At 68.1% G+C, this 112928-nt stretch carries 108 protein-coding genes, 4 tRNA genes, 1 other RNA gene, 1 pseudogene and 1 riboswitch (2 of these 115 cut by a window edge); of the genes and pseudogenes, 45 read left to right on the top strand and 69 right to left on the bottom strand.

Features of this window, described 5'->3' with window-relative positions; genetic code table 11:
• Positions 1 to 220: the 5' portion of an Rv2175c family DNA-binding protein gene (locus tag B9Y70_RS01920; RefSeq protein ID WP_338025214.1), read on the bottom strand. The gene continues 152 nt to the left of window position 1, outside the view; the window shows 220 of its 372 coding nt (coding positions 1-220); it begins with the start codon at positions 218 to 220; its stop codon lies beyond the left edge, outside the window.
• A gap of 62 nt (positions 221 to 282) precedes the next feature.
• Between B9Y70_RS01920 and pknB the strand changes: the two genes are divergently transcribed.
• The gene (gene pknB / locus B9Y70_RS01915) at positions 283 to 2418 is read left to right on the top strand and encodes a Stk1 family PASTA domain-containing Ser/Thr kinase (protein ID WP_085548544.1); all 2136 of its coding nucleotides are present in this window, start codon (positions 283 to 285) and stop codon (positions 2416 to 2418) included.
• Between the two features lie 54 nt (positions 2419 to 2472).
• Here pknB and B9Y70_RS01910 read toward each other — a convergent pair whose 3' ends face one another.
• Both B9Y70_RS01910 and B9Y70_RS01905 read right to left on the bottom strand, forming a co-directional pair.
• Positions 2473 to 3861, bottom strand: a complete 1389-nt coding sequence (locus tag B9Y70_RS01910) for a class II 3-deoxy-7-phosphoheptulonate synthase (protein ID WP_085548543.1) — start codon at positions 3859 to 3861, stop codon at positions 2473 to 2475.
• A gap of 58 nt (positions 3862 to 3919) precedes the next feature.
• Positions 3920 to 4429 (bottom strand): polyadenylate-specific 3'-exoribonuclease AS, encoded by a 510-nt coding sequence (locus B9Y70_RS01905; RefSeq protein ID WP_085548542.1) that lies wholly within the window; start codon positions 4427 to 4429, stop codon positions 3920 to 3922.
• Between the two features lie 72 nt (positions 4430 to 4501).
• On the opposite strand from B9Y70_RS01905, the gene B9Y70_RS01900 reads away from it, so the two are divergent.
• The gene (locus B9Y70_RS01900; protein WP_159449771.1) at positions 4502 to 5659 is read left to right on the top strand and encodes a glycosyltransferase 87 family protein; all 1158 of its coding nucleotides are present in this window, start codon (positions 4502 to 4504) and stop codon (positions 5657 to 5659) included.
• Here B9Y70_RS01900 and B9Y70_RS01895 read toward each other — a convergent pair.
• From B9Y70_RS01895 to ctaC, 12 genes are all read right to left on the bottom strand, one after another.
• The gene (locus tag B9Y70_RS01895; RefSeq protein ID WP_159449770.1) at positions 5587 to 6741 is read right to left on the bottom strand and encodes an acyltransferase family protein; all 1155 of its coding nucleotides are present in this window, start codon (positions 6739 to 6741) and stop codon (positions 5587 to 5589) included. The two genes, B9Y70_RS01900 and B9Y70_RS01895, sit on opposite strands and share 73 nt — an antisense overlap.
• Positions 6742 to 6858: 117 nt before the next feature.
• The gene (locus tag B9Y70_RS01890; RefSeq protein ID WP_085548539.1) at positions 6859 to 7599 is read right to left on the bottom strand and encodes a lysophospholipid acyltransferase family protein; all 741 of its coding nucleotides are present in this window, start codon (positions 7597 to 7599) and stop codon (positions 6859 to 6861) included.
• Between the two features lie 14 nt (positions 7600 to 7613).
• Positions 7614 to 8504 carry an ROK family protein gene (locus tag B9Y70_RS01885; protein ID WP_085548538.1) on the bottom strand — a complete coding sequence of 297 codons (891 nt, stop codon included), beginning with the start codon at positions 8502 to 8504 and terminating at the stop codon, positions 7614 to 7616.
• Positions 8505 to 9593 (bottom strand): glycosyltransferase family 4 protein, encoded by a 1089-nt coding sequence (locus B9Y70_RS01880; protein WP_085548537.1) that lies wholly within the window; start codon positions 9591 to 9593, stop codon positions 8505 to 8507.
• A 13-nt stretch (positions 9594 to 9606) separates the two neighbouring features.
• Positions 9607 to 10614 (bottom strand): C40 family peptidase, encoded by a 1008-nt coding sequence (locus B9Y70_RS01875; RefSeq protein WP_240309089.1) that lies wholly within the window; start codon positions 10612 to 10614, stop codon positions 9607 to 9609.
• 188 nt (positions 10615 to 10802) lie between these two features.
• On the bottom strand, positions 10803 to 11426 hold the full coding sequence (locus B9Y70_RS01870; RefSeq protein WP_085548536.1) for a C40 family peptidase: 624 nt from the start codon (positions 11424 to 11426) through the stop codon (positions 10803 to 10805).
• 9 nt (positions 11427 to 11435) lie between these two features.
• Positions 11436 to 11597, bottom strand: a riboswitch (cyclic di-AMP (ydaO/yuaA leader).
• 664 nt (positions 11598 to 12261) lie between these two features.
• The gene (qcrB, locus tag B9Y70_RS01865; RefSeq protein WP_085548535.1) at positions 12262 to 13890 is read right to left on the bottom strand and encodes a cytochrome bc1 complex cytochrome b subunit; all 1629 of its coding nucleotides are present in this window, start codon (positions 13888 to 13890) and stop codon (positions 12262 to 12264) included.
• Positions 13890 to 15110, bottom strand: a complete 1221-nt coding sequence (gene qcrA, locus B9Y70_RS01860) for a cytochrome bc1 complex Rieske iron-sulfur subunit (RefSeq protein ID WP_085548534.1) — start codon at positions 15108 to 15110, stop codon at positions 13890 to 13892. Before qcrA ends, qcrB begins: the two co-directional genes overlap by 1 nt.
• Entirely contained in the window at positions 15107 to 16000 is an 894-nt protein-coding gene (gene qcrC, locus B9Y70_RS01855; RefSeq protein ID WP_143337468.1) for a cytochrome bc1 complex diheme cytochrome c subunit, read from the bottom strand. Before qcrC ends, qcrA begins: the two co-directional genes overlap by 4 nt.
• A 65-nt stretch (positions 16001 to 16065) precedes the next feature.
• Complete coding sequence (ctaE, locus tag B9Y70_RS01850; protein WP_240309088.1) at positions 16066 to 16680, bottom strand: aa3-type cytochrome oxidase subunit III; 615 nt, start codon at positions 16678 to 16680, stop codon at positions 16066 to 16068.
• Between the two features lie 490 nt (positions 16681 to 17170).
• Positions 17171 to 17602, bottom strand: coding sequence for an aa3-type cytochrome oxidase subunit IV (ctaF, locus tag B9Y70_RS01845; RefSeq protein WP_085548531.1), 432 nt, complete (start codon positions 17600 to 17602; stop codon positions 17171 to 17173).
• A gap of 15 nt (positions 17603 to 17617) precedes the next feature.
• A complete protein-coding gene (gene ctaC / locus B9Y70_RS01840; protein WP_085548530.1) occupies positions 17618 to 18712 on the bottom strand; it encodes an aa3-type cytochrome oxidase subunit II in 1095 nt (364 codons plus the stop codon).
• A 415-nt stretch (positions 18713 to 19127) separates the two neighbouring features.
• Between ctaC and asnB the strand changes: the two genes are divergently transcribed.
• Positions 19128 to 21050 (top strand): asparagine synthase (glutamine-hydrolyzing), encoded by a 1923-nt coding sequence (asnB, locus tag B9Y70_RS01835; RefSeq protein ID WP_085548529.1) that lies wholly within the window; start codon positions 19128 to 19130, stop codon positions 21048 to 21050.
• A 73-nt stretch (positions 21051 to 21123) separates the two neighbouring features.
• Here asnB and B9Y70_RS01830 read toward each other — a convergent pair whose 3' ends face one another.
• A complete protein-coding gene (locus B9Y70_RS01830; protein ID WP_085548528.1) occupies positions 21124 to 21468 on the bottom strand; it encodes a HesB/IscA family protein in 345 nt (114 codons plus the stop codon).
• Positions 21469 to 21611: 143 nt separating this feature from the next.
• On the opposite strand from B9Y70_RS01830, the gene B9Y70_RS01825 reads away from it, so the two are divergent.
• Together B9Y70_RS01825 and B9Y70_RS01820 are read left to right on the top strand one after the other, a co-directional pair.
• Complete coding sequence (locus tag B9Y70_RS01825; RefSeq protein WP_085548527.1) at positions 21612 to 22313, top strand: DUF3043 domain-containing protein; 702 nt, start codon at positions 21612 to 21614, stop codon at positions 22311 to 22313.
• A 2-nt stretch (positions 22314 to 22315) separates the two neighbouring features.
• A complete protein-coding gene (locus tag B9Y70_RS01820; protein WP_085548526.1) occupies positions 22316 to 23296 on the top strand; it encodes a nicotinate-nucleotide--dimethylbenzimidazole phosphoribosyltransferase in 981 nt (326 codons plus the stop codon).
• On the opposite strand, the gene B9Y70_RS01815 is transcribed toward B9Y70_RS01820, so the two are convergent.
• Positions 23293 to 24399 carry a branched-chain amino acid aminotransferase gene (locus tag B9Y70_RS01815; RefSeq protein ID WP_085548525.1) on the bottom strand — a complete coding sequence of 369 codons (1107 nt, stop codon included), beginning with the start codon at positions 24397 to 24399 and terminating at the stop codon, positions 23293 to 23295. The two genes, B9Y70_RS01820 and B9Y70_RS01815, sit on opposite strands and share 4 nt — an antisense overlap.
• Positions 24400 to 24480: 81 nt before the next feature.
• On the opposite strand from B9Y70_RS01815, the gene B9Y70_RS01810 reads away from it, so the two are divergent.
• Positions 24481 to 25962, top strand: coding sequence for a leucyl aminopeptidase (locus tag B9Y70_RS01810; protein ID WP_085548524.1), 1482 nt, complete (start codon positions 24481 to 24483; stop codon positions 25960 to 25962).
• A 55-nt stretch (positions 25963 to 26017) separates the two neighbouring features.
• Here the strand turns inward: B9Y70_RS01810 and B9Y70_RS01805 are convergent, their stop codons facing one another.
• Entirely contained in the window at positions 26018 to 26410 is a 393-nt protein-coding gene (locus B9Y70_RS01805) for an oxidoreductase (RefSeq protein ID WP_085548523.1), read from the bottom strand.
• Positions 26411 to 26515: 105 nt separating this feature from the next.
• Here B9Y70_RS01805 and sucB point away from each other — a divergent pair, with 105 nt between their 5' ends.
• The 8 genes from sucB to B9Y70_RS01765 all read left to right on the top strand — a co-directional run bounded on the left by sucB (position 26516) and on the right by B9Y70_RS01765 (position 37487).
• Positions 26516 to 28648: a 2-oxoglutarate dehydrogenase, E2 component, dihydrolipoamide succinyltransferase gene (gene sucB, locus B9Y70_RS01800; RefSeq protein WP_085548522.1), complete on the top strand. Its 2133-nt coding sequence runs from the start codon at positions 26516 to 26518 to the stop codon at positions 28646 to 28648.
• Positions 28649 to 28738: 90 nt separating this feature from the next.
• Positions 28739 to 31582, top strand: a complete 2844-nt coding sequence (gene gcvP, locus B9Y70_RS01795) for an aminomethyl-transferring glycine dehydrogenase (RefSeq protein WP_085548521.1) — start codon at positions 28739 to 28741, stop codon at positions 31580 to 31582.
• Positions 31583 to 32686: a glycine cleavage system aminomethyltransferase GcvT gene (gene gcvT, locus B9Y70_RS01790; protein ID WP_085548520.1), complete on the top strand. Its 1104-nt coding sequence runs from the start codon at positions 31583 to 31585 to the stop codon at positions 32684 to 32686.
• Positions 32687 to 32718: 32 nt separating this feature from the next.
• A complete protein-coding gene (gcvH, locus tag B9Y70_RS01785; RefSeq protein WP_085548519.1) occupies positions 32719 to 33111 on the top strand; it encodes a glycine cleavage system protein GcvH in 393 nt (130 codons plus the stop codon).
• A complete protein-coding gene (gene lipB, locus B9Y70_RS01780; protein ID WP_085548518.1) occupies positions 33111 to 33866 on the top strand; it encodes a lipoyl(octanoyl) transferase LipB in 756 nt (251 codons plus the stop codon). The genes gcvH and lipB overlap by 1 nt, the downstream gene beginning before the upstream one ends.
• A 43-nt stretch (positions 33867 to 33909) precedes the next feature.
• On the top strand, positions 33910 to 34953 hold the full coding sequence (gene lipA / locus B9Y70_RS01775) for a lipoyl synthase (RefSeq protein WP_143337467.1): 1044 nt from the start codon (positions 33910 to 33912) through the stop codon (positions 34951 to 34953).
• Between the two features lie 33 nt (positions 34954 to 34986).
• Positions 34987 to 35775, top strand: a complete 789-nt coding sequence (locus B9Y70_RS01770) for a DUF4191 domain-containing protein (RefSeq protein WP_085548516.1) — start codon at positions 34987 to 34989, stop codon at positions 35773 to 35775.
• A gap of 92 nt (positions 35776 to 35867) precedes the next feature.
• Positions 35868 to 37487, top strand: a complete 1620-nt coding sequence (locus B9Y70_RS01765) for an aspartate:alanine exchanger family transporter (RefSeq protein ID WP_085548814.1) — start codon at positions 35868 to 35870, stop codon at positions 37485 to 37487.
• A 31-nt stretch (positions 37488 to 37518) separates the two neighbouring features.
• Here the strand turns inward: B9Y70_RS01765 and B9Y70_RS01760 are convergent, their stop codons facing one another.
• Positions 37519 to 37995 (bottom strand): RDD family protein, encoded by a 477-nt coding sequence (locus B9Y70_RS01760; RefSeq protein ID WP_085548515.1) that lies wholly within the window; start codon positions 37993 to 37995, stop codon positions 37519 to 37521.
• Between the two features lie 177 nt (positions 37996 to 38172).
• Here B9Y70_RS01760 and glnA (B9Y70_RS01755) point away from each other — a divergent pair, with 177 nt between their 5' ends.
• Positions 38173 to 39609: a type I glutamate--ammonia ligase gene (glnA, locus tag B9Y70_RS01755; RefSeq protein ID WP_085548514.1), complete on the top strand. Its 1437-nt coding sequence runs from the start codon at positions 38173 to 38175 to the stop codon at positions 39607 to 39609.
• A 48-nt stretch (positions 39610 to 39657) separates the two neighbouring features.
• Here the strand turns inward: glnA (B9Y70_RS01755) and B9Y70_RS01750 are convergent, their stop codons facing one another.
• A complete protein-coding gene (locus B9Y70_RS01750) occupies positions 39658 to 39870 on the bottom strand; it encodes a transcriptional regulator (protein WP_240309087.1) in 213 nt (70 codons plus the stop codon).
• Between the two features lie 71 nt (positions 39871 to 39941).
• Between B9Y70_RS01750 and B9Y70_RS01745 the strand changes: the two genes are divergently transcribed.
• The gene (locus tag B9Y70_RS01745; RefSeq protein ID WP_159449769.1) at positions 39942 to 40337 is read left to right on the top strand and encodes a TetR-like C-terminal domain-containing protein; all 396 of its coding nucleotides are present in this window, start codon (positions 39942 to 39944) and stop codon (positions 40335 to 40337) included.
• 89 nt (positions 40338 to 40426) lie between these two features.
• Here the strand turns inward: B9Y70_RS01745 and B9Y70_RS01740 are convergent, their stop codons facing one another.
• The gene (locus B9Y70_RS01740) at positions 40427 to 40990 is read right to left on the bottom strand and encodes an NADPH-dependent FMN reductase (protein WP_085548511.1); all 564 of its coding nucleotides are present in this window, start codon (positions 40988 to 40990) and stop codon (positions 40427 to 40429) included.
• Between the two features lie 88 nt (positions 40991 to 41078).
• Positions 41079 to 41675, bottom strand: coding sequence for an NADPH-dependent FMN reductase (locus B9Y70_RS01735; RefSeq protein ID WP_159449768.1), 597 nt, complete (start codon positions 41673 to 41675; stop codon positions 41079 to 41081).
• A 129-nt stretch (positions 41676 to 41804) separates the two neighbouring features.
• On the opposite strand from B9Y70_RS01735, the gene B9Y70_RS01730 reads away from it, so the two are divergent.
• Positions 41805 to 42635, top strand: a complete 831-nt coding sequence (locus B9Y70_RS01730) for a DUF1206 domain-containing protein (RefSeq protein WP_085548509.1) — start codon at positions 41805 to 41807, stop codon at positions 42633 to 42635.
• Here B9Y70_RS01730 and B9Y70_RS01725 read toward each other — a convergent pair whose 3' ends face one another.
• From B9Y70_RS01725 to B9Y70_RS01715, 3 genes are read right to left on the bottom strand one after another with little or no spacing between them, the layout of a single operon-like run.
• Entirely contained in the window at positions 42636 to 43382 is a 747-nt protein-coding gene (locus B9Y70_RS01725; RefSeq protein ID WP_085548508.1) for a metal ABC transporter ATP-binding protein, read from the bottom strand.
• Positions 43379 to 44218 carry a metal ABC transporter permease gene (locus tag B9Y70_RS01720; protein ID WP_085548507.1) on the bottom strand — a complete coding sequence of 280 codons (840 nt, stop codon included), beginning with the start codon at positions 44216 to 44218 and terminating at the stop codon, positions 43379 to 43381. Before B9Y70_RS01720 ends, B9Y70_RS01725 begins: the two co-directional genes overlap by 4 nt.
• 13 nt (positions 44219 to 44231) lie before the next feature.
• Entirely contained in the window at positions 44232 to 45209 is a 978-nt protein-coding gene (locus B9Y70_RS01715) for a metal ABC transporter substrate-binding protein (protein WP_085548506.1), read from the bottom strand.
• A gap of 322 nt (positions 45210 to 45531) precedes the next feature.
• Between B9Y70_RS01715 and B9Y70_RS01710 the strand changes: the two genes are divergently transcribed.
• The 4 genes from B9Y70_RS01710 to B9Y70_RS01700 all read left to right on the top strand — a co-directional run bounded on the left by B9Y70_RS01710 (position 45532) and on the right by B9Y70_RS01700 (position 48637).
• Positions 45532 to 46632: an ornithine cyclodeaminase family protein gene (locus B9Y70_RS01710; RefSeq protein WP_240309118.1), complete on the top strand. Its 1101-nt coding sequence runs from the start codon at positions 45532 to 45534 to the stop codon at positions 46630 to 46632.
• Positions 46633 to 46702: 70 nt separating this feature from the next.
• A complete protein-coding gene (glnA, locus tag B9Y70_RS01705; RefSeq protein WP_240309117.1) occupies positions 46703 to 48103 on the top strand; it encodes a type I glutamate--ammonia ligase in 1401 nt (466 codons plus the stop codon).
• 9 nt (positions 48104 to 48112) lie between these two features.
• Complete coding sequence (locus B9Y70_RS12725) at positions 48113 to 48268, top strand: hypothetical protein (RefSeq protein WP_159449767.1); 156 nt, start codon at positions 48113 to 48115, stop codon at positions 48266 to 48268.
• A gap of 18 nt (positions 48269 to 48286) precedes the next feature.
• Positions 48287 to 48637, top strand: a complete 351-nt coding sequence (locus B9Y70_RS01700) for a zinc ribbon domain-containing protein YjdM (protein WP_085548503.1) — start codon at positions 48287 to 48289, stop codon at positions 48635 to 48637.
• 102 nt (positions 48638 to 48739) lie between these two features.
• Here the strand turns inward: B9Y70_RS01700 and B9Y70_RS01695 are convergent, their stop codons facing one another.
• Genes B9Y70_RS01695 through thrC form a run of 5 tightly spaced genes read right to left on the bottom strand, consistent with a single transcriptional unit; the run spans position 48740 to position 54851 of the window.
• Positions 48740 to 49267: an NUDIX hydrolase gene (locus tag B9Y70_RS01695; protein WP_085548502.1), complete on the bottom strand. Its 528-nt coding sequence runs from the start codon at positions 49265 to 49267 to the stop codon at positions 48740 to 48742.
• 13 nt (positions 49268 to 49280) lie between these two features.
• The gene (locus tag B9Y70_RS01690; RefSeq protein ID WP_159449766.1) at positions 49281 to 52412 is read right to left on the bottom strand and encodes an exonuclease domain-containing protein; all 3132 of its coding nucleotides are present in this window, start codon (positions 52410 to 52412) and stop codon (positions 49281 to 49283) included.
• The gene (locus B9Y70_RS01685; RefSeq protein ID WP_143337466.1) at positions 52409 to 53266 is read right to left on the bottom strand and encodes a trypsin-like serine protease; all 858 of its coding nucleotides are present in this window, start codon (positions 53264 to 53266) and stop codon (positions 52409 to 52411) included. Before B9Y70_RS01685 ends, B9Y70_RS01690 begins: the two co-directional genes overlap by 4 nt.
• Positions 53263 to 53400 (bottom strand): hypothetical protein, encoded by a 138-nt coding sequence (locus tag B9Y70_RS12720; protein ID WP_159449765.1) that lies wholly within the window; start codon positions 53398 to 53400, stop codon positions 53263 to 53265. The genes B9Y70_RS01685 and B9Y70_RS12720 overlap by 4 nt, the downstream gene beginning before the upstream one ends.
• An 8-nt stretch (positions 53401 to 53408) precedes the next feature.
• The gene (gene thrC, locus B9Y70_RS01680) at positions 53409 to 54851 is read right to left on the bottom strand and encodes a threonine synthase (RefSeq protein WP_085548813.1); all 1443 of its coding nucleotides are present in this window, start codon (positions 54849 to 54851) and stop codon (positions 53409 to 53411) included.
• Positions 54852 to 55236: 385 nt separating this feature from the next.
• Between thrC and B9Y70_RS01675 the strand changes: the two genes are divergently transcribed.
• Complete coding sequence (locus B9Y70_RS01675; RefSeq protein ID WP_085548499.1) at positions 55237 to 56595, top strand: MFS transporter; 1359 nt, start codon at positions 55237 to 55239, stop codon at positions 56593 to 56595.
• A 212-nt stretch (positions 56596 to 56807) separates the two neighbouring features.
• Positions 56808 to 57287 carry an excalibur calcium-binding domain-containing protein gene (locus B9Y70_RS01670; protein ID WP_240309086.1) on the top strand — a complete coding sequence of 160 codons (480 nt, stop codon included), beginning with the start codon at positions 56808 to 56810 and terminating at the stop codon, positions 57285 to 57287.
• Here the strand turns inward: B9Y70_RS01670 and B9Y70_RS01665 are convergent, their stop codons facing one another.
• From B9Y70_RS01665 to B9Y70_RS01650, 4 genes are all read right to left on the bottom strand, one after another.
• A complete protein-coding gene (locus B9Y70_RS01665) occupies positions 57288 to 57992 on the bottom strand; it encodes an AAA family ATPase (RefSeq protein ID WP_085548498.1) in 705 nt (234 codons plus the stop codon). It lies immediately after the preceding gene.
• 39 nt (positions 57993 to 58031) lie between these two features.
• The gene (locus B9Y70_RS01660) at positions 58032 to 58361 is read right to left on the bottom strand and encodes a hypothetical protein (protein WP_143337465.1); all 330 of its coding nucleotides are present in this window, start codon (positions 58359 to 58361) and stop codon (positions 58032 to 58034) included.
• Between the two features lie 99 nt (positions 58362 to 58460).
• Positions 58461 to 61538, bottom strand: coding sequence for a bifunctional [glutamine synthetase] adenylyltransferase/[glutamine synthetase]-adenylyl-L-tyrosine phosphorylase (locus tag B9Y70_RS01655; protein ID WP_085548497.1), 3078 nt, complete (start codon positions 61536 to 61538; stop codon positions 58461 to 58463).
• Positions 61539 to 61569: 31 nt separating this feature from the next.
• Positions 61570 to 62907, bottom strand: a complete 1338-nt coding sequence (locus B9Y70_RS01650; RefSeq protein WP_085548496.1) for a glutamine synthetase family protein — start codon at positions 62905 to 62907, stop codon at positions 61570 to 61572.
• Positions 62908 to 63103: 196 nt separating this feature from the next.
• On the opposite strand from B9Y70_RS01650, the gene B9Y70_RS01645 reads away from it, so the two are divergent.
• Together B9Y70_RS01645 and B9Y70_RS01640 are read left to right on the top strand one after the other, a co-directional pair.
• The gene (locus B9Y70_RS01645) at positions 63104 to 64189 is read left to right on the top strand and encodes a DUF2786 domain-containing protein (protein ID WP_159449764.1); all 1086 of its coding nucleotides are present in this window, start codon (positions 63104 to 63106) and stop codon (positions 64187 to 64189) included.
• A 68-nt stretch (positions 64190 to 64257) separates the two neighbouring features.
• Positions 64258 to 66078, top strand: coding sequence for a CYTH and CHAD domain-containing protein (locus tag B9Y70_RS01640; protein ID WP_085548494.1), 1821 nt, complete (start codon positions 64258 to 64260; stop codon positions 66076 to 66078).
• Between the two features lie 65 nt (positions 66079 to 66143).
• Here the strand turns inward: B9Y70_RS01640 and B9Y70_RS01635 are convergent, their stop codons facing one another.
• Positions 66144 to 66365 carry a hypothetical protein gene (locus B9Y70_RS01635; protein WP_085548493.1) on the bottom strand — a complete coding sequence of 74 codons (222 nt, stop codon included), beginning with the start codon at positions 66363 to 66365 and terminating at the stop codon, positions 66144 to 66146.
• Between the two features lie 112 nt (positions 66366 to 66477).
• Between B9Y70_RS01635 and B9Y70_RS01630 the strand changes: the two genes are divergently transcribed.
• Both B9Y70_RS01630 and B9Y70_RS01625 read left to right on the top strand, forming a co-directional pair.
• The gene (locus tag B9Y70_RS01630) at positions 66478 to 67761 is read left to right on the top strand and encodes a galactokinase family protein (RefSeq protein WP_085548492.1); all 1284 of its coding nucleotides are present in this window, start codon (positions 66478 to 66480) and stop codon (positions 67759 to 67761) included.
• 26 nt (positions 67762 to 67787) lie between these two features.
• On the top strand, positions 67788 to 68396 hold the full coding sequence (locus B9Y70_RS01625) for a DJ-1/PfpI family protein (RefSeq protein ID WP_085548491.1): 609 nt from the start codon (positions 67788 to 67790) through the stop codon (positions 68394 to 68396).
• Here B9Y70_RS01625 and B9Y70_RS01620 read toward each other — a convergent pair.
• The gene (locus tag B9Y70_RS01620; protein ID WP_085548490.1) at positions 68393 to 69790 is read right to left on the bottom strand and encodes an RNB domain-containing ribonuclease; all 1398 of its coding nucleotides are present in this window, start codon (positions 69788 to 69790) and stop codon (positions 68393 to 68395) included. The genes B9Y70_RS01625 and B9Y70_RS01620 overlap by 4 nt on opposite strands.
• A gap of 34 nt (positions 69791 to 69824) precedes the next feature.
• Positions 69825 to 70874 (bottom strand): alpha/beta fold hydrolase, encoded by a 1050-nt coding sequence (locus B9Y70_RS01615; protein WP_085548489.1) that lies wholly within the window; start codon positions 70872 to 70874, stop codon positions 69825 to 69827.
• Positions 70875 to 70963: 89 nt separating this feature from the next.
• Here B9Y70_RS01615 and B9Y70_RS01610 point away from each other — a divergent pair, with 89 nt between their 5' ends.
• Positions 70964 to 71176 carry a hypothetical protein gene (locus B9Y70_RS01610; protein WP_085548488.1) on the top strand — a complete coding sequence of 71 codons (213 nt, stop codon included), beginning with the start codon at positions 70964 to 70966 and terminating at the stop codon, positions 71174 to 71176.
• On the opposite strand, the gene rnpB is transcribed toward B9Y70_RS01610, so the two are convergent.
• From rnpB to B9Y70_RS01585, 5 genes are all read right to left on the bottom strand, one after another.
• Positions 71170 to 71566: RNase P RNA component class A (gene rnpB, locus B9Y70_RS01605), an RNA gene on the bottom strand. The two genes, B9Y70_RS01610 and rnpB, sit on opposite strands and share 7 nt — an antisense overlap.
• A 32-nt stretch (positions 71567 to 71598) precedes the next feature.
• Complete coding sequence (locus B9Y70_RS01600; RefSeq protein WP_240309085.1) at positions 71599 to 72762, bottom strand: bifunctional RNase H/acid phosphatase; 1164 nt, start codon at positions 72760 to 72762, stop codon at positions 71599 to 71601.
• Entirely contained in the window at positions 72762 to 73484 is a 723-nt protein-coding gene (locus tag B9Y70_RS01595; protein ID WP_085548487.1) for a zinc ribbon domain-containing protein, read from the bottom strand. The genes B9Y70_RS01600 and B9Y70_RS01595 overlap by 1 nt, the downstream gene beginning before the upstream one ends.
• 11 nt (positions 73485 to 73495) lie before the next feature.
• On the bottom strand, positions 73496 to 74629 hold the full coding sequence (locus B9Y70_RS01590) for a Nif3-like dinuclear metal center hexameric protein (RefSeq protein WP_085548486.1): 1134 nt from the start codon (positions 74627 to 74629) through the stop codon (positions 73496 to 73498).
• Positions 74630 to 74652: 23 nt separating this feature from the next.
• Entirely contained in the window at positions 74653 to 75096 is a 444-nt protein-coding gene (locus tag B9Y70_RS01585; RefSeq protein WP_275886731.1) for a DUF4274 domain-containing protein, read from the bottom strand.
• 120 nt (positions 75097 to 75216) lie between these two features.
• Between B9Y70_RS01585 and B9Y70_RS01580 the strand changes: the two genes are divergently transcribed.
• The 5 genes from B9Y70_RS01580 to B9Y70_RS01560 all read left to right on the top strand — a co-directional run bounded on the left by B9Y70_RS01580 (position 75217) and on the right by B9Y70_RS01560 (position 78774).
• Positions 75217 to 75873 (top strand): HAD hydrolase-like protein, encoded by a 657-nt coding sequence (locus B9Y70_RS01580; RefSeq protein WP_085548484.1) that lies wholly within the window; start codon positions 75217 to 75219, stop codon positions 75871 to 75873.
• The gene (locus B9Y70_RS01575) at positions 75848 to 76360 is read left to right on the top strand and encodes a low molecular weight protein-tyrosine-phosphatase (RefSeq protein ID WP_085548483.1); all 513 of its coding nucleotides are present in this window, start codon (positions 75848 to 75850) and stop codon (positions 76358 to 76360) included. The genes B9Y70_RS01580 and B9Y70_RS01575 overlap by 26 nt, the downstream gene beginning before the upstream one ends.
• Before the next feature lie 25 nt (positions 76361 to 76385).
• On the top strand, positions 76386 to 77363 hold the full coding sequence (locus tag B9Y70_RS01570; RefSeq protein ID WP_085548482.1) for an SURF1 family cytochrome oxidase biogenesis protein: 978 nt from the start codon (positions 76386 to 76388) through the stop codon (positions 77361 to 77363).
• Positions 77364 to 77439: 76 nt separating this feature from the next.
• On the top strand, positions 77440 to 78159 hold the full coding sequence (locus B9Y70_RS01565; protein ID WP_085548481.1) for a hypothetical protein: 720 nt from the start codon (positions 77440 to 77442) through the stop codon (positions 78157 to 78159).
• A 3-nt stretch (positions 78160 to 78162) separates the two neighbouring features.
• Positions 78163 to 78774 (top strand): hypothetical protein, encoded by a 612-nt coding sequence (locus tag B9Y70_RS01560; protein ID WP_085548480.1) that lies wholly within the window; start codon positions 78163 to 78165, stop codon positions 78772 to 78774.
• Positions 78775 to 78830: 56 nt separating this feature from the next.
• Here B9Y70_RS01560 and B9Y70_RS01555 read toward each other — a convergent pair.
• Together B9Y70_RS01555 and B9Y70_RS01550 are read right to left on the bottom strand one after the other, a co-directional pair.
• Positions 78831 to 78906, bottom strand: a tRNA-Val gene (locus B9Y70_RS01555).
• A gap of 65 nt (positions 78907 to 78971) precedes the next feature.
• Positions 78972 to 79397, bottom strand: coding sequence for a DUF3052 domain-containing protein (locus B9Y70_RS01550; protein ID WP_085548479.1), 426 nt, complete (start codon positions 79395 to 79397; stop codon positions 78972 to 78974).
• Between the two features lie 386 nt (positions 79398 to 79783).
• Between B9Y70_RS01550 and aceE the strand changes: the two genes are divergently transcribed.
• Positions 79784 to 82540, top strand: coding sequence for a pyruvate dehydrogenase (acetyl-transferring), homodimeric type (gene aceE, locus B9Y70_RS01545; RefSeq protein WP_085548478.1), 2757 nt, complete (start codon positions 79784 to 79786; stop codon positions 82538 to 82540).
• 45 nt (positions 82541 to 82585) lie between these two features.
• Here aceE and B9Y70_RS01540 read toward each other — a convergent pair whose 3' ends face one another.
• The gene (locus B9Y70_RS01540) at positions 82586 to 82879 is read right to left on the bottom strand and encodes a hypothetical protein (protein WP_085548477.1); all 294 of its coding nucleotides are present in this window, start codon (positions 82877 to 82879) and stop codon (positions 82586 to 82588) included.
• A gap of 571 nt (positions 82880 to 83450) precedes the next feature.
• Here B9Y70_RS01540 and B9Y70_RS12980 point away from each other — a divergent pair.
• Positions 83451 to 84104 carry a DUF1707 domain-containing protein gene (locus B9Y70_RS12980; RefSeq protein ID WP_240309084.1) on the top strand — a complete coding sequence of 218 codons (654 nt, stop codon included), beginning with the start codon at positions 83451 to 83453 and terminating at the stop codon, positions 84102 to 84104.
• An 81-nt stretch (positions 84105 to 84185) separates the two neighbouring features.
• Here the strand turns inward: B9Y70_RS12980 and B9Y70_RS01530 are convergent, their stop codons facing one another.
• Both B9Y70_RS01530 and B9Y70_RS01525 read right to left on the bottom strand, forming a co-directional pair.
• Complete coding sequence (locus tag B9Y70_RS01530) at positions 84186 to 84995, bottom strand: serine hydrolase domain-containing protein (RefSeq protein WP_085548476.1); 810 nt, start codon at positions 84993 to 84995, stop codon at positions 84186 to 84188.
• Between the two features lie 10 nt (positions 84996 to 85005).
• Positions 85006 to 86037, bottom strand: coding sequence for an alpha/beta fold hydrolase (locus tag B9Y70_RS01525; RefSeq protein ID WP_143337464.1), 1032 nt, complete (start codon positions 86035 to 86037; stop codon positions 85006 to 85008).
• Positions 86038 to 86083: 46 nt separating this feature from the next.
• Here B9Y70_RS01525 and B9Y70_RS12715 point away from each other — a divergent pair, with 46 nt between their 5' ends.
• The 4 genes from B9Y70_RS12715 (at position 86084) to nrdF (ending at position 88289) form a co-directional block, all read left to right on the top strand.
• On the top strand, positions 86084 to 86323 hold the full coding sequence (locus B9Y70_RS12715; RefSeq protein ID WP_159449763.1) for an acyl carrier protein: 240 nt from the start codon (positions 86084 to 86086) through the stop codon (positions 86321 to 86323).
• A gap of 37 nt (positions 86324 to 86360) precedes the next feature.
• Positions 86361 to 87152: an HAD-IIA family hydrolase gene (locus tag B9Y70_RS01515; RefSeq protein ID WP_085548474.1), complete on the top strand. Its 792-nt coding sequence runs from the start codon at positions 86361 to 86363 to the stop codon at positions 87150 to 87152.
• A 71-nt stretch (positions 87153 to 87223) separates the two neighbouring features.
• Positions 87224 to 87292 (top strand) — tRNA-OTHER (locus B9Y70_RS01510).
• 1 nt (position 87293) lies between these two features.
• Positions 87294 to 88289, top strand: a complete 996-nt coding sequence (gene nrdF, locus B9Y70_RS01505) for a class 1b ribonucleoside-diphosphate reductase subunit beta (RefSeq protein WP_085548473.1) — start codon at positions 87294 to 87296, stop codon at positions 88287 to 88289.
• A 50-nt stretch (positions 88290 to 88339) separates the two neighbouring features.
• Here the strand turns inward: nrdF and B9Y70_RS01500 are convergent, their stop codons facing one another.
• The 3 genes and pseudogenes from B9Y70_RS01500 to B9Y70_RS01490 all read right to left on the bottom strand — a co-directional run bounded on the left by B9Y70_RS01500 (position 88340) and on the right by B9Y70_RS01490 (position 89955).
• Positions 88340 to 88741 carry a hypothetical protein gene (locus tag B9Y70_RS01500; RefSeq protein WP_143337462.1) on the bottom strand — a complete coding sequence of 134 codons (402 nt, stop codon included), beginning with the start codon at positions 88739 to 88741 and terminating at the stop codon, positions 88340 to 88342.
• A 202-nt stretch (positions 88742 to 88943) separates the two neighbouring features.
• Positions 88944 to 89803 (bottom strand): annotated as a pseudogene (locus tag B9Y70_RS01495) (trimeric intracellular cation channel family protein).
• A 78-nt stretch (positions 89804 to 89881) separates the two neighbouring features.
• Positions 89882 to 89955 (bottom strand) — tRNA-Ile (locus B9Y70_RS01490).
• 162 nt (positions 89956 to 90117) lie between these two features.
• On the opposite strand from B9Y70_RS01490, the gene B9Y70_RS01485 reads away from it, so the two are divergent.
• Positions 90118 to 90190, top strand: a tRNA-Asn gene (locus B9Y70_RS01485).
• A 199-nt stretch (positions 90191 to 90389) separates the two neighbouring features.
• Here B9Y70_RS01485 and B9Y70_RS01480 read toward each other — a convergent pair.
• The 3 genes from B9Y70_RS01480 to B9Y70_RS01475 all read right to left on the bottom strand — a co-directional run bounded on the left by B9Y70_RS01480 (position 90390) and on the right by B9Y70_RS01475 (position 92772).
• Positions 90390 to 91244: a YwiC-like family protein gene (locus B9Y70_RS01480; protein WP_085548471.1), complete on the bottom strand. Its 855-nt coding sequence runs from the start codon at positions 91242 to 91244 to the stop codon at positions 90390 to 90392.
• 53 nt (positions 91245 to 91297) lie between these two features.
• A complete protein-coding gene (locus B9Y70_RS13105; RefSeq protein WP_273045299.1) occupies positions 91298 to 91426 on the bottom strand; it encodes a hypothetical protein in 129 nt (42 codons plus the stop codon).
• A gap of 83 nt (positions 91427 to 91509) precedes the next feature.
• The gene (locus B9Y70_RS01475; RefSeq protein ID WP_085548470.1) at positions 91510 to 92772 is read right to left on the bottom strand and encodes a hypothetical protein; all 1263 of its coding nucleotides are present in this window, start codon (positions 92770 to 92772) and stop codon (positions 91510 to 91512) included.
• Between the two features lie 33 nt (positions 92773 to 92805).
• Between B9Y70_RS01475 and B9Y70_RS01470 the strand changes: the two genes are divergently transcribed.
• Together B9Y70_RS01470 and B9Y70_RS01465 are read left to right on the top strand one after the other, a co-directional pair.
• Positions 92806 to 94647, top strand: coding sequence for a glycoside hydrolase family 15 protein (locus B9Y70_RS01470; RefSeq protein WP_085548469.1), 1842 nt, complete (start codon positions 92806 to 92808; stop codon positions 94645 to 94647).
• Positions 94648 to 94696: 49 nt separating this feature from the next.
• A complete protein-coding gene (locus tag B9Y70_RS01465) occupies positions 94697 to 94936 on the top strand; it encodes a hypothetical protein (RefSeq protein ID WP_085548468.1) in 240 nt (79 codons plus the stop codon).
• A 55-nt stretch (positions 94937 to 94991) separates the two neighbouring features.
• Here B9Y70_RS01465 and B9Y70_RS01460 read toward each other — a convergent pair whose 3' ends face one another.
• Genes B9Y70_RS01460 through B9Y70_RS01435 form a run of 5 tightly spaced genes read right to left on the bottom strand, consistent with a single transcriptional unit; the run spans position 94992 to position 100330 of the window.
• Positions 94992 to 95441 (bottom strand): DUF1648 domain-containing protein, encoded by a 450-nt coding sequence (locus B9Y70_RS01460; RefSeq protein ID WP_085548467.1) that lies wholly within the window; start codon positions 95439 to 95441, stop codon positions 94992 to 94994.
• Between the two features lies 1 nt (position 95442).
• Entirely contained in the window at positions 95443 to 97353 is a 1911-nt protein-coding gene (gene dnaG, locus B9Y70_RS01455; RefSeq protein ID WP_085548466.1) for a DNA primase, read from the bottom strand.
• Positions 97354 to 97375: 22 nt separating this feature from the next.
• Positions 97376 to 98392, bottom strand: a complete 1017-nt coding sequence (locus B9Y70_RS13260) for an MFS transporter (RefSeq protein WP_476728484.1) — start codon at positions 98390 to 98392, stop codon at positions 97376 to 97378.
• Between the two features lie 43 nt (positions 98393 to 98435).
• Complete coding sequence (locus tag B9Y70_RS01440) at positions 98436 to 99701, bottom strand: deoxyguanosinetriphosphate triphosphohydrolase (protein ID WP_085548463.1); 1266 nt, start codon at positions 99699 to 99701, stop codon at positions 98436 to 98438.
• Positions 99702 to 99709: 8 nt separating this feature from the next.
• Entirely contained in the window at positions 99710 to 100330 is a 621-nt protein-coding gene (locus tag B9Y70_RS01435) for a YdcF family protein (protein WP_240309083.1), read from the bottom strand.
• A gap of 24 nt (positions 100331 to 100354) precedes the next feature.
• Between B9Y70_RS01435 and B9Y70_RS01430 the strand changes: the two genes are divergently transcribed.
• On the top strand, positions 100355 to 102370 hold the full coding sequence (locus B9Y70_RS01430; protein ID WP_085548462.1) for a TPM domain-containing protein: 2016 nt from the start codon (positions 100355 to 100357) through the stop codon (positions 102368 to 102370).
• A gap of 74 nt (positions 102371 to 102444) precedes the next feature.
• On the opposite strand, the gene B9Y70_RS01425 is transcribed toward B9Y70_RS01430, so the two are convergent.
• From B9Y70_RS01425 to B9Y70_RS01415, 3 genes are read right to left on the bottom strand one after another with little or no spacing between them, the layout of a single operon-like run.
• Positions 102445 to 102906 (bottom strand): hypothetical protein, encoded by a 462-nt coding sequence (locus B9Y70_RS01425; RefSeq protein ID WP_085548461.1) that lies wholly within the window; start codon positions 102904 to 102906, stop codon positions 102445 to 102447.
• Positions 102907 to 103413 carry a hypothetical protein gene (locus tag B9Y70_RS01420; RefSeq protein ID WP_085548460.1) on the bottom strand — a complete coding sequence of 169 codons (507 nt, stop codon included), beginning with the start codon at positions 103411 to 103413 and terminating at the stop codon, positions 102907 to 102909.
• Positions 103414 to 103415: 2 nt separating this feature from the next.
• Complete coding sequence (locus B9Y70_RS01415; RefSeq protein ID WP_085548459.1) at positions 103416 to 104795, bottom strand: glycine--tRNA ligase; 1380 nt, start codon at positions 104793 to 104795, stop codon at positions 103416 to 103418.
• Positions 104796 to 105111: 316 nt separating this feature from the next.
• Here B9Y70_RS01415 and B9Y70_RS12895 point away from each other — a divergent pair, with 316 nt between their 5' ends.
• On the top strand, positions 105112 to 105615 hold the full coding sequence (locus B9Y70_RS12895) for an ArsR/SmtB family transcription factor (protein WP_085548458.1): 504 nt from the start codon (positions 105112 to 105114) through the stop codon (positions 105613 to 105615).
• A 104-nt stretch (positions 105616 to 105719) separates the two neighbouring features.
• On the top strand, positions 105720 to 106157 hold the full coding sequence (locus B9Y70_RS01405; RefSeq protein WP_085548457.1) for a Fur family transcriptional regulator: 438 nt from the start codon (positions 105720 to 105722) through the stop codon (positions 106155 to 106157).
• Here the strand turns inward: B9Y70_RS01405 and B9Y70_RS01400 are convergent.
• The 8 genes from B9Y70_RS01400 to B9Y70_RS01365 form a co-directional block, all read right to left on the bottom strand.
• Positions 106154 to 107272: a VIT1/CCC1 transporter family protein gene (locus B9Y70_RS01400; protein ID WP_085548456.1), complete on the bottom strand. Its 1119-nt coding sequence runs from the start codon at positions 107270 to 107272 to the stop codon at positions 106154 to 106156. The genes B9Y70_RS01405 and B9Y70_RS01400 overlap by 4 nt on opposite strands.
• A gap of 8 nt (positions 107273 to 107280) precedes the next feature.
• Positions 107281 to 108030, bottom strand: a complete 750-nt coding sequence (locus B9Y70_RS01395; RefSeq protein ID WP_085548455.1) for an isoprenyl transferase — start codon at positions 108028 to 108030, stop codon at positions 107281 to 107283.
• Between the two features lies 1 nt (position 108031).
• Positions 108032 to 108772 (bottom strand): DNA repair protein RecO, encoded by a 741-nt coding sequence (gene recO, locus B9Y70_RS01390; RefSeq protein WP_085548454.1) that lies wholly within the window; start codon positions 108770 to 108772, stop codon positions 108032 to 108034.
• Positions 108773 to 109684 (bottom strand): GTPase Era, encoded by a 912-nt coding sequence (gene era / locus B9Y70_RS01385; protein WP_085548453.1) that lies wholly within the window; start codon positions 109682 to 109684, stop codon positions 108773 to 108775.
• A gap of 239 nt (positions 109685 to 109923) precedes the next feature.
• Positions 109924 to 110775, bottom strand: a complete 852-nt coding sequence (pdxY, locus tag B9Y70_RS01380; protein WP_085548452.1) for a pyridoxal kinase PdxY — start codon at positions 110773 to 110775, stop codon at positions 109924 to 109926.
• A gap of 49 nt (positions 110776 to 110824) precedes the next feature.
• The gene (locus B9Y70_RS01375) at positions 110825 to 112156 is read right to left on the bottom strand and encodes a hemolysin family protein (protein ID WP_085548451.1); all 1332 of its coding nucleotides are present in this window, start codon (positions 112154 to 112156) and stop codon (positions 110825 to 110827) included.
• Positions 112156 to 112770, bottom strand: coding sequence for an rRNA maturation RNase YbeY (gene ybeY / locus B9Y70_RS01370; protein ID WP_085548450.1), 615 nt, complete (start codon positions 112768 to 112770; stop codon positions 112156 to 112158). The genes B9Y70_RS01375 and ybeY overlap by 1 nt, the downstream gene beginning before the upstream one ends.
• A protein-coding gene (locus tag B9Y70_RS01365) for a PhoH family protein (protein WP_085548449.1) crosses the window boundary here: on the bottom strand, positions 112767 to 112928 show its end. The gene runs 804 nt beyond the window's last position; only the last 162 of its 966 coding nucleotides appear in the window; the start codon falls outside the window, past its right edge; the stop codon is at positions 112767 to 112769. The genes ybeY and B9Y70_RS01365 overlap by 4 nt, the downstream gene beginning before the upstream one ends.

The raw sequence follows: 112928 nt of genomic DNA, 5'->3' as shown, positions 1-112928 counted from the left end.
GCAGACCGGGCACGTACTTGCCGGTCGTGTCGGACCCCTCGTGGAACAGTGCCTCCGGGACGTGCCGCTTGCCGTCGATGACGTGGGCGATGAGCTTCTTCGCCGCCAGCAGGTCGTGCACGCGGGTGATCACCACGCCGAGGCGGTCGGCGGTCTCCGGCAGGGTGAGCATCGGCTCGTCGGCCAGCAGGGTCTCCAGGGGGATGTCGTTCTCAATCACGCGCTCCACTCTAGACGCCCTGCGTTGGCGTGGGCACCCGCGTGTGGACCATACTGGTTCGCATGGCTCAACTGGCAGTGGGAGACCTCCTCGAGGACCGTTACCGCATCGATCACCCGATCGCCCGCGGTGGCATGTCCATGGTCTGGCGCTGCGTGGATCTGCGTCTCGGCCGGGCGGTGGCGGCGAAGGTCCTCGACGAGAAGTACATCGCCGACCCCGTCTTCCGGCAGCGGTTCCGCCGTGAGGCCCGCGCCATGGCGCAGCTCAACCACCCGAACCTCGTCAACGTCTACGACTTCGGCTCCGACGGCGACCACCTCTACCTCATCATGGAGCTCATCACCGGCGGCACCCTCCGGGAGCTGCTCGCCGAGCGTGGCCCCATGCCCCCGCACGCCGCGGCCGCGGTGCTGCGGTCGGTGCTCACCGGACTGTCAGTGGCGCACGCCTCCGGTCTGGTCCACCGCGACATCAAACCGGACAACGTCCTCATCAACGGTGATCACCGCGTCAAGCTCGCCGACTTCGGCCTCGTGCGTGCCGCGGCCGCCGCGTCGACCACCTCGCAGATCGTCGGCACCGCCGCCTACCTCTCCCCCGAGCAGGTCGACGGCTCCGACATCACACCCGCCTCCGACGTCTACTCCGCCGGCATCGTCCTGTTCGAGCTGCTCACCGGCACCACGCCCTTTTCCGGTGACACCCCGCTGGACCATGCTTATCGACGTCTCGAGGACGACGTCCCCGCCCCCAGCTCCCGCATCGACGGCGTCCCCCCGCTTGTCGACGCCCTCGTGGCCACCGCCACCGCGCGCGACCCGCAGGACCGTTTCGCCGACGCCGCGGAGTTCCTCGCTGCACTCGACGATGTCGCCGGGGAGCTGGAGCTGCCGTCGTTCACGGTGCCCATCCCCCAGAACTCGGCGGCCACCCGCGCGGCCGCCGTGCCCACCGACATCACCGACCTCGTCGGCCCGCCGACCATGGTCACCGAGATCACCGAGGCTCCCCCGGTCACCGAGACCCGCGTCCACGAACCGATCCAGCCGCCCATCGAACCACCCGCACAGGCCCCCGTCCCGGCGCGCATCCCCGAGGAGCCGGTCGAGCAGCCGGCACCGGTGAGCAACCGCTCCAAGGTCGGCCTGGTCGTGTGGCTGCTCGTCATCGCCCTGCTCACCACCGCCATCGCCATCGGCGCGTGGTGGTTCGGCTCCGGCCGCTACGGGGAGATCCCGCAGGTGCTCGGCATGGACCGCACGGCCGCCGTCGCCACCGTGGAGGACGCCGGGTTTCGGGCCGTGACCGAGATCGTCTACCACGACGAGGTCCCCGCCGACCTCATCGCCGGCACCGAGCCCGCCGACGGGGAGAAGGTCGTCCGCGGCAACGAGGTGACGGTCCTGGTCTCCCAGGGCCGTCCCACCGTCCCGGACCCGCAGGGCATGGACATCCTCTCCTACCAGGCGGCCGCCGCCGAGCGCACCCTGTCGGTGACCACCGGGGATCCCGTGTGGTCCGCCGATGTCGCCGAGGGGCGCGTCGCGGAGACCGACCCGGATGTCGGGGAGGCCGTACTCATCGGCTCCACCGTCACCGTCCACCTCTCCCGCGGGCCGGAGCCGATCCAGGTGCCCGCGATCGTCGGCATCCCGCTCGCGGAGGCGGAGACCCGTCTCGCCGAGCTCGACCTCACCATCGCCCGCGTCGAGGAGCGTTTCGACGCCGACGCCCCCACCGGCCAGGTGCTCGCCGTCTCCCCCGAGCCGGGCACCACCCTCACCCGCGGCAGCGAGGTCTCCCTCGTGGTCAACAGCGGGCTCACCGTCCCGGACGTGGAGGGTATGTCCGAGGCCGACGCCACCGCCGCCCTCAACGCCGCAGGCTTCACCGTCGACAACACGCGCCGCGACCGCAGTGCCGTGGGCACCAGCCCCGACACCGTCGTGCGCACCAGCCCCTCCGCCGGGGAGATCGTCGACCCCGAGGACGCCGACGTCACCCTCACCCTCGCCGGTCGGGTCACCGTCCCGGATGTCGTCGGCATGACCGCCGGGCAGGCCCGCGACGCCCTCGACGCCGTCGGTCTGCGCGCCAACATCCGCGACGACGACGCGACATCCGTGGTCACCCGCCAGCGCCCCGCGGCCGGGGACGACGCCCGCCTCGACTCCACCGTCCGCCTCACCCTCTGACAACGACGAACGCCGCCTCCCCCGGCGGGGAAGGCGGCGTCGACAAGCAGCGGGTCAGTTGCGGAGCATCTCCGCGACCAGGAAGGCCAGCTCCAGCGACTGCTGGGTGTTCAAGCGCGGGTCGCAGGCGGACTCGTAGCGGCCCGGCAGGTCGACATCGGTGATGTCCATGGCACCGCCGAGGCACTCGGTGACATCCTCACCCGTGAGCTCGATGTGGATGCCGCCCGGGTGGGTGCCCAGCTGACGGTGGACCTCGAAGAAGCCCTGCACCTCGTCGATGACCTTGTCGAAGTGACGGGTCTTGTAGCCGTTGGAGGCGGTGAAGGTGTTGCCGTGCATCGGGTCGGACTGCCAGATGACCTTGTGGCCGGCGGCCTCGACGGCCTCGACGACCGGCGGCAGGGTGGTACGGACCTTGTCGTGGCCCATGCGCGCCACCATGGTCAGGCGGCCCGGCTCCTTGTCCGGATCCAGCTTCGCGGCGTAGGCGACGGCCTCCTCCGGGGTGATCGACGGACCGATCTTGATGCCGATCGGATTGGCGATGAGCGCGGCGAAGTTTACGTGGAAGTCCTCGATGCCGCGGGTGCGCTCACCGATCCACAGCTGGTGCGCGGACAGGTCGTAGAGACGGGTCTCACCGTCCTCGTCCTCGTGCAGGCGCAGCATGGCGCGCTCGTAGTCGACGAGCAGGGCCTCGTGCGAACAGAAGATGTCGGAGGTGCGCAGGGAGTCATCGTGGACACCACAGGCGTCCATGAAACGCAGACCGCGCTCGATCTCCTCAGCCAGGGCCTCGTAGCGGGCGCCCGCCGGGGAGTTGGCCACGAACTCACGGTTCCACTCGTGGACCCGGTTGAGATCCGCGGTGCCGGAGGACACCAGGGCACGCACCAGGTTCATGGCGGCGGAAGAGTTCGCGTAGGCGCGGATCATGCGGGCCGGGTCGTGGCGGCGGGCCTCCGGGGTCGGCTCGACACCGTTGACGATGTCGCCGCGGTAGTTCGGCAGGCCGTTCTCGTCCAGATCCTGGGAGCGCGGCTTGGCGTACTGGCCGGCGATACGGGCCAGCTTGACCACCGGGGTGGAGGCACCGTAGGTCAGGACGACCGCCATCTGCAGCAGCGTCTTGATGTTGGAGCGGATGTGCGGCTCGGTGTTCGACTCGAAGGTCTCGGCGCAGTCGCCGCCCTGCATGAGGAAGGCCTTGCCCAGGGCGACGTCGGCCAGCTGCTTCTTCAGAGCGGTGACCTCGGGCGCGACCACGGTCGGCGGCACCGACTCGAGGATCTTGCGGACGGTCTCCGCCTGGTTCCGGTCCCAGCTGGGCTGCTGCTTGGCCTCGCGGGAAATTACGTCCTCGAACCGCTCCTGCAGGCCGGCGGGAAGCGGCGGCAGGTCGGGGAGAACCTCTTTAGGGATGTCAACAGTCCAACTCACACCCATATTCATAGCACGGGTGTCCAGTCGAGTAACCCCCCGGGATGCTTTCGCCCCCTTAACGAAGCACCCGGTTTCCCCGCCCCAACGGGAGCACCTCGGCGCAGATCCGGAACTTCTCGAGGTTGTGGCGGGCGTCGACCAACGCATCGTGCGAGGCATCCGGGCTCTTCGGCAGATGCGGCTTCCCGGCCATCTCCCAGTACTGCTTGAGCTCGCGCGTGTACCGCGGGATCGACCGCGGCAGACCAGCCATGTCACCCCACAGCTGCGCGAGGACCACATGGTCGTAGGCACCGACCCAGGCCCACAGCTCGACATCGTCGCGGGAGGAGGTGAGGAAGGACAGGACCTCCGCGCGGATGGTGTCGAGGGAACGCCACACCGGGGCCCCCGGGTTGGGCAGCTTGTCCAGCACATTGTCACGCACCCAGGCATTCGCGCGGGAGGCGTCGAAGTCCGTGGAGACGGCGTAGTACTCGCGCCCGTCCTCGGCGACGATGCCGATCGAGACCAGCTCGATGGTCCGGCCGTCCTCGATGAACTCGGTGTCGTAGAAGTAGCGCACCTCATCAGCCTAACGTGTGCCGCCCCCACCACGATGACAGGGTGACGGGCCGCCGACTATATAGTCTTCTCCGTGATCGACGCCCCACCTGCCGCCCGTTCCCTCACCGTGGTTCTCGCCGTCGCCGCGTCCGTCGCGGCGCTGCTCCCCTGGCTCATCGACGCCGGCCCCGCCCTGCGCTACGCCATCGACATCGACGTCTACCGGGCGGGCGCGCGGGCCTTCCTCGAGGGCGACAACCTCTACACCCGCTCCTACGAGGTCGGCGGGATCACGCTGCCCTTCACCTATCCCCCGCTGGCGGCGATCCTGTTCATCCCCGTCGCCCTGGTGCCCTACCCAGTGGCGCTCGTGGGCTGGACCCTCGCCTCGGCGGTGCTGCTGTGGTGGTGCCTCGTCATCGTCCTGCGTCACGCCGTGCCCGGGGTGAATCACCGGGTCGTCGCCACCTGGATCCTGCCGCTGGCGCTTCTCGCCGAACCCGTGCGGGAGACCCTGGGCTTCGGGCAGATCAACATCATCCTCATGGCGCTGGTCCTCGCCGACACCCTCACCCGCCGCCCGTGGCTGCCGCGCGGCGTGCTCATCGGTCTGGCCGCCGCCATCAAGCTCACCCCGGCGGTGTTCATCCTCGTCTTCCTCGTCCGTCGGCAGTGGCGGGACGCGGCCGTGACCTTCCTGTCCGGGGTGGGCTTCACCCTGGCCGCCGCCCTGGTGAGCTGGCGCAACTCCTGGACCTACTGGCTGGACACCCTCACCGACACCGGGCGCATCGGCGGCGAGGCCTACGCCTCCAACCAGTCGATCCGGGGCGTCCTGGCCCGCCTCGCCGAGCCGGGTGAACAGGCTGACCGCCTGCTGTGGCTGGTGCTGGTCATCGGGGCGCTCGGGCTCATCATCGTGGCGATGCTGCGCGCGCAGACCACGCTCGCGACCGTCCTGCTGGCGTCGACCGCCGCGCTGCTGTGCTCCCCGGTGTCGTGGTCCCACCACTGGGTGTGGCTCATCCCCGTCGCGGTGACGCTGCTGCTCGGGCCCGGCCGGGTTCTCGGTGCGGTCGTCCTGCTGGCCGTCTTCACCTCCCCCCACTGGTTGCTGCCGAACAACCACGGAGCGGAACACGCCTGGCCGTGGTGGGCGCAGCTGGTGGGCAGCTCCTACCTGCTGGTGACGCTCGCGGTGGTGGTGGCGGCGATCGTCTCGCCGCGGGTGCTCGCGGGACGTCGATAAGCAGCCCCCAGCTGCGGTGGCATGACCGACCACCGGGCGTACGGGATGCGGGTGACCAGCCACAGTGCGAGGGAACCGAGCGCGGAGATGACCATGCCGATGGTCATCCACAGGGCCGTCTCGTGGAGGGCGTTGTCAGCGCCGCGGGTGATCGGCAGATCCCAGCCACGCATGTTGTAGTGGTACAGCACCGTCAGAGCGATGGGATGGCCCAGGTAGATGACCAGGGTGTGCCGGCCGAGGAAGGACAGCACGTCCACCACCACCGGGGTCCGGGCCAGCAGCACCGCGACGATGACCGCCATCGGCAGCATGAGCAGCTGCACGAACGAGTTGACGATGAGCCGCAGGTCGACGAAGCCGACCGTCTCGGCGAACGGCAGCGGCCAGGCGAAGGACACGTCAGAGACGGTGTTCCACCAGGCCCACACCGCCGCCAGGCTGAAGCCCGCGGCATAGAGGATGGTGCCGCGCGTGAGGTGACGCAGGCTCGTCGCCGTCTCCGCGAAGTGGCGGATGTGCTGACGCAGATGCGCGCCGAGGAGGAACGCCGGCAGATAGAGCACCGCCTTGCCGATCATGTGCTGGTCCGCGTGAAGCGGCAGGATGAGGATCGGGGCGAAACCGACGAGAACACCCGCCCACCAGGGCAGCTTCCGCGTCAGCCACAGGACGATGTTGAAGATCACCAGGGCGTAGAGGAACCAGTACATGTTCCGGCCCTCGACGATGTGCTCGATGTAGCGGGAGATCCCCGGCATCTCCTTGCCGTCGTACAGGTTCCACTCACGGAACTTGAACCACAGCTCGATGGGCACCCACACCACGTAGGGAACGAGGAAGAACCACAGCCGGCGGAGGAAGAGGTCCTTGAATGTGAAACCGAACACCTTTGCCGAGAAGAAGCCGCTGACCATGAAGAACAGGGGCATCCGCAGGGGGTCGAGGATGCGGTTGATGTGGGCGGCGGTGGTCTCCATGCCCTCGGGCACGGCCAGGCTCACGTGCAGCAGCACGACGCCGACAATCGACAGGCCCTTGGCCACATCGGGCCAGCGTAGGCGGGTTTTCGGAGCGGACACAGTGGTGACGGTGGGTGCTGACACGCGTCTCACCTCATCCCGTACGCGCAGCCTGATACTTACCTGCCGGAGAGCTCCGGCACAGTCCAGTGGTCAAGTATAGAGATCGCCTGGCAATCAGCCAAGAGTCGGCTCAGCGCCCTGCGGCCATCCGCGGCCGGCGGCGAGGGACTCCTTGACCTCGGAGGCGTACATGTCCACGTACGGCTGGCCGGACAGCTCGGTGAGCACGGCCATGACATGGTCGGTGAGCGGGCGGGCCGCCTCGCGGGAATCCGGGTCGATGCCCAGGGACTCGACGTAGGCGCGGCCGTCGATCGGCTCGCCCACCTTCATGCGCACCTTGCGCGGGCGCGGGATCCACGTGCCGATGGGGTTGGCATCGCGGGAGCCGATCATGGCCAGCGGGACGATGGGGGCGTCGGTGGCCAGGGCGATACGCGCCATGCCGGTGCGTCCCTTGTAGATGCGCCCGTCCGGGGAGCGGGTGCCCTCCGGGTAGATGCCCAGTACGTCGCCCCGGTCGAGGACGGTGCGGGCGGCGGCGAGGGTGGCGTCACCGGCGTTGGCGGCGCCGCGCTCGACCGGGATCTGGCCGATGGAGGTGAAGAACCACTTCTGCAGGCGGCCGATGAGGCCGGGGGCGGTGAAGTACTCCGACTTCGCCGGGAAGGTGATGTTGCGCGGGCTCAGCGCGGGGAAGAAGAAGGAGTCCATGACGGCCTGGTGGGTGGAGGCGATGATCGCCGAGCCCTCCGCCGGGATGTGCTCGATGCCCTCGATGGTCGGGCGGTTCCAGACGCGCAGGAACGGGCCGATGAGGACGTTCTTGTACAGCCAGTACCACTTCTTTTCCATCGGACTTCTCCCCTTTAAGTTTCGGTGCGCGCGAGATCGGACACGCCGATCATACCCGCGTTCGCCCCCAGTTCAGCGGTTCCCACGACCGGGAGACGGCGATGTCCCGCCCCCACAATGGACCGGCCCATTTTCTCGACGGCACCGGCGAGGAAGAGGTCGGCGTCGGCCGCCACTCCCCCGCCCAGCACGATGAGTTCCGGGTCGAGGACATCCGCCACGATGCTCAGCCCCTGCCCCAGCCAGCCGGCGAAATCCGCGAGCACCGCGCGGGCCCGCTCATCACCGCCGCGGGCGACGCTCATGATGGCATGGCCGCTCAGCCCCGGGGGCATGCCGTGGGCCTGAGCGGTGTCCGCCAGCGCCGTGCCGGAGGCGTAGCGCTCCAGGCAGCCGCGCTTGCCGCAGGCACACCGGCGGCCGTCCGGGACGACGGTGAGGTGACCGAACTCGGGGGCCGTGCCGAAGGCGCCGCGGAAGATCCGGCCGTCGATCATGAGGGCCGCCCCGATCCCGGTGCCGACGGTGAAGAACACCCACGTCCCCGCTCCCTGTGCCGATCCGAAGCGGTACTCGCCCCACGCGGCGGAGTTGGCGTCGTGCTCCATGGCCACCGGCAGGCCGAGCCGCTCCTGCAGCCGGGCGCGCACGGGGGTGTCCCGCCAGGGCAGGTGCGGGGCGAACCGCACGATCTCGCGTTGCGGGTCGAGGAAGCCGGCGACCGCCAGGCCCACCGCGCCCGGCTCGTGCGGGCGCAGCTCATCGACGAGGGCGGCGATGGTGTCCTCGAGCGCGTCGGCCGTGCGCGGGGTGGGCACGGACCGCTGCTCGAGGATCTCGCCGCTCTCCGTCACGAGGGCGGCCCGGCACTGCGTCCCCCCGATGTCGAAACCCACCGTGTTCATCTATCGGAGTATATCCCGCAGCCGCGCGCCCATGATGTCCCAGGACCATTCGGTCCGCGCGTAGCGACGCCCCGCCTGCCCCATGTCCGCGGCGAGCTGCGGGTCGTCGAGAAGCGTGAGCAGCGCGGTGGCGAGCTCGTCCTCGCGGCGGCCGTCGACGACGATGCCGGTCTCGGGGGTGACGGTCTCCGGGGCACCACCGGAGTCTCCGGCGATGACGGGGATGCCGCACGCCTGCGCCTCGAGGTAGACGATGCCGAGGCCCTCGACGTCGAGCCCCTTACCGCGGGTGCGGGCGGGCATGGCGAAGACGTCGGCGGCCGCCAGAGCATCGCGCAGGGCGGTGGTGGACAGGGGGCCGGTGAACTCGACGGCGTCGCCCAGCGGGGCGGCCAGCTGCCGGAGGGTGTTCTCGTAGGAGCCCGAGCCGACGATCCGGAGACGGGCGTCCGGGTGGCGGTCGAGGATCCGCGGCCACACGCGCAGCAGCATGTCCTGGCCCTTACGGGGTACGAGCCGGGAGACGCAGATGACGGTCGGCGGGCCGGCGGGACGGTCGGCGGGGCGGAACCAGTCGGTGTCGACTCCCGAGGGCAGGTGCCGGAACTGCGGGTGCGGGCCGAAAGCGCGGCGGAAGCGGCGCAGCGTGTAGTCGGAGATGTAGGTGACCACATCGGCGTTGTCGCCGATACGTCGCAGCACCCGGCGGGCACCGGGCAGCATCGACCAGCCGACCTCGTGCCCGTGGGTGCTGGCGATGATGCGGCGGGCGCCGGCGCGGCGGGCGGCGGCGGACATGAGCGCCAGCGGGGCGGCGGCACCGAACCACACGGTGTCGATGTCGAGTTCCCGGATGATCTGGCTCATCGCCTCCGCGGTGGAGGGGGTGGGCAGCATGACGTGGCGGGGCCAGCGGATGACCCGGTACGGCAGCGCGGCGTCGTGGTCCGCGGCCGCGGCGCGGTCCTGCGTCGAGGCGAAGACGACGACCTCCTGCGGATCCAGGGTGGCCAGGAAATCCCGGAGGTAGGACTGGATGCCTCCCACCGTGGGCGGGAAGTCATTGGTGACCAGCAGAATCCGGGGCATGTGCCGAATGGTACTAGTAGCGGACCGCGCCCGCCCACGGCATGGAGTCCACGGAGACGACCTGCACCGGGATGCCGTAATCGGAGGCGTGGACGAGCTGACCGTTACCGATGTACATGCCCACGTGCGTCACACCCGGGTAGTAGCCGACGATGTCGCCCGGCTGCAGGTCCGCGCGGGACACCGGGGTGCCGCCGGCCAGCTGGGCCTGCGAGGTCCGCGGGATCGTCTTGCCCTGCTGCTGGTAGGCCCACACCATGAGGCCCGAGCAGTCGAACTGGTTCGGGCCGGTCGCGCCCCAGCCGTACGGGGAGCCGAGCTTGCTCAGCGCGGCACCCACGGCCCCCTCCCCGGTGAGCGAGATCGGGGCGAGCGGGTTGTTCTTGTTCTCCCACAGGGCGCGGGCGGCCTCGTCGAGCGCGGCGACCTGCTCCTCGATCTCCCGGATGCGGTTCTGCAGCTCATCCTGCTCCGCGGCCAGCACCCGGTGCTGCTTCTCCAGCTGGGACTGCTGGAAATTAGCCTCCGCCACGATGCGGGAGGCGTCGGTGTGCGCCCGGCCGGCCTCGGCGGTCGCTGCCGCGAGCTTATCGACGGCCCGCTCGGTGTTCCGGGTCAGCGTGCCCAGGTAGGCGGCGCGGTCGATGGCGTTCTGCGGGTTGGCGGCGGCGATGGCGTTGGTGACCGGGTCGACCATGAGGCTGCGGTACTTCGCGCCGGCGAGATCGTTGACGTCGTGCTGGAAGTCCCGCTGGGCGGCCTGGGCTCCCTGAGCCCGTTCGCGGGCCCGGTCGGCCTGCTGCTTGAATCCGTCGATCCGGCCCTGCCCCTCCTCGATCTCCACCTCGAGCTGCTTGACCTCCTCGCTCTTGGCGGTGGCCTCGTGGGAGACCACCTCCATGTCGGCGATGAGGGCCTCCACGTCCTCGGCGGTGGCGTGGGGGGCGGTCAGTCCGCCCGTGATGAGGGCGGTGCCGAGAACGGTGGCGGCGCTGAGACGGATGCCGGGAAAGAAACGCAAGGTCACTCTTTCATAACGAAACGATGGCCGGTGATTGCCACGGACCACTATAGACCCTTAACAACAACTGAGTAAACAACCTGGACCAATGTCGTGACCGCTGTGACCCGTGGTGCCGGAGAGCCCGGAAATGCGATCAGCCCGCCCCGGCGAAAGGCCGGGATCGGGCTGGTGGCAGGCGGTCGCGCTTAGAAGCGGACGGCGGAGTGGATCGGCTGGAAGTGCAGCGGACGCTCGCCGACCGGGGTGCCGGAGTTGAGGGCGTCGACGATCATGCCGTTGCCGACGTAGATGCCGACGTGGGTGGCACCGCCGTAGTAGGCGATGATGTCACCCGGCTGAAGCTGGTCCAGCGGGACGCGCTGGCCCTGGGCCGCCTGAGCCTGGGAGGTACGCGGGATGGACTTGCCGACCTGCTGGTAGGCCCAGGTGGTCAGGCCGGAGCAGTCGAAGGCGGACGGGCCGGTGGCGCCCCAGGCGTACGGAGCGCCGATCTTGGAACGCACGGCGTTGGCGATGGCCTGACCCTGGGAGGAGGCGGCCGGTGCAGCGGCCGGAGCCTGTGCGGCGACGTTGGCCACGTAGTTGTTGACCTCCTGGACTGCCGGGGCAGCCGGGGTGGCGGGGATGAACTGCTCCACGTTCGGGACGTTCTCCAGGCCCGGAACATTCACAGAGATGTTGGTGTTCGGGATGGTGACCTCAACGGCGTTGGCAACGCCCGGGGCGAGGACGGTGGTACCCATGACAACCGCGGAGGCGGCTGCGATACGACGGGTAGCGGTCTTGTTGAGGCGACGGTGCTGAGCCACGAATGTTTCTCCAGATCTTCCTTGTGCCTACCGAGTTAGCTGTCGGGTTGGGATCTTCGGAAGCTTCCCTCCCCCACTCCACGTCGTAGCGACGCTCTAGCGGAGGATTCACCCCAGAGAACTCTGTGTGGTTCCCCGGCTCCCCTGACGGGGATTCGGCATTATTTTCAGTTCAGTCATTCGGCGGCTTCATCGGGAAGCCCCGCAATGTCTCGAACAGGTTACGAAACAACAACGAAACTTGTCCAACGATCGCTCCTGGCGTGTCGCCGTTATCAACCCGTTATCGACAAACCATGTCTCGAGCGGCCCTGAACCGGCCGAACAGGATTGGGGACAAATCAGCTGTCAATCTCCCGCCATATGACCCGCTGACCTTGGGCGATGCCCCCTAGGGACACACCCCGACATCTGACGTTTTCCCGGGCCCGGAACGCGTCGCCCACCACATCGTGACCCCGCAGTGATTTGCCCCACATGAGGAAACGAGGTGCCCCTTATGGCCCAACAATCACACAAGTAACACGCCCCGGAGGCTGCCCGGCGATCCCGGAACGTCATCGTTCCTCTTATATAACCACCGGGCTTTCGCTGCTCCGACACCCGCCAGGGTATACGGGATGCCGCCAGGAGGCCCTGGCAGGCCCCTGCGGCCCTCAGACGCGCGGCAGGTGGGCAGGGGCCCCGCAGGGTCTGCGATGCCGCAGACGCGGCACCGCCTGATTCCCCCCTCTATATACGTCCGTGGTGTCGACAACGAGGAGACCCTGCCTCCCCCAGGTATCGGGAAGACAGGGTCTCTACTCGTGAGCGCAGTGGTGACTGCAGGTGGACCTTAGTCCAGGTATCCGGACTCGCGGTCCTTGGAGCGGTTGGCCTCGTTGAGGTTCTCCAGCATCGCGGCCTCTTCACGGTGGTTGGCGTGAGCGGTGTCGACAGCGGCGTCGGTGAAACGCTGGTCGTCGGCCTTGATGAGGGAGCCGCGGGAGATGCGGTCCGCGAAGCCCAGCTGGTTCATACGCTTCGGGACGGAAGCACCGGCGTATGCGAGCGGGACCGGGTGGCCGTGCTCGTCGACCGGGCCCAGCGGCTGGTGGATCTCGACGAACGCACCGTTCGGCATCTGCTTGATGACACCGGTCTCGATGCCGTGCTCGAGGACAGCGCGGTCAGAGCGCTGCAGGCCGACACAGATGCGGTGGGTGATGAAGTAGGCGATCGGCGGCAGGATGATGACACCGATACGACCGACCCAGGTCATCGCGTTCAGGGAGATCTGGAAGAAGTGGGCGACGTGGTCGTTACCACCGGAGATGGTCACCAGCAGGAAGAAGGTGATGGCCATGGCGCCGATGCCGGTACGGACCGGAACGTCACGCGGACGCTGCAGCAGGTTGTGGTGAGCGTCGTCGCCGGTGGCGTTCTTCTCGATCCACGGGTAGGCGAACAGCAGGACGACCATGAGACCACAGACCAGGGCGACCCAGAACGCGGACGGGATGGTGTAGTTGCCCAGGTAGAGCTCCCACGCCGGCATGACACGGGCGACACCGTCAGTCCACAGCATGTAGACGTCAGGCTGGGAACCTGCGGAGACCTGCGACGGGTTGTAGGGGCCGATGTTCCAGATCGCGTTGATGGTGGTCAGGCCGGACATGAGGGCCAGGACACCAGCGGTCAGCAGGCCGTAGCCGATGGCCTTGGTGGCGAAGACCGGCATGATGCGGACGCCGACGACGTTGTTCTCGGTGCGGCCGGCACCCGGGAACTGGGTGTGCTTCTGGTACCAGACCAGCGCCAGGTGAGCGGCGATCAGGCCGAGGATGATACCCGGCAGGATGAGCACGTGGGCGATGTAGAAACGGTCGAGCATGAGGTCGGACGGGAAGTCGCCGCCGAAGATCAGCCAGTGCAGCCAGGTGCCGATGATCGGCAGACCCAGGATGATGGCGGACATGATGCGGAGGCCGACGCCGGAGAGCAGGTCATCCGGGAGGGAGTAACCCATGAAGCCCTCGGCCATGCCCAGGATGATCAGGGTGCAGCCGATGATCCAGTTGGCCTCACGCGGGCGTCGGAACGCACCGGTGAAGAAGACACGCAGCATGTGCGCGACCATGGCCATCATGAACATCAGGGCGGCCCAGTGGTGCATCTGGCGGACGAAGAGTCCACCGCGGACCTCGAAGGAGATGTCCAGTGCGGTTGCGTAGGCACGGGACATTTCGACACCGTTGAGCGGCAGGTAGCCGCCGTCATAGATCACCTTGGTGATGGACGGGTCAAAGAACAGCGCCAGGTAGACACCGGTCAGCAGCAGGATGATGAAGCTGTAGAGAGCCATCTCACCGAGCATGAAGGACCAGTGGGTCGGGAAGACCTTGTTCAGCTGCGGACGCAGCAGACCGGACGCGGTGTAGCGCGAATCAATGTTGTCGGCAGCTTGTGCCAGCTTGTTGCTCATTAGGACTTACGCTCCCAGAATGCAGGGCCAACGGGCTCGATGAAGTTGCCCTTGGCGATGAGGTAACCCTCTTCGTCAACCGTGATCGGCAGCTGCGGCAGTGCACGGGCGGCCGGGCCGAAGACCGGCTTGCCGTACTGCAGTGCGTCGAACTGCGACTGGTGGCACGGGCACAGAATGCGGTTGGTCTGAGCCTCGTACAGAGAGGTCGGGCAGGCGATGTGGGTGCAGATCTTCGAGTATGCGTAGTAGTCGCCGTAGTGGAAGTCCTCCTGGCCCTCACGCTCGATGGCCTTCTCGGCATCGGAGGAACGCAGGCGGATCAGCATGACGGGGTTACGCGGACCATGGACGGAGTGCATCTGCTCGACGTAGACGTCGCGCTCCGGGTTGTACTGCTCGCCGTCGTTGACGTACTCCTCCGGCAGCGGGTACACGGTCTCCATGCCGCCGGCGTCCAGATCCTCGGGACGGACGCGGACGAGGCGGGAGACGCCGGTGGTGGTCCAGTGGGTGCCGGTGTCGCCGGTGTGCTCCTCGGCGATGGCGCCGGTGTCGCGGGCGAGGTACAGCTTGACGCCGTTCTCGTGGAGGGTCCAGCCGGAGGTCCACAGGGTGCCGTCACCCATGATGCCCAGCTCGCCCTTCTTCCACGGGTTCTTGATCATGCCGCCCAGCGGGGCGACGACGATGAGACCGAAGAGGATGCCGGCGCCGCCGAGCAGACCCTGCAGTGCCTTGCGGCGGCCGAGGGTCGAGGTCTCCCAGGAGTCGTTGAGCAGAGCGGTCAGGGTACGACGGTCAACCTCAGAGGAGGGGCCGTCGTGGCGACGCTGCACCGAGATCTCCTCGGGGATGATGGTCTTCACGTAGAGGACCACCGCGATGCCCAGGGCGATGATGGAGATACCGGAGGTAAGACCCAGAGCCGGGGTGTAGAAGGTGTGCCACAGGTGGCCCTCCTCGCCCAGGTTCTTGAACTCCCACGGCCAGAAGATGTAGACGCCGAGGAAGGCGATCGCGGCGATGATGCCGACGATCAGCCAGATCATGACCGCGCGTGCGGCACGCTTCTCGGCCGGATCGTTGGCGACCGGGAAGCGCTCCTTGCGGAAGGCGACGGTCACGTCGTCCAGCTCGGTACCCAGACGCGCGAGCTCGTCGTTGCTCATCGCGTTGAGTTCCTGCTTGGTGTAGTTCTTCTTCACTTCGTTGCTCATGAACGCGATCCAATCCACATAGCGGCAAGACCCAGGATGGTGATGCCGATGAACCACATGGCCATACCCTCAGACACCGGGCCGAGGCCGCCCAGGCCCCAGCCACCCGGAGACGGGGTCTCCTTGGTGGCCTTGATGAAGGCGATGATGTCCTTCTTCTCGTCAGCGGAGAGCTGACGGTCGGAGAACTTCGGCATGTTCTGCGGGCCGGTGAGCATCGCCTGGTAGATCTCCTGCTCGTTGGCGGGATCCAGCGGCGGTGCATACTTACCGGAGGACAGTGCGCCGCCACGGCCGGTGAAGCTGTGGCAGGAGGCGCAGTTCAGACGGAACAGCTCGCCACCACGGGCGATGTCCTGGGCGTCGATCATGCCGTTGTAGTTCTTGCCGCGGAGCTCCTCCATGGCAAGGGTGCCGTCCTCGTTGTACACGAGCTCCGGGCCGCCGCCGTTGGCTGCCACGTAGGCGGCCATGGCGAGGGACTGGGCCTCGGTGTAACGCGGGGTCTTACGCTCAGCCTGAGCGTCGTTGGACATCATCGGCATACGGCCGGAGTGGACCTGGAAGTACACGGCGCCCTCGCCGATACCGATCAGGGACGGACCGCGGTCCTGCACGCCCTGGAGGTTGGCACCGTGACAGGTGATGCAGGCGACGTCGTAGAGGTCCTTGCCCTCCTGGATGAGTGCCTGGTCGTCACGCTGTGCGGTGGCGACCTGCGCGTCCGGGGTCAGGGCGGTGGCGAGGACGCCGGCGCCGGTGAGACCCAGGGTGAGCGCGAAGGCACCGACGGCAGTCCGGCGCATCTTGCGGCGGCTGCGGGCCTTCTTGGCCGACGCGGGCGACTGCTCGTCGCCGTTGGCGGCAATGTTCGGATTGGTATCCATCATTTTCCTTTAGAAATTTCGGTGTGGAAAGTGAATGGCTGCAGGCCGATTGCTCGGCAGGCTACGGCCTACTGGACAAGGTAGAGAGTGATGAAGACGCCGACCCAAATGACGTCAACGAAGTGCCAGTAGTAGGACACTGCCATGGCGGCGGTGGCCTGTGCCGGCGTGAACTTGGACACGGTGATACGTCGCAGAATGACGATGAAGGCGATAACACCTGCAGTCACGTGTGCGGCGTGGAAGCCCGTGATGATGTAGAAGACCGAGCCGAAGACGCTCGACTGGACGGTCACTCCGTGGAGGATGAGCTCGTACCACTCGTATGCCAGGAAGGCGAGGAAGCCCACTGCCAGACCAACGGTGATGAGGTACCAACGACGGAGTCCGTAAACGTCACCCCTTTCTGCTGCGAAGACGCCGAACTGCGAGGTAACCGAGGAGGCGACCAGAATGGCCGTGATGATGAAGCCGAACAGCACGTTGAGGTTTGCTGTCTGCTCATTCCAGTCGCCTGCCAGGCCGTTCGCACGCGAGGTGAAGTACATCGCGAAGAGTCCGGCGAAGAACATCAATTCCTGAGACAGGAACACAATCGTGCCGACACTGACCATGTTGGGTCGGTTCAGTGCGGGAACACGCTGTGGTGCTGCCATACCTGAGTTTGAAACTGCGCTCGTCACGCTGACTAGTATGACCGCTCCGGCGCACAAAGTCACTTCAACTCCCCCCGCTCCCGCAGCAGAATTGGGAATATCACCTGCGGTTTTCTTTGTTGAGGTGCCCCCGAAAGATTCCTCTACACCCGCGGGAACTTTTTCCGCTGCCATCCGACGCGGCGTTTGTGCAGGTCATCTTCCCCGATTGTCTCGAATACCCCCCGTGGCACTCGTTGGGCGTTACCCTACCCCATTCCCCGCGGTTCGTCCGGAGATCGACACGATGACCTCAAGAGATGTAAATCACACGGGTTTCCGGGCCTCATCCGCCGGTACCAACTTTCGGTTGACCCCCTGCACGCTGGGCTTTCCCGCCCGCGGGGCGCTTATCGACGCCCCTTCTCCCCCGCCGCACGCGGCGTCGTCACGCTCCCTGAATCACGACGAGGCACCCGCCCCGGGGGGACGAGTGCCTCAATCGAGATTTGTGTGGCGGGTCAGGCCGCCGAGAAGGCTAGTGCTTCTCCTTCGGCAGACCGTACTGCAGGCTCAGGCCGTAGGTGGCCCAGATCAGCAGGATGGCGCCCATGGCGATGAGCCAGAAGTGCCAGAAGGCGATACCCAGACCGGTGACACCGACAGCGCCGGCCATCCACAGCGGATAGATGGAGTTCGGGGAGAAGAAGCCGAGGATACCGGCCTTGTCCTCGACCTCGGCCTCTTCCCAGTCCTCGGGGAGGATGTCGCTGCGGGAGGAGGTGAAGTGGAGGTACACACCCAGCATGACTGCCAGTGCGGTGGAGAGGATCAGGGCGGTGACGCCGACCCACTCGGTACCACCGAGGTAACCGTCGTCGCCGACGAAACCGGTACCGAAGATGTAGATGACAGACATCAGAGCGAGGAACGCGGCGATGCCGTACATCAGCTTAGAACCAGAGTTCATGGTGAAATTCCTCCGTTAGATGTTGGCGTTGTGGTCCACGTAGTTCTCGCCGTCCCAGGTCTGACGGGACGAGTTGAACGGGTGGGTGGTGGTGGCGTACGGAGCCTCACCGATGGAGGCCAGAGCCTCGGAGTTCGGGGCATCCGGGTTGTCGATGCGGAACTGCAGGTACTCGGTGAAGGCCTCCGGGGAGACGACACGGAGCTCGAAGTTCATCATGGCGTGGTAGGTACCGCACATCTCGGCACAGCGTCCGACGAAGGCGCCCTCCTCCTCGATGGCCTCGATCTGGAAGGCACGCTGCTGCTGGTTGGCCTCCGGGTGAGCGAAGGCGTCACGCTTGAAGAGGAACTCCGGGATCCAGAAGGAGTGAGCCACATCGCCGGAGGCGAGCTGGAACTCGATCGGGGTGTTGGAGGGGAGAACCAGGACCGGGATCTCGTCGGTGGTGCCGACGGTCTCGATCTGGTTGAAGTTCAGGTAGGACTGGTCGCCCTTGGACATGCCGTGGATCGGGTTCGGGTTCTTGACCGTCTCCGGATCGTCGTGGCGGGTGGCGTCGGCCAGGGCCTGACGCTCCTCGTCGGCGCCGTCGTACTCGGAGCCGGTCGGGCTCAAGCCAGCGGCGACGTTCTGGTAGCCGAACTTCCAGTTCCACTGGAAGGCGGTCACGTCGACGGTGACCTCCGGGTTCTTGTCCAGAGCGGTGACCTTCTGCTGGGTCTGGACGGTGAAGAAGAACAGACCCATGACGATGAAGATCGGCAGGATGGTGAGCACGAGCTCGAGCGGCACGTTGTACTGCAGCTGCTTCGGGAACTCGCCCTTGCCGGCCTTCTCCGCCTTCTTGGCGTTCCAGCTGAAGACGGCCACGAGCATGAGAGCCCACATGATGATGCCGATGATCCAGGCGGTGACCCAGACCCAGACCCAGAAGTTGTACATGGCGGTCGCCTCCGGGGTGATACCCGTCGGCCAACCCATGCCGATGATCCTGCCGACGCTCTCCGGGGGAGCCACGTCACAACCGGCAAGGGCGAGGCCGCCGAGGGCCATCACACCGCCGAGACCCGCCTTACGGGCGAAGCCACGCTTCTTACGCTGTTCCACGTGTGTCTGCCTTCCTGTCCACACTAAATCCTTGAACACTGGTTTAAGCATTCCTGATACTGCAGGATAGTTCATTCACTGTGGTTATCCACGCTGTTTCCGTCCCGCTGCTTCGATCAGGAAGCCACCGGTGCTCCTCGAAGTACCCCGGATGTTACAGCCCATATGGGGTTACCCGCGAATGATGCCCCACCCGGTACCGAAACGGTGTTACCCATTTCACAATCCGCAGGTCCCGGCATCATCCGAAAGTATCCACCCGTAAGTGGACCCTTTTCACCCCCTGCCCCCACCACCCTCCGAACAGGGCCGAAGCGAGCCGCGTCACTTTGGACGTGCCGGTGTCGCTTCCCGACGCCCCCGGGCCGTATCGTAGGACCGACTACGTCCGTTATATAGAGGAGAACATTTCCACATGTGCGGTTTTCTTGGCATGCTCACGGCCGACGGTGATGCCGGCTCGTTCGTCGACGCAGTGACCCGCGCGCTTCCGTGCATGCGCCACCGCGGACCCGACGACGCCGGCACCTGGCACGACGACGACGTCGTCTTCGGCTTCAACCGTCTGTCCATCGTCGACCTCGAGCACTCCCACCAGCCCCTGGTGTGGGGCCCGGAGGACAACCCGGCCCGCTACGCCCTCGTCTTCAACGGCGAAATCTACAACTACGTCGAGCTGCGCGAGGAGCTCAGTGCCGCGGGACTGGAGTTCCGCACCGAGGGTGACTCCGAGACCATCGTCGTCGGCTACCACCACTGGGGCGAGGACGTCGTCGAGCACCTGCGGGGCATGTTCGCCTTCGCCATCTGGGACACCCAGGAGAAGACGCTGTTCGTCGCCCGCGACCAGTTCGGCATCAAGCCGCTGTTCTACGCCACCACCCCGGCCGGCACCGTCTTCTCCTCCGAGAAGAAGTCCATCCTGGAGATGGCCCCCGAGCTGGGTCTCGGCCTGGACCTTGACCGCCGCGCCATCGAGCACTACGTCGACCTCCAGTACGTGCCCGAGCCGGAGTCCCTCCACGCCGGGATCCGCCGCCTCGAGTCCGGCTGCACCGCCACGCTCAAGGCCGGCGACACCGTCACCGCCGAGCGCTACTTCAAGCCGCGTTTCGACGTCACCCCGGTGCCGAAGGGCTCCGAGCAGGATCTCTTCGACCGGATCGCCCGCGCCCTGGAGGACAGCGTCGAGAAGCACATGCGCGCCGACGTCACCGTCGGTTCCTTCCTCTCCGGCGGCATCGACTCCACCGCGATCGCCACCCTGGCCAAGCGCCACAACCCGAACCTGCTCACCTTCACCACCGGCTTCGAGCGGGAGGGTTACTCGGAGGTCGACGTCGCCGCGGAGTCGGCCGCCGCGATCGGTGTGGAGCACATCGTCAAGGTGGTCTCCCCCGAGGAGTACGCCGACGCGATCCCGAAGATCATGTGGTACCTCGACGACCCGGTCGCCGACCCCTCCCTCGTGCCGCTGTTCTTCGTGGCGCAGGAGGCCCGCAAGCACGTCAAGGTCGTCCTCTCGGGCGAGGGCGCCGACGAGCTCTTCGGCGGTTACACCATTTATAAGGAGCCGCTCTCCCTCGCGGCCTTCGAGAAGGTGCCCACCCCGCTGCGCCGCGGCCTCGGCCGCCTCTCCCGCGTCCTGCCCGACGGGATGAAGGGCAAGTCCCTCCTCGACCGCGGCTCCATGACGATGGAGGAGCGCTATTACGGCAACGCCCGCTCCTTCAACTTCGAGCAGCTGCAGCGCGTCCTGCCCTGGGCGAAGGAGGAGTGGGACCACAAGGAGGTCACCGCCCCCGTCTACGCGCAGTCCCGTCACATGGACCCGGTCGCCCGCATGCAGCACCTCGACCTGTTCACCTGGATGCGCGGCGACATCCTGGTCAAGGCCGACAAGATCAACATGGCCAACTCCCTGGAGCTGCGCGTGCCCTTCCTGGACAAGGAGGTGTTCGAGGTCGCGCAGACCATCCCGCACGACCTGAAGATCGCCGGGGGCACCACCAAGTACGCCCTGCGCAAGGCGATGGAGCAGATCGTGCCGCCGCACGTCCTCCACCGGAAGAAGCTGGGTTTCCCGGTGCCGATGCGCCACTGGCTGGCCGGCGACGAGCTCTACGGCTGGGCCCAGGACACCATCACCGACTCCCAGACGGACGACATCTTCGACCGGAAGGCCGTCCTCGAGATGCTCAGGGAGCACCGCGACGGTGTCTCCGACCACTCGCGCCGCCTGTGGACCGTCCTGGCCTTCATGGTCTGGCACGGCATCTTCGTGGAGAACCGCATCGATCCGCGGATCGAGGAGAAGGACTACCCGGTGGACATCTGATCCGCCGGATGACGCGCGAAGGCGCCTGCCCTCCCCCACGGGAGTGCAGGCGCCTTTATCGTCGAGTGACGAATCAGTTGAAGGAGTCGCCGCAGGCGCAGGCACCGCCGGCGTTCGGGTTGTCGATGGTGAAACCCTGGGACTCGATGGTGTCGGCGAAGTCGATCTTCGCACCGGTGAGGTACGGGACGCTCATCTTGTCGACGACGAGGCGGACGCCGCCGATCTCGTCGACCTTGTCACCGTCGAGGTCACGGTCGTCGAAGTACAGCTGGTAACGCAGACCGGCGCAGCCACCCGGCTGGACGGCGATGCGCAGGGCCAGGTCGTCACGACCCTCCTGGTCGAGGAGTGCCTTCGCCTTGGCGGCGGCGGCGTCGGTGAGGATGACGCCGGTGCTGGATGCGGGAGCGGTCATGGTGTTGATCTCCTTAGCGGGGGAAGCTTCGTTACGCGCCCACCATACTCGTCGTCCGAGAATGAGTGCGCTCACCCATACACAACACGACGTCGGTGACCCGTATTCCCGTCCCGCGGCATCCGCCTTGTAGCCTGGGACACGTGAAACTCCCCTGGCAGAAATCTGACGAATCATCCCCGGTCGAGCCCGCGGCGACGCCGGATCCCACCCCTGCTCCGGCCGAGCAGGAGCAGCCCCGCCCGAAGGGTTACACCCCGCCGAAGGGTCGCCCCACCCCGAAGCGCCGTGAGGTGGAGATCGAGCGCGGTGTCATCCGTGACCGCAACGCCCCCCGTTCCCAGGCCCAGGCCAGCGCGCAGCGCAAGGAACTGAAGAAGTCCATGTCCAAGGAGGAGTGGAAGGCGTACAAGAACAAGGAGCGGGAAGAGAACCGGAGGCACCAGCGTGAGGTGCAGAAGGCGATGGACTCCGGCGACGAGCGCTACCTCCTCCCCCGCGACCAGGGCGTGGAGCGTCGTTTCGTCCGCGACTGGGTGGACTCCCGCCGTTTCATCAACAACTGGGTCCTCCCGGTGGCGCTCGGCCTGCTGGTGATCATGTTCATCGGCACGTTCGCGCCGACCTTCGCCAACATCATGTCGCTCATCGCCATGGCGCTCATGGTGGTCTTCTTCATCGAGGGCGTGTGGGCCGGTTCGGCCGCGAACAAGGCGGTCCGCGAGAAGTTCCCGGACACCACCGCCACCGGCCTGGGTCTGGGCTTCTACGCCTACTCCCGCATGACGCAGCCGCGGAAGTGGCGTTCGCCGAAGCCGCGCGTCGCCGTCGGCGATAAGGTGTAGCCATGCTTATCGACGCCACGCCGATCACCGCCCCCGACGCATCCGCCGGGGAGGCCTCCCTCACCGCGAGCGCGGACTCCGGCACGGGCCGCCTGCGTGAGCTGGGTGCCTGGATCGCCGCCTGCCAGGGGGTTCACCCCCCGCAGCCGCTGCGCCGCTGCCGGGTGGTCGTCTTCGCGGGTGATCACGGTGTGGCGCAGCGCGGCATGTCGCTGCTCCCCGCGGGGCATTCCGTGGAGCGCGCGGCGGAGATCGAGTCCGGGGCCGGCCCGGTGAACGTGCTGGCGCGGGCGACGGGGGCGTCGGTACGCGTCGTGGACGTATCCCTCGACCACGAGGCCTGGGGGGAGGAGCGCGTGGCGCGCTCCACCGGGGCCATCGACGTCGAGGACGCCATGGACGCGGAGCAGTACGCCCGCGCCGTGGAGATCGGCCGCCGTGTCGCCGACCAGGAGATCGACTCCGGCGCTGACCTGCTCATTCCAGGCGACCTCGGCGTGGGCAACACCACCGTCGCCGCGGCCCTGCTCGGCGCGTTCACGGGAACGGAGCCCGTCGCGGTCGTCGGGCCGGGGGCCGGTACCACCGACGAGCTGTGGAAGATCAAGGTCGAGGCGATCCGCGACGCGATGTTCCGCGTCCGCGGCACCACCGACGAGCCGGAGGAGGTGCTGCGCCGGATCGGGTCCCCCGACCTCGTGGCGCTCACCGCGTTCATCGCCCGGTCCGCGGCCCGCCGCACTCCCCTGCTTCTCGACGGTGCCCCCGTCGCCGTCGCCGCCTACCTGGCGGAACGTCTCTCCCCCGGGGTCCGCGCCTGGTGCCAGGCCGGCCAGCTGACCCCGGAGCCCGCGCACCTCATCGCGCTGCAGGCCCTCGAGCTCACCCCCCTGGTGGCCCTGGACATGAACGCCGGCCAGGGGGTCGGCGCGCTGGCGGCCCTCCCGCTGGTGCAGGCGGCCGCCGCGCTGCAGGCTGATTAGGCCTCGACGAGCGTGTGCACCCAGCCGTGGGTGTCCTCGTACTCACCGCGCTGGATGTGGGTGAGACGCTCGCGCATGGCCATGGTGATGTCACCCGGCTGGTTGCCGTTGATCTCGAATTCGCCGTGGTTGGACAGCACGCGGCCGACCGGGGTGATGACGGCGGCCGTACCGCAGGCCATGGCCTCGGTCATGGCACCGGAGGCGACGTCGTCGCGCCACTCGAACTTGGAGATCTTCCTCTCCTCCGTCTCGTAGCCCAGGTCGCGGGCGACCTGCAGCAGCGAGTCACGGGTGACGCCGGCGAGCAGGGAGCCGGACAGCGCCGGGGTGACGATCCGCGCGTCCTCGCCCGAGCCGTACACGAAGAACAGGTTCATGCCACCCATCTCCTCGATGTAGGTGTGCTCGATGGCGTCGAGCCACACGACCTGATCGCAGCCCTTCTCCTCCGCCTGGGCCTGCGCGAGCAGGGAGGCGGCGTAGTTGCCGGCGAACTTGGCGGCACCGGTACCACCCGGCGCGGCGCGGACGTAGTCCTCGCTCAGCCACACGGAGACCGGCTTGACGCCACCGGTGAAGTAGGCGCCGACGGGCGAGGCGATGACGAAGAAGGTGTACCTGTTCGCCGGGCTGACGCCCAGGGAGACCTCGGTGGAGATCATGAAGGGGCGCAGGTAGAGGCTGGCCTCGCCGCCGGCGGCGGGGACCCAGTCGCGGTCGACGTCGACAAGCAGGCGGATGGCCTCGAGGAAGTCCTCGGTGGGCAGCGGCGGCATCGCCATACGGGTGGCGGAACGCTGCATGCGCTCGGCGTTGCGCTCAGGGCGGAAGGTGGCGATGGAGCCGTCCGGCTGGCGGTACGCCTTGATGCCCTCGAAGATCGCCTGGCCGTAATGGAACACCGTGGTCGCCGGGTCCATGGGGATCGCCTCGTAGGGGCGCACGCGTGCGTCGTGCCAGCCCTTCTCCTCGGTCCACTCAATGGTGACCATGTGATCGGTGAAATTCTTGCCGAACCGCGGATTCCGCAGAATCTCCTCGCGCGCCTCATCGGACGTCGGGGTGCTCGTGCGGTTCACGGTGAAGTTGAGAGACGTCATGCGGACAACGCTACACCGACACCGGTGTGGTGATCTCTATAAGCTGGACACATCCCGTTCCACGTCCAGGAGGAAATATCTATGGCGAAAACCACGATCACGCTTCCGGCCCGCGGCACCACCCCCGCCGTCGAGCTGGCGAAGAAGGCCCCGAAGAAGACCGACGCCCTGCTCGTTCCTCTCCTGTGCGGCGAGAACGGCCCCGAGCTGCCCACCTCCGCGCTGCTCGACGACGCCGCCTCCCGCCAGGTCCTCGCCCACCTCACCGCCGTCGGCGCGAAGGGCAAGGCGAACGAGATCACCCGCGTCCCCTTCGAGGAGATCTCCGTCATCGCCGTCGGCCTGGGTGACCCGGAGGAGCTGGACGACGAGACCGTGCGCCGCGCCGCCGGGTGCGCCGCCCGTTCTCTCAAGGGCCTGGGCACCGTCGCCACCTCGCTCGGCGTGTTCGGCCTCGCGCCGGCCGTCGAGGGCCTCATCCTCGGTGCGTACCACTACCGCGGTATCCGCAGTGAGGAGGAGAAGGACAACGGCGGCGTCGAGAAGCTCGTGTTCGTCGCCGGCGAGAAGAAGGAGTTCGAGACCGCGGTGACCACCGCGGAGGCCGTCGCCTTCGCCCGCGACCTCGTCAACACCCCCTCCTCGCACCTCTACCCCGAGTCCTACGCCGCGGTGCTCTCCGACGCAGCCCGCGAGGCGGGCGTCAAGGTCGAGGTCCTCGACGAGCAGGACCTGGAGAAGCAGGGCTTCGGCGGCATCCTCGCCGTCGGCCGCGGCTCCGCCCGCGCCCCGCGCCTCGTGCGCCTGACCTGGGCACCGCGCAAGGCCGCGAAGGCCGTCGCCATGGTGGGCAAGGGCATCACCTTCGACACCGGCGGCATCTCGCTCAAGCCCGGCGCGAACATGGAGAACATGATCTCCGACATGGGTGGCTCAGCCGCCGTCGCCGCCACCGTGCTGGCCGCCGCGAAGCTGAAGCTGCCGGTGCGCATCACCGCCACCCTGCCGCTCGCCGAGAACATGCCCGACGGCCTGGCCACCCGCCCCGGTGACGTGATCACCCACTACGGCGGCACCACCTCCGAGATCATCAACACCGACGCCGAGGGCCGCATCGTCCTCGCCGACGCCCTCGCCCGCGCCTCCGAGGACAACCCCGACTACCTCCTCGAGGTGGCCACCCTCACCGGCGCGCAGATGATCGCCCTGGGCACCCGCACCACCGGCGTCATGGGCTCCGACGAGTTCCGCGACCGCGTCGCCGAGGTCGGCCGCTCCCTCGGCGAACCGGCCTGGGCGATGCCGCTGCTGGAGGAGCACGAGGAGACCATCAAGTCCCCCACCGCGGACATCCGAAACGTGGACAACACCCGCTGGGGCGGCATGGAGTACGCCGGCCTCTACCTGTCGAAGTTCATCGACGAGGGCATCGAGTGGGCCCACCTGGACATCGCCGGCCCCTCCTTCAACTCCGGTTCTGTCCACGGCTACACCCCGAAGCGCGCCACGGGCGTTCCCGTGCGCACCTTCCTCTCCCTGCTGGCGGACATCGCCGGGGAGTAGGTTCCGTCGCGCATATCCCCCAGGCATGTGCCTGGGGGATATTCCCTTTCTCGCCTCAGTCCGGCAGCTCGCCCCGTTCAAAGGCCGCCCGGCGGCGCTTCTGTTCCTCGCGCTTGCGCAGGATGCGGTCGCGTTCGATGCGCTCGCGCATGCGCTGGGGGTACCCGGTCTCCTCCACGTCGAAGACGGGGACACTGAGCAGCTTCCGCAGGGCGTCGATGCCCTTGGGACCACCGATGCGGCGGCGGGTGAAGTCACCGTGTTCGTCGACCAGCACGACGGACATCTCATTGACCACGGTCTCGGGCTCGACGTAGGCCTCGACGAAGGCCTTCCCCCGGCACCAGGCGCGGAGATGGTCGGCGTCCTCCGCGCGGATGGTCTCGCCGGGGGCACGCGGGGGCCGGAGACCACCCCGGGACTTGTTGCGACCGAATAGATTGAACACGCCTTACAATTGTAGGGGCACTGGATACCCGGCTGTTCAAACCCCGGTACGCTTGGGTCTATTAGCTATCGATCAACAAACGACTTTCGAGGAGTCAGAAACACTATGGCGTTCTCCGTAGAGATGCCCGAACTGGGCGAATCCGTCACCGAAGGCACCATCACCCAGTGGCTGAAGCAGGTCGGCGACCGCGTCGAGGTCGACGAGCCGCTGCTTGAGGTCTCCACCGACAAGGTCGACACCGAGATCCCCTCCCCCAAGGCCGGCGTCCTGCTGGAGATCAAGGCCGAGGAGGACGACACGGTGGACGTCGGTTCCGTCATCGCCGTCATCGGCGAGGAGGGCGAGGAGGCTTCCTCTGATGAGTCCGACGACGCTGAGGCTGAGTCTGAGGCCGAGGCGAAGGAGGAGGCTCCGAAGGAGGAGAAGAAGTCCGCTCCGAAGGAGGAGAAGAAGTCCGCTCCGAAGTCCTCCGGTAAGGCCACCGACGTGGAGATGCCGGAGCTCGGCGAGTCCGTCACCGAGGGCACCATCACCCAGTGGCTGAAATCCGTGGGTGACACGGTCGAGGTCGATGAGCCGCTGCTTGAGGTCTCCACCGACAAGGTCGACACCGAGATCCCGTCCCCGGTCGCCGGCACCCTGCTGGAGATCCTCGCGGACGAGGACGACACCGTCGATGTGGGCGAGGTCATCGCCCGTATCGGTGACGCCGACGCCGCCGGCTCCGATGACGCCGCTGACGACGAGGACGAGGATGTCCCGTCCGAGGAGGCCATCGAGGAGGCGGAGTCCAAGGACGAGAACGAGACCGTCGAGGAGGCCGCTGACGCCGACGAGGACGACGCCGAGGACGAGGACGTCTCCGGTGACTCCACCGACGTCGAGATGCCGGAGCTGGGCGAGTCCGTCACCGAGGGCACCATCACCCAGTGGCTGAAGCAGGTCGGCGACAACGTCGAGGTCGACGAGCCGCTGCTCGAGGTCTCCACCGACAAGGTCGACACCGAGATCCCGTCCCCGGTCGCCGGCACCCTGCTGGAGATCCTCGCGGACGAGGACGACACCGTCGATGTCGGCGCCGTCATCGCCCGCGTCGGTTCCGGTTCCCCGAAGAAGGCGGCCAAGAAGGACGCCAAGGACGAGGACAAGAAGGACACCGACGACGCCCAGGCCGAGGCCGAGAAGCTCGCCGAGGAGAACGAGAAGGAGGAGCCGAAGAAGGAGGCTCCCAAGGCTGAGAAGAAGGCTGAGCGCAAGGCCGAGCAGACCGAGGAGCCGGCGGAGAAGAAGTCCAACGCCGACGTCCCGTACGTCACCCCGCTGGTCCGCAAGCTGGCCGACAAGCACGGCGTCGACCTGACCAAGGTCGAGGGCACCGGTGTCGGTGGCCGTATCCGTAAGCAGGACGTCCTGGCCGCCGCCGAGGGTGGCGCCGACGTCAAGGCCGACCAGGCCGCGGACAAGGGTGCCCGCTCCAACTGGTCCACCAAGTCCGTGGATCCGGAGAAGGCCGAGCTCATCGGCACCACCCAGAAGGTCAACCGCATCCGCGAGATCACGGCGAAGACCATGATCGAGTCCCTGCAGAAGTCCGCTCAGCTGACCCATGTCCAGGAAGTCGACATGACCCGCGTCGCGGAGCTGCGCAAGGAGGCGAAGGAGGCGTTCGTCTCCAAGCACGGTGCGAACCCGACCTACCTGGTGTTCATCGTCAAGGCTGTCGCTGAGGCACTGGTCTCCCACCCGAACGTCAACGCGTCCTACAACGCGGAGACCAAGGAGATGACCTACCACGCGGACGTCAACATCGGCATCGCCGTGGACACCCCGCAGGGTCTGCTGGTCCCGGTCATCAAGAAGGCCCAGGATCTGTCCCTGGTGGAGATCGCCAACGCCATCACCGACCTGGCCGAGCGTGCCCGCAACCGCAAGCTGCGCCCGGACGATCTGTCCGGTGGCACCTTCACGGTGACCAACATCGGTTCCGAGGGTGCTCTGCTGGACACCCCGGTGCTCACCCCGCCGCAGGCCGGCATCCTGGGCACCGCGGCCATCGAGAAGCGTCCGGTCGTCGTCACCGACGACGGCGTCGACTCGATCGCCATCCGTCAGATGTGCTACCTGCCGTTCACCTACGACCACCAGGTTATCGACGGTGCCGACGCAGGTCGCTTCATCACCACCGTCAAGGACCGCCTGGAGACCGCGGACTTCCAGTCCGACCTGGATCTCTAGTCTGAGCTGAGTGAAACCGTCACCCCGCCGGGGTGGCGGTTTTTCTTATACTTGGTGTCATCAGATCCCCGACCGAGGAGTCGATCCCGCATGACCCTGCCACCGATCACTGATTCAGCCTCCTACCTGGCACGACACACCGGGCCCGATGCGAGTGAAGCGCAGGTGATGCTGGATGCGCTGGGATATGAGTCCCTCGACGCGCTCGTCGACGCCGCCCTCCCCGCCGACATCCGTCTCGCCGGCGACCTGCCCGACCGTCCGGCGCTGAGTGAGACGCAGGCCCAGGCGCGGCTGCGCACCTACGCCGACCGCAACACGGTGCTGAAGGCCTTCTACGGGCAGGGCTTCTCGGACACGATCACGCCGCCGGTGATCCGTCGCAACGTGGTGGAGGATCCGGGCTGGTACACGGCGTACACGCCGTATCAGCCGGAGATCTCGCAGGGTCGCCTCGAGGCGCTGCTCAACTTCCAGACGATGGTCTCGGAGCTCACCGGCCTGCCCATCGCCAACGCCTCGCTTCTCGACGAGGCCTCCGCCGCCGCCGAGGCCATCGGCCTCATGTCGCGCGCGAAGAAGAAGGGCCGCCGGGTGGTGCTCGATGCGCGCCTGCATCCGCAGGTGCTGTCGGTGGCGGCCGAGCGGGCCCGCGCCATCGATCTGGAGGTCGCCGTCGAGGATCTCTCGGCTGAGCTGGTCGGTGAGGACTACTGCGGTGTCGTCATCGCCTACCCGGGCACGGAGGGTGACATCACGGATCCGCGCCCGGTCATCGACGCGATCCACGAGCGCGGCGGCCTGGCCACGGTCGTCACCGATCCCCTGGCGCTCATGCTCATCGAGTCCCCCGGGGAGCTGGGGGCGGACATCGCGGTCGGCTCCTCGCAGCGTTTCGGCGTGCCGCTGTTCTACGGTGGCCCGCACGCCGCGTTCATGGCGGTGTCCGACGCGCTCAAGCGCCAGATGCCGGGCCGCCTCGTGGGTGTCTCCGTCGACGCGGAGGGGGCTCCGGCCTACCGCCTCGCCCTGCAGACCCGCGAGCAGCACATCCGCCGCGAGCGCGCGACGTCGAACATCTGCACCGCGCAGGCCCTGCTGGCGGTCACCGCCTCCATGTACGCGGTCTACCACGGCCCGGAGGGGCTCACGCGCATCGCGGAGCGGATCCACGGCCTGGCGTGTGATTTCGCCGCCTCGGTGGAGGGCGTGCGTCACGACGCCTTCTTCGACACCGTCGCCGTCGAGGTCGCGGACGCCCACGCGGTCGTCGACACGCTGGCGGACGCCGGGTACCTGGTGCGCCCGGTGAGCGACACCGTGGTCGGCGTGAGCTTCGGTGAGTCGGCGACGGAGGCCGACGTCGAGAAGCTCGTGGAGGCGTTCGGCGGCTCCCTCGCCGCGGGCACGTCCGCCCTCGGGGTGCCGCGCGAGACCCCCACGCTGACGCACGAGATCTTCTCCTCCATCCACTCGGAGACGCAGATGCTGCGCTACCTGCGGCAGCTCTCCGACAAGGATCTGGCGCTCGACCGGACGATGATCCCGCTGGGGTCGTGCACGATGAAGCTCAACCCGACGGCCGGTATGGAGACCATCACGTGGCCGGAGTTCGCGAACGTGCACCCCTTCGCCCCCGAGGAGCAGGCGCGCGGCTGGATCGAGCTCATCGAGGAGCTCGAGGGCTGGCTCGCGGAGCTCACCGGCTACGCCCGGGTGTCCGTGCAGCCCAACGCGGGATCGCAGGGTGAGCTGGCCGGCCTGCTGGCGATCCGCCGTTTCCACGTGGCCAACGGCGACATGGAGCGCGACATCTGCATCGTCCCGGCCTCCGCGCACGGCACGAACGCGGCGTCGGCGACGCTCGCCCACCTGCGGGTCGTCGTGGTGGCCACCGCGGACGACGGTTCCATCGACCTCGCCGACCTCGACGCCAAGCTGGAGGAACACGGCCCGCGCGTCGCGGCGATCATGATCACCTACCCGTCGACGCACGGCGTCTTCGAGGACACAGTGCGGCAGGTGTGCGACAAGGTCCACGCCGTCGGCGGGCAGGTCTACATCGACGGCGCCAACATGAACGCGCTCACCGGGCTGGCGCAGCCGGGGCAGTTCGGCGGCGACGTCTCGCACCTCAACCTGCACAAGACCTTCACCATCCCGCACGGCGGCGGCGGGCCTGGCGTGGGCCCGGTGTGCGTCGCCGAGCACCTCGTCCCGTTCCTCCCCGCCGACCCCGTGCTTCTCGACGCCGCGTCCCCCGCCGCCGTCGGCACCGGCGTGCCGATCTCGTCGACCCGCTACGGCTCCGCCGGCGTGCTGCAGATCTCGTGGGCGTACATCGCCATGATGGGCACCGCCGGACTGGCCCGCGCGTCCGCCGGGGCGATCCTCGCCGCCAACTACGTGGCCCGCTCCCTGCAGGACGCCTTTCCCGTGCTCTACACCGGCCGGAACGACCTGGTGGCGCACGAGTGCATCCTCGACCTGCGCGAGCTGACGAAGCAGTCCGGGGTGACCGCGGCGGACGTCGCCAAGCGTCTCATCGACTTCGGTTTCCACGCCCCCACCCTCGCCTTCCCCGTCGCCGGTACCCTCATGGTCGAGCCGACCGAGTCGGAGGACCTCGCCGAGCTCGACCGCTTCATCGAGGCGATGCGCACCATCCGCGCGGAGATCGACGAGATCATCGACGGCACCGTCGCCTACGACGAGTCTGTCCTCCACCACGCCCCGTACACCGCGTGGAGTGTCTCCCGCGACGAGTGGGAGCACGTCTTCACCCGCGAGCAGGCCGCCTGGCCGGTGCCGGGCCTGCGGCGCACGAAGTACTTCCCGCCGGTGCGCCGCCTCAACGAGGCCTACGGCGACCGCAACCTCGTCTGTTCCTGCCCGCCCCCGTCGGCCTTCGACATCGATCCCCAGGAGAACTAAGTGTCTGATCTGCGTACCAGCCCCCTCCACGAGCGCCACGAGAATCTCGGCGCCTCCTTCACCCCCTTCGGTCCGTGGACGATGCCGCTCAAGTACGGCAATGAGCTCGACGAGCACCGCGCCGTGCGCTCCACCGCCGGCCTTTTCGACCTGTCCCACATGGGCGAGATCCGGGTGACCGGCCCGCAGGCGGGCGAGTTCCTCGATCATGCGCTCATCTCCACGCTGTCGTCCATCCCGGTGGGTAAGGCGAAGTACTCGATGATCGTCAACGAGGAGGGCGGCATCCTCGACGACCTCATCTCCTACCGCCTCGCCGACGACGAGTACCTCGTCGTGCCCAACGCCGGCAACACCGACGTCGTGTGGGAGGCGTTCCAGGCCCGCGCCGAGGGATTCGACGTGGAGCTGGCCGACGAATCCCTCGACACCGCCCTCATCGCCGTCCAGGGCCCGCGCGCCGAGCAGATCATCGCCGACCTCGTCGCGGGGGAAGACGAGACCGTCGTCCGCGGCATGAAGTACTACTCGGCCGCCCCGCTCAACGTCGCCGGCTTCGACGTCCTGCTGGCCCGCACCGGCTACACCGGCGAGGACGGCTACGAGCTCTACCTCCCCAACGCCGGGGCCGGCGAGCTGTGGGACGCCCTGCTCAACGCCGGGGCCGCCTACGACCTGCTGCCCGCCGGTCTGGCCGCCCGCGACTCCCTGCGTCTCGAGGCGGGCATGCCGCTCTACGGCCAGGAGCTGGGCACCGACATCACCCCGGTGGAGGCCGGCATGGCCCGCGCCTTCGCCGGCAAGGAGGCGGACTTCGTCGGCCGCGCCGCCCTCGACGGCAGGGAGCCGGAATCCGCCATCGTCGGACTCAAGGGCCTCGGCCGCCGCGCCGCCCGCGAGGGTGCGGAGGTCTTCCGCGAGGACGAGAAGGTCGGCGTGGTCACCTCCGGCCAGCCCTCCCCCGTCCTCGGCCACCCCATCGCGCTGGCCCGCCTGCACCCGGAGTTCTCCGAACCCGGCATGAGCCTCGAGGTGGACATCCGCGGCAAGCGCCACCCCGTCGAGACCGTCGCGCTTCCCTTCTACCGGCGCTCCGACAGCTAACATCAACCCCACACCACACGGAAGGCACCCCCATGAGCAACTCCCTGCCCGAGAACTTCTCCTACTCCGAGGACCACGAGTGGATCGACGCCACCGCTGACGCCGCCGCCGGCGCCACCGTCAAGGTCGGCATCACCTCCGTCGCCACCGAGCGCCTCGGCGAGGTCGTCTACGCCGAGCTGCCCGCGGTCGGCGACACCGTCACCGCCGGTGAGCCCTGCGGTGAGGTCGAGTCCACCAAGTCCGTCTCCGACCTCTTCGCCCCGGTCACCGGCACCGTCACCGCCGTCAACGACTCCGTCCACGACGACTACTCGATCATCAACTCCGACCCCTTCGGCGCCGGCTGGCTCTTCGAGGTCGAGGTCTCCGAGGTCGGCCCGCTCATGACCGCCGCCGAGTACGCAGAGGCCACCGGCGTTTAATGACGGCACCGCGTAAACCCTTCTTCCCCGCCGACCGCTCCATCCGCGCCTCCGACGCGCCCCTGGAGATCCGCCACCTCGGGGTGGTGGACTACCGGGAGGCGTGGGATCTGCAGGCCGCGCTCGCGCAGCAGCGCGCCGCCGACGAGATCGGCGACCAGATCCTCCTGCTCGAGCACCCGAGCGTCTACACCGCCGGTAAGCGCACGCAGCCGGAGGACCGCCCCACCAACGGTCTGCCCGTTGTCGACGTCGACCGCGGCGGCCGCATCACGTGGCACGGTGAGGGGCAGCTCGTGGCCTACCCGATCATCCGGCTGGCGGATCCCGTCGACGTTGTCGACTATGTCCGCCGCCTGGAGGAGGCGGTCATTGCGACGGTGCGGGAGGCGGGCGTCGAGGATGCCGGTCGTATCGACGGCCGGTCCGGCGTCTGGGTCCCCGCCGACGACCACCGGCGCGATCGGAAGGTCGCCGCGCTGGGCATCCGCGTCACCCGCGGCGTGACCATGCACGGTCTGAGCCTCAACTGCTCCAACTCCCTCGAACACTACGACCACATCGTGGCGTGCGGCATCGACGACGCCGACGTGACCACCCTCAGCCTCGAGCTGGGCCGCGAGGTCACCCTCGATGAGGTCACCGACCCGCTTGTCGACGCCCTCACGGCGGCCCTGGCCGGCGACCTCGTCGTCTCCGACCACACCTTCGCGTCGGCCCCGGATCCGACGAAGATCGTCGCGCGGCCCCGCTGACCTGGCTTTTAGCACCTATCAATAGAAAGAGTATGGTGGCGGTGTGACTATCGCACCTGAAGGACGCAAGATGCTCCGCGTGGAGGCGCGCAACGCGCAGACCCCCATCGAGAGCAAGCCCCGCTGGATCCGCAACGCGGTGAAGACCGGCCCCGAGTACGAGGACATGAAGAAGAAGGTCGCCGGGGCCTCCCTGCACACCGTGTGCCAGGAGGCTGGCTGCCCGAACATCCACGAGTGCTGGGAGTCCCGGGAGGCCACCTTCCTCATCGGTGGTGCCAACTGCTCCCGCCGCTGTGACTTCTGCCAGATCAACTCGGCGAAGCCGGAGCCGCTGGACCGCGACGAGCCGCGCCGCGTGGCCGAGTCCGTCCGCGAGATGGGTCTGAACTACTCCACCATCACCGGCGTCACCCGTGACGACCTCGACGACGAGGGCGCGTGGCTCTACGCCGAGGTGGTCCGCCAGATCCACGAGCTCAACCCGAACACCGGCGTCGAGAACCTCGTGCCCGACTTCTCCGGCCGCCCCGAGTTGCTGGAGCAGGTCTTCGAGTCCCGCCCCGAGGTCTTCGCCCACAACGTGGAGACGGTGCCGCGCATCTTCAAGCGCATCCGCCCCGCCTTCCGCTACGAGCGCTCCCTCGACGTGATCCGCCAGGCGCGTGACTACGGGCTCATCACCAAGTCGAACCTCATCCTCGGCATGGGCGAGACCGTCGAGGAGATCCGCGAGGCCCTCACCGACCTGCACAGCGCCGGCTGCGACATCATCACCATCACCCAGTACCTGCGCCCCGGCCCGATGTACCACCCCATCGACCGCTGGGTGAAGCCGGAGGAGTTCGTCGAGCACAAGGACTTCGCCGAGGAGCTCGGTTTCGGCGCCGTCATGTCCGGCCCGCTGGTCCGCTCCTCCTACCGTGCCGGCCGTCTCTACTCGCAGGCGATGGCCGCCCGCGGCCGGGAGATCCCGGACCACCTCAAGCACCTGGCGGAGACCTCCCAGGGGTCCACCGATCAGGAGGCCACCACACTGCTGGCCAAGTACGGCCCCTCCCAGGACACACCGGTCACCTCCCGTTAGGTGCCCGCCGACCCCTGACCTAAAGTAGAGGCCATGGCAGACGACAAGCAGAAGGCGGCCGCGAAGGCCGCGAAGGCAGAGGCTCGCGCCGCCAAGCGCGCGAAGAGCAAGGAGACCCGCGGCCAGCTGTGGCAGGCCTTCAACATCCAGCGCAAGCAGGACAAGAAGCTCATCCCGCTGATGGTCCTGTCCCTCGTGGGTGTCGCGGCGCTGTTCTTCCTCATCGGTCTCGCCTGGGGCGGCCAGTGGTTCATGCTCATCCTGGGTATCGGCCTCGGTGCCGTCCTGGCGATGTACATCTTCTCCCGTCGTCTGCAGACGTCCATGTACGACCGCATCGGCGATCAGCCGGGTGCGGCCGGCTGGGCGCTGGACAACCTGCGCAACACCGTCGGCATCGTGTGGCACACCAAGCAGGGCGTGGCCATGAACCGCTCCCTGTCCGCCATCGTCCACCGCGTCGTGGGCAACCCGGGTGTCGTCCTCGTCGCCGAGGGCAGCCAGTCCGCCGCGAAGACCCTGGTCAACGAGCAGAAGCGCCGCCTCGACCGCCTCGCCGGTGACGTCCCCGTCTACGAGATGTACGTCGGCGACGGCGAGGGCCAGGTCCCGCTGAAGAACCTCCAGCGCGAACTGCTCAAGCTGCCGCGCAACTACCGCAAGAACGAGGTCTACTCGGTCAACGCCAAGATCGAGGCCATGGACACCATCGGTTCCTCCCAGCCGGGTGCCGGTCTGCCCAAGGGTCCGCTGCCCAAGGGTGGCAACCTCTCCGGCATGAACCGCCGTATGCGACGCGCGAACGAGCGCCGCGGCAAGTAGCGTCTCCGCCACATCCTCCACGTCCCGTGATCCCTCTCGCAGGGAGCCCGGGACGTTCTGCCTTTCCAGGGGTTGTCTGGCACGATGTGAACGTGAACATCTTCGTGGAGAATCCCCTTCTCGCCCTTCTTGTGATCATGGCGGTCGGCCTGTTCCTCGGCCGTCTGGAGATCTTCGGGTTCCGCCTCGGCGTCGCTGCCGTCCTCTTCGTCGGCCTGGTCATGGCCGCCATCGAGCCGGCCATCCAGATTCCCCCGCTCATTTACATCGTCGGCCTGGCGCTGTTCGTCTACACGATCGGACTGGAGTCCGGCCACGACTTCTTCGCGACGTTCCGGTCGAAGGGTCTGCGCAACAACTCACTGGCCATCGGCATCTTCGTGGTCATCACCGCGGCCTCCTACGGCCTGGTGAAGCTGCTGGACATCAACGCCGTCACCGGCGCCGGCATGTTCACCGGTGCGCTGACGAACACCCCGGCCATGGCCGCCGTCGTCGACGCACTGCCCTCGCTCATCACCGACGCCGAGGAGCTGCGCACCGTCGAGGCCCTGCCACTGGTGGCCTACTCCCTGGCCTACCCGCTGGGCGTCATCGTGGTCATCATCGCCATCGCCGTGCTGGGCAAGATCTTCCGCGTCGACCACCAGCAGGAGGCCATCGACCACGGCGTCGCCGTCCACGAGCTCTACACCCGCCGCATCCTCGTCCAGCGCGATGATCTCCACGCCATCGCCGACCTGCCGGAGGACCTCGGCCTGGAGGTCATCGTCTCCCGCCTCGAGCGCGAGGGCGAGCAGCGCCTCCCGGGTAACGGAGCGTGGGCGAAGCCGGGTGACGTCCTCTCCGTCGTCGGCACCGCCGAGGAGCTCGACCGGGCCGCCGTCCTCATCGGTGAGGCCCTGCCGGGTGACCCCTTCCACGGCCACGACCTCGACTACCGCCGCATCTTCGTTTCGAACAACGACCTCGTGGGCATCCCCCTGGCGAAGCTGCGCCCGCAGCTGTCGGGCATGCTCATCACCCGTGTGCGCCGCGGTGACCACGACATGGTGGCCACCCCGGAGACGATCCTGCAGCTGGGCGACCGGGTGCGCGTCGTCGCCGCGCATGACCGCATGGGCAAGGTGACCCGCCTGTTCGGTGACTCCTACCGCCGCCTCTCCGACGTGAACCTGCTCCCCCTCGTCGTCGGTCTCGTCATCGGCGTGGCCGTCGGCATGATCGCCATCCCCCTGCCGGGTGGCGCCTCCCTCAAGCTGGGTACCGCCGGTGGCCCGCTCGTCGTGGCCCTCATCCTCGGTGCGCTGGGGCGTTCCGGCCGCGTCGTGTGGCAGATCCCCTACGGTGCCAACCTGGCGCTGCGCCAGCTGGGTATCACCCTGTTCCTCGCGGCGATCGGCACCACCGCCGGTGCCGGCTTCCGGGCCGCCCTGTCGGACCCGACCTCGCTGACCATCATCGGCGTCGGTGCGCTCATCACGCTGCTCATCTCCGTGCTCGTGCTCGTCATCGGCTACAAGGTGATGAAGCTGTCCTTCGGCGAGACCGCCGGCATCCTCGCCGGCATGCAGACCCACCCCGCGGTGCTGTCATACGTCTCCGATGTCACCAAGAACGACCTGCCGGCGATGGGCTACACGTCGGTGTACCCGGTGTCGATGGTGGCGAAGATCCTCGCCGCGCAGATCCTGCTGTTCATACTGCTGTGACGTCGCTCGATCTGAGCGCTACCTCTGTCAGCTACCCGCGGATGACGGAGGTGCCGGTCGCGCGGTCGTGGAGGCCGCGGCCGTCGGAATCGACCATGGCGGCTGGGAGGATGAGGCCGGTGAGCAGCGTGCGGACGACCGCGCGCCAGAGGCCGACCTTGGCGCCGCCGACGTCGACACGCGCGACGCCCATGCCGAGCAGCATGTGGCCCGGGGTGCGGGCGAAGAGCCAGCCGAAGACGATGCCGAGGATGACCCAGAAGATGTAGACAACGGTGCCGGTGGAGCCCAGCGCGTCGGAGTAGTTGGTGAAGGCGATGGCCAGGCCGAGGCAGATGAACCAGTCGATGAGGACACCGCCGGCGCGGCGGGCCACGGAGGCCAGCGAGCCCGGGCCCTTCTCCGGGAGACCCAGTTTCTCGCCGGGGTACCGTCCGGGTGCGAAGGGGTCGTCGTGTTCGCCGGGGATCTGGGGGCCGTCGAGCCAGCTGCGCTTGGGGTTCGCCATACACTAGACATTAGCCGGGGGCGTGCGGGCAGCGGAAATGTGATTCCTCCCGTTCAACTATTGATAGCTCGACAGAAAATAGTTTAGAATGGTCGACAGGTAATCGAGGGCAGGTCCTGCACCTGTAGACTGGCTGAGATACCAAGGACCGAGAGCGTCAACAATCAAGGAGTCATCGTGGCCTTCAACACGATCGAAGATGTCGTCAAGTACATCAAGGATGAAAACGTCGAGTTCGTCGATGTCCGTTTCACGGACGTCCCGGGAATTGAGCAGCACTTCACCATCCCGGCCTCCATGTTCGACGAGGAGGCAGCGGAGGAAGGCCTCGCCTTCGACGGCTCCTCCGTCCGCGGCTTCACCACCATCGACGAGTCCGACATGAACCTCCTGCCGGACCCGGCCACCGCGAAGATCGACCCCTTCCGTGAGGCCAAGACCCTGAACATCAAGTTCTTCGTCCACGACCCCTTCACCCGCGAGCCGTTCTCCCGCGACCCCCGCAACGTCGCCCGCAAGGCGGAGGAGTACCTGGCCTCCACCGGCATCGCCGACACCTGCTTCTTCGGCGCGGAGGCCGAGTTCTACCTCTTCGACTCCGTCCGTTTCGAGACCGGCACCAACCTGGGCTTCTACGAGGTCGACTCCGACGAGGGCTGGTGGAACCGCGGTTCCGAGCAGCGCCTCGACGGCCAGTACAACCTCGGCTACAAGACCCGCCTCAAGGGCGGCTACTTCCCGGTCCCGCCGTACGACCAGTCCGTGGGCATCCGCGACGAGATGGTCCGCCACCTGGCCAACGCCGGCTACGACATCGAGCGTTTCCACCACGAGGTGGGCACCGGCGGCCAGCAGGAGATCAACTACCGCTTCAACACCCTGCTCCACGCGGCTGATGACCTGCAGTCCTTCAAGTACATCGTGAAGAACACGGCGTTCCAGAACGGCAAGACCGCAACCTTCATGCCGAAGCCGCTGGCCGGCGACAACGGTTCGGGCATGCACGCCCACCAGTCGCTGTGGAAGGACGGCGAGCCGCTGTTCCACGACGAGTCCGGTTACGCAGGCCTGTCCGACATCGCCCGCTACTACATCGGCGGCATCCTGCACCACGCCGGTGCGGTCCTGGCGTTCACCAACCCGACGCTCAACTCCTACCACCGCCTTGTCCCGGGCTTCGAGGCCCCGATCAACCTCGTGTACTCGCAGCGCAACCGTTCCGCCGCCGTGCGTATCCCGATCACGGGCTCCAACCCGAAGGCGAAGCGCATCGAGTTCCGCGCCCCGGACCCGTCCGGCAACCCGTACCTCGGTTTCGCCGCGATGATGCTCGCCGGCCTCGACGGCGTGAAGAACCGCATCGAGCCGCACGCCCCGGTCGACAAGGACCTCTACGAGCTCCCGCCGGAGGAGGCCGCCTCCATCCCGCAGGCCCCGACCTCCCTCGAGGCGTCCCTGGAGGCCCTGCAGGAGGACATGGACTTCCTCACCGAGGGTGACGTGTTCACCGAGGACCTCATCGACACCTACATCAAGCTCAAGTACGACAACGAGATCGCGCCGGCCCGCCTGCGCCCGACTCCGCTCGAGTTCGAGATGTACTACGACTGCTAGTCGCCCGCTCATCGACGCCCCCGCTCCCCCGCGGGGGCGTCGTCGTCTCTACATCCCCGCGATCTCCCACAGCGCCGCCAGGTGGGCGTCCAGCGCCCGCTCCCCCGCCTCCGTCAGTGCGACCCAGACAACGTCCTGCGCGCGGGTGGATCCGTAGTCGCGGGAGCGGGTGACGTAGCCGTGGGACTCCAGGGCGGAGATTTGCTTGGAGAGCGTGGCGTTGGTGAGCTCCAGTTGGTCGCGCAGCTCCGCGAAGCGCATCTCCCGGCCAGCCCTTCCCCGTGACACCGCCCCGGCGTTGTGCATTGCGCGTGCTCGCGGAGAAGGTCGGCATGCGCGCCCCCTCGCCGTACAACCATGCCGCGAACAGGGAGGAGCTGCGCACGCTCATCCTCACGCAGGGTTTCTTCGAGATGGGGGATGCGTTGTGGGAGGCAGTGGCCGTCGACAAGTCGCCGGCCAGCCTGGCCGCCGCTTATCGACGCCACTCCACCTCCCTCCCCCACCATTACCGACTCGGCACCACCGGCCCCCTCGACCGCGCGGCCCTGCCGGCAGGCCTCGAGGAATGGTCCGGCGCCCCCTTCGGCCTGGTCACCGATTCCCCCGTCGATGCGCAGGCCTTCTTCGCCGCCCTCCACGGCCTGGCGATCCTGGAGATCGACGGCCGCTTCCCGCCCGGCACCCCGATCGACGATCTGTGGGCGCGGACGGCGGAGCTGTACTGACCCGCCCGCCCGCGGTTTGGCCACTTCTGGGATGTTTGAACACCCCAGAAGTGGCCAAACCGCGGTGAGGACTAGCACTAGGACCAGGCTTAGGCCTCTACCTCGACGGCGGCGCGGTCGGCGGCGTCGATGAGCTCGTCGGCGATGGCGTTGATCCAGGTGGCGCCCTGCTCGCCCGGGGTGAACACGAAGTCCGGGAAGTGGTCCTGGAAGGTGAACTCGGCCTGGGCCGGGATGAGGGTCATGCCGACGCGGGTGACCACGTCGTTCCAGTGGGAGATGGCGGTGCGGGCGGCGTCGGAACCGTAGCCGATGAAGCCGACGGGCTTGCCGGTCCACTCGGCGTAGAGGAGGTCGTAGGCGTCCTTCATCGGGCCCGGCATGGAGGCGTTGTACTCCGGGGTGACGAAGATGTAGGCGTCGAAACCGTCGATGAGCTCGGCCCAGGCGCGGGTGGTCGGCTCGGCGTAGTTGCCGTTCTCGACCATGCGCGGCGGCAGGGCGGTGTTGGGGCGGAGGTTCTGCTCGAGGATGTCGACGAGCTGGTAGGTGTGGCCGTCGTTACGGGCCTCCAGCTGCTCGATGGCCCACTGGCCGATGGTGATGCCGGTGCGGCCCTCGCGGATGGAGCCGACGAACACTGCGATCTTCATGTGTCTCCCTGAAATCGTGTTGATGACCCGTCAACATTAGCTCACCGACCCTGCCCGCACCAACTCCGCTAACGGAAAAACCCGCACATCACAGCGGATGTGCGGGCGATTGCCAGGGAACTTGCGCCTCGACGGAGACAGCGGCGCGCTCGGAGGCGTCGACAAGCTCGTCGGCGACGGCGTGGAGCATGGCAGCACCGCGCTCACCCGGGGTGAAGACGTAGTCCGGGAAGTACTCGCCGAAGGGGAACATGGCGTCGGTAGCCAGGTTGATCATGCCGACGCGCTCGGTGATGTCGCGCCAGTGCTTGACGGCACCGATGCCGCCGCCACCGCCGTAGGCAATGTATCCCACCGGCTTGTTCTGCCACTCGATGTGCAGCTGGTCGTAGGCGTTCTTCATCATGGCCGGGACGGAGGCGTTGTGCTCGCCGGTGACGAAGAAGTAGCCGTCAAATCCGGCGATGAGCTCGGACCAGGCGGTGGTCTTGGGGTCCTCGTAGACACCCTTGGCCATGCCCGGGAGCACCTCGGCGGTGAGCGGATCGATGTCCTGCTCCATGAGGTCAACGATCTCATAGGTGTTGCCGTCGTTACGGGACTCGAGCTGCTGCAGGGCCCACTCGCCGACGATACGGGCGTAGCGGCCGTTGCGGACGGATCCGACGAAAATGGCGATCTTCATGTGTTTCAGGCTCCTCAGTGAAGTTGTTGACGTGCCTACACTAACGCGACATTGTAGACGTGTCAACATCATGGGCACGATTCGGTCACTACGGTGGCCCGACACCCCCTGACACGGTTGAATGGGCTTATGGATACAAGCAGCGTCGGCAACGTCGGCAACAAGGCGAAGGACAAGGCCCAGCGGCACGCAGGCAAGGCCAACGAGCACCCGGCCGTGAAGATGATGGCCCGCGGCGGCTTCATCGTCATGGGCGTGCTCCACATCCTCATCGGATGGATCGCCTTCCGCATCGCCACCGGGTCCGGCGGCGAGGAGGCGTCCAACTCCGGCGCGCTGGGCACCATCGCCGACGCCCCCGGCGGGCAGATCCTCCTGTGGGTGGCGGTCGCCGCGCTGGCGGCCCTGGCCCTGTGGCGCCTCACCCAGCTGTTCCTCGGCGAGGAACTCAAGGACAAGGCCAAGGGCGGCGTCCTCTTCGTCGTCTTCTCCTCGCTGGCGTTCACCACCGCCACCTTCGCCCGCGGCGGCTCCACCTCCGACGGCGACACCGCCACCGACGTCACCGCCACAGTCCTCGAGCAGCCGTGGGGCGCGGCGCTGGTCATCATCGCCGGGCTCGTCGTCCTGGGCGTCGGCCTGTACAGCATCTACAACGGCGCCACGAAGCGCTTCAAGGAGGACCTCGAGGCCGGCACGGGATCCGGCAACGTCGGCACCGCGATCGTCGGCGCGGGCATGGCCGGGTACATCGCCCGCGGCATCGCGTTCGCGATCCTGGGCATCCTCATCGTCGTCGCGGGCTGGAAGTCCGACCCCGAGCAGGCCGCGGGCCTCGACGCCGCCCTGCGCACCCTCGGCGAGCAGCCCTTCGGCTCGGTGCTGCTCATCTTCACCGGCATCGGCCTGGCGCTCTACGGCCTGTACTCCATCGCCCGCGCCCGCTACATCGAGATGTAGCTAGCACTCCTCGTGCGGGCTGTCGATGAACAGCCCGCCGTTCTCGTGCAGTTCGCCGAGGTTGTAGGCCTCCCGCAGGTTCTCCTCGGTGAGGACCTGCTCCGGCGGGCCGGAGGCGACGACGCGCCCCGACATGAGCACCACATGGTCGGCCGCCCGCGCCTCGGCGAGGTCGTGCGTCGTGAGCACGACGGTGCGCCCGCGGTCGGTCTCGTCGTGGATGATGTCGTCGATGATGCGCGCGGAGACGATGTCGAGGCCGGTGAGCGGTTCGTCGAGAAGCAGCACGTCGTGGTCCTGCGCCATGCCCTGCGCCACGTACACCCGCTGCCGCTGTCCTCCGGACAGCTCCTCGAGGTGTCGTTTGCCCAGGTCGGTCACGTTGAGGCGGGCCATCACCTCGTCGACACGCTGCTTATCGACGCCCCGGAAACGCCCGAACCAGCCCGCCGACGGGTACCGGCCCATCCGGACCACCTCCCGCACCGACAGCGGCACCCCCTCGGGGAACGCCACCGACTGCATGACGTATGAGATGCGGTGACGCGGGTACGCGACGTCGAGCTGCCCGGCCTGGGGCGTGATGAGCCCGCCGATGGCGTGCAGCAACGTCGACTTGCCGGAACCGTTGGGGCCGATGATGGCGGTGAGCTTGCCCAGCGGGATGCTCACGTCGGAGGGGGTGACGGCGACGATGCGCTCGTACCCCAGCTGGACCTGCCGGCCCACTGCGAGATCGGTGCTCATGCCCGCCCCCTTCCGGCCAGGCGGCGACGCAGGTACTGGTACTCCATGATGACCAGGAACGCGGCGATCGGGACGAGGGCCATCGTCGCCGCGGCGGCGGTGCCCAGGTGGAAGGAGAGGATGAGGCCGATGAACACCGACGCCGCGCCGATGAGGGCGGACACCGCGATCATCGTGGGGATCGACCGCGAGAGCAGCGCGGCCGTCGCCGGCGGGGCGACGAGCAGGCTGAACACCAGCATCGTGCCCACCGCCTGGAAACTGCCGATGACGCTCGTCGCGATGAGCACGAGCAGCAGCGCGTGCGTCAGCTTCGGGCGCATGCCGAGGCTCTCCGCCTTCACCGGCGAGAACGACAACGCCATGAGGGGACGGTAGAGCAGCAGCGACCCGGCGATGACGATGGCCGCCAGCACCGCCTGCTGCCGGATGGCCTCCCAGGACACGCCGAGCGCGTCACCGAAGAGGATGCTGGTCAGCGAACCGGAGTACGAGTCCGAGCGGGAGATGATGACCACACCCAGCGCCATCATGCCGACGAACAGCAGGCCGATGGCGGTGTCCTCCTTGAGGTGCGTGTGCCGGTGGATCACCTCCACCGCACCCACCATCACCGCGGCCGCCACCGCGGCGCCGAGGATCGGGTTGAAGTCGAAGACCACGGCGGCCGCGATACCCGGCAGCACCCCGTGGACGAAGGCGTCACCGAAGAAGCTCATGCCACGGAGCACGAGCCAGACGCCGACGGTGGCGCTCATCACCGCGGCGATGAGCCCACCGATGAGGGCCCGCTGCTGGAAGCCCAGCAGGAAGGGGTCGAGAAGCCAATCAGTCACGAAACAACTCTAGTTAACCCAGCGCCTCGACGATGAGTCGTGCGTTCTCGCGCATCATGCCCTGGTAGTCAGCGGCCGGACCGTCCTTCGGGCCGACGGAACCCTCGTACAGGGAGACCACCTGGACGTCCTCGCCCACCTCGGCGGCCAGGGCGTCAACCAGCGTCTGGTTGACGGCGGCGTTGGTGAAGATGACCGGGACGTTCTCCTCCCGGATGACGCCGGCGAGCGACGCCAGATCCGCCGAGGACGGCTGCGCCTCGGTGGAACCACCCGGGATGACCACGCCGGCGGAGTGGAAGTCGTAGGCGTTGTTGAAGTAGCCGAAGGCCTCGTGGTCGGTGACGATGGTGCGACGCTCCTCCGGGATGACGGAGAGGTCCTCGCGGATCTCCTCGTCGAGGGCGGTGAGCTCCCCGGAGACCTCGGCGCCGCACTCGGACCAGGTGTCGTCGCCGGTGCGCTCCGCGACCTCGTCACCGATGAGCTGCGCGGCCTCGACCATGCGGGCGACGTCCAGCCAGAAGTGCGGGTCGAGGTCGCCGTGGTTGTGGCCCTCGTGGCCCTCCTCCTCGTGGGCGTGCTCGTGGTCGTGGTCACCCCACGGCAGCGGGTCAATGTGCTCGGCGACGTGGAGAACCTCGGTGCCGTCGGCCTCGACCTGCTGCAGGGAGGCGTCGAGGCCGCCCTCGAGCCCCAGACCGTTGGCGATGACGAGGTCGGCCTTGACCATGTCGGCCACCTGGGCGGAGGAGGCGGAGAAATCGTGCGGGTCGGCGTTGACCGGCATGAGGGTGGTCGAGGTGCCGCCGGCGCAGGTGGCGATCTGCTCGGTGACGGAACCGAGCGGGGTGGTGGTGACGACGAGGGAGATGTCCCCGGCGGCTTGCTCGGCTTTGGCGCCCGTGGTGTCGGCGGTATCGGCGTCCGAACACGCGGACAGGACGAGTGCGGTGGTGGCGACCAGACCGATGGCGAAACGAGACCGCATGTGGGCCCTCCTGAAATCGTTAACGAAAACCTACTGAAAACTATTACCAATAGTACCCTCACCTCCGGATTCCGCCAACCGGAAGGGAGTCGGGCGGGCGTCGATAAGCGAGGAGCGAAACCCCGAAAGGGGGTAAAGTGACGGCACCGCCGGATCCACCGTCTCACCAGTATTGATCACGCCATCGCGGCATTTGCACACCATTTCCGAAGGTTTCGCTTATGTAGGGTGGGGGGCTGACAGCCCCGACTGAAAGGCAGATGTGACCTCCCCCTACGCAGACACCCCCCGCATTGACACCCTCTGGCTCAGCGAGCCGGACATGATCGAGGCGGGGGTGACCGACTCGGCGGCCTGCGTGGAGACCATGGAGGAGACCCTCATCCTGCTCGCCGACGGTGACTACCGTATGGCCGGCGCCTCCGCGAACTCGCACGGCGCACAGATCAACTTCCCGAAGAACCCCGAGCACGAGGGCATGCCCGCCGACGGCCCGGACCGCCGCTTCATGGCCATGCCCGCCTACCTCGGCGGCCGCTTCCGCTCCGCCGGCGTCAAGTGGTACGGCTCCAACACCGAGAACCGCAACCACGACCTGCCGCGCTCCATCCACGTCTTCGTGCTCAACGACGCCGTCACCGGTGCCCCGCTGGCCATGATGTCCGCCAACCTGCTCTCCGCCTACCGCACCGGTGCGGTCCCCGGTGTGGGAGTCAAGCACCTGGCCGTCGAGAACGCCGAGACCGTCGGCATCATCGGCCCCGGCGTCATGTCCCGCACCATCTTCGACGCCGCCTACTCGCAGCGCCCCTCCATCAAGTACGTGAAGATCAAGGGCCGCTCCGCCGGCTCCACCCAGCGGGTCGCCGAGTGGTTCCGGGAGACCTACCCGCAGCTGGAGTCCATCGAGGTCGTCGACTCCGAGCAGGCCGCCATCGAGGGCTCCGACATCCTCATCGCCGGCACCTCCACCTCCCCGGACGGACCCTCCGGCTTCCCGTACTTCAAGAAGGAGTGGATCAAGCCCGGCGCGCTCATCCTGTGCCCCGCCGCCGCGCGTTTCGACGACGACTTCATCACCTCCGACGACGCCAACCTCGTCGTCGACTACACCGGCCTCTACGCCGAGTGGTTCAACGAGAACGGCCCCGACGTCACCTACGAGGAGCTGCTCGGCATCCCCGGCAACCGCTGGTGGGACATGACCGAGGAGGGCACCCTCCCCAAGGAGCGCCTGGTCAACATCGGTGACATCGCCGCCGGCCGCGCCCCGGGCCGCGAGAACGACGAGCAGATCTTCTGCTACTCCATCGGCGGCATGCCCGTCGAGGACGTGGCCTGGGCCTACGACGTCTACCACAACGCCCTCGACAAGGGCATCGGCACGAAGCTGAACCTGTGGGAAGCCCCCGTCCTGAAGTAAACACACCCCCTATCTAGGAGCCCTGACACCCGACGTGTCCTTCGAATCCACCGCTGCCCTGATCGACTTCATGCGCGATGAGGGGGTGGAATACCTGGACATCCGCTTCACGGACGTCCCCGGCATCGAACACGCGCTGACCGTGCCTGCGTCGGCCCTCACCGAGGAGACCGCAGCCGAGGGCTTCGCCTTCGACGGCTCGTCGATCGCGGGCTTCACCACGGTCGACGAGTCCGACATGACGCTCCTTCCGGACGTCTCCACCGCCTACGTCGACCCTTTCCGGCGACGCAAGACGGTGAACATGCAGTTCTTCGTGCACGACCCCTTCACCCACGAGCCGTTCTCGCGCGACCCCCGCAACATCGCCCGCAAGGCCGAGGAGTACATGCGCTCCACCGGCATCGCCGACGAGTGCTTCATCGGTGCCGAGGCCGAGTTCTTCGTCTTCGACTCCGTGCGCTACTCCACCGACGTGCACCGCTCCTTCCACCAGGTCGACTCCGACGAGGGCTGGTGGAACTCCGACGCCGAGACCATGATCGACGGCTCCCCCAACCTGGGCAACAAGATCCGCGTCAACGACGGCTACTTCCCCGTCGCCCCCTACGACAAGACCATCCCGGTCCGCGACGAGATCGCGCACCACCTCTCCCAGGTGGGCTTCGAGATCGAGCGTTTCCACCACGAGGTGGCCACCGGCGGCATCCAGGAGGTCAACTACAAGTTCAACACCCTCCTGCACGCGGCCGATGACCTGCAGAAGTTCAAGTACGTCGTGAAGAACACCGCCGACGAGCACGGCAAGGTCGCCACCTTCATGCCCAAACCGCTTCTCGACGACGGCGGCTGCGGCATGCACGCCCACCAGTCCCTGTGGAAGGACGGCAAGCCGCTGTTCTACGACGAGGAGGGCTACGCCGGCCTCTCCGACACCGCCCGCCACTACATCGGCGGCCTGCTGGCGCATGCCCCGGCGGTCCTGGCGTTCACCAACCCGACCGTCAACTCCTACCGCCGCCTCTACTCCGGTTTCGAGGCCCCGGTGAACCTCGTCTACTCCCAGCGCAACCGCTCCGCCGCGATCCGCATCCCGGTCACGGGTCCGTCACCGAAGGCCAAGCGCATCGAGTTCCGTGCCCCGGATCCGTCCGGCAACCCCTACCTGGGGTTCGCGGCGCAGCTGCTGGCGGGTCTCGACGGCATCAAGAACCGCATCGAGCCCGGCGACCCCGTGGACAAGGACCTCTACGAGCTGCCGCCCGAGGAGGCCCAGCAGGTCCCCCGCGTCCCGCACTCTCTCGAGTCCTCCCTCTACGCCCTGGAGAACGACCACGACTTCCTCACCGAGGGCGACGTGTTCACCGAGGATCTCATCGAGAACTACATCGAGCTGAAGTACGACAACGAGATCAACCCGCTGCGCCAGGGCCCGACTCCCAAGGAGTTCGAGCTCTACTTCAACTGCTAGGTTCGGGGCATGACACTCGCCGTCCTCATCCCGGCCGCCCTCATCGGCATCGGAGCCACCTGGTGGGCGTCGGCGCAGTACCTCAAGGCCTGGGGAATCCGGGACGGCGAGTCCTCCCCCGCCGTCGACGAGCCGGAGGACGCGCTCTGGGAGGAGCGGCCGTGAGGTGCCATAATGACCGGTATGAGCGACACTGACTTCCCGCCCTGTCCCGAATGCGGCAGCGAGTACACCTACGAGATGGATCCCCTCCTCGTCTGCCCCGAGTGCGGCCACGAGTGGGATCCGCAGGCCGCCGAGGAGGCCGACGCGGCACCGGTGATCAAGGACTCCGTCGGGAACGTCCTGGCCGACGGTGACACCGTCACCGTGGTCAAGACCCTCAAGGTCAAGGGAGCGAGCCAGCCCATCAAGGCCGGCACGACCGTCCGCAACATCCGGCTTGTCGACGCCAGCGACGGCCACGACATCGACGCCCGCGTCGACGGCTTCGGGCAGATGAAGCTCAAGAGCTCCATCGTGAAGAAGATCTAGCCGCTCGTAATTACGATCATAAGCGCCATCGCATGCCGGCGACGACCTGCTGTTATGCGTTGCGCGGCATGGTCGGGGTGCTCGTATTTACGAACATCGTAATTACGAGCGCTTCCGGTACCCCATCCGCGGCCGGAAACCACCCGGGTGCTTCATCTGCGCCACAGCATCCGCGATGACCATCCGGAAGCGCGGGTTGATCGGCGGGAGCTGCGCCACGGAGAACCAGCCGACGTCGGTGGACTCGTCGTCGCCCACGGCGGGCTCGTCGGAGCCGACGACGCTCAGTCGCATCGAGGTGTCCATGTAGCGGGTGACGTCCCCGTTGGAGTACTCGACGGGGCCGATGGCACCGACGCCGAGGAGGGCCTCGACGCGGGCGTCGAGAAGCGTCTCCTCCTTGACCTCCCGCACGGCGGTGACCTGGGGGTCCTCGCCGGGCTCGCAGATGCCGCACACCGGGGTCCATTCGCCGTTGTCGGCGCGCTTGACCAGCAGCACCGACGGGACTTCCCACAACGGGGCTCCCGGCGGGACGTCACGGATGACCACGGCGGTCACGGCCGGCAGCCACAGTTCGTCGGTGCCGATCTTCTCGCGGAGGCGGAGGATGAAGTCGGGGGTGGGCACGGGGCGATCCTTTCTACAGGGCGGTGATGAGGTCGGCGATGAGGTCGGCGATGTCGTCCTGGCGGCGGTGCCGGAAGCGTGACACAGTGCGGCGGCGCGGCGCTCCGGCGTCAAGGCCGATCGCGGCGTTGACACGCCCGAGGGCATCCTCGGCGGGCGCGAACCAGGTGTCCAGGCCGGTGACGTTGAGCACCTCCGCGAGGCCGGACCCGGCGCGGCGCGGGGTGGCACGCTGGACGTCGAAACGCCCGTCGGCGGTGAACTGCAGCCAGATGCGCTCGCCCTCTCCGATGTCGGCGGCCTCGAGGAAGCGGCGGATGCTGCCGACGGTCGCGCCACTGCGGCCGTTGCTCACGGTCTGGTCGCCGAGGTCGCTGACCAGGGTCTTCTTCTCCAGCACCGGCACCTCGAGGGCGGCAGCGAGGCCGCGGGGGATGCCGGAACCGGAGCCGCGCAGGTGATCGTGGGTGACGGTGGTGAGCAGGTGGAGGTCGCCGTTGACGCGGTAGAGGCCGGGGGTCTCATCGGGGTCGGCGTCGATCTCCTGCACCTCGTCGGCGCGGCTGACCATCCCGTCGACGGTCTGGAACTCGACGGAGCTGGCGTAGGTGCGCACGGAGCTCTCCGCGACGCCGAGGGCCTGCGCCTCCTCGAGCAGGCGCAGCAGCGGGACGGGCCCGGTCTCGACGCGCTGCCCGATCCACTCGGCGAGCGTGGAGTACTCCTCCAGGCCCCAGGCGGCCAGTGCCCAGCGGTCGCGGCCGACGCGGATGATACGAGGATCGGCACCCATGGCGTTGTAGAGGGTGCGCGGATTGGCCTCCCCGAGGCGCTCCACCAGGGAGGGTCCGGTGAGCGGCTCGCCCTCGATGGCCAGCAGCGCGGCCGCCCGGTCCTGTGCCGAGCGGGTCCGGGTGAGCAGGTGGTCGCCGTGGACGGTGACCTCCCCGGCCAGGCGCGCGGCCAGGACCTGCTTATCGACGCCCAGGTTGTCCGCCACCGCCGCCAACGACGCGACACCGAACTCGTCGGCGAAGTCGGTGAGTGCCTGGGCGAGGTCGTCGTCGAACCCGGTGCGCTGGAACCAGTCACCACGGATCTCCCAGGCGTCGGCGAGCCAGGCCAGCACGTCGAGCACGGTGTCGAGTGCGGGCAGGTCGCGCAGCAGATCAGCTACGGCGGCCAGGGCGCCATAGCGCTGCGGCAGGGCGTCGAGCACGAGGTGGAGGGTGTCGTCGGGTTCGACGAGGCGGCGCTTGAGCCGGGTCTCCAGCTGGCGGATGCGCTCGCGGGAGACGCCGTGGTCAGCGCCGATCTCCTCGAGGGTGCGGGTGCCCATGATGCGGCCGGTGTAGATGTCCCGGTCACGCGGGTCGCTGCCGATGCGGCGGCTGATCTCGCTGCGCACCCGGCCGATGGCGTCCGCGGCGGGGTCGGACCAGTAGGAGTCGCCCGCCAGGGTGTCCAGGGCGCGGCGCACCGCGGCGGGAACCTCCGCCGGGAGCTCGGGCTGCGTGCCGGTCAGGGCCAGCCATTCGGCGAGGGTCTCGACCTCACGGGCGACGCCGCCGCCGGCCTCGGTGTCGTCGAGGTAGATGTCCTCGGTGGCCATGGCCAGGTAGTCGCCGGGCGGGGCGTCGAGAGCCGAGTGGACGACCGCCACGATGGTGCGGTGGACGCGGAGGCGGCCGAAGCCGGGGACATCGGCGAGCTGGGTGGCGGAGGCGTCGAGCGGACGCGGATAGAGGTTGAGCCAGCGGGCGACGACGTTGCCGGTGCGCGGCAGGGAGTCCGGGACCTCGGCCGGGTCGAGGCGCGGCGAGAGTTCGTGGAGGGGCACCGTGCGGTGGCGCTGCAGCCAGGCCTGCGCGATGTCGTCGGGTCCGGCAGGCTGCACCCCGAGGGAGGTGAGCCAGGGGAACACGGCGGAGAAGTCGGGGGTGTCCTCCGGCTCCGGCTCCCCCACGGGGATGAGTTCACTGAGCATGCGGGCGAAGGTCGTCTCGTCGACGACGGGCACCCCGTAGTCGCGGGCCTTGCGCGCCTTGCCGCTCATGGAGTCCGGGTTGGCGGCGACGAGCACGACGCTGCCGCGGGTGACACCACCGACGTCGAGGCCGGCGGCGCGGGCGCGTTGCTCCCAGGTGTCGCGACCCAGCGTCAGCGCGCCGGTGAAGGCGACCCGGTCACCGGGCTGGAGACCGTAGTCCTCGACCTCCCCGTAGACCGGTTCAGCGAGCAGCTCGTCGACCGAGGTGGGGCTGACGGCCAGCTGCACCGCGATGTCGTGGAGGTGGGTGCGTTCCGCGGCGGTGACCACCCCGTCGGCCCACGCCTCGACAGCGAGCTGACGGACGTAGTCGAGGTGGATGTCCATGACCTCCTCGCGGCTGAGGCCCAGTGTCTCCGCCTCGGCGACGAGCTGCTCGATCTCACTGAGTGAGAGGTGGTGGTCGAGGAGGGCGCCACGCAGCAGGCGGCGGTAGGAGTCGACCTCGGCGACACCGGTGGCGGGCACGCTGGCGGTGAGGCGTTCGAACCAGTGCCCGGTCTCGGTGCGTCCCCGCACGCGGAGGGGTTCGGGCGGCAGATCGGGCCGCGGCCAGAGCAGGGGCCGGACATCGTCGCAGCGGGCCCCGTGGTCGGTGACGAGGCAGCGGAAGAGGTCGGCGGTCGCGGCGGCGTCGGCCACGGCGGCGTGCGGGAGGGCGTTGTGCACGCCGACGCAGGTGAGGCACTCGGAGAGTCGTTCCGGGGCGCCGGGCAGCAACTCGCGGGAGAGCACGCGGGTGCACAGGGACCAGGCGGTGGCCGCCGGCAGGTCGATGTCGAGGCGAGCGAACTCGGCGGCGAGAAAACGCGTGTCGAAGGGGGCGTTGTGGGCTACGAGGACGCGGTCGTCGAGAAGCGCGGCGAGCTCGGCGGCGATCCCGGAGAACCGCGGGGCACCGACGAGGTCGGAGGCGGTGATGCCGTGGACGTGGGAGTTGTCGATGTCGCGGTCCGGCTGGACGAGGGTCTGCCAGGTGTCCTCGACGGCGAGGTTCTCGTCGAGAAGCACGACACCGACCTCGATGACGCGATCGGTGGAGCGAAAACCGGTGGTCTCGAGGTCGAGGACGGCGGTCTTGAAAGCGAGGGTCACTGGTATTCGGCCTCCGGGACGACCCGGTCCAGGACGGTCTGGATGGCGGGCATGGACGTGTACGACATGGTCATCGGGCCGGCGGCGGGGTCGTCGCAGCTGAGCTCGCGGGCGGCGTCGCGGGTGCCGGAGACGAGGCCGACGATGACCCGCTGCCCCTCGATGTCGGCGTACACCGGACCACCGGAATCCCCCGCGCGGGCACACACGGCGGCGGTGGCGGCGACCGCCCGCAGTTCGGTGCCGTCATGGTCGGCGAGGATCTCGATGCCCGTCTGGTTGATGGGGGTGCCGCACGTCTCGCCGGTGGTCATCCCGTACTTGCAGATCGTCTCCGGCAGGTCGCCGACGAGTTCCGCCACGACCGTCGGGATGGACTGCGCGGGGGACGTCATCGCGTACCACGGGTTGGTGATCTCGATGACCCCCACGTCCAGGCGGCTCGACTGCTCGTCGTAGAGGTCGGAGTAGAGGAACTGCCCGACGGGCGACGCGAAGTCGGCGGCCTCCCCGTCGGCGGTGGGCCACACGTGGTCCCCCGGGCTGCCGCAGTGGGACGCGGTGACGGCGAAGGAGCGCTCCCCCGCCGTGAAGCTGTACGCGACGGTGCACTGCCCGACCTGGATGGTCTCACCCGGGACGGGCAACGTCCTGGTGATCATCACCGATGTGCCCGGCGCCCACGGGCTGGCCGCGGGCGCGCGGTACTCGGCCTCCACCTGGGCCGGGGCGGCCGCGATGATCTCGGCGATGGGTGTCGGGTTCTGTCGCTGCTCATCCACGGACCAGGCGATGACCGCGCCGACACCCGCGATGGTCACCGCCGCCAGGCCCGCCCAGGCGGGCGTTCTCACTGCTTATCGACGCCGTCGTCCTCGGCCTGACCGGCCTGCTCGGCCTGTTCTGCCGCGGCCTTCGCCTTGATCATCTCGGCGAACTTCTCCGGATCGAAGTCCTCGAAGTACTCCTGGCTCATCTTGAACTGCATGCCCATGGTTACACCGCCGTCGTACGGATCGAGTCGGTGATGAACTGCTTGACGGTGTCCGCGTCGTTCGGCAGGTCGGTGACGTGGCGGTCGGCGTCGAGGATGCCGGCGAAACGCTCCGGGGTCTCCGGGGTGGTGCCGGTGGCCTCCTCGATGGTCTCGGCGAACTTCACCGGCAGGGCGGTCTCCAGGCAGACGATCGGGGTGTCCACCTCGGCGCGCCACTCGCGGGCGACCTTGACGCCGTCGGCGGTGTGCGGATCGAGCATGACCTCCAGGCGCTCCCACACGTCCTTGATCGTGTCCAGGCGGTCCTGGTGGGTGGAGCGGCCGGACAGGAATCCGTACTTCCCGGCGGCGTCGGGGAAGGCGGGATCGTCGGCAAGCGAGAAACCGTCGGCCTTGACGTCGACGCCGAAGTGCTGCGCGATGCGGTCGGCGTCGCGGCCCAGGAGGTCGAAGACGAAGCGCTCGAAGTTGGAGGCGCGGGAGATGTCCATCGACGGCGAGGACGTCGCCATCGTCTCGGAGGCCGGGCGCGGGCGGTAGTTGCCGGTGCGGAAGAATTCGTCGAGGACGTCGTTCTCGTTGGTGGCCACGATGAGGCGGTCGATCGGCAGGCCCATCCGGCGGGCGATGTGGCCGGAGCAGATGTCACCGAAGTTGCCCGTGGGCACGGAGAAGGAGACCTTCTGGTCGTTGGACTCCGTCACCTTCATCCACGAGGTGATGTAGTAGACCACCTGCGCCATGAGGCGGGCCCAGTTGATGGAGTTGACCGCACCGATGCGGTTCTCGGCCTTGTAGGCGGCGTCGGCGGAGACGGCCTTGACCACGTCCTGGCAGTCGTCGAAGACGCCGTCGAGGGCGATGTTGAAGATGTTCGGATCCTCCAGACCGAACATCTGCGCCTGCTGGAACGGGGTCATACGACCGGCCGGGGTGAGCATGAACACGCGGATACCCTTCCGGCCGCGCATGGCGTACTCCGCGGAGGAACCGGTGTCACCCGAGGTGGCGCCGAGGATGTTGAGGGTCTCGCCGCGACGGGCCAGCTCGTACTCGAAGAGCTCACCGAGCAACTGCATCGCCATGTCCTTGAACGCGGCGGTCGGGCCCTCGGAGAGGTGGCCGATGTAGAGGCCGTCCTCCAGCTCGGTGACGGGGACGATCTCCTCGTCGGCGAACTTCGGGGTGGTGTAGGCGCGGGCCGCAATGCCCTCGAGATCCTCCGCTGGGATGTCGTCGACGAAGATCTTCAGCACCTCCGCGGCCACGGCGGCGTACCCCTTCTCCGCCAGCAGGGAACGCCAGGCGGTGAGCTGCTCGTCGCTCAGCTGCGGGTATTCGGCGGGCAGGTAGAGACCGCCGTCGGGGGCCAGCCCACCGAGCAGGATGTCGGTGAAGGTGGCGGGAGTACGGGAGGAGTCGCGCGTCGAAATGTAATCCACGTTGAACACCATACGTTGCGCCCCCGCGGGTGTGCCTGTTATCCCACCCTCTCCACGGGTGGCATCCACCCCGCGCACCTCTAGGATGGGTAGGGGTGAAGAACCTGCGGGTGGGCCGACCACGCGAGTACACCGTGCTCGCGCGGAGCCACGCTCCTGCACGTACCCGGTGTACGGCGGCGGAGCGGACCAGGCGGAACCGCGGTCGGCGTCGTCGTCCGGACGCAGCCTCTGGTGGGCAGTCCAGGTGGTGGCGGCTGTCTTCGCAACCGTCTGGACGATCGATCACGGCCACGGCCACGGCCCCATCCACCCGTGGTCGGCGCCGCAAGAAAAAGTACGGTAAGCACGCTGTGGTCTGACCGAAGGGTATAGGGTGTGACACGTGACTCAATCGATACTGACCCCACACCCCCGCGAGCAGGTGACCCGCAAGGCCGTCATTGTCTGGGTGACCGCCGTGCTGGTGTACGTCGTCGCCATCACCGGACGCACCTCCTTCGGTGTCGCCTCGGTGGACGCGATCGACCGGTTCGGTGTCGACGCCTCCCGCATCGCCGTGTTCACCGCCGTCCAGATCGGTGTCTACGCCTTCGCGCAGATCCCGGTCGGCATGCTCATCGACCGTTTCGGACCCCGTCGACTGCTGGTCGTCGGCGCGATCATCATGGCGTCCGGGCAGGTCCTGCTCGGTTTCACCAGCTCCTACTGGGTGGCCATCGGTGCCCGTGTCCTCATCGGTGCCGGTGACGCCACCGCGTTCCTGTCGGTCATGCGCATCCTGCCGTACTGGTTCCCGCTGAAGAAGACCCCGCTGTTCACCCAGATGACCGCGGCCATCGGCCAGATCGGCCAGTTCCTCTCCGCGGTGCCCTTCCTGGCGCTGCTCCACGGTCCGGGCTGGACCACCGCGTTCATCAGCCTCGGTGCCACCGGTCTGCTCATCGCCATCGCCGCCGGTGTAGCCGTCGCCGACTCCCCCGAGACGTGGGCGGCGTCGAAGCTGGAGAAGGATTCCGGCCACGTCCGGGAGAAGCAGTCCCCACCGGACAAGATGCCCATCGGCCGCCTGCTGCTGACGGTGTTCCGCGAACCGCTGTGCTGGCAGGGTTTCTTCAACCACTACGCGTCGATGATGCCGCAGATCGTGTTCACCCTCCTGTGGGGCGTGCCGCTCATGACGCTGGGCATGGGACTGTCCCCCGCCACCATCGGTATGGTCCTGACGATCAACGTCATCGCGTCGATGTTCGCCGGCCCCATCCTCGGCCCGATCTCCGCCCGGCTGGGCAACAACCGTGTCGTCGCCGCCATCGTCTTCGCGGGTGTCATCGGCTTCACCTGGATCATATTCTTCCTGCCGGAGGAGCCACGCGGCGTGACGGCCATCATCATGGTCAACGTGCTCATGGCCCTGTTCACCCCGACGTCCAACTACGGTTTCGACGACATCCGCGAGGACCTCGACCGCCGCATCGTCGCCACCGCCACGGGCATGTCCAACATGGGCGGCTTCTTCGCCGGCATGTTCGCGGCCCAGGCCGTCGGCCTCCTGCTCGACCACTACTCGCAGGGGCAGGACTACACGTGGGCCGATTTCCGGGCCTCCTGGTGGGCCATTCACCTCGTGTGGGGATTCGGCTGGATCGGACTCATCACCTTCCGGATCATCGTCAGCCGACGCCGCCGCGCCCGCGCCGGCCGCGGCACCGTGCGCATCGTGGACAGCTCCGCCGAGAAGTAACCCACCCCCACACACTTCCCCGAAGTTGAATAAGTTACCCCGGGGAGTATTCTCAGTTGCTGTCACCTGTTCGGGTGGCAGCAATTTTTGCTTCTCGACGCCAGCGAGGCCCCGTGCAGACCTTCACCCCTTCGTCGCCCCGAATCCGACGGACCGTCCCGATCGCGCTCGTGTCCGCCGGTCTCCTGCTGACGAGCTGTGGCCTCCCGCCCGTGGAGCGCGACACTCAGATCGCGGCGGTGGCCGACATCGCCACGACGACCACGGTGCGGGTCACGCAGACCTCCGTGTCCACCACCACCGTGACGCTGGCCCCGGTCACCGAGACGATGTACATCATCCCGGATCCGTTCACCGAGACCGTCACCGTCACCCCGGAACCGGTCACCGAGACGGTGACCGAGGTGCCCGCACCCGTCACCGAGACCATCCACGCCGAGCCGGTCGTCGAAACCGTCGTCGAGACCGTCCACGCGGAACCGGTCGTCGAGACGGTCGTGGTGACCGAAACGATCCAGGCCGCCGCGTTTGAGGCACCGGCCCCCGCACCAGCGCCAGCCCCCGCACCAGCAGCCGCATACTACCAGAACTGCACCGCCGCCCGCGCGGCGGGCGTCGCCCCGATCTACCAGGGCGAGCCGGGTTACGGCAGGCACCTGGACCGGGACGGCGACGGCATCGCCTGCGAATAGTCAGCCCAGGATGTAGCGGATCGTGCCCTGCGGGTCCTCGAGGAACTCGCGGGTGGCGATGACCGCCTCCGCCTCCTCGTAGACGGTGTCCTCGAGACCATCCTCGGTGATGTCGATGATCGCCGCGTCCGGGATGGCCAGCATGATCGGCGAGTGCGTGGCGATGATGAACTGCGCACCCCGCTGGACCGCCTGGTGGATCTCGGCGGCGAGCGCCATCTGCCTGACCACCGACAGGCCGGACTCGGGCTCATCGAAAATGTAGAGGCCCGCTCCGTGGACGTGGTCGGCGAGGATCGACAGCACGGACTCGCCGTGGGACATGGCGTGACGGGTCTCGGTGGCGTCGGGAAGCGTGTCGAAGATGGTCACCGTGTCGTAGTGGGTCTCGGCACGGAGGAAGTAACCGCGTTCCGGGATGGCCCGTCCGCGCAGGGACAGCCACCGCGCGAGCGGTGAGTGGGTGGGGTGGATCCGGCCCTGGAAATCCGCGTGGCGGAGGGGCCCGCCGCCGGGGTCGAAGCCCGCGGCGATGGCGATGGCCTCGACCAACGTGGATTTTCCGGAACCGTTGTCACCGACGAAGCAGGTGACCGGCGACGCCAGGCGCAGCGGATCCCGGTGCGACAGGTGTCGCACCACGGGGATGTCGCGGATGTAGGTGTCCTCCCGGATGGGGTCCACGCGCACTGATCGGATGAACATGAGTCCATGCTAGTGGCGGAGGTCACCTCTTTGCGACGGTCAGTCGTTACGGCGCGGCGGTTCCTGGCGGCCGGTGAGGATGTCGATGACGCTGCGGATGGCGGCGTCGCCGATCTGGCTGCCCTGCCCGCCCCAGTTTCCGGAACTGAAGGGGCCACGGTGGTGTTCGTTGCGGGGTGTGGTGCCGCTTGCCGGGGCGTCGACGGCCTCGTCACGGTCGGCGGTGTCGGACGCGGTGACGATGAGGGTGGTGTCCTCGAGTTCGAGGCGGATGTCGTCGCTGACGCCGGCGGTGCGGGCGGCGTCGACGAGCGCGCGCAGGTCGGCGAAGGTGGCGTCGTTCAGATCGATGGACAGGGAAAGAGACATTGTCGGCTCCTCATGTTTCGGGGTGATGGGCCCCAGCGTAAGCGCGTGGCGGGGCAGGTGTCATCACCCTTAGGGGTCACGCCTCACCCCGACTCAGGGTCACGGGGCTGATTCGCCCCAGAACACCTCGTCGACGATCTGACGGGCCTTGCGGGTCAGCCGCAGGTAGTGCTCGAGGAAGCCCTGGTAGTCATCGGGGTCCCAGCCGGCCGCACCGGCGACCTGCGCCAGGGCGGGCCCGGGTCCGGGGAGCTGATCCGTGCGACGCCCCTTGACCAGCACGAGGGCGTTGCGGGCGTTCGTGGCGCACAGCCACGCCTCCCGGAGGACGGCGACCTGCTCGGCGGGGATGATCTTCTTCTCCGCGACGACGTCGAGTACCTCGAGCGTCGAGGTGTTGTGGAGTTCCTCATGCTCGTGGGCGTGCATCATGGTGAGCAGCTGCGCCGTCCACTCGATGTCGGTGAGCGCGCCGCGCCCCAGCTTGGTGTGGGTGTTGCGGTCCGCGCCGCGGGGTAGTCGCTCGTCGTCGATGCGCGCCTTCATCCGGCGGATCTCGCGGATGTCGCTTGCCGACGCCCCCTCCTCCGGATAGCGGAACCGGTCGATCATCTCCAGGAAGCGGCGTCCCAGGTCCTCGTCGCCGGCGACCACGGTTGCGCGGAGCAGCGCCTGGATCTCCCACACCTCGCCCCACTCGCGGTAGTAGCGCTCGTACGACTCGATGGTGCGTACAGCAGCACCGGAGCGGCCCTCGGGGCGCAGTCCCAGATCGACCTCGAGCGGAGGGTCGCCGGAGGGCTTCGACAGGCGGGCGCGCATACCGTCACAGATGCTCGTCGCCCACTTCACCGCCTCGGTGTCCTCCACCCCGTCCACCGGGTCGCAGACAAACATGACGTCCGCGTCGGAACCGTAGCCGAGTTCGGCACCGCCGAGACGGCCCATGCCGATGATCGCGATGCGGGCCGGGGGTTCCTCGAGACCCAGCTGATCGAGGCTCCACCGCACCTCCGCGAGCAGGCTGGCCTGCAGCACCGCATCCCACACGAGGGAGAGCTCCATGCACACCTGGTCGACGGGCATGAAGTCGAGCAGGTCGGCCGAGGCGATGCGCGCCAGTTCGACGCGCCGCAACGAGCGCGCCACGGAGACGGCCCGGTCCGGATCCATGTGCCGTTTCGAGGAGGCCACCAGGGCCTTGCACACCTGGTCCGGAGCCGGATCCATGACCTTCGGCCCGCTGGCACCGTCACCGAGCTGCTTGACGAAGTCCGGCGAGGAGATGATGAGGTCCGACGTGTACGGCGAGGTACCGAGGATGCGCATGAGCCGCTGGCCCACGACCCCCTCGTCGCGCAGCATGCGCAGGAACCACACGCGGTTGTACGCGGCGTCGGAGAGTTTGCGGTAGTTGAGCAGACCCGCATCCGGGTCAGCGGTGTCCGACAGCCAGGTCATCAGCGTCGGCAGGAGCATGGCCTGCAGCTTCGCCTTGCGGGACCCGCCGGCCGCCAGGGCGGTGAGATGCTCGAATGCGCGGGCCGGGTGACGGTAGCCGAGGGCCGCCAGCTGCAGCTTCGCTGCCTCCGGGGACAGGGTGATCTCGTCGACGGAGAGGTTGACCACGGTGTGCAGCAGCGGCCGGTAGAACAGGCGCTGGTGCAGGTCGGAGATGAGCAGACGGATACCGCGCAGGTGCTTCTGCATGGCGTCGACGGCCGTCTTCTTGCCGGAGGCGGAGAAGCCGGAGGTGGCGGCGAGCCAGGCGAGGTTGCGCTGGTCATCGTCCGCCGGCATGGTGTGGGTCCGGCGCAGTCGGTGCAGCTGCAGGCGGTGCTCGAGCAGACGGAGGAACTCGTAGGCCTCGATGAGCTGGTGCCCGTCCTCGCGACCGACATAGCCGCCGTGGACGAGCGCCTCCAGCGCGTCCACCGTGGACAGGACGCGCAGGGATTCATCGGAGCGGCCGTGGACCAGCTGCAGCAGCTGGATGGCGAACTCCACATCGCGCAGGCCGCCGGTTCCGAGCTTGAGCTCGCGGTCGCGCATCGCCTCGGGCACGTTCTCCAGCACGCGGCGGCGCATCGCCTGCACGTCGTCGACGAAGGAGTCGCGCTGCGAGGCGGTCCACACCATGGGGGCCAGCGCCTCGATGTAGTCACGCCCCAGGTCCATGGAGCCGGTCATGGGGCGGGCCTTGAGCAGTGCCTGGAACTCCCAGGTCTCGGCCCAGCGCTTGTAGTAGGCGAGGTGGCTGTCGAGGGTGCGCGCCAGCGCCCCGGACTTGCCCTCCGGGCGGAGGTTGGCGTCGACCTCGAAGAAGGCCTTCGAGCCGATCCGCATGAACTCGCCGGCCAGGCGGGTGGCCTTCGGGGTGGCGGGTTCGGCGACGAAGATGACGTCGACGTCGGAGATGTAGTTGAGTTCCCCGGCGCCGCACTTGCCCATGGCCATGACGGCCAGGCGTGTGTCGACGCCCTTCTCCTCCCCGTAGACGCCCGCCACGGCGACGGCGAGAGCGGCGGTGAGCGCGGCATCAGCTAAGGCGGTGAGCAGGCCGGTCACGGTGGTGAACGGAATGACGGGCTGTTCGGGGACCTCCCCGCGGCGAGCGGCGAAGGTGCCGGCGAGGTCGTGGGCGGCGATCCGCATGATGAGGGTGCGGTAGGTCAGCCGGAGGGCGGTGGCCGCCTGCGGTTCGGCGATCCTGGCGCGGTAGGTGCCGGGGGTGGTCAGGTCGGTGGTCGCGGTGTCGGTGACGCCCTCGGGTTCCTCGGCGACGTCGAACTCGGCGGGGACGGCGTCGACCGCGCCCAGCATCGCCTGCATGAGTTCCTCCGGGGTGGGCAGGCCGCGGGCGAGTTCCTGCCACAGGTGCGGGTTGGCGGCCAGGTGGTCGCCGAGGGCTGTGGACCCGCCGAGCAGGGCGAAGAGGCGGACGCGCAGCCCGGCGTCGCGGCGCAGGGCGTCGTCGAGTTCCGCGCGGTCGTTGCCGAGGGCGGAGACGATGCGGATGAGCGTGTTGAGGGCCAGATCGGCGTCGCCGGACCCGGCCAGCGCCCACAGCAGGTCGACGGATTCCTCGTTGTCCCAGCCCAGGTGGGCGAGGTCCTCGGCGGCGCGGGGGCCGGTGAGGCTGAGGACCGCCGGCGACGGGACGATGGTGCGGGTCATGCTCGCTGCTCTCCTACGCTCTGAAAATGGGTCAGTAGTCCAGAGTGTTCCGCAGCTCCCAGGGCGTGATCTGCTCCTGGTAGTTGTGCCACTCGTTCCACTTGGACCGCAGGAAGTACTCGTAGACCTGCTCGCCGAGGATGTCGGCGACGAAGTCGGACTTCTCCAGCACCCGCAGCGCCTGGTCGAGGGAGGCCGGCAGGTCCTTGTAGCCCATGGCCAGACGCTCGCGGCGGGTCAGTGCCGAGATGTCGTCCTCGGCCGGATCCTCGAGCTCGTACTCCTCCCGGATGCCCTTGAGACCCGCGCCGAGCAGGACCGAGAACGCCAGGTAAGGGTTGCAGGCCGAGTCGAGGGAACGGACCTCGACACGACGGGAATCCGCCTTCGCCAGTCGGTAGGTGGGCACCCTCACCAGCGCCGAGCGGTTGGAGACACCCCACGTGGCGGACGTCGGGGCCTCGTTGCCGAACACGATGCGCTTGTAGGAGTTCGGCCACTGGTTGGTCACCGCGGAGATCTCCTGCGCGTGCCGCAGGATGCCGGCGATGAAGTGCTTCGCCGTCTTCGACAGGGAGATCTCGTCGTCCGGGTCGTGGAAGGCGTTGGTGTCGCCCTCGAACAGGGAGATGTGCGAGTGCATCGCCGAGCCCGCGTACTCGGTGAAGGGCTTGGGCATGAACGTGGCGCGGACGCCGTTGGCGGTGGCCACCTGCTTGATGAGGTAGCGGAACGTCATGATGCTGTCGGCCATGGTCAGGGCATCCGCGTGCCGCAGATCGATCTCCTGCTGACCCGGCGCGGTCTCGTGGTGCGAGAACTCGGTCGCGATGCCCATGGCGTCGAGCGCGGTCATCGCTTCCCGACGGAAGCGGGGTGCCATGTTGTGCGTCGCCTGGTCGAAGTAGCCGCCGTTGTCCGTCGGGATGATCTCCCCCGGGCCGGCTCCCTCGCTGAACAGATAGAACTCGACCTCCGGGGAGATCATGCAGGTGAAGCCCTCATCGGCGGCCAGCTCGACCTGCCGACGGAGGATCTGCCGCGGGTCCGACCAGGAGGGTTGGCCGTCGGGCATGGTGATGTCGCAGAACATCCGCGCCGTCTGCAGTTCGGGGTTGTCGGTGTCGAACGGCAGCACCTGGAAGGTGGAGGGGTCCGGCAGGGCGATGGTGTCCGACTCGGAGATGCGGGACAAGCCCTCGATGGAGGAGCCGTCGAAGCCGACCCCCTCCTCGAACGCGCCCTCCAGTTCGGATGGGCTCATCATCACGGACTTGAGGTACCCGAGGATGTCGGTGAACCACAGCCGGATGAATCGGATGTCCCTCTCTTCGACCGCACGGAGCACGAATTCCTGTTGGCGATTCATGAACCCAACTCTAATTGCGCACCCGACATGACTGTGCCGGCTCTGCGACGGAACTCAGGATCGGGGGTGGTGAATTCACCCAGACTCACCTGGTCAGAACGGGTAAGCGACAGAAGCGGGGGTGGCCATGTTCGGGGCGGGTGATCTACTGCAGGCACACCACCCGATCGAACGTCCATTCGTAAGGAGTCCCACGATGAACTCTCCCCACCGGTCCCTCAATTTCGACGACGCCCCCTCGTTCTCCGACGACAATTACCGCGCCGCCCTCCAGATCATGCTCAGCGACCGCCTCATCCATCTGGCCCGCCACGGTTGGGCACCCGACGACCTCCGTCACGTCGCCGGCCCCACCATCGACCCACATCTGCGATCGGTTCTGCGACAGGTCACCGCGGTGGCACCCGACCGGATCCGCACCGCCTGGCAGCGCCAGTGTCGCCCACCCTCCCTCCGGCGGCGCCCCCTCGCCCCGGTCTCCGAACTCGAGCCGCTCCTGGAAGCGGTCGACGGACTCCCCTGCCTGTCGGGAACCGACGATCTCACGGACCTGGCGTGCCTGCAGTCGGCCGGGGCGGACACCCTCACCCCGGAACAACAACGGGCCCGCCACCGGATCACCGGCCTGCTGAAGAAGGCGGAATCGACGACCTTCTCAGAGGAGGCGGAGACACTCATCGCCAAGGCCCAGCAGTTGCGCCAGCGTTACCGCATCGACAGCCTCGACGGGGACGACACTGCACCGGGCGCGGTGGTGACCGTCCGCATCCACCTCACCGCCCCCTGGGTCCGGTTCCAGCACCTGTTGCTGGCGAACATCGCCGTCGCCAACTCCTGCCGGGCCATCCTCAGCACCGAGGTGGGTATCGCCGCACTCGTCGGCCACCCGGACGACGTGCAGCACACCGCGGAGCTGTTCGCCAGCCTCAACCGTCAGCGGGACCACTTCATGCGCCACTCCCCTGGCGCGGTCGCGGCCGCCCACCGGGGAGAGACCGCAGCCTACCGACGATCCTTCCTGCAGAGCTACGCCTACCGCATCGGCGACCTGCTCACCGAGGCGACCTCCTCCACCGAGACGAGCCCGGAGGAACAGGCCCGTGCCCTGCCGGTTCTGGCGAAGCGCAGCGTCATCGCCGAGGAGGCGTTCGCCCGGATCTTCCCGCACACCGCGACACTGTCCATGAGCCACCGTTTCCACGCCCCGGGAGCAACGGACGGCATCCGCGCGGCCGAGCGCTCACACCTCGGCCCGGAGAGGACTGCCGTGGGCGGTGCCTGACAGCGGTAGATTGGAATCAACAGATCACACCTCCCCTTCCACCGGCAGCCACCCAGGAGGATTCAGCCATGTCCACCAGCACGTTCCTCGAAGTCGAGGCGAAGTTCGCCGTCCCGAGCACCGCCGTCGTCCCGGATCTCACCCGGCTGGAGGGGGTCGACTCCATTGCGTCGACGAAGACCCACCGCCTGTCCGCCATCTACTACGACACCGCCGACCTGCGCCTGACCCGTTCCAAGATCACCTTGCGTCGCCGCGAGGGTGGGGACGACGACGGCTGGCACATCAAGCTCCCTGGTGTCGGTGGCCGTCTGGAGATCCACGCCCCGCTGGGTGAGATGGTCAACGGCCGCTACGAGGTGCCGGAGGACATCGTCGCCCAGGTGCGGGCCCTCGTGCGCCGCGAGGAGCTCCACCCCATCGCACAGGTGGACAACGAGCGCGTGGAGTCGACCCTGGCGTCCGCCGACGGCACCCCGGTCGCCGAGTTCTGCGACGATCACGTCTCCGCCTGGTCACTGCTGCAGGGTGGGGCTCACACCGCATGGCGTGAGTGGGAGATCGAGCTGTCCGGTGAGACTCCGGCCACGACGGTGGGCAACCCGCTGCTGCTGTCCGCCTCCCAGGTCTTCGTCAGCGCCGGTGCCCGGGTCTCCTCCTCACCCTCGAAGCTGGCCATGGCGCTCGGCGACTCCGGTTCCTCCGCACCGCTGCCGCCGTTCCTGGTCAACGCGGATGTCGACCCGGAGTCTCCGGCTGCAGCGGTCATCGCCGCCCTCAAGCTCAACCGCGACAAGCTGCACGAGTACGACCCGAAGGTTCGTCGCGACGAGTGGGACTCCGTCCACCAGATGCGCGTGGCCACCCGTGAGCTGCGCAGCCACATGGAGACCTTCAACGGCATCCTCGGCGGTGAGGAACTGGAGTACATCGAGTCCGAGCTGAAGCTGCTGGCCGGCATGCTCGGCTACGCCCGCGACGCCGAGGTCGTGGAGGAGCGCTTCCTCCGCCTGCTCGACTCGGAGGACTCCGATGTCCTCGACGAGACCACCCGTGAACACCTGCGCCACGACATGGGTGAGGAGTACCGCCGCGCCCACCGCCGTGTCGTCGCCACGCTCAACTCCGACCGCTACCTCGACCTGCTCGACGCCATCGATGCCCTCCTGGCCGATCCTCCGGTGGCCGGCGCCCACGCCTACATGCCCGTCCCGCAGGAGGGAATCGCGGAGCCCGTCACCGAAGAGGAGGCCGCCGCCGATCTCGAGATGGTCGCCGAGGGCGGGCCCGGCCATCCGGTCATGGAGGTGGCCACCGACGGTGTCGACCCGGAGGAGGTCGACCTGCCCCCGGAAACCCAGGTGCGTCACGCCCAGACCCCGGAGGAGGTCGAGCAGATCCTCTCCGAGCACCTCGAGCAGGCCTACCGGAAGCTGATGAAGCGTCACAAGAAGGCCGTGGACAACTGGGACAACCTGGAGCTCACGCTGCACGAGCGTGAGGAGTACTTCCACGACATGCGCAAGTCCGCCAAGAAGCTGCGCTACGCCGCCGAGGCGGTCGGTGCGGCCACGAAGCTGAAGACCAAGCGCCTCTACAACGCCTGCAAGGCGATGCAGTCGAGCCTCGGTGACTTCCAGGATGCGGTGACCTCCCGCGACAAGCTCGTCCACATGGCCAACGCGGCCCGCCGCCGTGGCGAGGACACCTTCGGCTACGGGCTGCTCTACCAGCGTGAGCGCGCGATCGGAATGAAGTCCCTCGAGGTGTACGCCGAGGAGGTCAAGGCCATCAAGGCGGCTTACGAGCGCCTCATGAAGTCGGTGAAGGAGAACCGCAAGGAGGAGCGCAAGAAGGCCGAGAAGGCAGCCAAGAAGAACAGGAAGTAGCCGCCGCACATCACAGCCCCGCCCACCGGAAGGTCGCCGGTGGGCGGGGCTGGCTCGGGGTCGGGCTACTTCTTGTCGTGCTCCCAGGACGCCGGCTCGCCCCAGTCGTCGTCCGCCTCATCCTCGGCGTCGGCGGCGGCGTTACGGGCCGCGGCCCGCTCGAGGGCACCGGCGGCCTCCTCGCGGGTGTCGTAGGGGCCCATGCGGTCGTCCCAGGATCCTTCCTTGCCCTGGGTGACCTCACCGGTCGACGGGTCGAAGTACCACTTCAGGTCATCGGGTTCCATGCTGTCCTCCTACGGAGATTCGGGTGTTCTATGCAGCCCAGGCTACCTGTGCTCGGGGGATGGGGTCGACGACTAAGGTGGGGAATGTCACGAATGTAAGGAGATCGAGAACATGCCGATGTGGCCCGTGAACGATGTGCCGGTCGCCGAGCGCGCGACCACCGCCCACCAGGAGAGGACCGGACGCGCCCCGTCCCATGTGGCGCACGCCCCGGCGACGTGGCTGCTCATCGGTGAGCACGTGGACCACTCCGGGGGTGTGGTCCTCGCGGCACTCGCCGAACCGGAGGTGGCGGTGGCTCTGTCCCCGCGCGCCGACGACCTGGTCTCGGTCACGATGCACGACACGACGGCGCACGGCGTCGAGAAGCTCACCGACGAGGTGAGCATGGGCGTCATCGCCGATCTGGCGGCGGCGCGTCAGCCGGTCATCGATGAGCGGGGGCGTCCGGAGACTCCGCCCGCCCCCGAGGGCGGTCTGGCGGTGCAGCTGGCGGGGATCGTGTGGACGCTCATCAACCGGCAGCTGCTGTCGCGGGACACGGGTGGCCTCGACGTCACGATCGTCAACGACATTCCGGACGGGGCGGGTCTCGGCGACGAGGCCGCCCGCGGCGTCGCCTTTGCCCTGGCCCTGCTGGGTGACGGCGATGATCTCGACGATGCCCCGGTGCGCGCCCGCATCGCCGAGGTCTGCCATCAGGCCGCCGAGATGTTCTCCCCGGTTCCGCCGCTCCGCGCCCGCTACACGGCGGCGCTGCGGGGGCAGTACGACTCGGTGTCGGTCATCGACTACGCGGATGGTTCGGTCACGCAGGCCCCACACCCGCAGTCCGGCGACCTGGAGTTCTACGCCATCACAGTGGAGCAGGCCCGCGTCGACCGCTCCGCGGAGATTCTGCGTCGTCGTCGTTTCGTCGAGGAGGCGTGCCGCGCGTTCGGCACCGAGTCGCTGCGCCTGCTGCCCGACGCCTCCCAGCGCGTCATCGAATGGCTGACCGCGGTACACAAGGTCCACGGCGAGGAGAACACGCCCGAGATCGGCGACGCGGCTGCGTGGCTGGCATTCGAGGAGCGGGAGACCGAGCGCGGTCTGCGCATGGCTCGCGCACTGCGGGCCCGCCGCATTGACGACATCTGGCACCTCATCGCCCAGTCGCAGTCGGGACTCACCGGCCCCTACGGCCTGCTGGGTTCCGAGGCGATGGTGCAGTTGTGCATCGTCCGCGGCGCGCTCGGTGCCCGCGCGGCCTCGGCGGGCAACGTGGAGGCGGTCATCGCGGGAGTCGAGACCCGTCGCGCCCCGAACTTCACGCAGGATCTCGCCGACGACGGCCTGGCGGTCATCCGCCTGGGTCGCGGCCGCGTGGCGGGCCTCGCCGATGCTGGACGGTGATCCAGATCACAGGGTAGCGTAGCGGCATGACGACCGTTGTGCTCTACGCCTTCGACACCATGGCCGACTGGGAGTACGGCCACCTCGTCGGCACCCTGGCCCAGCTGCGCGGCGCGGGTCTGCCCGTCGACCTCATCGTGGCCGGTGACAGCACCGCGGAGGTCACCACCCTCGGCGGGCTGACGCTGCGCCCGGAGTACAAGCTCAGCGACCTCGATCCCGCCCACATCGACATGCTCGTCCTGCCCGGCGGGGAGACCTGGGATGCCCGCCATGACGCGATCCTCGGGCTCGCCGCCGACCGGCTCACCCACGAGCAGCCGGTGGCCGCCATCTGCGGTGCCACCCTGGGGCTGGCCCGCCGTGGGCTTCTCGACGACCGGCACCACACCAGCAATGCGCCCGGGTTCCTCGCCGCCAGCGGCTACGGGGGCACCCACCTCTACGAGGCGGCGCGGGTCGTCGTCGACGGTGCCCTCATCACCGCCCCGGGCAGCAGCCCGCTGGAGTTCACCCGGGAGATTCTCACGGTCACCGGGCTGCTCAGCCCGGATGCCGCCCACGCCTGGCACCAGGGCCACGCGACCGGCCAGCCGGAGTGGTTCGAGCGCCTCGGGATGTTGCTCGGCGGTTAGTCGGCCGGCCAGGCGAAGGTGACGTCGCGCGTCTCGACGTCGGCACGCACCAGCGACACCCGCGTCGTCGTGCCCTGCGCCGGGCTGCCCACGGCGTCGGCCAGCACCGGCGGGTCGGAGACGAAGATGCGGGCGCGGTTGCGCTCGGCGTCGGAGGTGAGGATGACGGCGTCGAAGTTGTGGCCCACCCACGGGGCGAGCACGGTGGCCTCGGTGAGGTCGAGGCTGGCGCGGTCGACGCTGTTGGCCAGCGAGGAGGTGCGCTGCATGACCTCGACCACCTCGTCGGCACGCGCGGTCACCCAGTCGGGCACCTCGGTTCCCGCGCAGATGGACAGGCAGTACTCGGTGGCGAAACGGTCGATGAGGCGACGCAGCGGCGCGGTGACGTGCGAGTAGTAGCCGCCGATACCGGAATGGACCTCCGCCTCCCCGGTGGCGAGGTTAACGTAGCCGGAACCGCGCAGCAGTTTCTGGGCCTCCCGTATGATCGCCATACCGCGGGCGCCGGTGGCGTCGACCGACTGGAGGAACTCACCGATCTCGCGGTCGTCGTCGAGGTCATAACCCAGGGCGCGGGCCTCGGCCCGGAAGATGTCCCCGGCCTCCTTCGTCGCCGGCCCGAGGGTGCGCAGCAGACCGGTGCCGTGGTTGACCATGAGCACGCCGGCGCACATGCCGGTGAGCAGGGAGATCTCGGAGTTCCAGTCCATGACCTCGTGGCGTGGCTCGACGATGAGCTCGTACGTGCCGTCGTCGAGGGAGCGGACGCGCTGGGAGGGCAGGCGCAGGTTGATGGCCCGGCGGCGCAGGCCGGAGACCTCCCGCAGCTGGCCGACCTCGGGCAGCAGCTCGATGGAGGGGTGCATCCTCCCCGCGAGGTAGTCCTCGTGGACGGCGTCGTAGTCGAGGCGCGCGTACGACCGCGCGAGGACGCGTTCGACGTGGAAGTGCTCCACCTCACCGGCGGAGTCGAGGTCGAAGGTCCACAGGACGGCGGGGCGGTCGACGTCGGGAAGCAAAGAGGCCGACCCCTCGGACAACTCCTCCGGGTGGAGGCGGGCCGGCTCGTCGGGCAGGTAGATCGTCTGGCCGCGGCGCAGGGACTCGGCCTCCAGGGCGCTGCCCGGTGCGATGAACGCGGCGACGTCGGCGATCGCGTAGTGGACGCGGTAGCCGCCGTCACGACGCTCGATGTGCACCGCCTGATCGAGGTCCATCGACCCGACCGGGTCGATGGTGACCAGCTGCATGTCCCGCACGTCCCGCCGCTGCCCGGCGAAGCGGTCGGTCGCCGCGGCGGCCTCCGCGTGCAGTTCCGCCGGGAAATCGGTGGGGACGTCGAATTCCTCGGCGATACCGCGGAAGTTGAGGGGCGCAGCGTAGAGCTTCATGACGCCCCATTGTTACACATCCGCGGAGGCTGACTCAGGACGCGAACAGCTCGTTGAGGTGGCGGTCCACCTGCTCCATGTACTCCGGGACGAATCCGAAGAGTGCGAAATGCCCGGCCACGTCGTCGATGACGCGCAGCTCGGCGTCCGGGATGAGTGTGGCCTCGGCGGCGCAGTCCCGGACGGGGAAGAACATGTCCTCGCTGATGGGCATGACGAACACCTTCGCCCGGATCCGTCCGAGGGCGGCCGCGAGGTCGCCGTCGGTGTGCCTGGCGACGTCGCCGTGCTGCCACTTCCGCCCCATGACGACGAGGGAGTTGGGGTCGAGGGCGGCGAAGGTCGGCTCGAGGAAGCCCTCGACGACCTGGTCGCGCGTCTCGAACTCAAGGGGCCGCCACGCCTCCGTCTTCCACCACTCGGTGGACAGGCCCATGATGGCCCACACCCGGGCGTGCCGCTTGAGCCCCTCGGCGACGTCCTCGTGGCTGGTGTACTCGCCGCCGTTGAATCCGGGGTCGGAGGTGACGGCGTCGAGAAGCACCTGGGTGAAGAGGTGATCGTGCGGGGTGTTCTGCGCGGTGCCGGCGATGGGGGCGGCGCGGTGGACGCGGTCCGGGAAGCGGACCGCCCACTCGTAGGTCTGCTGGGCTCCCATGGAGGCGCCGACGACGGCGAAGAGTTCGGTGACGCCGAAGTGTTCCCGCAGCAGCCGCTCCTGGGCGACGACGTCGTCACCGATGCTGACGAAGGGGAACCGTGACATGGCGATCGATGCGTCGTCGGTGGTGTGCGGGGACGTCGACAGGCCGTTGCCGATCTGGTTGACGATGACGATGAAGTACTTCGACGGATCGAGCGCGTGGCCCTCCCCGATGTAAGTCTCCAGCCAGGCCTGGTGCGTACCGGTGAACCAGGTGGGGATGAGGATGACGTTGTCCCGGGCCTCGTTGAGCTCACCCCGGGTGGCCACGGCGAGACGGCAGTCCTCGATGGCACCGCCGTTCTCCAGCTCGAGACGGCCGATGCTGATCTCCTCCCAGGGGCCCTGGATCTCCGCGGTGTAGAAGGGGTTGTGGTACATGGTGTTCTCCTGTCACTGACTCACTGATGGCAAATGTGATGTGACACACACTCTACGTCGCTGCGGAGGCAGAGGTACCCTGGTCAACCATGAACATCACCCTGTCCGAGACCCATGAGGCCCAGTTGGAGATGCTCGCCCTCGAGTCGGGGCGCTCGCAGGACCAGGTCGTAGCGGAGCTCATCCGGCGGGAGTGGGAGCGCTACTCGGCGCGCCAGGGCGTGTGCACGGCGAGTGAGAACATCGCGGCGGCGCGGGCGGTCGTCGAGAAGCAGCTCCGCGACATGACGAAGGGCGAATGAGCCAGCCTGTAAGCCGGATTCTGTACCCGTGAGGGTGGTGATCATCCATCTGGGTCGGCCATCGCTGACCGCCTCAAGCAGCTACCTTCGGACTCGGGCGAGCAGCCCTCGAACGTCCGATCCGGTCTGCGGCGTGGCAGACCATGATGCCTTGCTCCCGGTGGGGTTTACCTGGCCGGGACAGTCACCTGCCCCGCCGGTGCGCTCTTACCGCACCCTTTCACCCTTACCCGGCCGAAACCGGGCGGTCTACTTTCTGTTGCACTGGCCCGCGGGTCACCCCGGGTTGCCGTTAGCAACCACCGTGCTCGGTGGAGTCCGGACTTTCCTCGACCCCCTCCTGCCCCGACGACGGGGTGGTGAGGACGCCGCGATCACCCGGCCGACTCATTCGCGAGCCTCCACCTTACTCCGGCCCGCCCTTAACGGGAAGAGCGCAGGTGGGCGGTGTCGTTGAACACCCGCAGGCTGGAGCCGACGCGCGCCCCGGCGTCCCCGAAGAACTCCACCACGGACAGCGACGCCAGGTCGAGGAACATGCGCGCCACCACGTGCGGGCCGGCGTCGATCGCCTGCCGGACAAACGACTTGATCGGCGAGACGTGCGAGACCACGAGGACGGTCTGCCCGGCGTAGCGTTCCTGCAGGTCCCTGCGCACGCTGCGGACGCGGTTGTGCAGCTTCTGCAGCGACTCGCCCCCGGGCGGGGCGAGCGACGGATCGGCCAGCCACTCGTCGTGCAGGCGCGGATCGAGGGCGTGGGCCTCGTCGAAGGTCTTGCCCTCCCAGGCACCGAAGTCCTGCTCGATGAGCTTGTCGACGACCTCCACCTGCAGGCCCAGCTCCTCCGCGGCGGCCTCGGCCGTCTGGAGGCAGCGGGTGAGCGGGGAGGAGACGATGACGTCGATCCCGCCGCGGTCCCGCAGGGTGCGGGCGGCGGCGCGCGCCTGCTCGAGTCCCAGTTCGGTGAGCTCGGGGTTGGAGTGGCCGGAGTACTGCTTCGCGGCGGACATCGCGGTCTGGCCGTGTCGCAGCAGGACGAAACGCGTGGGGCGGGCGGTGGCACCGGTCCAGTGGGCCGGGGTGCCCACCTGGGCCCCGGCGGAGGCGACGATCTCGGAGTCGTCGGCTGTCTCCGTGCCGCCGACGATGCCCGGTTTTGCACCGGCCGCCGCGGCGTCCATCGCCTTGTTCGACAGGGCGTCGGCCACGGTGTTCTTCGCGCGCGGCACCCAGGTGAAGGTGATCGCGTCGAAGGAGTCCATCACCCGGCGCGCCTCGAGGGCGAGCTTCTGCATGTCGGGGTGTTTGATCTTCCAGCGCCCGCTCATCTGCTCGACGACGAGCTTGGAGTCCATGTACACCTCGACGGTGCGGGCCCCCAGGTCGCGGGCGGCCTCGAGTCCGCGGAGCATGCCGTGGTACTCGGCGACGTTGTTCGTCGCCTTCTTCCCCACGACGTAGACGATGTCGCGCAGGACGGTGCGTCCGTCGGCGGCGTAGACCACTGCACCGGAACCGGCGACCCCCGGGTTTCCACGGGAGCCGCCGTCGGCGTAGACGATCACATGCTCGTGGGAGCCCACTAGACCTGCTTCCGGATGAGGTAGGTGCCGCACTCGGGGCACTGGGGCAGTTCGTCGGCGGGGGCGCGGTTGATGCGCTGCTGGTCGGGGCCGGACAGGACGATGTAGCAGCCGCCGCAGGTGCGTCCGTTGAAGTCGGCGGCGCCGACGTCGGAGTCGTTCTTCTGGGCGTCGTACTCGGCGAGGACGGTCTCGGGGAGCTGGGCGCGCAGCTCGGCGATGTGGGCCTCGGGGTCCTGCACGGCTGCGGCGGCCTCATTGGCGGCGTCGGCGGCGCGCTTCGCGGCCTCCAGCTGGCGGGCGATCTCGTCGCACTTGGCACCGTGGTTGTCGCGGTTGTTGCGCAGGGCGTGAATCTGGTTGTGGCACTCGGTGAGCTCACCCATGAGGTCGGCGATGCGCGACTTGGCGGAGTAGCGGTCGTGCTCGAGGTCGCGGCGACGCTCCGGGTCGGTCTCGGCGGCGAGCTGGGCCTTATCATCCGCGGAACGCTTGCGCAGCTTGCGCTCGTCCTCCTGGATGCGGAGGATCTCCGCCTCCATGTCGTCGACGGCCATCTGGGCGGCGGCGGACGCGTTGAGCATGCGCTGCTGCTCCTTGGTGAGGCGGTCGACCTCCTGCTGCTCCGGGGTGACGAAGGCCTTGTCGCCCACCACGTCGAGGGATCGTTCGGTGTTGGCCAGCTCGAGCAGGACGGCCTGCTGCATCGGATCGAGTTTCATGTCTGTTCTTTCTACTCGCTTGCGTGGGCGGACAGGGTCCAGGGGTCGGTGCGCAGGTCGATGACATGCGTATCGACGCCCGCCTTCTCCCCCACTATCTCAGCAGCCTGCGACGTCCAGGGGAATTCGCTGGCCCAGTGGGCGGTGTCGATGACGGGCGGTCCCCCGGCGCGGAGGTACTCGTCGACGGGGTGATGGCGCAGGTCAGAGGTGACGTAGACGTCGACCCCGAGGCCGCGGACGGCGTCGAGGAAGCTGTCGCCGGAACCGGAGCTCACGGCCACCTTCTGCACCACGGCGTCCGGGTCGCCGGCGGCGCGCACGCCCCATTCGGTGACGGGCAGGGCGTCGGCGACCTGCTGGGTGAACTCCCGCAGGGTCATGGGTTCCAGGAGCTCACCGATGCGGCCGAGCCCCAGGGCATCGGCTGTGTCGGTGGTGTCGGCCATCTCGAGAATGTCGAACGCGGGCTCCTCGTAGGGGTGCGCGGCGCGAAGGGCGTCGATGAGCGGGCGCCGCAGGCGGGCGGGGGCGACGAACTCGACGCGGACCTCGGCGGCCCGGTACGTCTGGCCGATCTCCCCATCGGTGGGGTCTGCGCCCTCGACGGGAGTGAACTGGCCGGTGCCCTCGATGTCGAAGGCGCAGTCGCGGTAGTTGCCGATCTCGCCGGCGCCGGCGTCGAAAAGCGCCTTCTTCACGGTGTCGACATCCGCGGGCGGGACATGGACGCCCCACTTGTCGACGCCCGCGCCCGTCTTCGGCAGGATCGGGCGGCCGGGTGCGATGCCGACGAGTTCCGCGAGGCGGTCGTTGACGCCGGGGCGGGCGGAATCGGCATTGGTGTGCGCCGCGAACAGGGCCACCCCGCCACGGATGAGGGTGTGGATGACCTTCCCCTTCGGGGTGTCGGCCGCGACGGAGGTCACCCCCCGCATGAGCAGCGGGTGATGCACGACGAGCATCTGCGTACCGAGGCGCACCGCCTCCTCGGCGACCGCCTGGGTGCAGTCGAGGGCGAAGGCCACCTTGTGCACCTCGTCGGCCGGGTCGCCGCAGATCAGGCCGACGGCGTCCCAGCTCTCGGCGAGCGCGGGCGGGTAGGCGGTGTCGAGGATGGAACGGATGTCACCGACGGTAGTCATGGCCCCCAAGTGTAGACGGGCGCCTAATACTCCTCGTCCTCATTGTCGAAGGCCTCCTCGAGAACCTCGTACACCGCGGGTGGCATTCCGTCCTCCCACTCGTGTTCAGCGGCCCAGTCGTCGGCGTCGACCTCCTCGCCCGGGAGCTGCCAGGCGGCGTCCGCGTCGTTGCGCGCCTCGGAGGTCCAGTCGTGCCCGGCGGCGTCGTCGGTGGGGTCGAAGACGAGGCCGTGGTCGGCCAGGTCCCCGCTGGTCAGGCGCTCCTGCAGCCAGTGGATCACCCGCCAGCCGCTGCGGTTGACGTCCGGCACCTCCTCCTCTGATGCGAACGCCTGGTGGTACCCGGGCTGGGAGTGCCAGTAGAGGGCGAGGGCGGTGGCGCGGTCGAGGCGGGGGTGCGCCGCCATCCACTCCACGAGGCCGTCGCCGTCGTGGTTCATGGTCTGGGCGGTGACGAACCATTCAATCGGGTCGGCGTCGTCCAGGATCTACAGCATGAGGCGCAGCTCGAGCTGATCAAGGTTGTCGTCCACGCCCAGGATCTTGAGCCCTGCCCCGGGTTCGCGCAGTGTGGCAGATTGGGGGCCGTGAGCATTCTTCTTCTCGACGTCGACGGCACCCTCATCGATTCCCTCCCCGGCATCCAGGGCGGCTTCCTGCACACCCTCGACCAGCTCGGCTGGCCGCACCCGCCGCAGGAGTTCACCGACCATATCGCCGGCCCTCCGATGGAGGTGACGCTGCGCTCGCTCGGCATGACCCCGGAGCAGGCGTACGAGGGCCTGCAGATCTACCTGGAGTACACACGCCGGGGCGGGTGGGGCAACGCGACGAGCTTCCCGGGGATGCTCGACGTGGTGCGCGGTTGGAAGCAGCAGGGCCTGACGGTCGCCACCGCCACCTCCAAGGGCGAGGGTTTCGCGCGCCTCATCCTTGAGCGGGAGGGTTTCCTGGAGCACATCGATTTCCTCGGCGCCGCCCAGGAGGACGGACCGCGACGTGGAAAATCCGCGGTCATCGACTACGTTCTCTCCACGAACGGGTGGTCGGCGGCGACGCACGATATTCTCATGGTCGGCGACCGCTCCCACGACATCGAGGGAGCCGCCGCACACGGTATTGATACAGTGGCCGTCTCATGGGGTTACGGAACCCCGGAGGAGTGGGCCACCGCCGCCCGCACCGCACACACGCCCCAGGATCTGGAAGGGATCGTCCATGACTGGCTCGCCGCACGAGGATGAGCGCTATCACGTCGACTTCGTCTGCACCGGCAACATCTGCCGCTCCCCCATGGCTGAGGTGATCTTCCACGACGCCGTCGAGGCCGAGGGTCTCACCGAGCACGTGCGGGTGTCCTCCTGCGGCATCGGTGGCTGGCATGTCGGTAACGGCGCCGACCGTCGCGCCGTCGCGGAGCTGCGCGCCGCCGGCCACGACGGCTCCGACCACATCGCCTCCCAGCTCGGCCCGGAGGACATGGCCGCCGACCTGCTCGTGGCCCTCGACACCGGCCACGTCTCCGAGCTCATCGCCCGCGGCGTGCCGGAGGGGAAGATCCGCCTGCTGCGCAGCTTCGACCCGGGTGCCCCGGAGCAGGCGTCGGTCGCCGACCCGTACTACGGCGGGCCGGAGGGTTTCGTCGAGACGCGGGAGCAGATCGAGGCCTCCGTCGCGGGCCTGCTGGAGCACGTCCGCGCCGCGGTGAAGGTGGGCACGGGGGCACACTAGACACGCCCTGTACACTGAACTTTCGATGGATACGAAGGATACGTCAAGGCAGCGCTACGGCAGCAGGCACAGCTCGGGCAAGAAGGGTCTGCTGACCTTCCTCAAGCCCGGCTGGATCATGATGTTCCTCATCATCGTGGCGTTCTCCTACGTCGCATTCACGTTCCTCGCGCCCTGGCAGCTGGGCAAGGACGACGCCATCGTCCATCGCAACAACCAGATCGACGCCGCGTTCAAGGCCGATCCGGTCCCGGCCGCGGAGGTCTTCGGCCCCCAGGGGCGGATCACCCCCGAGGACGAGTGGCGGCGCGTCACCCTGCAGGGCGAGTACCTGCCGGGCGATGAGGTCCTGCTGCGCATGCGCCCCGTCGACTCCTCCCCCGCTTTCCACGCACTGACCCCGTTCCGCCTCGTCTCCGGTGAGACGATCCTGGTCAACCGTGGTTTCACGGTGCCCATCGACGGCAACATCCCGGACATGACCGAGGCCCCCGCAGGCGAGGTCACGATCCACGGTCACGCCCGCCTCAACGAGATCGCCCCGACCACCGCCCCCATGGAGGACCAGGGGTACCGGCAGGTCTACGGCATCCACACCCAGCAGGTCTCCGAGGTCGTCGGCGTGCCGCTGGCGCACGACTACGTCCAGCTCTCCGAGGGCGAGCCGGGCGAGCTCAACGCCATCCCGGTGCCCAAGCTCGACCGCGGTTCGCACCTGTCCTACGGTTTCCAGTGGATCGCCTTCGGCATCATGGCCCCGCTGGGCCTGGGGTACTTCATCTGGGCCGAACTCCGCGAGCGTCGCCGCGTCCGCGAGGAGTCGCAGGAGCTTGTCGACGCCCCCACCGACGCCCCCGACCAGGCGGAGGCGGGAACCGTGACGGCGCCGGCCGCGGTGGGGGACGCGGACGTCGATAAGCAGTCGCGCCGCCGGGCCCGGTACGGCGACGCCCGCCCTGACCACTACGAACGCTTCGCCAGGCGCGAGCGGGAGCGTTTCTGACACTTCTCCGGGCAAAACCTTCCGCGAGGCACTAGGGTGGGGTCACGCACCCCGCCTAGTTTCCGCAGGAGACACCATGGGTTTCTGGCATCGACTACTCGGAACCGGCACTGACCGGCGCATCGACGCCCGCGCGGTCGGCACGGCCCTGCCTCGCCGCTGGCGCACGCCCGAGCCCACGCAGCTGAGCTGCGACCCGCGTGAGGCGGCGCAGGCGCTGCTCCTCGCGCTCGACAACGCCGCCGACTTCGGCTTCCACCCCACCCGCGAGATCACCGTCGACGGCATCGACTTCGACTTCTACAACGGACCCCGGGGTTTTCGCCTCGAGCAGCTCAGCGCACTGCTGCAGCTGTCGGACGATGACGGCACCCCGCTGTTCCCCCGCACCCTCGTGTTCGACCCGGAGTGCGTGAACTCCAACGACACCTACGCGCTGCTGCTGGCGGAGATCGCCGATGCCGCCGGCACCCGCGACCGCTTCGCCGAGGTGCAGTGTGACCTGCACTTCGGGCCCGATTTCGCGGACAACCCGGTCGGCGAGCTCTCCTACCTCAAGGGCGGGGAGGCCGTGCACATCGACATCGCGGTGGAGGGCGACTGGGCGGACCCGGATGTGGTGCGCCGGCTCTTCGAGGACGCCACCCCGGCCGGTCACCGCTGGGTGTCCACCGGTGACTACGGCGTCCACGTGTGGGTGCCCGAGCAGCACGCCACCGAGGTGGCCCGCATCTTCTCCACCGAGGACACCGCCGCGGAGGCGCGCATCGCCGGCCGTCTCCACGAGGAGCGCTGACCGGTGGGGATCTGGCAGCGCCTCTTCGGGGACCCGCCTGCCCCGGAGCCGGTGCCGGAACCGGATGACGGCCTGCTGGACCGCAGCGTGTCGACGCTCGCCGAGCACGGCTTCACTCCCCGCGGCGAGATCGTCGTCCCCGACGAGGCCGCTTTTCGACGTCGCCCCCTCACCACCCTGCTCTGCCTCGTAGCGGACGGCCGCCCGTTGTTCCCACGCGTGTTCATCGACGTCGATGAGCTGTCGCGGACCTCCGCCACCTCCCTGCCGGGGTTCGTGCTGTGCGCCGCCGAACACGCTGGCACCGCCGGGGAGGTCCGGAACGTGCGCGTGATGTGCGACCCGGGGTCCCGCACCACCGGTAGCCTGCGCTACACCCGCGGGTGGACGGTGCTCGACCACTCCTTCGACTTCGGAGATACCGGGGACACCGGGGATGCCGTGGTCGAGGATGACATCCTGCAGGGCGTCGCTCCCGCAGGGTACGACGCGTTCACGTTCTACGCCGAGCCCACCCTCACCCCCATCACCCTGTGGCTGGGCGCGGACACCGACGACACCCTCATCGACGCGCTCCTAGCGGAGAACGCCCGGGTGACGGAACCTGCGGAATGACAGACGGAGCAGGCCCCACCGTTTCAGTGAAAACCTAGCGTGGCCTGCTCGTATGATGGTGCGCTCTGACGGGCTCGAACCGCCGACCTACTGGGTGTAAACCAGTTGCTCTTCCAGCTGAGCTAAGAGCGCCTGACCCGCCTGAACGGGTGGAGACAGAGTATCACGGGCCACAGCAGGGCCCGTCACCTGATCCCCTACTTCTGGCCGCGGGCCTCGAGGCAGGAGCCCTGCCACTCACCGATGCGGGTGGCGGTGGTCTGGACCAGTCCGGCGAGCTGCGCGGATTCGGAGATCTCACCCGGGGCGATGGTGCCGGGCTTGCCGGCGCCGGGGGTCAGCAGCCAGATGCGGCCACTGTCGGCGAGGGGTCGCAGCGAGTCGACGAGGCTGTCGACCAGGTCGCCGTCCTCCTCGCGCCACCACAGGAGGACGACGTCGCAGAGTTCGTCGGTGTCTTCGTCGAGAAGCTCTTCTCCGATGACGTCCTCGACGGCCTCCGAGATGGCCGAGTCACAATCCTCGTCCCATCCGACTTCCTGGACGATCATCCCCTGCTGGATGCCGAGGATCTGTGCGTAGTCCTGGGCGTTCTTCTTCACAACGCCCGGAGCGTCCACCACTGCGTTCTTCCTCCTTGTTCGCAGCCGATCCCCGTATGGGATCGGCCTTATACGGGTACTGCTAGGCAGGATACAAGGTGTGCAGCGGTTTTTCCTGGTTTCGTGTGATCAGCGGGGGCAGTCGACGTGGTGATCCGGCCGGGGGTGGGCGGGCCCAATTAACAACACCGCGCTGTGATGGCCGCCACAAGGCGGCTACGTGGGGAAACGGGACGTCGGAAAGCAATGACCCCACGAGGCCCGGTCTTCGCAGAGTTTGCAGTTGATCCGATGAACCTTGGCCAACGAAAACACGTATCCTGGACACCGACATGCGGGCCCGTCCGGAACACCTTCCCCGGCGGGCCCGATGCCCCACCTCACCACCACAAACCTGGAGGCACACCATGGCAGATGACCTGAACGCGAACGGCGGCAAGGGCAACTCCCCCTACCCTGCGATCCGTGACGGCGTCGCTTCTTACCTCAACGACACCGACCCGGAGGAGACCCAGGAGTGGATGGATTCCCTCGACGGTCTGCTCGCGGAGAAGGATCCGGCCCGCGCCCGTTACCTCATGCTGCGCATGCTGGAACGCGCGGCCCTCAAACGCGTTCCGCTGCCGAACCTGACCTCCACGGACTTCGTCAACACCATCCCCACGACGATGGAGCCGGATTTCCCGGGCGATGAGGAGATGGAGAAGCGTTTCCGCCGCTGGATGCGCTGGAACGCCGCCATCATGGTGCACCGCGCGCAGCGCCCGGGTATCGGTGTCGGCGGGCACATCTCCACGTACGCCTCCGCCGCCCCGCTCTACGAGGTCGGCTTCAACCACTTCTGGCGCGGCAAGGACCATCCGGGCGGCGGTGACCAGATCTTCTTCCAGGGCCACGCCTCCCCGGGTATCTACGCCCGCGCGTTCCTCGAGGGCCGTCTGTCCGAGGATGATCTCGACGGCTTCCGCCAGGAGGTCTCCCGCGGCGAGGGCAACGGCATCCCCTCCTACCCGCACCCGCACGGCATGCCGGAGTTCTGGGAGTTCCCGACCGTGTCCATGGGCCTCGGCCCGATGGACGCCATCTACCAGGCCCGCTTCAACCGCTACCTGCACAACCGCGGCATCAAGGACACCTCCGAGCAGCATGTGTGGGCCTTCCTCGGTGACGGCGAGATGGATGAGCCGGAGTCCCGTGGCCTCATCCAGCACGCCGCGCTGAACAACCTCGACAACCTCACCTTCGTGGTCAACTGCAACCTGCAGCGCCTCGACGGCCCGGTCCGCGGTAACACGCAGATCATCCAGGAGCTGGAGTCCTTCTTCCGCGGTGCCGGCTGGTCCGTCATCAAGGTCATCTGGGGCCGCGAGTGGGACGCCCTGCTGGAGAAGGACAAGGACGGCGCCCTGGTCAACGTCATGAACACCACCCCGGACGGTGACTACCAGACCTTCAAGGCCAACGACGGTGCCTACGTCCGCGAGCACTTCTTCGGCCGCGACGAGCGCACCGCCAAGCTGGTCGAGGACATGACCGACGAGGAGATCTGGGCCCTGCCGCGCGGTGGCCACGACTACCGCAAGGTCTACGCCGCCTACCAGCGCGCCCTGGAGACCAAGGACCGCCCGACCGTCATCCTGGCGTTCACCATCAAGGGCTACGGCCTGGGCCACAACTTCGAGGGCCGCAACGCGACCCACCAGATGAAGAAGCTGGCCGCCGAGGACCTGAAGAACTTCCGCGACAAGCAGTCCATCCCGATCCCGGACGAGGTCCTCGAGGCCGATCCGTACCTGCCGCCGTACTACCACCCGGGCGAGGACGCCCCGGAGATCCAGTACATGAAGAAGCGCCGCGAGGAGCTGGGCGGTTTCGTGCCGGAGCGTCGCCAGGACTACACCCCGATCCAGGTGCCGGACATCGACAAGCTGCGCAGCGTGCGCAAGGGTTCCGGCAAGCAGGAGGTCGCCTCCACAATGGCGCTGGTGCGTGCCTTCAAGGAGCTGATGCGTGACAAGGAGCTGGGTAAGCGCGTCGTGCCGATCATCCCGGATGAGGCCCGTACCTTCGGCCTGGACTCCTGGTTCCCGACCCTGAAGATCTACAACCCGCACGGCCAGAACTACGTGCCGGTCGACCACGACCTGATGCTCTCCTACCGGGAGTCCACGGACGGTCAGATCCTGCACGAGGGCATCAACGAGGCCGGTTCGGTGGCGTCCTTCATGGCCGCCGGTTCCTCCTACGCCACCCACGGCGAGGCGATGATCCCGCTGTACATCTTCTACTCGATGTTCGGTTTCCAGCGCACCGGCGACGGCATCTGGGCCGCCGCCGACCAGATGGTCCGTGGTTTCCTCATCGGTGCCACCGCCGGCCGCACCACCCTGACGGGTGAGGGTCTGCAGCACATGGACGGTCACTCCCAGATCCTGGCGTCGACGAACCCGGGTGTCGTGTCCTACGACCCGGCCTTCGCCTACGAGATCGCGCACCTGCTGCACGAGGGCATCGACCGCATGTACGGCCCGGACCGCGGTGAGAACGTCATCTACTACCTCACCGTGTACAACGAGCCGGTCCCGCAGCCGGCGGAGCCGGAGAACCTCGACGTCGAGGGCCTGCACAAGGGCATGTACCTGTTCTCCCGCGCCGAGGAGCTCGAGGTCGAGGGCAGCCACGAGGCCTCCATCCTGGCCTCCGGCGTCGGCATGCAGTGGGCCCTCAAGGCCCAGCAGATGCTGGCCGAGGAGTACGGCGTGAAGGCCAACGTCTTCTCCGTCACCTCCTGGGTCGAGCTGGCCCGCGAGGGAGCGGCGAAGAACAAGGAGCAGCTGCGCAACCCGGCCGCCGACATCGAGGAGGCCTTCGCCACGCAGCAGATGAAGAAGGTCAACGGCGGCACGTTCGTCGCGGTGTCCGACTTCGCCACCGATCTGCAGGAGCAGATCCGCGCCTACGTCCCGGGCGAGTACATCGTCCTCGGTGCCGACGGCTTCGGATTCTCCGACACCCGCCCGGCCGCACGCCGCTACTTCAACATCGACGCCGAGTCGGTGGTCGTCGCCGTGCTCATGGGCCTGGCCCGCGAGGGCAAGATCGACATCTCGGTCGCCCAGCAGGCCGCCGAGAAGTACCAGCTGGATGATCCGACCTCTGTGTAGGTGATCCCCCGGTGAAGGCCCTGCTTCGGCAGGGCCTTGCTGCTTTCAGCGTGCTTGCCGACGCCCCGGTAGCCCCCGCGTGTACTCCCGCGGCCAGGACATGTCCCGGGCGGTGAGCGCCGCGGCCACCGCGGCGTCGAGAGCCTCCGCCGCGTCGGCGGGCAGCTTGGTCCGCAGCGCGTCACCCAGGCGGGAGATGACCACCGGGCGCAGGAGGTTGCGGGTCTCCGTGAGGTAGACACGCGGGCCGCGGGCCACGAGGTCGGTCTCCGCCGGGTCGGCGGGCTCCCCGAACTCCTCCGCCAGGGACGGGTCCTCGGCTTCGACGGTGTCCTGCATACGCATCCACTGGAGTGCCCGGCAGCGGCGGACGACCCCCCCCCCGGGGCGTCGGCCCGCACCGCCTCCACGAAGGACCACCCCACCTCCGCGAAGAGCTGCGGGGGCAGCTCGTCCTTGAGCGGGTGGTTCCGGGTGCGGCGGAACACCTGGTAGATCTCGTTGATGAGCATCAGCATCGGGTCATGGGCGTCGATGAACCCGCAGCTCCCCGAGTGCCGGACGAACTCGAGGGGGAACTCCGGCTCCGACCCGGTGACCGTCACCCGCAGCCCCACGTCCTGCTCCAGGTACCAGCGTCCGGCGCGGAACCAATGCCACTCCCCGCCGCGCGGATCGCCGGTGACCGCGTCGGGGCCGGACCTCTCCAGGATGAGGTCCTCTCCCCGCAGGTCCCCGTCGGTCTCGGGGTCCGCCCGGTACTCCCCGCGCGCGTACTCGACGAAACGGGTCCTGCCCTGTTCATCGGTACCTTCCATTCGCCAATTGATCATGGGGCTGACGCTATCCCCGGCACCCGACATGACCTGCCGCCAGCTCGAATGGTTGGGCGAGCGGTATCGTGGTCTGCGTGATACCCCGCAGAAATCGCCCCGTCCCGCCGCGCGATGAGGACCGCGAACAGTTGCAGGCCGACCTGACCAGGCTGGTCGGTACGGGCCGTCTGCAGTTCGACGAGTTCGACAGACTGTGTGACGTCGTGTGGTCGACGCAGGACAAGTCGGTCCTCGACCACATCCGGGCCCAGTACCTCAGCTACCGCCCGCCGGCCCCCATGCAGCAGCAGCCGCCGCTCCCGAACACCCCGGTGCCGATGGCGCAGCCCGACGCCCACCTGGCCATGCCCGTGGAGAACCAGCCCGTCGTGTCGACGATGGGCGAGATCAAGCGCGTCGGCCAGTGGACCGTGCCCGAGAAGTCGCGTTTCAAGCTCAACGGCTCCACCCTCAAGCTCGACCTGCGGCAGGCGCAGGCGGCAGCCCCGGTCTGCACCTTCGAGATCAACGCCACCATGTCGGTCGTGGAGATCATCGTCCCGCCCGGCGTGTACGTGGAGAACCGCCTCAGGGACACGCTGTCCACCGTAAGCGTCGAGACGACGCAGCCGCACCCCAACGCCCCGCGCGTGGTGCTCACCGGTGTGGTGCGGGGCTGCACCGTCAAGGTGATCACCCGTCAGGCCCCGGAGACCAACACCCTCTGGAACAAGTTGTTCGGGGGTTAGGGCACGCCCGTGCCCTTATACCCCCACCGTCGTCCGGGACACCGTCGTGGTGACGTGTCCTCAGTCGGGGTGAAAGTGCAGCTACCCCTCCAGCTCGGCCCAGATCGCCTCATTTGTCTCGGCCCACAGGGGCTTGGCCCAGTCGCCGAAGGGGCGGTCGGTCAGCGCCACCATGGCGCGGCCCGTGCCCGGCGCGACCCACAGGTAGGTGCCGGACTGGCCGAAGTGGCCGAAGGTGTCGGCGGGCATGCTGGCGCCGGTCCAGTGCGGGTCCTTCTCCCCCTTGATCTCGAAGCCCAGGCCCCAGGGGCAGGGCTTCATCATGCCGTAGCCGGGGACGATGCCGTTGAGCTCGGGGAACTGCACGGTGGTGGCCTCGGCCATGGTGGACTCGTGCAGCAGGGTGGGGTTCATCAGCTCGAGGAGGAAGGTGATGAAGTCGTGGGCGGTGCCCTCGGCCTCCCAGCCGGCGGACCCGAGGAGGCGGGTCCACTTCATGCCCAGCGGGTCGAGGATGCCCTCCCGGAGGTAGTCGGCGAAGGTCATGCCGGCGGCCGCGGAGACGGCGTCGGCAAGAATCTCGAAACCGTAGTTGGAGTAGACACGGCGCTCGCCCACCCCGCGGACCTTGTCGCCCTCCTTGAAACCGACGCCGCTGGCGTGCGCCAGGAGGTGGCGGACGGTCGAGCCCTCCGGCCCGAGTGGGGTGTCGAGGTCGAAGATGCCCTCCTCCACCGCCATGAGGAAGCCGTAGGCGGAGAGCGGTTTGGTCACGCTCATGAGGTCGAAGACCTTACCCAGGTCGCCGACGCGGTCGATGTCGTCACCGTTGATCACCGCCGCCGCAAACGTGTCGACGGGCCAGTCCTTCACCAGATCCAGAGCAGTCACGCCCGTCAGTCTAGTTGTCCTCCAGCGTGCGGATCATCAGGCGGTCGATCGCGGCGTTGAGGACCTCAGGTGCCTCGAGGGGCACCATGTGGCCGGCGTGCTGCGCGATCTGCAGCCAGGCGTCGGGCCACACCTCGATGAGGCGCTCGGCCTGGGACAGCGGGGTGACGTCGTCCTTCTCCCCGGCGATGACGTAGCCGGGGATGCCCTGCAGGTGCTCGCCGGCGGCCAGCTCGTCGTGTTCCTGCAGGTCCTCGAAATAGCCGACGAAGGTCTCCAGCGGGGTCTCGTGGATCATGGCGGCGTGGAACTCGACGATGTCGTAGTCGGTCTTCCGGTGGAACACGGTGACGGCCAGGGCGGGCGCGAAGATCATCGCGGCCTGCTCCTTGAACTTGCGGGCCTCCTTCGGGGAGCTCTCCACCGCGTTGTACACCTGGTCCGCGACCGGGGAGGCGAGGATCTGCGGCAGTCCCTGGTCGGAGAGCGCCTCGATGGAGGTGGCCACGAGGACGATGCCGGCGATGTTGCCGCGCAGCACCGGTGGGCAGCGGCGCACGAGGTTGAGTGCCACCAGGCCGCCGAGGGAATGCCCGACGAGGATGATGGGCCCTTCCACCCCGCGGGCGCGCAGGACGGCGAGGGTGTCGTCGGCCGCGCCCTCGACGGTGCACAGGGAGGGGTCGACCTTGCCGGTCTGTCCGTGGCCGCGGACGTCGAGAAGCAGGATCCGGGCGGACGGCCACCTCTCCCGAAGGTGATTGACCTGCATGAAGAAGGATTCCGCGGCCAGCGTGAAGCCGTGGACGAAGACGATGGTGACCGAGGAGTCGTGCGCGCGGACCTTGCCGTATTCGTACCAGTGGACGAGGATGCCGTCGTTGTCGACGGTGCCGACCTTGTCGATGTTCGTCAGCCCCGGCTCGCGCACCCCGGAGTGCAGTTCGCCGAGTTCCAGGGCGAGGCGACGGCGGCCGCCCGGGGTCAGTCGCATCACCCAGCTGCGGACGAGCTGCGAAATGTCACGAGGGGTGAAAAACATACAACCGAGACTACCGATCACTCCCCCGCCCACTAGGATCGGTGCCATGACTCAGCCTGTCCCCTCTCCCGAACTCGCCCAGATCATCGAGGAAGCCTCCGGCCTCGAGCCGGAGTCGCTCACCCCGGACGCGAAGCTGACGGAACTGGGGATCTCCTCGCTGGCGATGATCGAGATCGCTGTCCGCATCGAGGACACCTTCGGTGTGCGTCTCGACGACGAGACGGTCTTCTCCCTGCCCACCGTCGGCGAGCTCGACGCCCACATCGAGGCCCACCGCACTTAGCGCGCGCTCAGCGTCCGCAGCGACGATACTGACGGTCATGACCGCCAGTATCAGCTACCTCACCGACATGGACGGCGTCCTCATCCGCGAGGGCGAGATGATTCCCGGCGCCGACCGCTTCCTCCGTGCCCTCCACGAGCACGACATCGAGTTCATGGTCCTGACCAACAACTCGATCCACACCCCACGCGACCTCTCCGCCCGCCTGGCCTCCGCCGGCCTGCGGATCCCCGCCGAGCGGATCTGGACCTCCGCTTCCGCCACCGCCCACTTCCTGGCCCAGCAGCGCCAGGAGGGCACCGCCTACGTCGTCGGCGAGTCCGGGTTGACCACCGCCCTGCACGCCAAGGGGTGGATCCTCACCGACTCCTCCCCGGAGTTCGTCGTGCTGGGCGAGACCCGCACCTACTCCCTCGAGGCGATCACCACCGCCATCAACCTCATCGTCGGTGGTGCCCGGTTCATCTGCACCAACCCGGACGTCACCGGCCCGGCCCCGCAGGGCATCCTGCCGGCGACGGGCTCGGTGGCCGCGCTCATCACCGCGGCGACGGGCAAGCGGCCGTACTACGTCGGCAAGCCGAACCCCATGATGCTGCGCTCGGCGCTCAACACCATGGGCGCGCACTCGGAGAACACCGTCATGATCGGCGACCGCATGGACACCGACATCAAGACCGGAATGGAGGCCGGTCTGCGCACCATCCTCGTGCGTTCCGGCATCTCCGACGACGCCGAGATCGATCGCCACCCCTACCGCCCGACCCGGGTCGTCGACGACATCGGGGAGGTCGCGGACCGGATCCTCGATCCCATCGGGGAGGACTAGCAGGATCCCGCGCGGTAGGGCTACAGTGTGGACTCAGAGGGCTGCCCCTGGCCCGGCACTGAAACAGGGGATTTCCCATGGTGTAACAGGCAACACGCTGGTCTTTTCCGGCTTCCCGGGTTCGAGTCCCGGTGGGAGAACGTGAGCACAAAGACGATCAGCACCCCTGTCCACTACGAGGACGGCGACGTCCTCGACTCCATCGACTGGAACCGCATCCCGGACCAGACCGACCTGGATATCTGGAACCGCCTCACCTCGAACTTCTGGCTGCCCGAGAAGGTCCCGGTGTCCAACGACATCCCGTCGTGGCGCAACATGACCGACGAGGAGCAGCTGGCCACCATGCGTGTGTTCACCGGCCTGACCTTCCTGGACACCATGCAGGGCACCGTCGGCGCCGTGTCGATCCTCCCGGATGCGGTGACCCCGCACGAGGAGGCCGTGTACACCAACATCGCCTTCATGGAGTCGGTGCACGCGAAGAGCTACTCCAACATCTTCATGACGCTGGCCGACACCCCGGAGATCGACGCCGCCTTCCGCTGGTCCCGTGAGAACGAGAACCTGCAGTACAAGGGCCGCACCATCATCGAGCAATACCAGACGGGTTCGCCGCAGCGGAAGAAGATCGCCTCCGTCATGCTGGAGTCCTTCCTTTTCTACTCGGGCTTCTACCTGCCGCTGCGTTTCGCATCGATGGGCAAGATCACCAACGCCGCGGACATCATCCGCCTCATCATCCGTGACGAGGCCGTTCACGGCTACTACATCGGCTACAAGTTCCAGCAGGCCGCCAAGCACCTGTCGGAGGAGGAGAACGCCGCCGACAAGGACTTCGCCCTCGAGATGCTCCTCGACCTCTACGACAACGAGGCCCACTACACCCAGGACATCTACGATCCGATCGGCTGGACCGAGGACGTCAAGTCCTTCCTGCGTTACAACGCGAACAAGGCGATGAACAACCTCGGCTTCGAGGGCATCTTCCCGCCGGACTCCTGCCGCTTCAACGCCGGCGTCATGACCTCCCTGGACCCCTCCGCCAACGAGAACCACGACTTCTTCTCCGGCTCGGGTTCCTCCTACGTCATCGGCACCGCCGAGGAGACCACGGACGACGACTGGGACTTCTAGCTCCCTCCCGCTTATCGACGCCGCGCGTACCCCGCGCGGCGTTCGTCGTCTCAGGCCGGCGTCAGCTCCGCGCTGAAGCCGTGCTGGCGGGCGAGGTTCTCCACGACGGTACGCAGACGGTCGAACTCCTCCTCGGTGCCGGTGAGGACCTGGCGGCAGGCGACGTGGAGCCCGGGGCCCCGGCCGCCGGACCGGCGCCAGGGGGTGAACCAGTCGGCGGTGAGCGGGTCCGCGCCGGGGATCTCCAGGGCGGAGTCGCTGGGGACGCACAGGACCATGGCGGTCTCTATGCGGGGGCGCAGGGCGCGCGGCATGCCGGTGATGGTGAGTACGGCGGTGTGCGCGGTGAGGGTCGCCGGGGCGGTCACGTCAGAGGTCTCCCACAGGTGGTCCGGTGCCTTGGAATCGGCGGCGCCCAACCATCGTGCGAGCGAGGGTGCAAGGGTGGTCATGTCGAAGATCCTTCGGCAGATACGGCCACCGCCGACATCCACGGAGCGCGGAGTCGGCGGTGTCAGACGAGGGTCGTCTTCCCCAACGGCCTCGTAAATCACCTTGCTGTAACACGGACCAGTTTCCATCCCGCCCACCCCACCGGCAACTCTAAACCCCCACTTCAACCCCCGTTTATTCAAGGTGAGGTTGAGGTTCAGGTCAGGGTGCCGGGTCCGGATCCGGCCCCCACTCGCCCGCCCGGGCGGCGCGGATGATCTCGTCCTGCATCCCCTTCCGCCGGGCGGCGGCACGCTCCATCGCCGCATGGCGCAGCCGCCGCGCGGGCGAGGGCTCGATCCGGCGGGCGGCGTTGCGCCCGTGCACCTCCGCCACCCGGAGCGCACAGCGCAACTGCGCGACCGTCATGTTCACCGGCGCCCACTCCGGATCCGTGGCGACGGACCAGCCCCGCCAGTAGGACAGGATGGCCAGCCCGGATCCCAGCACCGGGGAGATGATCATGCCCACGGCGTCGTGGCCGGCGACGTGGAAGGCCACCATGCTCGCCCCGCTCACCAGGGCGGGGATGGCGTAGAGCTTCCCGCCGCGGAAGATCCCGGGCACCTGGCCGATCACCACGTCGCGGATCATGCCGCCGCCGACGCCAGTGACCACACCCATGAAGATCGCCGAGAGGTACGGCAGATCGTGGGACAGTGCCTTGACGCACCCGGTCACCGCCCACGCGCCGAGGACGCGCCGAGGACGATGGCGTCGGCGTGCACCTGGAACAGCTCCCACGCGCGCCCCCGGAAGTTGGTCAGCCAGGCGATGATCGCCCCGGAGAACGCGAGAGCCAGATACTCCGGCTGCGCCATGGCGGCGACGGTCCCCCGCCCGATGAGGGCGTCGCGGATCATGCCGCCGCCCAGGGAGGAGAACAGCGCCAGGAAGAGGAACCCCATGACGTCGAAGTGCCGCTGGCGGGCGATCGTCCCGCCGAGGATGCCCATGAGCAGCACGCCACCCAGGTCGAGGCTGCGGTAGAGGAAGAGAATCTCCGGATCGACGTCACCCATGACCCGAATTGTATGGTCACATCTGTCGCCGTCAACACGAGACCCCGCCCACCGGGCCGGCGGACGGGGTCTCGACTGTGGGGCCAGCGGGGCTCGAACCCGCGACCTACGGATTATGAGTCCGCGGCTCTAACCGACTGAGCTATAGCCCCCTGCAGATGGAACTCAGTCAGTATAACCGCGCGGCGACCGGTTCCCCCAAACCCCGTCTTTTTGCGACCTGACCAGGCGATTTGGCACGAAACGCAAAGTCTCATATAGTTAAGTCTCGTTGCAGGGAAGCACACCAGCGGAACAGCAGCGAAACAAGTTAATCCGCCATAGCTCAGTTGGCAGAGCATTCGACTGTTAATCGAAGGGTCACTGGTTCGAGCCCAGTTGGCGGAGCAGAGAGAAGGCCACCGGACATCCGGTGGCTTTTCTGCGTTACCCCCCTTGTTTTCCTCATGTGAGCCGGGTTACACTCCTGGCATAGCTTCACAGAGCCGGTTCTAGGAGCAGCGGAACCCGAGATGTGAAGAAGTGAATCCCGGGAGCGTCGCAGAAGCGACACCTCACCCGGGATTCGCGCCGTGTCGGGGGGGAACTACAGGAACACGGCCGCCAGCACCGCCGCGCAGGCGATGAGCAGCACCGGCACCTCCGCCATCCCCACCCGGCGCGCGGTCCACGGCTCTCCGTGACGGGCGGACCAGGGGATCCACACGGCACGCCCCAGCGCGACGCTCATGGTGAGCACCGCCAACGCCCCCGCCACCCACTTGCCGGCCCACACGGCCAGCGCCCCGACGATGAGCAGGGCCACGACATGGTAGCCGATGGAGATCTTCAGGTAGGTGGGGTTGTTGCGCTCCCGGATCATGGTCTTGACGAAGGGGATCGTGCCGGAGAAGTAGAGCGCCAGGAACACCATGCACACCCAGATGATGGTGGGCACCTCCCCGATGAAGCCCTCTCCCCCGCCGACGGCGGTCATGGCGGGCAGGAGCAGGGCGGAGGCGACGACTGTGGACACCCCGGACAGCGCGGACCGGCCGCGCCCCTGCAGGGTCTCCCACACCGCGATCGCCACCAGCGGGACGAACGGCAGCGCCCACCACATGAGCTGCGGCTGCAGCAGCAGGGCCACGGCGATGCCCACCAGGGAGACGGAACCGTAGACGTACACGGGTCGGAGATAGCCGGCGCGGCGCTGCGGGTTGCGCGCCTTGGCGGCCAGGCCGAACGCGAAGAACGCGAAGTAGCCGAAGAACCAGGCGACGAGGACCGCCGGCAGGACGGCGAGGGGGCGGTACGAGGGGGCGTCGGCAAGCACGAAGGCCGTGAGGCCGGACACGAGGCCGAGGGCGGCGGGGCTGACGAGCATCGCCCAGGCACCGTGCTGGTTGGGGATCCACGGGGAGATGCCGTGCTTGCGCTTGCGGACGGTGGTCGTGGCCATGACAGTCACGTTAGCATCATCCGAAAGTTTGATACGAGTCCCTCCGGGGAAACTCAGCGCCCCCCGTCGGCGTCCTCCCCCGAATCGGACTCCACCGACAGGCTGGCGTAGACGAGGGCGGCCAGGGCCAGCGCCGCGGAGGCGTGGGCGGCCAGACGCGCGCACGTGTGATCGCCGCTCATCCCCGCCTCCTTCGCCGTCCGTTGGTATTACGAACATAGCGCAGGAGGGGGTCGGATGTCCCCGGAAACGGGGTCACATTCGTCTAACGCCATCCCTCGGGTCCGGAGGAGCCGGCCGGGTACTCCTCGAGCGGGATCTCGTTGGTCTCGAAAGCGTCGAGCACCGGGCGCAGGATCTCCCAGGCGCGCTGGGGGGTGCCCGCCGGGACCTCGACGGAGTGGTCGTCGGTGAGCAGGGCCCGCGCGACGCGCCCGTAGGGGCTGAGGCGGGAGGGCACGGTACCCGAGTGCAGGGTGATGCGCTCCTTGTACCGGCGGTCACCGGGGTCGGGGACGTTGAGTTCCAGGCGCATCTCGTCGGCGAAGGGCAGCACGAGGCGGGCCGGCGCCAAATCCTCGGCCGCGCGGTAGTGGACGGTGACCGCCTGCTCCGGGGAGCCGATCGCCTTGCCGGAGCGCAGGCGCATCCGGGTGCCGCGCCACCGCGGGAGATCCACCTCCAGGTCCAGCTGCGCGAGGGTCTCGGTGCCACGGGAGGCGTCCACGCCGTCCTCGTCGACGTAGGACGGCAGGCCCCCACCGGCGGTGTACCGGGCCCGGCGGGCGGAACCTTCGACCACGGTGGTGGCGGCGAGCACCCCGGCCGGCTCCGCGCGCCCGTCGACGCAGAGGATGTGGGCGAGCACCTGCAGCAGATGCGACTGGATCATGTCCCGCAGCGCGCCGGTGGAGTCGTAGAACTCGGCCCGCCCCTCGAGGGCGAGCTCCTCGTCGAAGACGATGTCGATCGCCTCGACGCACTCGGAGGACCAGGATGCCCGCAACGGGGCGTTACCGCGGACGAGCCCGGTGAGGGTGGTCACCGCCGCCTCGCAGAGGAAGTGGTCGACGCGGAAGATGTGGCCCTCGTCGGTGACGGTCAACAGTCGGGTATCCAGATCATCGGCCTCCCCCGCGGTCTCCCCGTATGGCTTCTCCATGGCGAAGGTGAGGTCCGCGGGGAGGTCGACGTCGTCGAGAAGCTCGATGGCCTGCACCGACACCGCCGGGGGCAGGGCGAAGTAGAGCACGGCGCCGTCGTCGGCCGCGTCGATCACCCGTCGGAGATCATCGACGTCCGTGACATCGGCGGTGACGAAGTCCGCCGCGGTGGACAGGCGGTCCTCCACGCCGGCCTCCCTCAGGCTCTCCGCGACGAAGGCCGGGTAGTCCACCTCGTCGCGTCCGACCCCGATGATCCGCACCTGCCTGTCGCAGAGCACGCTGTACTCCCCCAGGCCGGGAATGAGCAGTCGCTTCGCCAGATCGCCGGCTCCGCCGAGGATGATGATCGTCTGTGCTTCCATGCGCCCCAGTGTTCCATGATTAAGGTTGAGTGCATGACAACCGAGCGCAGCACCCCGATCGAGAAGTACGCCCTTCTGTCCGACACGCGCACCGCCGCGCTGGTCAGCGAGGACGGCAGCATCGACTGGCTGTGCCTGCCGCGCTTCGACTCCCAGGCCGTGTTCACCGCGCTGCTGGGCACCGAGGAGCACGGCCACTGGCTCATCGACGCCCCCGGGGCCCGCGTGACCGACCGCATCTACCGCGGCGATTCCTTCGTCCTGGAGACCACGTGGGAGTCCGACACCGGCACCGCCGTGGTCACGGACTTCATGCCGATGGACCCGGACAACGGGCGTTTCGAGTGCACCGACCTGCTGCGCCAGGTGCGGTGCACGTCCGGTGAGATCGACATCCGCACCGTCCTGCGCCTGCGTTTCGACTACGGCCAGGCCACCCCCTTCTACCGCTACCAGGTGGTCGACGCCGAGCGGAACATCGGCGAGATCCGCTGCGTGGCCGGCCCGGATTCCGTCCACGTGCGCGGCCCCTACCTCACCCTCAACGAGGAGACCGGCGCGCACCTCGGCAACTACACCCTCAGCGAGGGGCAGACCCTCGAGTGGGTGCTCACGTGGTTCCCCTCGCACCGCGACGCCCCGCCGGCACCGGACTACTCACAGGCCCTGGCGATCACGCAGCAGGCGTGGGAGAACTGGGCGTCGGGAAGCACCTACTCGGGCGACTACCAGGAGATGGTCACCCGGTCCCTGCTCGTCCTGCGCGCACTCACCGACTCCCGCACCGGCGGCATCGTCGCCGCCCCCACCACCTCCCTGCCGGAGGAGTTCGGCGGCGAGCGCAACTGGGACTACCGCTACGTCTGGCTGCGCGACTCCGCCCTCGCCATCGAGGTGCTCGTCGAGGCCGGGTTCACCGACCGTGCCGACGGCTGGCGCAACTGGTTGCTCCGCGCCATCGCGGGTGACTCCAAGGAACTGCGCATCATGTACGGCCTGCGCGGCGAGCGCCACCTGCCCGAGTTCGAACTCGAGCACCTGCCGGGATACGAGAACTCCGCCCCCGTCCGCATCGGAAACGGGGCCGCCGAGCAGTACCAGGCCGACGTCGTCGGCGAGGTCATGATCGCCCTGGAGACCTTGCGCGACGCCGGCATCGAGGAGGACGAGTTCTCCTGGGACCTGCAGAAGTCCATCCTCGACTTCCAGGAGCACATGTTCGACGTCAAGGATCACGGCATCTGGGAGATGCGCAGCGAACCCGCCTACTTCACCCACGGCCGCGCCATGATGTGGGCCGCCTTCGACCGCGGCGTCAAGGCCGTCGAGAAGCACGGCCTCACCGGCCCCGTCGAGCGGTGGGCGCAGCTCCGCGACCGCCTCCGCGCCGAGATCATGGAGAAGGGCTGGAACGAGCAACTCCAGTCCTTCACCCAGACCTACGGCGGCACCGACGTCGACGCCTCCCTGCTGCAGCTCTCGCAGATCGGTTTCCTCCCGTACAACGATCCGCACATTATCGGCACCGTGGCCCGCATCGAGAAGACGCTTATCGACGACGCCGGGTTCCTCCACCGCTACCCCGCCGGCACCGGCCTCGACGGCATCGCCGGCGGTGAATACCCCTTCCTCCTGTGCTCCTTCTGGCTCATCGAGCAGTACGCCCACTCCGGACGCCTGGACGACGCCCGCGAGAAGATGGACCGCGTGTGCGCCACATCCTCCGACCTGGGACTGCTCGCCGAGGAGTACTCCACCTCGTACGGGCGCCTCGCGGGCAACTACCCGCAGGCGTTCTCCCACCTCGGGCTCATCCGCGCGGCCGCCGCCATCAGCCACCCGGAGTCGCCCCTCGACCCCGCGGCCACCAGGTAGGCTGGCCGGTGGAATTTTTTCACGACCCCGCGAAGGAGCCGAACCCCTCATGATCCAGTTCGTCATCGGAGCCGCAGCAGGCTACGTCCTGGGAACCAAGGCCGGTCGCAGGCGATTCGAGCAGATCAAGAAGGGCTACGAAACCGCGGTCAACTCCCCCGTCACCCGCAAGGCCGTCGACGCCACCCGCAAGGCCGTGGCCAACAAGCTCGACCCTCAGCCCCGCATGCGCGAGGTCAAGGACCTGCGCGGCGACGGGCAGCAGGTGCTGGAGCCCGATCAGGAGTAGACGGGGCGTCGACAAGCGGTACAACGTCCCGCCAAGGCCCTCCTCGCTCAACGGATCACGGGCTTCGCGGGATACTCTGCCGCTCCGCACGCAACACCAGGTGGTGGAATCCCACCGCCAGCAGGAACGCGACACCGATCGCGATCACCGCGTTGCCCCGCGGTTCCCCCAGGGCCCGCCCGTCCTCCAGCTGCGCGAGAAGCATGCCGACGGGCAACAGGGAGAAGGCGAGGGATCCTCCCACGTGGGCCGCGGTGAAGAACACGGCATCCGAAAGACCACGATTTTTCCGCCACCCCGGGGCCAGGCCCGCCCCGATGAGGCCAACCACCAGCCCGATCGCAGGCAGGACGAGAAACCCCCACGGGGACATGGTGGAGGTCGGGCCGTCATTGTTCCACTGGCTGGCCACCTCAGCGGGGAGGACCGGCATCGCCGCGACGATGAGGACGGCCGACACCAGTGCGGCCCCGGTCGGCACCAGCCAGGCAACCCGCTCGAGCACGCTACTCCGCCGGCAGGCCCCGGAACGCACGTTCGTTGAGCTCCCGGCGCGCCTGCTCGAGGGCCACCAGGTCGGCGAACAGTGAGTTGTAGGCCTGCTCGTTGTCGGAGGGGCGCATGCGCTGCAACTGGCTCTTGAGCTGGGCGATCTGGTTGCCCACCTCGGACTCCTGCAGGCGGGAGAGCACGGAGTCGGCGTAGTCGCTCAGGTGCTGGGCCTCGATGATGATCTCCTCCACCGCCAGCTCGGAGACGAGGTTGCGACCCATGAGGTCGGTCATCTCGCCGGCGACGGTGGCGATCCAGTCGACGCCGCTGTGCGCGGCGGCCACTCCCCCGGCCCGGCTGATGCCCTCGCGGACCATCCGGTAGGCGGGGTGGGTGAAGGCGTCCGCGGACAGGCCGTCGAAGTAGTCGCCGGCGACCTCCGGATTCTGCAGCGCCAGCTTGAGGGATTCACGCTGCGGCCACAGGTAGGGGTCGCGCGGGTTCGGCATGGGCACGGCCGGGGTGGTGTCGACGGGGGCGGAGGAGGCGTCGTCGAAACGCACGGCGCGCCGCTTCTTCTCCTCTTTCGGCTTCCGGGCCTCGGCGCGGACCTGCTGGACCACTTCCTCGGTGTTGGCCCAGCCGACCCAGCCCGACAGCTGCCGGGCGTACTCGGACTGCAGGACCGGATCCTTGATGCCGGCGACGACGGGAACGGTGCGTCGTAAAGCCTGGAGTCGGCCCTCCACGGTGTCGAGGTTGTGCTCGGCGAGCATCGACTCGACGACGAACTGGAACATCGGGATGCGGTCGGCGACGAGATCACGCACGGCGGCATCACCCCGCGCAAGGCGCAGATCGCAGGGGTCCATGCCCGCGGGAGCCACGGAGACGAACGACTGGCCGGTGAACTTCTGGTCACCCTCGAAGGCCCGCATGGCGGCCTTCTGACCGGCCTCGTCACCGTCGAAGGTGTAGATGAGCTCGCCGCGGAAGTAGTTGTCGTCGAGCATGAGGCGGCGCAGGATCTGCAGGTGATCGTCGCCGAAGGCGGTGCCGCAGGAGGCGACGGCGGTGGTCACCCCGGCGGCGTGCATGGCCATGACGTCGGTGTAGCCCTCGACGACGACGGCCTGGTGCCCGGCGGCGATGTTCTTCTTCGCGACGTCAAGACCGAAGAGCACCTTCGACTTGTTGTAGAGGAGGGTGTCGCGGGTGTTCATGTACTTGCCCATGTTGTCGTCGTCGAAGAGCTTGCGGGCACCGAAGCCGATGACATTGCCGGACAGGTCCTTGATGGGCCACAGCAGGCGGCGGTGGAAGGCGTCGATGGGGCCACGCCGCCCCATCTTCGACAGGCCGGCGGCCTCGAGCTCCTTGAACTCGAAACCCTTGCGCAGCAGGTGCTTCGTCAGGGTGTCCCACCCCTCGGGGGCGTAGCCGCACTCGAAGTCGTAGATGTGCTCCTGGGAGAAACCGCGGTCGAGGAGGAACTCGCGGGCCGTGGCCGCCTGCGGGGTCTCCAGCTGCTCGCGGTAGAACTGGTGGGCGGCCTTGTTGGCGTCGATGAGGCGCTTACGGGTGCCCGGCTCCTCCCGGCGCGCGCCCGTGGTCCCGCCCTGGTAGTTGATCGTGTAGCCGATCTGCTGCGCGACCGCCTCGACGGCCTCGGGAAAGGAGATGTGCTCCATCTCCATGAGGAAGGAGAAGACGTCACCGCCCTTGCCCGTGGAGAAGCAGTGGAAATAGCCGCGGTTCGGGCGGACGTGGAAGGACGGGGTGCGCTCGTCCTTGAACGGGCTCAGGCCCTTGAGAGAATCGTGGCCCGCGGGCTTGAGCTGGACGTACTCGCCGACGATCTCCTCGATCTGGGCACGCTCACGGATCGCCTGGATGTCACTGTCCGGAATACGCCCCTTAGCCATGATGGTAAGGGTACCGCGCGGGTCAAGTTAGTATCGGAGCGTGAAGAAGAACTCCGTCCTGGCCACTCTCGGCGCCGTGGTACTCGCGGCCGTCGCCGCATTCTACGGTCTCGACCTCGGCACCGACGACGCGCGCGAGGAGTCCCAGCAGCCCTCCTCCTTCGTCGGCGGCATCGACACCTGCGAGGTCGCGACGCTTCCCGACGAGGCCGAACCCGTCATCGACGACATCCTCTCCGGCGGCCCCTACGAGTACCCGGGCGAGGACGGCGGACACTTCGGCAACTACGAGGGCCTGCTGCCCGCCGAGCACAGCAACTTCTACCGCAGCTACACCGTCGACACCCCGGGCCTCAACCACCGCGGCCCGAAGCGCATCGTCATCGGCGGCGGCACGGAGACCGACCCCGAGGTCTGGTACTACTCCGACGACCACTACGAGAGCTTCTGTCTCATCCCCGATGCGGAGGAGTGACGGGAGCGTGACCACCAGGAGAGCGGAGGCGACGAAGCCGACGACGGTCCCCAGTAACAGATTCGTGTAACTCAGCACCGCGAGCAGCGCTGCGGCGAGCACGGGGCTGGCGATCTGCTCGAGGTCATAGGCCAGACGCGAGAGGGACAGCGCCCGGGTGTACTGCTCCTCCTCGGTGACGATCCGCGGGATGGTGGCCTGGAAGGTCGGGGTGAAAGTGGCCGACGCCGCCTGCAGCACGCCGATGGCCAGGTACAACTGCCACTCCGTGCCGATGAACGGCAGGGTCAACGCGACACCAGCGCGCACGAGGTCTGCGGCCACGAGCACCGGTTTCGCCCGCCACTGGGCGGCGAGCGCCGTGATCACCGGGGACAGCAGCACGTAGATGAGGATCTTGATGGTGAGGACGTTCGCCAGCACGCGACCCGCGTCCCCGCCGGCGATGTCGAAGGCGAGCAGGCCCAGCGCCACCGTGAGTAGGCCGGTGCCCGCGAGCGCGACCACCTGCGCGGTAAAGAGGTGCAGGTAGGCGCGGTTGCGCAGCGGACTGAGGAGGTGCACACCCTCAAACTAATACATGTGCACACGTATGCACATGTACCCGTCACCCCATGAACACGGCCAGCCCCGCCGAACGCTTCGCCAGCCGCTCCAGCCGCGATTCGGTCATGGAGGCGATCTGGTCGACGACCACCCGCTGCCGCGCGGCAGCGTCCGGGGCCTCCTCCCACCACGCCCGGTACATCGGGTCGAGGGAGCCGGGGGCGCCGGCGGTGAGGTAGTCGAAGACCCGGTAGATGCGTTCGCGCTGGCGGTCCTGCCGGTCGAGGTGGGTGGGCAGGTCCATGACGTAGAGCACGGCGATCGTCTTGAGCAGCGTCACCTCGGCCTGCGCCTGCGGCGGGATGATCAGCTCCCCGTACTGCCGGCCCAGGCGCTCCTGCCCCACCGTGGCACCGACGGTCGCGCCGACGTAGCGGCCGACGAGTTCGGAGGTCATCTTCTTGAGGTTCGCGTACCCGGCCAGGGTGTGGTCGAAGTCGACGGCGCGGTTGACGACGGTGAGCTGGCGTAGGGAGTCGGCGGCGTCGAGAAGCATCTCGGGGGTGCCGCCGAAGGCGCGCGCCCCTTTCTCCGCGAGGGCGGCCAACTCGACGAGGTCCCACAGGACGTGGAGGGTGATGCGTCCGGAGACGATGCCGTCCTCGACGTCGTGGACGGAGTAGGCGATGTCGTCGGCCCAGTCCATCGTCTGCGCCTCCATCGAGGGGCGCTCGTCGGTGTGACCGGCGCGCAGCCAGGCCAGCACCTCGGCGTCCTCGTCGTAGCAGCCGTACTTGCGGTTGACGCTGCCGTCGGCGTTGGTGCGCGTGCGCGGGTACTTGCACGCGGCGTCGAGCGCGGCGCGGGTGAGGTTGAGACCGAAACTCCGCCCCTCCTCCGAGACGGTCTTCGGCTCCAGCCGGGTGAGGATGCGCAACGTCTGCGCATTGCCCTCGAAACCACCGCAGTCGGCGGCGACCTCGTTGAGCGCGACCTCACCGTTGTGCCCGTAGGGTGGGTGGCCGATGTCGTGGGTGAGCCCGGCCATCTCACACAGGTCCGGATCCAGGCCCAGGCCCGAGCCGATGCCGCGGGAGATCTGCGCCACCTCGAGTGAGTGCGTCAGGCGGGTGCGCGGGGTGTCACCGTCGCGGGGGCCGACGACCTGCGTCTTGTCGGCCAGGCGGCGCAGCGCGGCGGAGTGCAGCACGCGGGCGCGGTCACGCCCGAAATCACCCCGGTGGTCGGGCTGGGAGTCGTCGAACTCGCTGCCCTTCGGGGCCTCCGCGTATCGACGCTCCACATCCGCAGCGGAATACTCGTACATCAGTCCCTTCACTCTCCGGCCAGGGCGTCATGGCGCGCCCGGCGCGAGGGCCGCAGGCCGGCCTCCAGCCTGCGCAACAGTGTTTCCAGCCTATCCGCCCGCGACCTGCCCAGGACGCGGGACACATCGACCACCGCCATCCCGCCGACCTCATGCGCCAGCGTGCGCCACCACGCGACCGACGGAAACTGCGTCGGGCTGGTCTGCGTCGGCGACGCCACCGCGTCCATCCCGGCCTGCCGCGCGAGGATCTCCGCACGCAGGGCGTGGTTGGGATCGGTCACCACGATCACCCGCCCGGGCTCATGCTTCTCGACGAGCGCCTGGTACGACCCCACCGTGTCGTTCCCCTCCGCCACCTCCGTGACGGACGCGGCGGGCACCCCCCGCTCGACGAGATGCCGCCTGCCCACCTGAGCCTCGGTGAAGCGGTCCCCCGGCAGTTTTCCGCCGAGGGTGTAGATGTGCCTCGCCGCGCCGGCCTCCCACAGCGCCACCGCGTGATCGAGACGCGCGGCGAACTGCCGCGAGGCCGTGCCGTCGTACTGGGCCGTACCGAGCACCGCGAGGCTGTCGGCCGGGGCGGGCGGGCGGCGGCGTCGATAAGCGTGGAGCAGAATACGGATCACCCTCTAAACGGTAGTCTGGGCGGCATGAAACGCATGCTGCCCCGCCCGAAGACCCTGGCCGCGGCCGCCGTGATCGGTGCCGCCGCACTCATCGGCGGTGCTCCGCTAACCCTGGCGGAGACCACCATCCAGGCGCAGGCCCCGGCGACCGCTGTGGCACCGGAGAACCTGACCACGCCGGTCACCGACTATTCCGGGGTGCTCGACGCCTCCCAGAGCGCGGACCTCACGGACAAGATCCAGCAGTACAAGATCGACTCCTACAAGTCGATCTACGTGGTCTACCTGCCCAGCTTCGGGGGCCTGAGCCCCGAGGAGTGGACCGACCGCTCCGTGGAGGCCAACGGCGGCGGCAACACCGTGGTCATGGCCGTGGCCACCGAGGACCGCCAGTTCGGCATCAACGGCGGCAACGAGTGGCCGCAGTCCGAGGTCGACCGGATGGCCGACGCCGCGTTCCCGCACCTGGCCTCCGACGACTGGTACGGGGCCGCCGACGCCGCAGTCGAGGCCGCCGCCACCTCCGGGGAGATGTCCGGCGAGTCGCTGGCCTGGCTGGGCGGCGGTGCCGCAGCGGCCGTCGCCGCCGGTGGCGGCATCTACGCCTACTCGCGCCGCAAGCGGAAGCAGAACGAGGCCGCCGTCCTCGAGGACTCCCGCGCCATCGAACCCACCGACACCCGGCGCCTTTCGGCCCTGCCGATGGAGACCCTCGAGCAGCTCGCCCACGAGGAGCTCGTCTCCACCGACGAATCCATCCGCCGCAGCCGCGAGGAACTCGACCTGGCCATCGCCGAGTTCGGACCCGAGCGCACCCGCTCGTTCACCAAGGCGATGAACCACTCGACGACCACCCTGCAGAAGGCCTTCGCCCTGCAGCAGCGCCTCAACGACTCCATCCCCGAGACCGAGGCCGAGCGCCGCTCCATGCTCGAGTCCATCATCTCCTCCTGCGGCCAGGCCGACGACGCCCTCGACGCCGAGGCTGAGGCCTTCGCCTCCATGCGTAACCTGCTGGCCACCGCCGACCGCAAGATCGACGAACTCACCCAGGCGACCATCGACCTGCGCACCCGCCTCCCGCGCGCCGAGGATCAGCTGGGCGGCCTGCGCTCCCGCTACTCCCCCGAGGTGCTGGAGTCCATCGACGACAACGTCGACCTGGCCGGCGCCGCCCTTGACGAGGCCGAGAAGTCCCTCACCACCGCCCGCGAGCTCGAGGCCCGACCCGCCGGTGAGCAGGGCGGACTGGTCGACGCCATCCGTGACTCCGAGCACGCCATCGAGGTCGCCGACCGCATGCTCGGCGGCATCGAGCGTGCCGACGAGAACATCGCCACCGCCCAGGCCCAGATCGGCGACCTCCTCCAGGAGGTCGAGGACGAGATCCGCGAGGCCGGCGACCTCAAGCGTCGGGGCATCTCCGAGGGCGCGCGCGCCGACTGGCAGAAGCTCGACGAGGTCGTCGGCCGCGCCATCACCGTCGTCGACGAGGCCCGCTCCATCTCCTCGACCGATCCCCTCGGCGCCTACACCGCGCTCACCGACATCGACGGCGAACTCGACGAGCAGCTCGACCGCGTCCGCGAGACCACCGCCGACCAGTCCCGCCAGCTGCAGCTCCTCGACCAGCAGCTGCAGGCCGCCGGCGTGTCCATCCAGGCCGCCGAGGACTTCATCGCCTCCCGCGGCCGCGTGGTCAAGGCCGAGGCCCGCACCATGCTCGCCGACGCCAAGCGGCTCCAGGCCCAGGCCCTGCAGCTGCGCACCTCCGAGACCCGCCAGGCCATCGACTTCGCACGCCAGGCGGTCACCGCGGCGAAGCGCGCCCTCAAGCGCGCCCAGTCGGACTACAACGACTACAACCGTCGCCAGATGAGCCACCGCGGAGGCGGCTCCAACATGGGCGGCATCGTCACCGGCATGGTCATCGGCCAGATCCTCGGCGGCGGCGGCCGCGGAGGCGGCTTCGGCGGAGGCTTCGGTGGCGGGGGCGGCTTCGGCGGAGGCGGCGGCGGCTTCCGCGGCGGGTCGTTCTGATCGGCCACTTAAGGTAGATCATCGTGCAGTAGGGCCGGAATCGAGGGCCGAAAAAGGCCTTACTGCACGATGATCTACACCCGCGGGCGCCGCACCGGGGAGTCCACGAGGACGCAGCCCCAGGACAGGAACACCGCGTCGATGGGCGGCAGATCGTCGTAGGTGGGGCCGGCGTGGAGTTCGACCCGCCCGGAGATGAGCGGACGCACGCGGGCGACCACTCCCCCGGCGGCGTCGTAGATGTTGCGTTCCTTGCGCCACACACTGGTGCGGCGCAGGACGTACGCCCGCCCGGCGCAGTCGGCGTGGAGGGTGCCCACGGTGAAGCCGTTCTGGGCCAGGGTGAACACGCGGCCGTCGCCGGTGGTGGCCCGGGCCCGGAACTGGATGGGTCCGGGCTCGGACTCGACGAGGAGGCGCTCCGAGCGGAAGAAGATGACGTCGGAGCGGACGGTGGCGATGAGCTCCCGGTGGGCGTCGAAAAGCTCGTTGCCCTCCCAGAACCACGGGCCCACCGGCCGTTCCTCGATGGCCATCTAGATGATGAACGCCAGGATCGCGGCGACGGTCATGAGCGCCAGGGTGGCGATGACCGCCGTCGAGGTGCGGGACAGTCGCTGCTCCAGCGCGAGACGGGCCAGCCAGCTCAGGCCGACGACGGCGTCACGGGGCAGGTCGGTCTCCCCCTCGAACTCGAGGATGGCCTTGCGCACACCGTTGTTGCCGCCGGAGAACTGGGCGACCTTGGTGCCGTTCTCGTCGTCGACGATCCAGTTGTTGGAGGCCTCGTTCACGAGGACGAAGCTGCGGTTCCCGATGGACACCGGGATCGTCTTGTCCTTCTTGAAGTTGGCCTCGGCGGTGAGGACCGGGACGTCGAGAAGCGTGGCGGTCGCGCCGGACTCCGCGTCGAACGCGAGGGTCCACTTCTCCCCGTCGACGTCGGCGGAGGTCTTGTCGAAGCGCGCCAGCACCTCCGGGCCGCCCTCGGCGAGGAGGACGGGCCGGTCGGCGTCGCTGCGGTCCCAGCTGGTGTAGTGCATGATCAGCAGCCCACGAGGCGGGTGGCCAGGTAGTCCTGCAGGTCCTCGATCTTCACACGCTCCTGCTCCATGGTGTCGCGCTCACGGACGGTGACGGCGTTGTCCTCGAGGGTGTCGAAGTCGACGGTGACGCAGAACGGGGTACCGATCTCGTCCTGACGACGGTAACGACGACCGATGGCACCGGAGGTGTCGTACTCGACGTTCCACAGCTGACGCAGCTGCGCGGCGATCTCCTGGGCCGGCTCAGCGAGCTCCGGCTTCTTCGACAGCGGCAGGACGGCCACCTTCACCGGGGCGAGGCGACGATCCAGCTTCAGCACGACACGCGTATCGACGCCACCCTTGGCGTTCGGGGCCTCATCCTCGTGGTACGCGTCGATGAGGAAGGCCATGAAGGCACGACCCAGGCCGGCGGCCGGCTCGATGACGTACGGGATCCAGCGCTCGTTGGTCTCCTGGTCGAAGTAGGAGAGGTCCTCGCCGGAGCCCTCCGAGTGGACCTTGAGGTCGTAGTCGGTACGGTTGGCGATGCCCTCCAGCTCGCCCCACTTGGAGCCCTGGAAGTGGTAGGCGTACTCGATGTCGACGGTGCGCTTGGAGTAGTGGGACAGAGCCTCCTGCGGGTGCTCGTAGAAACGCAGGTTCTCCGGGTTGATGCCCAGGTCGACGTACCACTGCATGCGGGAGTCGATCCAGTGCTGGTGCCACTCCTCATCGGTGCCCGGCTTGACGAAGAACTCCAGCTCCATCTGCTCGAACTCGCGGGTACGGAAGATGAAGTTGCCCGGGGTGATCTCGTTGCGGAAGGACTTGCCGATGTTGGCGATGCCGAACGGCGGCTTCATGCGCGCAGAGGTCATGACGTTTTTGAAGTTGACGAAGATGCCCTGCGCGGTCTCCGGGCGGAGGTAGTGCAGACCCTCCTCATCATCGACCGGGCCCAGGAAGGTCTTCAGCAGACCGGAGAACGGGCGCGGCTCGGTCCAGTTGCCCGGCTGGCCGGTCTCCGGATCGTTGATGTCCGCCAGGCCGTTCGCCGGCGGGTGGCCGTGCTTCTCCTCGTAGGCCTCGAGGAGGTGGTCGGCGCGGTAGCGCTTGTGGGTGTGCAGGGACTCCACCAGCGGGTCGGTGAAGACCTCGACGTGGCCGGAGGTCACCCACACCTGGCGCGGCTGGATGATGGAGGTGTCCACGCCCACGACGTCGGGGCGGGCGGTGACCATGTGACGCCACCACTGGCGCTTGATGTTCTCCTTGAGCTCGACACCGAGCGGACCATAGTCCCATGCGGAGCGGGAACCGCCGTAGATCTCGCCGGCCTGGTACACCAGACCGCGGCGCTTGCACAGGTTGACTACGGTATCGATGACGGACGCCATGTGGCTTCAGACTCCTCTGGTAGGGGATAAGTCGATCATGATTCACAACGAGTGTAGCCTCACCTTGTTCCCGAGGTCATTCGGGGTTGACCTCGCCCCGGGGGCCAGTGGTACTATCCGCGGAAACCGAGAGCTGGTATTTATGTTCCATGGGCCACCAAATGTCTAGATTGGCGGGCCTGAGGGGTATAATCGGGAAATCAGCACGCTGAAGCATTTACGCAGCTCTTTTCGAACATAATTAGTCACGTAATTGGCCTAGATCGGGACGCGAGAAAATCCCCTCAGACCTCACGTGCGGAAGAACTGGGATGGGATGAACACTTACTCGGACACTGATCTCGACGCCGCCGAGGCCATCATCGGCGCGCTCGATTCGCGCCTGCGCGTACAGATCATCTGGCGTCTGTCGATCCGGGATCACTTCGTCCACGAGCTGGTCGACGGTCTGGGCAAGTCCCAGCCGCTGATCTCGCAGCACCTGCGCGTGCTCAAGCGCTCCGGCATCGTCGACTCCGAGCGCCGCGGCCGCGAGGTCATCTACCGCCTCGTGCTCCCCCAGGCGGCGGACATCATCACCGCGGCCGTCAAGCTCGGCCTCCACGCCCGCGATCTGCAGCGCTCCGGCGCGGAACCCACCCCCGACCCCGACAATGTGGTCCAGATCGGCCACACCGACGTCCCGCGCGGCGCAGGGACCGAGGAGGACCCCGTCGGCCAGGTGGCCCACGCCCCGGCCGCGGCCGCCGGCACCCCGGGCAACACCGACACCATCCCGTCCCCGGCCCCCACCCCGCCGGTGCCCAACGCGTTCTCCTGAGAATCTTCTCTCAGACCCGTCCGCCCTGCTCGCGCTGCCTGAATCAGCGCGAGCGTACATAATGGGATATGTACTCGATCCCGTTTCTCAGGAAGAGCCCGTACATGTCTCCCACGTCCTCCGGTGTTCCGAAGCTCGGGGCCCGCAACACCCGTCAGCGCACCGCGGTCATCAACGTCCTCTCCGAGATCGACACCTTCGCCTCGGCCAAGGAGATCCACCGTGAGCTGGAGAACAGGGACCTCCAGGTCGGCCTGACCACGGTGTACCGCACCCTCCAGTCCCTCGCGGAGATCGAGGCCGTCGACGTCCTCCACATGGCCACCGGCGAGACCCTGTACCGCCAGTGCGTCTCCCCGCACCACCACCATCACCTCGTGTGCACGCAGTGCGGCCGGACCGAGGAGATCGACGGCGGCAGCGTCGAGACCTGGGCCAAGCAGGTCGCGGAAAAGCACGGATTCCAGCTCACCGGCCATGACGCCGAGATCTACGGGCTGTGCCCGGAATGCGCCGCCGCCCGCCGGGACGAGGGGAACTAGCCGATCACGGTACCGAACGCCACACCCAGCAGGTAGGTGATGGCGGCCGCCCCCAGGCCGATCGCCAGCTGGCGCATGGCCCGCGAGAACGGCGGCTTCCCGGAGAGCACGCCGACGACACCGCCGGTGAACATGAGCGCGCAGGACACCAGCACCATCGCGATGACCGCGCCGAGTACGGGCGACGCCCCGAAGAGGAACGGGATGATCGGGATGAACGCGCCACCCGCGAAAAAAAGGAAGCTCGACCCGGCGGCCGTCCACGGCGAACCCACGACCTCACCGGGGTCGGTCCACGTCTCCTGCTCGCCGGGGCTGTCCTCCCGGTCGAGGCCGATGGCCTGCTCCAGCGCCATGCGCGAGAACTCGGCCTGCGCCTTGGACTGCGCCTCCTTCTCGCTCATGCCGCGGGCGCGGTAGACCAGCGCCAGCTCGTTGGCGTTGACGTCGAGCGAGGGCAGCAGCGTGTGCGCCTTGGGGTGCGGGGTGGAGGCCTCGAGGAGCTCCCGCTGGGAGGTCACCGACACGTACTCGCCGGCCGCCATGGACAGCGCGCCGGCCAACAGACCGGAGACGCCGGTGAGCAGGATCATGTTCGACGAGACGCCGGAACCCATGACGCCGACGACGAGCGCCAGGTTGGACACCAGGCCATCGTTGGCACCGAACACGGCGGCGCGGAAACCACCGGACATCTTCTCCCGTCCCCGGGCCGCCAGACCGCGGACCACCTCGGCGTGGATGCGCTCGTCGGCCGCGATCTGCTCCGGGGCGTCCTCGTCCTTGATGTAGGGGCTGCGCGCCTCCGCCGACTGCATGAGCGCCAGGGTGAACACAGAGCCGAAACGTTTCGCCAGGAAGCCCATGAAACGGGTGCCCAGGTCGGGCTGGCGGGGGAAGCCGACGTACTCGCCGAGCTTGCCGCGCCAGAACTCCTCGTGGCGGGACTCCGAGTCCGCCAGGGCCAGGAGGATCTCCCGCTCCTCGCCGGTTTTGCGGCGGGCGAGCTCCCGGTAGAGGGCCGCCTCGGCGCGCTCGTTGGCCAGGTAGCGGCGCCACCGGTTGATCTGCGCGCGGGTCGGTTCCTCGTTGCTGACGACCACTGCTGCTCCCACTCCCCTACCTACTTGGTGCCGCCGAAGCGACGGTCACGAGAAGCGTACTCCACGACGGCGTCGAAGAGATCCTGCGGAGTGAAGTCCGGGAACAGCTTGTCCTGGTACACCATCTCGGCGTACGCCGACTGCCAGGGCAGGAAGTTCGACGTCCGCTTCTCACCGGAGGGGCGCAGGAACAGGTCGACGTCCGGCATGTCCGGCTCGTCGAGGAACTGGGGGAAGGTCTTCTCGGTGATCTCCTCGGGGCGCAGCTCGCCGGCAGCGGCGCGGCGGGCGATCTCCCGGGCGGCGTCGACAAGCTCGGCGCGACCGCCGTAGTTGACGCACATCGCCAGCGTCATCCGGGTGTTGTCCTGCGTCATCTCCTCCGCGACCTCGAGTTCGCGGATGACGGTGCGCCACAGGCGCGGGCGGCGGCCCACCCAGCGCACCCGCACACCCTTGGCGTTGAGGACGTCGCGCTGGCGGCGCAGCACGTCCCGGTTGAAGCCCATGAGGAAGCGGACCTCGTCCGCCGAGCGGCGCCAGTTCTCCGTCGAGAAGGCGTAGGCCGACAGGTACGGCACCCCGAGTGCCAGGCAGGCGTCGACGACGTCCATGAGCACGGCCTCACCGCGCTTGTGCCCCTCCGTGCGCTTGAGACCGCGCTGCTGCGCCCAGCGCCCGTTACCGTCCATCACCAGGGCGATGTGGTCGGGGATGAACTCGGCGGGGATGTTCGGGGGGTTCAAGGGTGCGTTACTCACGCAGACCATCCTACGTCTGGTCCATGACGCCCAGACTGGTGACCTTCTGTTCCAGATGCCATTGCAGGTGCGCCCGGGTGAGCCGGTGCGCGACGGCACCCAGGTGGTTGCCGTCCTGCTTATCGACGATCGCCATCGCTGCAGGCCAGTGCGCATGATTGAGCAGCCACATGAGGTGCAGCGCCTCCTCCGGAACCTCCGCCGCCCCCGGGGGACGGCACTGCACACACGCCGCGCCGCCGACCGCCGGGTGGAAGGCGTGGTGCGGGCCCGGTGCCCCGCACTGGGCGCAGTCGAACAGGCTCGGGGCCCACCCCGCGTGGGTCATCGCCTGCAGGAGAAAGGCGTCGAGGACGATGGTCGGGTGCGCCGTCGTCTGCATCCGGGCGAGCGTCTCGGTGAGGTGGTCGAACAGCCACGGATCCTCATCCTGGGACAGCCTCTCCGCCGTCTCCAGGGCCGCGCACGCGGCGGTGTAGCGCTCGTAGTGGTCGATGATGCCCGCCCCGTAGTAGGCGACGGTGTCCGCCCCCGTGATCGACTCGAGGTTGCGGCCCGGGTAGAGCTGCACGTCGATGTCGACGAAGTGCTGCAGCCGCGACCCGAAACGCGACTTCGACCGCCGCACCCCCTTCGCCACCCCGCGCCGGATCCCGTGGTGCCGTGTGAGCAGCACGATGATGCGGTCGGCCTCGCCGAAGTCGTAGGTCCGCACCACCAGCGCCCGGTCGCGGTACGGCTGCGCCCGCATCTAGAAGCCCAGGCGACCCAGCGACTTCGGGTCGGACTGCCAGTTCTTCAGCACCTTGATGCGCAGGTCGAGGTAGACGTTGCGCCCCAGCAGCCTGATGATCTCCTGGCGCGAGTTGTGGATGATCCGCCCGAAACGACGCCCGTCCTTACCCTGGATGATCGCCTTCTGCCCCTCGCGCTCCAGGTAGAGGATCGCGTGGATGGTCAGCAGGCCGTTCTCGGTGAGCATCTCGTCCACCTCGACGGCGACGGAGTGCGGCAGCTCGTCCTTGAGGCCGGACAGCGCCGCCTCGCGGATGAGCTCGGAGATGCGCTTCTCCGTGTCGTCGTCGGTGACGTGGTCGTCGGGGTAGAATTTCGGCCCCTCGGGGAGCAGCGACGTGAGGACGTCGATGAGAACGTCGACCTGGGTGCCGTCCTTGGCGGACACCGGCACCACCTCGGCCTCGCCGCCGAGCAGCTCGTGCAGCGCCAGCAGCTGGGCGCCGACCTGGTCCTTGCTCGCCTTGTCCAGCTTGGTGACGATGCCGATGATCGGGGTGTTCGGCACCACCTTCCGCAGATTCTCCAGGATCCAGCGGTCACCGGGGCCGATCTTCTCGTCCGCCGGGACGGTCAGACCGATGAGGTCGACGTCGGCGTAGGTGTCCTTGACGATCTCGTTGAGCCGCTCACCCAGCAGCGTCCGCGGCTTGTGCAGACCCGGCGTGTCGACGACCACGATCTGCGCATTCTCCCGGTGCACCAGGCCGCGGATCGGGTGGCGGGTGGTCTCCGGCTGGTTGGCGGTGATGGCGATCTTCTCCCCCACCAGAGCATTGGTGAGGGTCGACTTGCCCGTGTTCGGGCGGCCGACGAAGCTGACGAAGCCGGAGCGGAAGCCGTCCGGGGTGTCGGTGAATGAGCTGATGGGGACTCCTAGGGTTGCTTAGAACTGAGACTACTAGGCGAGGTCGCCATCCAACACATCGTCGATGACTATTCGCCGGCAGTCTCTGCGGTTGACCATATCGTCGTACACCCCGCGGCACTATGCGTGAGGATGCCGACCTAAAGCACCGCACTGCCCCGGCACCGGGTGACGATATGGCCATCGCGGCCCGCCGACGACGCTCACCCGAACCGTGGGGCTGGACGCCAGGCTCCCGGTCAGCGGACCTGCGTGACCTCGAACTGCATCCGCGGGTTCGCGTAGGCGTCCTGGGACTCGATGAGCAGCAGCTCGCGGGAGTCCGCGCGGTAGGTGTTCTCCACGAGGTCGAAGACGGAGGAGGCGGTCTTCGCCAGGGCGTCGGCGGCGTCCTTCGTCGCGACGTAGTGTCCGGTGAACAGGGCGGCGGTGACATCGCCGGAGCCGTTGCGCTTGAACGGCAGGTACGGGGTCTGCACGATCCACGCGCCGGCGTCGTTGACGGCGAGCATCTCGATGGTGCCCTCCGGGCGGTCCGGGCGCTCCACGGAGGTGACCAGGACGGTCGACGGGCCCATCTCACGGGCGGCGTCGACGGCCTCCAGGGTGGACTCCAGGTCGGAGGCCTCGCGGCCGGTGAGGAAGCCGAGCTCGAACTGGTTCGGGGTGATGATGTCCGCGACCGGCACGACGCGGTCCCGCAGCAGCGGGGGGATGAGGTCGGAGACGTGGCAGCCGGACTTGGCGTTGCCCATGACCGGGTCGCACGCGTAGACGGCGGCGGGGTTGGCGGCCTTGACCTTCGCCACGGCGTCGATGATGACGTCCGCGATGTCGGAGCCACCCTGGTACCCGGAGAGGACGGCGTCGACCTGGCCGAGCACGCCCCGCTCCTCGATGCCGGTGATGATGTCGGCGACGTCGGTGGCCGGGATCATCGGGCCCCGCCACGCACCGTAACCGGTGTGGTTGGAGAAGTTGACGGTGTACACCGGCCACACCTCGTGCCCCAGGCGCTGGAGCGGGAAGACGGCGGCGGAGTTACCGACGTGACCGTAGGCCACGGAGGACTGGATGGAGAGGATGTTCACGGTGGTTATTGTGCTCTCTTCCAGGGTGAAAACACAATCACCCGGCTGTTCAATCCTTGGCCCGGTCGCCCTGGTCGGCGCGCTGCAGCACCTCGACGACGACGGAGCGCACGCGCATGCGGCCGCGGCGGTCGCGGCTGCCCTCGGCGGTCAGGCGCAGGCCGCAGGTCTCCACGGTGGAGTTGGGCAGGGGGACGCGGCCGATCTCGTAGCCGATGAGGCCGCCGACGGACTCGACCTGGTCCTCGATCTCCTCGGTGAACTCGATGTCGATGTCGTAGTCGTCGTCGATCTGGTCACGCAGGTCCTCCAGGGACAGACGGGAGACGGCGCGGTAGGTGCGGTCCCCGATGAGCTCGATGGGGGCGACCTCGGCGATGTCGTACTCGTCGGCGATCTCACCGACGATCTCCTCGAGGATGTCCTCCATGGTGATGAGCCCGGCGATGCCGCCGTACTCGTCGACGAGCATGGCCATGTGAATCTTGTCGCGCTGCATCTCGTGGAGCAGCTCATCGAGGTTCTTCGAGTCGGGCACGAAGGTGGCGGGGCGCATGACGTCGGTGACGGAGACCGACGCGCCGCCGTCGGTGAGGTGGTAGGTGTGCCGGACGAGGTCCTTGATGTAGACGATGCCGAGGATGTCGTCCATGTTCTCGCCGACGACGGGCACGCGGGAGTGGCCGGAGCGCACGCACAGGGTGGTGGCCTGGCCGGCGTGCTTGCCCTCCTCGATCCAGATCATCTCGGTGCGCGGCACCATGACCTGGCGGGCGGTGGTGGAGGCGAGGTCGAACACCGACTGGATCATGCGACGTTCCTCGACCTCGACGATGCCGTGCTCCTGGGCGATGTCGACCATCTCGCGCAGCTCGACCTCGGTGGCGTAGGGGCCGTGGCGGAAGCCGCTGCCGGGGGCGATGAGGTTGCCCAGCCAGATGAGGACCCGCGCCACCGGTCCGAGTACGAACGCCACGCCCTGCAGCACCACGGCGGAGCGCAGGGAGATGGAGTATGGGTTCTTGCGGCCCATGGTGCGGGCGAAGACCCCGACCACGGCGTAGGTGATGAGGGCAACGGCCACGATGGCCAGCACGATCGCCCACACCTCGGACTCGAAGACGTCGCGGGCGAGGGCGGCGGCGAAGACGGCGGCGGTGGCGTCGAGAAGCGTCTTGAGCAGGATGAGCAGGTTGATGTTGTTCGCCCGGTGGTCGACCACCTTGAACAGCGACCGTGCTCCCGCGACCTCGTCCTTGACCATCCCCTCGACGCGGGCGCGGGAGATGGAGCTGACGGCGGACTCGACGGTGCCGACGAGGCCGGACAGCCCGAGCGCCAGCACCGTGACGACGCTCAGCCAGACAGTGTCAACCTCCATTACTGCTCACCGGCGGGTTCGCCGATGGGCGGGATGCCGCCCCCGGGGACGATCTCGTCGAGGGCCTGCCGGTCGGCGGCGGACGGGAAGGCCTGCGCGCCGGTGGGCTTGGGCTGGTACTCGACGCCGCGGCGGGCGACGTCGTCGTACCAGTCGGCCAGCAGCTCGTTCTGCAGGGCGAACATCTCGCGCTCGTCGGCGGGGGTGGCGTGGTCGTAGCCGAGCAGGTGGAGGCAGCCGTGGACGGTGAGCAGCGCCAGCTCGTGGTCGAGGCCGTGGCCGGCGGCGGCCGCCTGCTTCGCGGCGAACTCCGGGCACAGGACGATGTCGCCGAGCAACGCCGGGCCTGGCCCCTTGGAGTCGGGGCGGGCGCCGAGGGCGGTGCCGGAACCCGGGGTGAGCTCGTCCATGGGGAAGGTCATGACGTCGGTCGGGCCGTCGAGGTCGAGCCAGCGGACGTGGAGTTCGGTGATCGTCTTGAGATCGACGATGTGAATGGAGGCCTCCGCGTCGGGGTGGATGTCCATCTCGCCGAGGGCGAAGGAGGCGACGTCGATGAGCATCTCCTCGTTGACGCCCGCATGGCCGGATTCGTTGAAGACCTCGATGCTCACTTCAGATTCTCCTCGTAGGAGTCGTAGGCGTCGACGATGCGGCCGACGAGGGAGTGGCGGACCACGTCCTTGCTGGACAGTTCCGCGAAGTGGATGCCCTCCACGCCGCGGAGGATGTTGCGCACCAGCCGCAGGCCGGACTTCTGCCCGGTGGGCAG

It is taken from the genome of Corynebacterium pollutisoli (assembly GCF_900177745.1).
Classification (GTDB): Bacteria; Actinomycetota; Actinomycetes; order Mycobacteriales; family Mycobacteriaceae; genus Corynebacterium; species Corynebacterium pollutisoli.
This window is presented reverse-complemented; position numbering and strand designations above follow the sequence as displayed.

What these genes read in the sequence shown, in the direction of transcription:
- pknB (WP_085548544.1), top strand. Translation starts at nt 283, where the DNA reads ATGGCTCAACTGGCAGTGGGAGACCTCCTCGAGGACCGTTACCGCATC.
- B9Y70_RS01890 (WP_085548539.1), bottom strand. Translation starts at nt 7,599, where the DNA reads ATGGAAAAGAAGTGGTACTGGCTGTACAAGAACGTCCTCATCGGCCCG.
- B9Y70_RS01885 (WP_085548538.1), bottom strand. Translation starts at nt 8,504, where the DNA reads ATGAACACGGTGGGTTTCGACATCGGGGGGACGCAGTGCCGGGCCGCC.
- B9Y70_RS01880 (WP_085548537.1), bottom strand. Translation starts at nt 9,593, where the DNA reads ATGCCCCGGATTCTGCTGGTCACCAATGACTTCCCGCCCACGGTGGGA.
- qcrB (WP_085548535.1), bottom strand. Translation starts at nt 13,890, where the DNA reads ATGAGCAACAAGCTGGCACAAGCTGCCGACAACATTGATTCGCGCTAC.
- qcrA (WP_085548534.1), bottom strand. Translation starts at nt 15,110, where the DNA reads ATGAGCAACGAAGTGAAGAAGAACTACACCAAGCAGGAACTCAACGCG.
- qcrC (WP_143337468.1), bottom strand. Translation starts at nt 16,000, where the DNA reads ATGATGGATACCAATCCGAACATTGCCGCCAACGGCGACGAGCAGTCG.
- ctaF (WP_085548531.1), bottom strand. Translation starts at nt 17,602, where the DNA reads ATGAACTCTGGTTCTAAGCTGATGTACGGCATCGCCGCGTTCCTCGCT.
- asnB (WP_085548529.1), top strand. Translation starts at nt 19,128, where the DNA reads ATGTGCGGTTTTCTTGGCATGCTCACGGCCGACGGTGATGCCGGCTCG.
- B9Y70_RS01830 (WP_085548528.1), bottom strand. Translation starts at nt 21,468, where the DNA reads ATGACCGCTCCCGCATCCAGCACCGGCGTCATCCTCACCGACGCCGCC.
- B9Y70_RS01820 (WP_085548526.1), top strand. Translation starts at nt 22,316, where the DNA reads ATGCTTATCGACGCCACGCCGATCACCGCCCCCGACGCATCCGCCGGG.
- B9Y70_RS01815 (WP_085548525.1), bottom strand. Translation starts at nt 24,399, where the DNA reads ATGACGTCTCTCAACTTCACCGTGAACCGCACGAGCACCCCGACGTCC.
- B9Y70_RS01810 (WP_085548524.1), top strand. Translation starts at nt 24,481, where the DNA reads ATGGCGAAAACCACGATCACGCTTCCGGCCCGCGGCACCACCCCCGCC.
- sucB (WP_085548522.1), top strand. Translation starts at nt 26,516, where the DNA reads ATGGCGTTCTCCGTAGAGATGCCCGAACTGGGCGAATCCGTCACCGAA.
- gcvP (WP_085548521.1), top strand. Translation starts at nt 28,739, where the DNA reads ATGACCCTGCCACCGATCACTGATTCAGCCTCCTACCTGGCACGACAC.
- gcvH (WP_085548519.1), top strand. Translation starts at nt 32,719, where the DNA reads ATGAGCAACTCCCTGCCCGAGAACTTCTCCTACTCCGAGGACCACGAG.
- lipB (WP_085548518.1), top strand. Translation starts at nt 33,111, where the DNA reads ATGACGGCACCGCGTAAACCCTTCTTCCCCGCCGACCGCTCCATCCGC.
- B9Y70_RS01770 (WP_085548516.1), top strand. Translation starts at nt 34,987, where the DNA reads ATGGCAGACGACAAGCAGAAGGCGGCCGCGAAGGCCGCGAAGGCAGAG.
- B9Y70_RS01760 (WP_085548515.1), bottom strand. Translation starts at nt 37,995, where the DNA reads ATGGCGAACCCCAAGCGCAGCTGGCTCGACGGCCCCCAGATCCCCGGC.
- B9Y70_RS01750 (WP_240309087.1), bottom strand. Translation starts at nt 39,870, where the DNA reads ATGCGCTTCGCGGAGCTGCGCGACCAACTGGAGCTCACCAACGCCACG.
- B9Y70_RS01745 (WP_159449769.1), top strand. Translation starts at nt 39,942, where the DNA reads ATGCGCGCCCCCTCGCCGTACAACCATGCCGCGAACAGGGAGGAGCTG.
- B9Y70_RS01740 (WP_085548511.1), bottom strand. Translation starts at nt 40,990, where the DNA reads ATGAAGATCGCAGTGTTCGTCGGCTCCATCCGCGAGGGCCGCACCGGC.
- B9Y70_RS01735 (WP_159449768.1), bottom strand. Translation starts at nt 41,675, where the DNA reads ATGAAGATCGCCATTTTCGTCGGATCCGTCCGCAACGGCCGCTACGCC.
- B9Y70_RS01730 (WP_085548509.1), top strand. Translation starts at nt 41,805, where the DNA reads ATGGATACAAGCAGCGTCGGCAACGTCGGCAACAAGGCGAAGGACAAG.
- B9Y70_RS01725 (WP_085548508.1), bottom strand. Translation starts at nt 43,382, where the DNA reads ATGAGCACCGATCTCGCAGTGGGCCGGCAGGTCCAGCTGGGGTACGAG.
- B9Y70_RS01715 (WP_085548506.1), bottom strand. Translation starts at nt 45,209, where the DNA reads ATGCGGTCTCGTTTCGCCATCGGTCTGGTCGCCACCACCGCACTCGTC.
- B9Y70_RS01710 (WP_240309118.1), top strand. Translation starts at nt 45,532, where the DNA reads ATGATCGAGGCGGGGGTGACCGACTCGGCGGCCTGCGTGGAGACCATG.
- glnA (WP_240309117.1), top strand. Translation starts at nt 46,703, where the DNA reads ATGCGCGATGAGGGGGTGGAATACCTGGACATCCGCTTCACGGACGTC.
- B9Y70_RS12725 (WP_159449767.1), top strand. Translation starts at nt 48,113, where the DNA reads ATGACACTCGCCGTCCTCATCCCGGCCGCCCTCATCGGCATCGGAGCC.
- B9Y70_RS01700 (WP_085548503.1), top strand. Translation starts at nt 48,287, where the DNA reads ATGAGCGACACTGACTTCCCGCCCTGTCCCGAATGCGGCAGCGAGTAC.
- B9Y70_RS12720 (WP_159449765.1), bottom strand. Translation starts at nt 53,400, where the DNA reads ATGCAGTTCAAGATGAGCCAGGAGTACTTCGAGGACTTCGATCCGGAG.
- B9Y70_RS01665 (WP_085548498.1), bottom strand. Translation starts at nt 57,992, where the DNA reads ATGTTCATCCGATCAGTGCGCGTGGACCCCATCCGGGAGGACACCTAC.
- B9Y70_RS01660 (WP_143337465.1), bottom strand. Translation starts at nt 58,361, where the DNA reads ATGTCTCTTTCCCTGTCCATCGATCTGAACGACGCCACCTTCGCCGAC.
- B9Y70_RS01655 (WP_085548497.1), bottom strand. Translation starts at nt 61,538, where the DNA reads ATGACCCGCACCATCGTCCCGTCGCCGGCGGTCCTCAGCCTCACCGGC.
- B9Y70_RS01650 (WP_085548496.1), bottom strand. Translation starts at nt 62,907, where the DNA reads ATGAATCGCCAACAGGAATTCGTGCTCCGTGCGGTCGAAGAGAGGGAC.
- B9Y70_RS01645 (WP_159449764.1), top strand. Translation starts at nt 63,104, where the DNA reads ATGAACTCTCCCCACCGGTCCCTCAATTTCGACGACGCCCCCTCGTTC.
- B9Y70_RS01640 (WP_085548494.1), top strand. Translation starts at nt 64,258, where the DNA reads ATGTCCACCAGCACGTTCCTCGAAGTCGAGGCGAAGTTCGCCGTCCCG.
- B9Y70_RS01635 (WP_085548493.1), bottom strand. Translation starts at nt 66,365, where the DNA reads ATGGAACCCGATGACCTGAAGTGGTACTTCGACCCGTCGACCGGTGAG.
- B9Y70_RS01630 (WP_085548492.1), top strand. Translation starts at nt 66,478, where the DNA reads ATGCCGATGTGGCCCGTGAACGATGTGCCGGTCGCCGAGCGCGCGACC.
- B9Y70_RS01625 (WP_085548491.1), top strand. Translation starts at nt 67,788, where the DNA reads ATGACGACCGTTGTGCTCTACGCCTTCGACACCATGGCCGACTGGGAG.
- B9Y70_RS01620 (WP_085548490.1), bottom strand. Translation starts at nt 69,790, where the DNA reads ATGAAGCTCTACGCTGCGCCCCTCAACTTCCGCGGTATCGCCGAGGAA.
- B9Y70_RS01615 (WP_085548489.1), bottom strand. Translation starts at nt 70,874, where the DNA reads ATGTACCACAACCCCTTCTACACCGCGGAGATCCAGGGCCCCTGGGAG.
- B9Y70_RS01610 (WP_085548488.1), top strand. Translation starts at nt 70,964, where the DNA reads ATGAACATCACCCTGTCCGAGACCCATGAGGCCCAGTTGGAGATGCTC.
- B9Y70_RS01595 (WP_085548487.1), bottom strand. Translation starts at nt 73,484, where the DNA reads ATGAAACTCGATCCGATGCAGCAGGCCGTCCTGCTCGAGCTGGCCAAC.
- B9Y70_RS01590 (WP_085548486.1), bottom strand. Translation starts at nt 74,629, where the DNA reads ATGACTACCGTCGGTGACATCCGTTCCATCCTCGACACCGCCTACCCG.
- B9Y70_RS01575 (WP_085548483.1), top strand. Translation starts at nt 75,848, where the DNA reads ATGACTGGCTCGCCGCACGAGGATGAGCGCTATCACGTCGACTTCGTC.
- B9Y70_RS01570 (WP_085548482.1), top strand. Translation starts at nt 76,386, where the DNA reads ATGGATACGAAGGATACGTCAAGGCAGCGCTACGGCAGCAGGCACAGC.
- B9Y70_RS01565 (WP_085548481.1), top strand. Translation starts at nt 77,440, where the DNA reads ATGGGTTTCTGGCATCGACTACTCGGAACCGGCACTGACCGGCGCATC.
- aceE (WP_085548478.1), top strand. Translation starts at nt 79,784, where the DNA reads ATGGCAGATGACCTGAACGCGAACGGCGGCAAGGGCAACTCCCCCTAC.
- B9Y70_RS01540 (WP_085548477.1), bottom strand. Translation starts at nt 82,879, where the DNA reads ATGCAGGACACCGTCGAAGCCGAGGACCCGTCCCTGGCGGAGGAGTTC.
- B9Y70_RS01525 (WP_143337464.1), bottom strand. Translation starts at nt 86,037, where the DNA reads ATGTTTTTCACCCCTCGTGACATTTCGCAGCTCGTCCGCAGCTGGGTG.
- B9Y70_RS12715 (WP_159449763.1), top strand. Translation starts at nt 86,084, where the DNA reads ATGACTCAGCCTGTCCCCTCTCCCGAACTCGCCCAGATCATCGAGGAA.
- B9Y70_RS01515 (WP_085548474.1), top strand. Translation starts at nt 86,361, where the DNA reads ATGACCGCCAGTATCAGCTACCTCACCGACATGGACGGCGTCCTCATC.
- B9Y70_RS01500 (WP_143337462.1), bottom strand. Translation starts at nt 88,741, where the DNA reads ATGACCACCCTTGCACCCTCGCTCGCACGATGGTTGGGCGCCGCCGAT.
- B9Y70_RS01480 (WP_085548471.1), bottom strand. Translation starts at nt 91,244, where the DNA reads ATGGCCACGACCACCGTCCGCAAGCGCAAGCACGGCATCTCCCCGTGG.
- B9Y70_RS13105 (WP_273045299.1), bottom strand. Translation starts at nt 91,426, where the DNA reads ATGAGCGGCGATCACACGTGCGCGCGTCTGGCCGCCCACGCCTCCGCG.
- B9Y70_RS01475 (WP_085548470.1), bottom strand. Translation starts at nt 92,772, where the DNA reads ATGGAAGCACAGACGATCATCATCCTCGGCGGAGCCGGCGATCTGGCG.
- B9Y70_RS01470 (WP_085548469.1), top strand. Translation starts at nt 92,806, where the DNA reads ATGACAACCGAGCGCAGCACCCCGATCGAGAAGTACGCCCTTCTGTCC.
- B9Y70_RS01465 (WP_085548468.1), top strand. Translation starts at nt 94,697, where the DNA reads ATGATCCAGTTCGTCATCGGAGCCGCAGCAGGCTACGTCCTGGGAACC.
- dnaG (WP_085548466.1), bottom strand. Translation starts at nt 97,353, where the DNA reads ATGGCTAAGGGGCGTATTCCGGACAGTGACATCCAGGCGATCCGTGAG.
- B9Y70_RS01440 (WP_085548463.1), bottom strand. Translation starts at nt 99,701, where the DNA reads ATGTACGAGTATTCCGCTGCGGATGTGGAGCGTCGATACGCGGAGGCC.
- B9Y70_RS01430 (WP_085548462.1), top strand. Translation starts at nt 100,355, where the DNA reads ATGAAACGCATGCTGCCCCGCCCGAAGACCCTGGCCGCGGCCGCCGTG.
- B9Y70_RS01425 (WP_085548461.1), bottom strand. Translation starts at nt 102,906, where the DNA reads ATGGCCATCGAGGAACGGCCGGTGGGCCCGTGGTTCTGGGAGGGCAAC.
- B9Y70_RS01420 (WP_085548460.1), bottom strand. Translation starts at nt 103,413, where the DNA reads ATGCACTACACCAGCTGGGACCGCAGCGACGCCGACCGGCCCGTCCTC.
- B9Y70_RS01415 (WP_085548459.1), bottom strand. Translation starts at nt 104,795, where the DNA reads ATGGCGTCCGTCATCGATACCGTAGTCAACCTGTGCAAGCGCCGCGGT.
- B9Y70_RS12895 (WP_085548458.1), top strand. Translation starts at nt 105,112, where the DNA reads ATGAACACTTACTCGGACACTGATCTCGACGCCGCCGAGGCCATCATC.
- B9Y70_RS01405 (WP_085548457.1), top strand. Translation starts at nt 105,720, where the DNA reads ATGTCTCCCACGTCCTCCGGTGTTCCGAAGCTCGGGGCCCGCAACACC.
- B9Y70_RS01395 (WP_085548455.1), bottom strand. Translation starts at nt 108,030, where the DNA reads ATGGTCTGCGTGAGTAACGCACCCTTGAACCCCCCGAACATCCCCGCC.
- recO (WP_085548454.1), bottom strand. Translation starts at nt 108,772, where the DNA reads ATGCGGGCGCAGCCGTACCGCGACCGGGCGCTGGTGGTGCGGACCTAC.
- B9Y70_RS01375 (WP_085548451.1), bottom strand. Translation starts at nt 112,156, where the DNA reads ATGGAGGTTGACACTGTCTGGCTGAGCGTCGTCACGGTGCTGGCGCTC.